The 115,343-nt window shown below is 43.8% G+C and carries 95 protein-coding genes and 2 tRNA genes (2 of these 97 cut by a window edge); 31 read left to right on the top strand and 66 right to left on the bottom strand.

Features of this window, described 5'->3' with window-relative positions; genetic code table 11:
• Nucleotides 1-221 carry the 5' end (the start) of an oxytetracycline resistance phosphoribosyltransferase domain-containing protein Tet(34) gene (tet(34), locus tag ACED59_RS02540; protein ID WP_009847475.1) on the bottom strand. It extends 244 nt beyond the left edge of the window, so 221 of the gene's 465 nt are visible here — the first part of the coding sequence; the start codon lies at nt 219-221; its stop codon lies beyond the left edge, outside the window.
• 84 nt (nt 222-305) lie between these two features.
• The gene (locus ACED59_RS02535) at nt 306-1,595 is read right to left on the bottom strand and encodes an NCS2 family permease (protein ID WP_012604654.1); all 1,290 of its coding nucleotides are present in this window, start codon (nt 1,593-1,595) and stop codon (nt 306-308) included.
• Between the two features lie 1,064 nt (nt 1,596-2,659).
• Between ACED59_RS02535 and ACED59_RS02530 the strand changes: the two genes are divergently transcribed.
• Entirely contained in the window at nt 2,660-4,132 is a 1,473-nt protein-coding gene (locus ACED59_RS02530; protein ID WP_012604655.1) for an aminoacyl-histidine dipeptidase, read from the top strand.
• Nucleotides 4,133-4,303: 171 nt separating this feature from the next.
• Here ACED59_RS02530 and ACED59_RS02525 read toward each other — a convergent pair whose 3' ends face one another.
• On the bottom strand, nt 4,304-4,843 hold the full coding sequence (locus ACED59_RS02525; protein WP_029223097.1) for a DUF3332 domain-containing protein: 540 nt from the start codon (nt 4,841-4,843) through the stop codon (nt 4,304-4,306).
• Nucleotides 4,844-5,103: 260 nt separating this feature from the next.
• Here ACED59_RS02525 and ACED59_RS02520 point away from each other — a divergent pair, with 260 nt between their 5' ends.
• Nucleotides 5,104-6,150: a succinylglutamate desuccinylase/aspartoacylase family protein gene (locus ACED59_RS02520; RefSeq protein ID WP_017096782.1), complete on the top strand. Its 1,047-nt coding sequence runs from the start codon at nt 5,104-5,106 to the stop codon at nt 6,148-6,150.
• A 174-nt stretch (nt 6,151-6,324) separates the two neighbouring features.
• On the opposite strand, the gene ACED59_RS02515 is transcribed toward ACED59_RS02520, so the two are convergent.
• Both ACED59_RS02515 and ACED59_RS02510 read right to left on the bottom strand, forming a co-directional pair.
• A complete protein-coding gene (locus tag ACED59_RS02515; protein ID WP_009847480.1) occupies nt 6,325-6,642 on the bottom strand; it encodes a DUF3622 domain-containing protein in 318 nt (105 codons plus the stop codon).
• Nucleotides 6,643-6,989: 347 nt separating this feature from the next.
• Complete coding sequence (locus ACED59_RS02510; RefSeq protein ID WP_029223096.1) at nt 6,990-8,174, bottom strand: NnrS family protein; 1,185 nt, start codon at nt 8,172-8,174, stop codon at nt 6,990-6,992.
• A 307-nt stretch (nt 8,175-8,481) separates the two neighbouring features.
• Here ACED59_RS02510 and ACED59_RS02505 point away from each other — a divergent pair, with 307 nt between their 5' ends.
• Complete coding sequence (locus ACED59_RS02505; protein WP_017096780.1) at nt 8,482-9,036, top strand: gamma-glutamylcyclotransferase family protein; 555 nt, start codon at nt 8,482-8,484, stop codon at nt 9,034-9,036.
• Between the two features lie 368 nt (nt 9,037-9,404).
• Here the strand turns inward: ACED59_RS02505 and ACED59_RS02500 are convergent, their stop codons facing one another.
• Entirely contained in the window at nt 9,405-10,331 is a 927-nt protein-coding gene (locus ACED59_RS02500; RefSeq protein ID WP_017096779.1) for a LysR family transcriptional regulator, read from the bottom strand.
• 100 nt (nt 10,332-10,431) lie between these two features.
• On the opposite strand from ACED59_RS02500, the gene chrA reads away from it, so the two are divergent.
• On the top strand, nt 10,432-11,580 hold the full coding sequence (chrA, locus tag ACED59_RS02495; protein WP_371704755.1) for a chromate efflux transporter: 1,149 nt from the start codon (nt 10,432-10,434) through the stop codon (nt 11,578-11,580).
• A 100-nt stretch (nt 11,581-11,680) separates the two neighbouring features.
• Here chrA and ACED59_RS02490 read toward each other — a convergent pair whose 3' ends face one another.
• From ACED59_RS02490 to ACED59_RS02410, 17 genes are all read right to left on the bottom strand, one after another.
• Nucleotides 11,681-12,391 (bottom strand): class I SAM-dependent methyltransferase, encoded by a 711-nt coding sequence (locus ACED59_RS02490; RefSeq protein WP_017096777.1) that lies wholly within the window; start codon nt 12,389-12,391, stop codon nt 11,681-11,683.
• 9 nt (nt 12,392-12,400) lie between these two features.
• Entirely contained in the window at nt 12,401-13,330 is a 930-nt protein-coding gene (locus tag ACED59_RS02485; RefSeq protein ID WP_017096776.1) for a glycosyltransferase family 2 protein, read from the bottom strand.
• Entirely contained in the window at nt 13,327-15,099 is a 1,773-nt protein-coding gene (locus ACED59_RS02480) for a hypothetical protein (protein ID WP_371704756.1), read from the bottom strand. The genes ACED59_RS02485 and ACED59_RS02480 overlap by 4 nt, the downstream gene beginning before the upstream one ends.
• A gap of 26 nt (nt 15,100-15,125) precedes the next feature.
• Nucleotides 15,126-16,130 carry a lipopolysaccharide assembly protein LapB gene (locus ACED59_RS02475; protein ID WP_102249115.1) on the bottom strand — a complete coding sequence of 335 codons (1,005 nt, stop codon included), beginning with the start codon at nt 16,128-16,130 and terminating at the stop codon, nt 15,126-15,128.
• Nucleotides 16,127-17,098: a type II secretion system F family protein gene (locus tag ACED59_RS02470; RefSeq protein ID WP_012604666.1), complete on the bottom strand. Its 972-nt coding sequence runs from the start codon at nt 17,096-17,098 to the stop codon at nt 16,127-16,129. The genes ACED59_RS02475 and ACED59_RS02470 overlap by 4 nt, the downstream gene beginning before the upstream one ends.
• Before the next feature lie 3 nt (nt 17,099-17,101).
• A complete protein-coding gene (locus tag ACED59_RS02465; RefSeq protein WP_012604667.1) occupies nt 17,102-18,067 on the bottom strand; it encodes a type II secretion system F family protein in 966 nt (321 codons plus the stop codon).
• Nucleotides 18,068-18,076: 9 nt separating this feature from the next.
• The gene (locus tag ACED59_RS02460; RefSeq protein WP_029223095.1) at nt 18,077-19,528 is read right to left on the bottom strand and encodes a CpaF family protein; all 1,452 of its coding nucleotides are present in this window, start codon (nt 19,526-19,528) and stop codon (nt 18,077-18,079) included.
• A 33-nt stretch (nt 19,529-19,561) separates the two neighbouring features.
• Nucleotides 19,562-20,776, bottom strand: a complete 1,215-nt coding sequence (locus tag ACED59_RS02455; RefSeq protein WP_012604669.1) for an AAA family ATPase — start codon at nt 20,774-20,776, stop codon at nt 19,562-19,564.
• A gap of 24 nt (nt 20,777-20,800) precedes the next feature.
• A complete protein-coding gene (locus ACED59_RS02450) occupies nt 20,801-21,292 on the bottom strand; it encodes a TadE/TadG family type IV pilus assembly protein (RefSeq protein WP_029223094.1) in 492 nt (163 codons plus the stop codon).
• Entirely contained in the window at nt 21,292-21,720 is a 429-nt protein-coding gene (locus ACED59_RS02445; RefSeq protein ID WP_029223775.1) for a TadE/TadG family type IV pilus assembly protein, read from the bottom strand. Before ACED59_RS02445 ends, ACED59_RS02450 begins: the two co-directional genes overlap by 1 nt.
• 2 nt (nt 21,721-21,722) lie before the next feature.
• Nucleotides 21,723-22,991 (bottom strand): TadE/TadG family type IV pilus assembly protein, encoded by a 1,269-nt coding sequence (locus tag ACED59_RS02440; protein ID WP_017096680.1) that lies wholly within the window; start codon nt 22,989-22,991, stop codon nt 21,723-21,725.
• 16 nt (nt 22,992-23,007) lie between these two features.
• The gene (locus ACED59_RS02435) at nt 23,008-23,277 is read right to left on the bottom strand and encodes a hypothetical protein (RefSeq protein WP_029223092.1); all 270 of its coding nucleotides are present in this window, start codon (nt 23,275-23,277) and stop codon (nt 23,008-23,010) included.
• Nucleotides 23,267-24,721: a type II and III secretion system protein family protein gene (locus ACED59_RS02430; RefSeq protein WP_012604674.1), complete on the bottom strand. Its 1,455-nt coding sequence runs from the start codon at nt 24,719-24,721 to the stop codon at nt 23,267-23,269. The genes ACED59_RS02435 and ACED59_RS02430 overlap by 11 nt, the downstream gene beginning before the upstream one ends.
• A gap of 8 nt (nt 24,722-24,729) precedes the next feature.
• Nucleotides 24,730-25,479: a Flp pilus assembly protein CpaB gene (cpaB, locus tag ACED59_RS02425; RefSeq protein ID WP_017099533.1), complete on the bottom strand. Its 750-nt coding sequence runs from the start codon at nt 25,477-25,479 to the stop codon at nt 24,730-24,732.
• On the bottom strand, nt 25,472-26,821 hold the full coding sequence (locus ACED59_RS02420) for an ATPase AAA (protein ID WP_017096677.1): 1,350 nt from the start codon (nt 26,819-26,821) through the stop codon (nt 25,472-25,474). Before ACED59_RS02420 ends, cpaB begins: the two co-directional genes overlap by 8 nt.
• A 37-nt stretch (nt 26,822-26,858) precedes the next feature.
• Complete coding sequence (locus ACED59_RS02415; protein ID WP_017096676.1) at nt 26,859-27,389, bottom strand: prepilin peptidase; 531 nt, start codon at nt 27,387-27,389, stop codon at nt 26,859-26,861.
• A gap of 173 nt (nt 27,390-27,562) precedes the next feature.
• Nucleotides 27,563-27,733, bottom strand: coding sequence for a Flp family type IVb pilin (locus ACED59_RS02410; protein ID WP_012604678.1), 171 nt, complete (start codon nt 27,731-27,733; stop codon nt 27,563-27,565).
• A gap of 193 nt (nt 27,734-27,926) precedes the next feature.
• Here ACED59_RS02410 and ACED59_RS02405 point away from each other — a divergent pair, with 193 nt between their 5' ends.
• Both ACED59_RS02405 and ACED59_RS02400 read left to right on the top strand, forming a co-directional pair.
• Nucleotides 27,927-28,676: an AraC family transcriptional regulator gene (locus tag ACED59_RS02405; protein ID WP_017096674.1), complete on the top strand. Its 750-nt coding sequence runs from the start codon at nt 27,927-27,929 to the stop codon at nt 28,674-28,676.
• A gap of 90 nt (nt 28,677-28,766) precedes the next feature.
• Nucleotides 28,767-30,455: an AMP-binding protein gene (locus ACED59_RS02400; protein WP_017096673.1), complete on the top strand. Its 1,689-nt coding sequence runs from the start codon at nt 28,767-28,769 to the stop codon at nt 30,453-30,455.
• Nucleotides 30,456-30,502: 47 nt separating this feature from the next.
• Here the strand turns inward: ACED59_RS02400 and ACED59_RS02395 are convergent, their stop codons facing one another.
• Complete coding sequence (locus ACED59_RS02395) at nt 30,503-30,694, bottom strand: hypothetical protein (RefSeq protein WP_017096672.1); 192 nt, start codon at nt 30,692-30,694, stop codon at nt 30,503-30,505.
• Between the two features lie 99 nt (nt 30,695-30,793).
• Between ACED59_RS02395 and ACED59_RS02390 the strand changes: the two genes are divergently transcribed.
• Together ACED59_RS02390 and ACED59_RS02385 are read left to right on the top strand one after the other, a co-directional pair.
• Entirely contained in the window at nt 30,794-31,699 is a 906-nt protein-coding gene (locus ACED59_RS02390) for a LysR substrate-binding domain-containing protein (RefSeq protein ID WP_017096671.1), read from the top strand.
• Between the two features lie 128 nt (nt 31,700-31,827).
• Entirely contained in the window at nt 31,828-32,040 is a 213-nt protein-coding gene (locus ACED59_RS02385; RefSeq protein ID WP_012604684.1) for a VF530 family DNA-binding protein, read from the top strand.
• A gap of 189 nt (nt 32,041-32,229) precedes the next feature.
• Here the strand turns inward: ACED59_RS02385 and fusA are convergent, their stop codons facing one another.
• Together fusA and radA are read right to left on the bottom strand one after the other, a co-directional pair.
• Complete coding sequence (fusA, locus tag ACED59_RS02380; RefSeq protein WP_009847514.1) at nt 32,230-34,317, bottom strand: elongation factor G; 2,088 nt, start codon at nt 34,315-34,317, stop codon at nt 32,230-32,232.
• Nucleotides 34,318-34,551: 234 nt separating this feature from the next.
• Entirely contained in the window at nt 34,552-35,931 is a 1,380-nt protein-coding gene (radA, locus tag ACED59_RS02375; RefSeq protein WP_009847515.1) for a DNA repair protein RadA, read from the bottom strand.
• Between the two features lie 161 nt (nt 35,932-36,092).
• Between radA and ACED59_RS02370 the strand changes: the two genes are divergently transcribed.
• Complete coding sequence (locus ACED59_RS02370; protein ID WP_017096670.1) at nt 36,093-38,441, top strand: PilZ domain-containing protein; 2,349 nt, start codon at nt 36,093-36,095, stop codon at nt 38,439-38,441.
• A 122-nt stretch (nt 38,442-38,563) separates the two neighbouring features.
• Here ACED59_RS02370 and serB read toward each other — a convergent pair whose 3' ends face one another.
• A complete protein-coding gene (gene serB / locus ACED59_RS02365; RefSeq protein WP_009847517.1) occupies nt 38,564-39,544 on the bottom strand; it encodes a phosphoserine phosphatase in 981 nt (326 codons plus the stop codon).
• Between the two features lie 109 nt (nt 39,545-39,653).
• Here serB and ACED59_RS02360 point away from each other — a divergent pair, with 109 nt between their 5' ends.
• Nucleotides 39,654-40,265: a YtjB family periplasmic protein gene (locus ACED59_RS02360; protein ID WP_009847518.1), complete on the top strand. Its 612-nt coding sequence runs from the start codon at nt 39,654-39,656 to the stop codon at nt 40,263-40,265.
• Between the two features lie 113 nt (nt 40,266-40,378).
• On the opposite strand, the gene deoD is transcribed toward ACED59_RS02360, so the two are convergent.
• The 12 genes from deoD to ACED59_RS02300 all read right to left on the bottom strand — a co-directional run bounded on the left by deoD (nt 40,379) and on the right by ACED59_RS02300 (nt 51,493).
• Entirely contained in the window at nt 40,379-41,098 is a 720-nt protein-coding gene (gene deoD, locus ACED59_RS02355) for a purine-nucleoside phosphorylase (protein WP_009847519.1), read from the bottom strand.
• Nucleotides 41,099-41,161: 63 nt separating this feature from the next.
• Entirely contained in the window at nt 41,162-42,382 is a 1,221-nt protein-coding gene (locus ACED59_RS02350; protein WP_029223774.1) for a phosphopentomutase, read from the bottom strand.
• Between the two features lie 76 nt (nt 42,383-42,458).
• Nucleotides 42,459-43,787 carry a thymidine phosphorylase gene (gene deoA / locus ACED59_RS02345; protein WP_029223773.1) on the bottom strand — a complete coding sequence of 443 codons (1,329 nt, stop codon included), beginning with the start codon at nt 43,785-43,787 and terminating at the stop codon, nt 42,459-42,461.
• Nucleotides 43,788-43,895: 108 nt separating this feature from the next.
• Nucleotides 43,896-44,672, bottom strand: a complete 777-nt coding sequence (gene deoC / locus ACED59_RS02340; protein ID WP_009847522.1) for a deoxyribose-phosphate aldolase — start codon at nt 44,670-44,672, stop codon at nt 43,896-43,898.
• A gap of 537 nt (nt 44,673-45,209) precedes the next feature.
• Nucleotides 45,210-46,472, bottom strand: a complete 1,263-nt coding sequence (locus ACED59_RS02335) for a NupC/NupG family nucleoside CNT transporter (protein ID WP_009847523.1) — start codon at nt 46,470-46,472, stop codon at nt 45,210-45,212.
• 204 nt (nt 46,473-46,676) lie between these two features.
• Nucleotides 46,677-47,489 carry a TatD family hydrolase gene (locus ACED59_RS02330; RefSeq protein WP_050546535.1) on the bottom strand — a complete coding sequence of 271 codons (813 nt, stop codon included), beginning with the start codon at nt 47,487-47,489 and terminating at the stop codon, nt 46,677-46,679.
• Nucleotides 47,470-47,625 (bottom strand): DUF5363 family protein, encoded by a 156-nt coding sequence (locus ACED59_RS02325; protein WP_012604693.1) that lies wholly within the window; start codon nt 47,623-47,625, stop codon nt 47,470-47,472. The genes ACED59_RS02330 and ACED59_RS02325 overlap by 20 nt, the downstream gene beginning before the upstream one ends.
• 98 nt (nt 47,626-47,723) lie before the next feature.
• Complete coding sequence (gene prfC / locus ACED59_RS02320; protein WP_012604694.1) at nt 47,724-49,304, bottom strand: peptide chain release factor 3; 1,581 nt, start codon at nt 49,302-49,304, stop codon at nt 47,724-47,726.
• 172 nt (nt 49,305-49,476) lie between these two features.
• The gene (rimI, locus tag ACED59_RS02315; protein ID WP_029223771.1) at nt 49,477-49,932 is read right to left on the bottom strand and encodes a ribosomal protein S18-alanine N-acetyltransferase; all 456 of its coding nucleotides are present in this window, start codon (nt 49,930-49,932) and stop codon (nt 49,477-49,479) included.
• Nucleotides 49,925-50,323 (bottom strand): DNA polymerase III subunit psi, encoded by a 399-nt coding sequence (locus ACED59_RS02310; RefSeq protein ID WP_017096665.1) that lies wholly within the window; start codon nt 50,321-50,323, stop codon nt 49,925-49,927. The genes rimI and ACED59_RS02310 overlap by 8 nt, the downstream gene beginning before the upstream one ends.
• Before the next feature lie 155 nt (nt 50,324-50,478).
• Nucleotides 50,479-50,982, bottom strand: coding sequence for a GNAT family N-acetyltransferase (locus ACED59_RS02305; RefSeq protein WP_017096664.1), 504 nt, complete (start codon nt 50,980-50,982; stop codon nt 50,479-50,481).
• Nucleotides 50,966-51,493: an SCP2 domain-containing protein gene (locus ACED59_RS02300; RefSeq protein WP_009847531.1), complete on the bottom strand. Its 528-nt coding sequence runs from the start codon at nt 51,491-51,493 to the stop codon at nt 50,966-50,968. Before ACED59_RS02300 ends, ACED59_RS02305 begins: the two co-directional genes overlap by 17 nt.
• Nucleotides 51,494-51,738: 245 nt before the next feature.
• Between ACED59_RS02300 and ACED59_RS02295 the strand changes: the two genes are divergently transcribed.
• The 3 genes from ACED59_RS02295 (at nt 51,739) to ACED59_RS02285 (ending at nt 55,856) form a co-directional block, all read left to right on the top strand.
• On the top strand, nt 51,739-53,778 hold the full coding sequence (locus ACED59_RS02295; RefSeq protein WP_029223770.1) for a bifunctional diguanylate cyclase/phosphodiesterase: 2,040 nt from the start codon (nt 51,739-51,741) through the stop codon (nt 53,776-53,778).
• Between the two features lie 167 nt (nt 53,779-53,945).
• Nucleotides 53,946-54,959 (top strand): peptidase U32 family protein, encoded by a 1,014-nt coding sequence (locus tag ACED59_RS02290; RefSeq protein WP_009847533.1) that lies wholly within the window; start codon nt 53,946-53,948, stop codon nt 54,957-54,959.
• 18 nt (nt 54,960-54,977) lie between these two features.
• Entirely contained in the window at nt 54,978-55,856 is an 879-nt protein-coding gene (locus tag ACED59_RS02285; RefSeq protein ID WP_017096660.1) for a U32 family peptidase, read from the top strand.
• Between the two features lie 84 nt (nt 55,857-55,940).
• Here the strand turns inward: ACED59_RS02285 and ACED59_RS02280 are convergent, their stop codons facing one another.
• From ACED59_RS02280 to rlmE, 17 genes are all read right to left on the bottom strand, one after another.
• Nucleotides 55,941-57,278 (bottom strand): MATE family efflux transporter, encoded by a 1,338-nt coding sequence (locus tag ACED59_RS02280; protein WP_371704757.1) that lies wholly within the window; start codon nt 57,276-57,278, stop codon nt 55,941-55,943.
• A gap of 89 nt (nt 57,279-57,367) precedes the next feature.
• Nucleotides 57,368-57,775: a MarR family winged helix-turn-helix transcriptional regulator gene (locus ACED59_RS02275; RefSeq protein ID WP_009847536.1), complete on the bottom strand. Its 408-nt coding sequence runs from the start codon at nt 57,773-57,775 to the stop codon at nt 57,368-57,370.
• 164 nt (nt 57,776-57,939) lie between these two features.
• Complete coding sequence (gene nlpI / locus ACED59_RS02270) at nt 57,940-58,863, bottom strand: lipoprotein NlpI (RefSeq protein WP_009847537.1); 924 nt, start codon at nt 58,861-58,863, stop codon at nt 57,940-57,942.
• Between the two features lie 124 nt (nt 58,864-58,987).
• Nucleotides 58,988-61,108: a polyribonucleotide nucleotidyltransferase gene (pnp, locus tag ACED59_RS02265; protein ID WP_012604701.1), complete on the bottom strand. Its 2,121-nt coding sequence runs from the start codon at nt 61,106-61,108 to the stop codon at nt 58,988-58,990.
• 360 nt (nt 61,109-61,468) lie between these two features.
• Nucleotides 61,469-61,738: a 30S ribosomal protein S15 gene (rpsO, locus tag ACED59_RS02260; RefSeq protein ID WP_004734493.1), complete on the bottom strand. Its 270-nt coding sequence runs from the start codon at nt 61,736-61,738 to the stop codon at nt 61,469-61,471.
• Nucleotides 61,739-61,956: 218 nt separating this feature from the next.
• Nucleotides 61,957-62,910 (bottom strand): tRNA pseudouridine(55) synthase TruB, encoded by a 954-nt coding sequence (truB, locus tag ACED59_RS02255; protein ID WP_012604702.1) that lies wholly within the window; start codon nt 62,908-62,910, stop codon nt 61,957-61,959.
• Nucleotides 62,910-63,323 (bottom strand): 30S ribosome-binding factor RbfA, encoded by a 414-nt coding sequence (gene rbfA / locus ACED59_RS02250; RefSeq protein WP_017097303.1) that lies wholly within the window; start codon nt 63,321-63,323, stop codon nt 62,910-62,912. The genes truB and rbfA overlap by 1 nt, the downstream gene beginning before the upstream one ends.
• Nucleotides 63,324-63,458: 135 nt before the next feature.
• Nucleotides 63,459-66,149: a translation initiation factor IF-2 gene (gene infB, locus ACED59_RS02245; RefSeq protein ID WP_009847541.1), complete on the bottom strand. Its 2,691-nt coding sequence runs from the start codon at nt 66,147-66,149 to the stop codon at nt 63,459-63,461.
• Nucleotides 66,150-66,171: 22 nt separating this feature from the next.
• Entirely contained in the window at nt 66,172-67,659 is a 1,488-nt protein-coding gene (gene nusA / locus ACED59_RS02240; protein WP_009847542.1) for a transcription termination factor NusA, read from the bottom strand.
• 35 nt (nt 67,660-67,694) lie between these two features.
• Nucleotides 67,695-68,150, bottom strand: coding sequence for a ribosome maturation factor RimP (gene rimP, locus ACED59_RS02235; protein WP_004734501.1), 456 nt, complete (start codon nt 68,148-68,150; stop codon nt 67,695-67,697).
• 237 nt (nt 68,151-68,387) lie between these two features.
• A tRNA-Met gene (locus tag ACED59_RS02230) sits at nt 68,388-68,464 on the bottom strand.
• A gap of 53 nt (nt 68,465-68,517) precedes the next feature.
• Nucleotides 68,518-68,602, bottom strand: a tRNA-Leu gene (locus ACED59_RS02225).
• Nucleotides 68,603-68,618: 16 nt separating this feature from the next.
• Nucleotides 68,619-68,951, bottom strand: a complete 333-nt coding sequence (gene secG, locus ACED59_RS02220) for a preprotein translocase subunit SecG (RefSeq protein WP_009847546.1) — start codon at nt 68,949-68,951, stop codon at nt 68,619-68,621.
• 278 nt (nt 68,952-69,229) lie between these two features.
• Nucleotides 69,230-70,570: a phosphoglucosamine mutase gene (glmM, locus tag ACED59_RS02215; RefSeq protein ID WP_017097304.1), complete on the bottom strand. Its 1,341-nt coding sequence runs from the start codon at nt 70,568-70,570 to the stop codon at nt 69,230-69,232.
• Nucleotides 70,571-70,591: 21 nt separating this feature from the next.
• Complete coding sequence (folP, locus tag ACED59_RS02210; protein WP_017097305.1) at nt 70,592-71,422, bottom strand: dihydropteroate synthase; 831 nt, start codon at nt 71,420-71,422, stop codon at nt 70,592-70,594.
• Nucleotides 71,423-71,511: 89 nt separating this feature from the next.
• Entirely contained in the window at nt 71,512-73,482 is a 1,971-nt protein-coding gene (gene ftsH, locus ACED59_RS02205; protein WP_029223088.1) for an ATP-dependent zinc metalloprotease FtsH, read from the bottom strand.
• A gap of 107 nt (nt 73,483-73,589) precedes the next feature.
• Nucleotides 73,590-74,219: a 23S rRNA (uridine(2552)-2'-O)-methyltransferase RlmE gene (rlmE, locus tag ACED59_RS02200; RefSeq protein WP_009847548.1), complete on the bottom strand. Its 630-nt coding sequence runs from the start codon at nt 74,217-74,219 to the stop codon at nt 73,590-73,592.
• Nucleotides 74,220-74,333: 114 nt separating this feature from the next.
• Here rlmE and yhbY point away from each other — a divergent pair, with 114 nt between their 5' ends.
• Entirely contained in the window at nt 74,334-74,630 is a 297-nt protein-coding gene (gene yhbY, locus ACED59_RS02195; RefSeq protein ID WP_004734509.1) for a ribosome assembly RNA-binding protein YhbY, read from the top strand.
• 124 nt (nt 74,631-74,754) lie between these two features.
• On the opposite strand, the gene greA is transcribed toward yhbY, so the two are convergent.
• Nucleotides 74,755-75,228 carry a transcription elongation factor GreA gene (greA, locus tag ACED59_RS02190; protein WP_009847549.1) on the bottom strand — a complete coding sequence of 158 codons (474 nt, stop codon included), beginning with the start codon at nt 75,226-75,228 and terminating at the stop codon, nt 74,755-74,757.
• 515 nt (nt 75,229-75,743) lie between these two features.
• On the opposite strand from greA, the gene ACED59_RS02185 reads away from it, so the two are divergent.
• Together ACED59_RS02185 and dacB are read left to right on the top strand one after the other, a co-directional pair.
• On the top strand, nt 75,744-76,805 hold the full coding sequence (locus ACED59_RS02185; RefSeq protein ID WP_017097307.1) for a porin: 1,062 nt from the start codon (nt 75,744-75,746) through the stop codon (nt 76,803-76,805).
• A 112-nt stretch (nt 76,806-76,917) separates the two neighbouring features.
• The gene (gene dacB, locus ACED59_RS02180; protein ID WP_017097308.1) at nt 76,918-78,351 is read left to right on the top strand and encodes a serine-type D-Ala-D-Ala carboxypeptidase; all 1,434 of its coding nucleotides are present in this window, start codon (nt 76,918-76,920) and stop codon (nt 78,349-78,351) included.
• Nucleotides 78,352-78,460: 109 nt separating this feature from the next.
• On the opposite strand, the gene ACED59_RS02175 is transcribed toward dacB, so the two are convergent.
• Both ACED59_RS02175 and tyrS read right to left on the bottom strand, forming a co-directional pair.
• Nucleotides 78,461-79,306: a magnesium transporter gene (locus ACED59_RS02175; protein ID WP_009847552.1), complete on the bottom strand. Its 846-nt coding sequence runs from the start codon at nt 79,304-79,306 to the stop codon at nt 78,461-78,463.
• Nucleotides 79,307-79,733: 427 nt separating this feature from the next.
• Nucleotides 79,734-80,921 (bottom strand): tyrosine--tRNA ligase, encoded by a 1,188-nt coding sequence (tyrS, locus tag ACED59_RS02170; RefSeq protein ID WP_004734518.1) that lies wholly within the window; start codon nt 80,919-80,921, stop codon nt 79,734-79,736.
• Between the two features lie 129 nt (nt 80,922-81,050).
• Between tyrS and ACED59_RS02165 the strand changes: the two genes are divergently transcribed.
• Nucleotides 81,051-82,340, top strand: coding sequence for a peptidoglycan DD-metalloendopeptidase family protein (locus tag ACED59_RS02165; RefSeq protein ID WP_017097310.1), 1,290 nt, complete (start codon nt 81,051-81,053; stop codon nt 82,338-82,340).
• Between the two features lie 96 nt (nt 82,341-82,436).
• On the opposite strand, the gene ACED59_RS02160 is transcribed toward ACED59_RS02165, so the two are convergent.
• The 3 genes from ACED59_RS02160 to erpA all read right to left on the bottom strand — a co-directional run bounded on the left by ACED59_RS02160 (nt 82,437) and on the right by erpA (nt 87,340).
• On the bottom strand, nt 82,437-85,526 hold the full coding sequence (locus ACED59_RS02160; protein WP_017097311.1) for an efflux RND transporter permease subunit: 3,090 nt from the start codon (nt 85,524-85,526) through the stop codon (nt 82,437-82,439).
• A gap of 10 nt (nt 85,527-85,536) precedes the next feature.
• Nucleotides 85,537-86,661: an efflux RND transporter periplasmic adaptor subunit gene (locus ACED59_RS02155; protein ID WP_017097312.1), complete on the bottom strand. Its 1,125-nt coding sequence runs from the start codon at nt 86,659-86,661 to the stop codon at nt 85,537-85,539.
• A gap of 337 nt (nt 86,662-86,998) precedes the next feature.
• Nucleotides 86,999-87,340, bottom strand: a complete 342-nt coding sequence (gene erpA, locus ACED59_RS02150) for an iron-sulfur cluster insertion protein ErpA (RefSeq protein WP_004734539.1) — start codon at nt 87,338-87,340, stop codon at nt 86,999-87,001.
• A 296-nt stretch (nt 87,341-87,636) separates the two neighbouring features.
• Between erpA and hemL the strand changes: the two genes are divergently transcribed.
• From hemL to ACED59_RS02080, 14 genes are all read left to right on the top strand, one after another.
• On the top strand, nt 87,637-88,932 hold the full coding sequence (hemL, locus tag ACED59_RS02145) for a glutamate-1-semialdehyde 2,1-aminomutase (RefSeq protein WP_012604713.1): 1,296 nt from the start codon (nt 87,637-87,639) through the stop codon (nt 88,930-88,932).
• A 343-nt stretch (nt 88,933-89,275) separates the two neighbouring features.
• Entirely contained in the window at nt 89,276-90,361 is a 1,086-nt protein-coding gene (locus ACED59_RS02140) for an AI-2E family transporter (RefSeq protein ID WP_017097314.1), read from the top strand.
• Between the two features lie 110 nt (nt 90,362-90,471).
• Nucleotides 90,472-91,494, top strand: a complete 1,023-nt coding sequence (gene rsmC, locus ACED59_RS02135) for a 16S rRNA (guanine(1207)-N(2))-methyltransferase RsmC (protein ID WP_017097315.1) — start codon at nt 90,472-90,474, stop codon at nt 91,492-91,494.
• Nucleotides 91,495-91,711: 217 nt separating this feature from the next.
• Nucleotides 91,712-95,101 (top strand): response regulator, encoded by a 3,390-nt coding sequence (locus ACED59_RS02130; RefSeq protein WP_017097316.1) that lies wholly within the window; start codon nt 91,712-91,714, stop codon nt 95,099-95,101.
• Between the two features lie 709 nt (nt 95,102-95,810).
• A complete protein-coding gene (locus tag ACED59_RS02125; RefSeq protein ID WP_009847561.1) occupies nt 95,811-97,493 on the top strand; it encodes an ABC transporter substrate-binding protein in 1,683 nt (560 codons plus the stop codon).
• Between the two features lie 169 nt (nt 97,494-97,662).
• Nucleotides 97,663-98,649 carry an ABC transporter permease gene (locus ACED59_RS02120; RefSeq protein ID WP_009847562.1) on the top strand — a complete coding sequence of 329 codons (987 nt, stop codon included), beginning with the start codon at nt 97,663-97,665 and terminating at the stop codon, nt 98,647-98,649.
• Between the two features lie 2 nt (nt 98,650-98,651).
• Nucleotides 98,652-99,677, top strand: a complete 1,026-nt coding sequence (locus tag ACED59_RS02115) for an ABC transporter permease (protein WP_017097317.1) — start codon at nt 98,652-98,654, stop codon at nt 99,675-99,677.
• A gap of 2 nt (nt 99,678-99,679) precedes the next feature.
• Nucleotides 99,680-100,663 carry an ABC transporter ATP-binding protein gene (locus ACED59_RS02110; protein WP_009847564.1) on the top strand — a complete coding sequence of 328 codons (984 nt, stop codon included), beginning with the start codon at nt 99,680-99,682 and terminating at the stop codon, nt 100,661-100,663.
• Between the two features lie 87 nt (nt 100,664-100,750).
• Nucleotides 100,751-101,746 (top strand): ABC transporter ATP-binding protein, encoded by a 996-nt coding sequence (locus tag ACED59_RS02105; RefSeq protein ID WP_009847565.1) that lies wholly within the window; start codon nt 100,751-100,753, stop codon nt 101,744-101,746.
• A 113-nt stretch (nt 101,747-101,859) separates the two neighbouring features.
• On the top strand, nt 101,860-103,581 hold the full coding sequence (locus ACED59_RS02100; protein ID WP_017097319.1) for a glycoside hydrolase family 9 protein: 1,722 nt from the start codon (nt 101,860-101,862) through the stop codon (nt 103,579-103,581).
• Nucleotides 103,582-103,583: 2 nt separating this feature from the next.
• Nucleotides 103,584-104,468: an N-acetylglucosamine kinase gene (locus ACED59_RS02095; RefSeq protein WP_017097320.1), complete on the top strand. Its 885-nt coding sequence runs from the start codon at nt 103,584-103,586 to the stop codon at nt 104,466-104,468.
• Between the two features lie 12 nt (nt 104,469-104,480).
• On the top strand, nt 104,481-106,427 hold the full coding sequence (locus ACED59_RS02090; RefSeq protein WP_017097321.1) for a beta-N-acetylhexosaminidase: 1,947 nt from the start codon (nt 104,481-104,483) through the stop codon (nt 106,425-106,427).
• Between the two features lie 127 nt (nt 106,428-106,554).
• Nucleotides 106,555-108,960 carry a GH36-type glycosyl hydrolase domain-containing protein gene (locus ACED59_RS02085; protein ID WP_017097322.1) on the top strand — a complete coding sequence of 802 codons (2,406 nt, stop codon included), beginning with the start codon at nt 106,555-106,557 and terminating at the stop codon, nt 108,958-108,960.
• 74 nt (nt 108,961-109,034) lie between these two features.
• A complete protein-coding gene (locus ACED59_RS02080; protein ID WP_009847570.1) occupies nt 109,035-110,447 on the top strand; it encodes a phosphoglucomutase/phosphomannomutase family protein in 1,413 nt (470 codons plus the stop codon).
• A gap of 157 nt (nt 110,448-110,604) precedes the next feature.
• Here the strand turns inward: ACED59_RS02080 and ACED59_RS02075 are convergent, their stop codons facing one another.
• The 4 genes from ACED59_RS02075 to ACED59_RS02060 all read right to left on the bottom strand — a co-directional run.
• Nucleotides 110,605-111,633, bottom strand: coding sequence for an ABC transporter ATP-binding protein (locus tag ACED59_RS02075; RefSeq protein ID WP_017097323.1), 1,029 nt, complete (start codon nt 111,631-111,633; stop codon nt 110,605-110,607).
• Nucleotides 111,633-113,258: an iron ABC transporter permease gene (locus ACED59_RS02070; protein WP_017097324.1), complete on the bottom strand. Its 1,626-nt coding sequence runs from the start codon at nt 113,256-113,258 to the stop codon at nt 111,633-111,635. Before ACED59_RS02070 ends, ACED59_RS02075 begins: the two co-directional genes overlap by 1 nt.
• A gap of 243 nt (nt 113,259-113,501) precedes the next feature.
• A complete protein-coding gene (locus ACED59_RS02065; RefSeq protein WP_012604721.1) occupies nt 113,502-114,518 on the bottom strand; it encodes a Fe(3+) ABC transporter substrate-binding protein in 1,017 nt (338 codons plus the stop codon).
• Nucleotides 114,519-114,682: 164 nt separating this feature from the next.
• Nucleotides 114,683-115,343: the 3' portion of an ammonium transporter gene (locus ACED59_RS02060; RefSeq protein WP_017097325.1), read on the bottom strand. The gene runs 569 nt beyond the window's last position; only the last 661 of its 1,230 coding nucleotides appear in the window; its start codon lies beyond the right edge, outside the window; the stop codon is at nt 114,683-114,685.

Here is a 115,343-nt window from a genome sequence, read left to right as displayed (position 1 = left end):
ACGACGGTCATATCACGTTGGTGATCGTGGTCGTAGCTAGAAATACAAATCGTATCTACGTGACGAATACCTAGCTCACGAGCCAAGATTGCACCAGGAACCAAACCACCACGGCTCACTGCCCAGATGCCTTTCCACTGCTCTGCTGGCATTTGCTTTTCAGCAAGTTGACGGCAGTAAGTCTGCATGTTGTCCCAAGTGATAACGAATTTGTTGCTCATAGTATAAAACCTAATAATTTTGTCATGTTATTAGAGGCTATTTCAAACATAGCCTCTTCAGCGATTAAGCAGAAATCTAGACGATTAAGCGAAAGTATATTTAAGAATAAAGATAGCCGACATTACCCACACAGCAGGTGAAACATCGCGACCTTTACCACTTAGCAGCTTAATTGCAGCGTAAGCGATGAAGCCTAGTGAGATACCCTCAGCGATAGAGTATGTCAACGGCATAAGCAGACATGTTACCACGACTGGGGCTGCTTCCGTAAGATCACGCCAATCAATACCAACTAGGCCAGACATCATCAAAATTGCTACATAGAACAACGCACCTGATGTTGCGTAGGCTGGAATCATACCGGCAAGCGGTGAGAAGAAAAGAGCCAGTAGGAACAAGATACCAACAACAACCGCTGTTAGACCGGTACGGCCGCCTTCAGCGACACCCGCAACACTCTCAACGTAAGAGGTTGTATTTGATGTACCTAGCAGTGCACCAATTGATGTTGCTGTTGAGTCAGCAAGCAGTGCCTTGTTCAGACGAGGCAGTTTACCGTCTTCTTTGATTAGGTTTGCTTTCGTTGCAACACCAACCAGAGTGCCCGCTGTATCGAATAAATCGACGAACAAGAAAGCGAATACTACTGAAATCATACCTATTTCAAATACAGCAGAGAAATCAAGCTGCATGAATGTTGGTGCAAGACTTGGTGGTGTCGACATGATGCCGCCGTATTGAACGTCACCAATAGCAATACCGACAGCTGTGATAGCTAGAATCGCAATCATTACTGCGCCTTTCACGCCACGGTGAACAAGAGCAATCGTAAGGAAGAAACCAAGCGCACCTAGGATAGGAGCAATCGCGGTAATGTCACCCAGTGAAACTTTCGTTGCAGGGTTAGAAACAACGATGCCAGCATTGCTAAGAGCAATAAACGCTAGGAAAAGACCGATACCTGCAGAGATACCAACACGCAGAGACATTGGGATCGAGTTGATAATCCATTCACGGATCTTAAAGATGCTTAAGAAGATGAAGATCACGCCTGATACGAAAACCGCTGCCAGAGCAACTTGCCACGTATAACCCATCCCCATTACAACAGCGTAGGTAAAGAATGCATTCAAACCCATGCCTGGAGCTTGAGCAATTGGGTAGTTAGCAACAAAGCCCATGATGAAACAGCCAATAGCAGCTGCTAAACAGGTTGCTACAAATACAGCGCCATGGTCCATACCAGCATCAGCTAGAATCATTGGGTTTACAAAAATGATGTAAGCCATTGTTAGGAAGGTTGTTAGACCTGCGATGATTTCAGTGCGCACATTGGTGCCATTTTCACTGAGTTTGAATAGCTTTTCGAACATTATCGAATCCTATAAGGGTAAAAAGTAAACGGTTGCGTAATCGATTGGCTGTGGATTATAAAGTTATCAAATAACAAATTCCAGATAGAATTAAGGCTCTAATCGATCTTTATCAGAATGCAGTATGAAACAGAGCGATTAAAAATGAAGACTGAAAGATAAAGTAACGATTAAAAACAATAAGATAAGTAAGATAAATACGATGAAAGTACTTGGCCATTTTTTAAACCATCAGTTATTTTCATTGAGAATCTAGCTAATAAATTCCGAATTCAAACCCACAATAGTTATGTATTTTTCAACAGGATCAGTAATAAGGCGCAAATTGATATTTCGGCGTTTAAAAAACAACCACGCAGAACAGCAGGAAAAGTGATAAGCGAAAGCGGTTTGGAAAAGTAGCAGGCAAAAAAAACGCCACTCAAAACTGAGTGGCGGTAGAATCTGTCAACCAAAAGGGCTGTAAAATAATTCCAATATATAGGGGTGAACAAAACTGTTCGAGTTACATGCTTGTGGTATTAGTAACCAAAGCTTGTAGGGTATGCAAAGTTGCTAGTGTAAACAGAGCTGTTAATCCAGAACATTGCAGATGGTAAACCTTTCATAACTATCACCTTAATAAATCAATAAAAAACGAATTTGATTTCTCGGTTCCTTGGAGGCGATAAAACGGACTCATCCTTTGAGCATTTACTCTTCACTTCAGAAGTTGGTTATTAATATACCCTAAAGAAAAAAGATTACAAGTATTTTTTGCTATGCGTCACACTTTTGGCTATTTACGGTTATTTCACAAACTCATTTTTGTAATTAAATTACAAAATAGAATTAAACAAACGTTTGCCTGTACCATTTATAAGCATCAACGCGCTTATTTATGATCAGATAGACAAGATCGCTTTCAAAATTTGAGCTATTTGAGGTTTAGAACCGCTACTCGTCAAAACGCTCAAGTGGTATGCTGTTGCCATCAAAACAGACCCATATTTTAGATTTTTGTTCTAGTTTTTTGCCATTACAAAACCTAAATATATGGTTATCAAATAAAAAAGGAGTCATCCGTGTCTGAATTCCATTCTGAGATCAGTAAATTGTCCCCTGCCCCTATTTGGCAGTTTTTCGATAAAATTTGTTCAATCCCGCACCCTTCGAAACATGAAGAAGAACTTGCTCAATACATTATTGCTTGGGCAACAGAGCAAGGCCTAGATGTACGTCGTGACCCAACGGGTAACGTATTCATCAAAAAGCCTGCAACGGCGGGTATGGAAAACAAAAAAGGTGTCGTGCTGCAAGCTCACATCGATATGGTTCCACAAAAGAACGAAGACACAGTTCATGACTTCGCTAAAGATCCAATCCAACCATACATTGATGGTGAGTGGGTTACAGCGAAAGGCACAACGCTTGGCGCTGATAACGGCATGGGCATGGCTTCTTGCCTAGCGGTTCTGGCTTCGAACGAAATCCAACACGGCCCTATCGAAGTTCTACTTACCGTAGATGAAGAAGCAGGCATGACTGGTGCTTTCGGTCTTGAAGCGGGTTGGTTAGAAGGCGATATCCTTCTTAACACCGATTCAGAGCAAGAAGGCGAAGTGTACATGGGTTGTGCTGGCGGTATCGACGGCGCAATGACATTTGAAATTGCACGTAACGCGATTCCAGCTGACTTCGTAACACGTAAGCTAACGCTAAAAGGCCTAAAAGGCGGTCACTCTGGTTGCGACATCCACACAGGTCGTGCAAACGCAAACAAACTGCTTGCTCGTTTCCTAGCGGGTCACGCAAAAGAGCTAGACCTTCGCATCGTCGAATTCAAAGGTGGTAGCCTTCGTAACGCTATTCCTCGTGAAGGTTTCGTAACGGTTGCTGTTCCTGCTGAAAACCAAGAGAAACTGGCTTCGCTATACAACTACTACACAGAGCTGCTTTCAACAGAGCTAGGTAAAGTAGAAGACAGCATCGTGACTTTCAACGAAGAAGCTTCTGTAGAAATGGGCGCACTTGCGTCAGCAGACCAAGCTCGCTTTATCGCGGCACTTAACGCATGTCCAAACGGCGTGATTCGTATGAGTGACGAGATTGAAGGTGTTGTTGAAACGTCTCTAAACGTAGGTGTTATCACAACAGAAGAGAACTCAATCACAGTGCTTTGCCTGATCCGTTCTCTTATCGATTCAGGTCGTAGCCAAGTAGAAAGCATGCTTCACTCTGTTGCTGAACTAGCAGGCGCTAACATCGCATTCTCTGGTGCTTACCCAGGTTGGAAGCCAGATGCAGATTCAGAAATCATGCACATCTTCCGCGACATGTACGAAGGTATCTACGGTCACAAACCAAACATCATGGTTATCCACGCTGGTCTTGAGTGTGGTCTATTCAAAGAACCTTACCCGAACATGGATATGGTTTCTTTCGGCCCAACTATCAAGTTCCCTCACTCTCCTGATGAGAAAGTGAAGATCGATACGGTTGAGCTATTCTGGAATCAAATGGTTGCACTGCTTGCAGCTATCCCAGAAAAAGCATAATTCGATAAACTATGTATGTTCAATAAATGGTGTTTCCAATAAATAGGGCTCTTCACTAAATAGCACTTTTCAGTAAACACCGTTTATAGACACAAAATAAAACAGGTACTCAATGAGTACCTGTTTTTGTATCCAATCTTTGTAGCTATGTACTTGTGACTAAATAAACAATTAAGCGCGTGAAGCCGCGTAGCTTTCTAACTCATCAATTGAAGTTTGTGCTACTACTTCGCCGTCGATGAAATATGTCACCATCTCACCATCACGAACTCCGATCAATGTCGCACGCTCACCAGACTGGTAAGTGATGTCCATTTGGATCGTGTTTTCGTCGATCTGCTGCATTTGACCTTTCTCAATCATATCAGCACTCGTAATCGGACCCACTGGTGCTTCAGTCAGTGACTTATCAAGCTGATTGTTGATATCAAGGTAAGTATCAATCTTAGTATCAAATATATGCGGTGCACCTGTTAGTGGGTTGCTGCCCGTCCAGAACTCTAGTGAGTTGAATACCAAGTAATCAGCTGCAACTGTTAGACCGTAAGCCGGTGCAAGCAATATGTTCAAACCACCACGAGCGTAACGGTTATCAACGGCTTTAAGGTTGAACTTCATTAGGTAACCCGTTACTGCATTGCTACCAACACAGCCAGATAAAGCAACAGATACCACCGCTAGTGCTACAACTTTTGAAATTGTTTTTTTCATTTTCATCTCGATATTTGAATTTGGCTGCCAAAAAATGGCGGTGGATAATAGCAACCAACCAAATGACAAATATCAGTGTACTGTCAGAAAAACCACAATTTGAAACACCCTATAATGAGTCAAATTAAAACTGGAAACTTATTTATAGATAACTCCATAGAAAAATTTTGTCGTCACCGTAAACCGATTGATTCGTACTAAAAATCAACGATTGGTACATTCCGTGTTAACGAATTATCACCATGTTGAGAACAACCTAAATGGCAAGACTAAAACCTAATCAACCATTCGAATTACTTGGTTATACTGTTCAGCCAGGACAGCGAATGGAGATTGAACTGCAAGCGGCTCAGCTTTACACGCACTCTCCACTTTCGATCCCGATTGAAATTATTCACGGTCGCCAAGCAGGCCCAACACTGATGGTAAATGCGGCTATCCACGGCGATGAGCTAAACGGTGTTGAGATTGCACGACAACTGACAAACGCGATTGATCCAAAGAAACTGAAAGGTACCTTGATTGTTGTGCCTATCGTTAACGTGTTTGGCTTTATTCATAAATCTCGTTACCTACCAGACCGTCGTGACCTAAACCGTTGCTTCCCTGGCAGTGAGAAAGGATCGCTAACATCACGCATCGCTTACACTTTCTTTGAGAATGTGGCGAAGCACTGTGATTTTATTTTGGATCTACACACAGGTGCGATTCACCGTACTAACTTGCCACAGATCCGTGCAAACCTGACGAACCCAGAAACATTGCGCATCGCAAAAGCGTTCGCAACACCAGTGATCATTGATTCTCCGCTGCGTGATGGGTCACTTCGTAGCGAAGCGGAAAAATTGGGTATCCCTGTATTAACTTACGAAGGTGGTGAAGCGTTGCGTTTTGATCACCTAGCGATTCGTGCGGGTTACCTTGGCGTACATCAAGTGATGAAAGAAATCGGCATGCTGCGCCCAAACCGTAAAAAGTTGCCAGAGCCAGTGTTGAGCAAATCCACCAGCTGGATCCGCGCTGAGTCAGACGGTATTTTGCGTAACATGGTGAGACTTGGCGAACAAGTTGAAGCAGGACAAACCCTCGCTTACATAAGCTCTCCGTTAGGTCACCAAGAAGGCCAAGTGATCACCACCAAAGGCGGTATCGTGATTGGCCAACAAACTCTACCGTTGGTAAACGAAGGTGACGCAGTATTCCACATTGCTTACTTCAAACAAGATGACGATGAAGTGGGACAATCAGTTGAGAGCTATATTGAAGAAGTAGCGGAAGATGATTGGCTAACGGCGCTTAACAACTAATCAATGAATGACATGTAGTCACTAGCAAGAAGTGGCTACATTTTCGAAAATAAACTCCACAAACTAAAAAGCCCCAATACACTTTTGACTAGAAAGAAAAAAGTTATATTGGGGCTTTTTTTACTTGTCCCTTATCTTAAAATTAAGGAACCTGTAAATTAATTAAGAGCTGGATTACTCAGCGTCTTCTTGCTCTTCTTCACGAGCTTTTGCGCGTGCTTCACGTGCTTGCTCAGCTTTAAGCTCTTTAGTATGACGTAGTTCGTCACGCTCTTTACGCTGCTCTGATTTACGCTCGTTACGTTCAGCTTGGTTTGCGATGAAAGATGCTAGCTCTTTCTCTGCCCACTCTTGTGCCAGAGCTTCAGTTTCAAAACCAGACTCACGCTTAGATACTGTTGTGCTGCGAGACGTTACTTGACGAGTAATCTCTGCACACCAACCGTTGCGTTTTTCTGTAAGGCGGATATCAAATTTTTTGTTCTTAGACATGTTCTATTTTTCCTAAGGGAGATCATTAAGGGATCGGTCAACTTTGATAACTCCATCTAAGTGAGCATCTTTTAACACCATCCCTTGGTAAGCGCGGTATTAGAGCACAAATCAATGAATATTGCTGCAAATATTTGCAGCGGATCACACTCCAGTGCTGTAAATCGTGTGTGCCGGATTTCAATGGGTTCGTAACTCTCCGATTCACCATCAACTTCTATGCTATTTTATCGACAACAATGAAATGAACGGTGCTCAAACAGAGATAAATTAAAGCGATAACTAGCTGCGATCAAAAAGGGAAGCTCAGTGCTTCCCTTTAAAAATGTGTTAGAAAATCAATACGCTTACCCCGGATGACCATCCACTCTTGGTGTTAACAACATCATGCCAAACTTCCAGATAAACAGACCAAACGCCAACGTCCATAAACCCGCGCTGATGTTGACCATCTCAAATAAGTAAGCAGGGAAGAAAGTGACACCTAAGCTACGGACTAATGCCGCGATAAAGATAGCCGAGAACGCCAGCGCCATGCTTGGTCCTTTATAGATAGCACGGCCTGTGTGTCCCATGGTAACACGTGTGATCATCGCAAGAATGAGCCCACTCAAACCGCCAATCGCAAACAGGTGCAGCATGTTATGGCTTGCAAATGGGTTATCTAACAAGCCTCTTAGCAACAAGCTCAAAGGAATACACAAATAAGCCGCATGCAGTGACCACACCAAAGGCTCAGACAACGTTGTCCAAGGCTTCCAACGAACAAAGCGCACCAACTGAATCACACCTGCAAATACCATCAACTCATTGCCCACTTGAGCAAAGGTCAACGGGAAGAAGCTCAGCACAAACAATCCAACCAAAGGCAGGTTCGCTAGCCATTCCAACCAAACCAGTGGTTGTGCTTTTTCAAAGTCAAAACGACGGGCCGTGAAGAACGGGATAACTCGTCCACCCATCACGGATAATAGCAAGGTAAACCACCATAACATTGCGTGCCATACTGCAGACGATGGGAATGGAGGCATGCCTTTAATCGTCGCGTAACTAGCAAAGTTGGCGACGATAGCCAATATAAACAGCGGCACAAAAAACAAGTTCTTCCAGCCTTTCGATTTCACGACACGGAAACCAATCTCGTAAGCGGCAAAGATCAAGAACAACGCTTCAACCGATGAGATTAACCACAATGGCGCCGGTGTCCAAAATAGAATACGAGGTGCTAGCCACAAACCAACGAGCGCTGCTAATCGATAATGTTTAGTTCCGTTGACTCCCGTCCACGTTTGCACTGCAGTCAGAACAAAACCAACCACAATCGCCATAGAAAAACCAAACAGCATTTCATGTACGTGCCACCAAAGCGCGGGCACTTTTAACACTTCAGGCTGACCATTTTGGAACATGACAACCCAAGCGACGATAGCAATCACGGCATAGAGGCTGCCTAGAAAGAAGAAAGGTCTAAAACCTAAACGAAGATAAGCTGGAATCGCATCTTCTACGCTTTTATCTGTGATATTTAACAAACTCATTCCTCATTTCAGATAACAAGCCAAGTGTGGCTTATATTGAATTGCTACCAATAGCCAAATTCAAGGTGCAGTAATCATCACCGCAATATTGCCTAACACAATGCATGAAACGCGCCAAAGATATAAAACCAATAAAAACAAGCAACAAGGTGTATTTAGAGGTCAAAAAGGTGTCAATTAAACACACCATAAAAAGTCATTTAGACTCGAAGGTGTGTAAAATAAAAAACTACTGACATTTGATGAAGCCAAACATATAGTAAGACTAGTCTCAAATACAAAAGAACAGACAGGGAACGCGATGTATATTTTTGGTTATGGTAGCTTGATCAACTCCTCTTCTCGTCAACTCACAGGTCAAACAGGACAAGCTATTCCTGCGATAGTGCACGGCCTAGTGCGTCACTGGAGTAAAATCGACGACAGCTATGTTTTGTCACCGTTGATCGTCAATCTTGGTGAGGGACAAGTGAATGGTGTTTTGCTTGAGGTTGATGATGTTGCGTTGGCTGAATTTGATCGCCGTGAGCGTGGTTATCACCGAATTGAGTTAAGAAGCGATCAGATAGAGAGCCAAACCGACTTTAAAGCGGATCAATCGATCTGGGTATACATCAAAGACGAAATCGAAGCGCCTTGTGAAAACAGCCCTATCGTTCAAACCTATGTTGATACCGTCATGGCAGGATGCTTAGAGGTGTCTGAAAGCTTTGCAGCGCACTTTGTGGAACATACACAAGGTTGGCACCATCCATTAGAAAATGATCGCCACCAGCCGAAATACGGCAACCTTGCTGGGGTTTCTGATCACCACCACAGTGTGATTGATGGCTTGATACTGACCGTTCGTAGCTAGTTGATACTCATAATTTGTCGGTCTACATAGCTTGTTGCACTTAGTCAGTGAGCTCGACCGTTAACTGTTCTAAATCGAGATTAAACAACTCAAACCTGTAAACACCTAAGGGGTTAGAGCTAACTTCGAACAAAAGAAAAAGCGCTAGGGGGAGCTAGCGCTTTTAAGACCAACTAAGTCCGTTTAGCCCGGTAGTTTTTTTCAGCTATATCATTAGGATATAATCAATTTTTTTACTTAGGTAAATCAAAAAGCCTATTCTTTACGACTACTTTTAGTCGTAAATTAAGTATAGTCGGGTTCTTATAATAAGCCGGATTTTTCTAAAAATAATTCACATAAAATTGATGACCAAACAACTGCTGCAACTATGCAGCAACCACAGATGAAACGGCTTGTGTAAAAAGTTTTCTAAGTAGCTTATTTTTATCATCTAAATGCTTAGCCTTGCGATAGATGAGCTGTATATCAAAATCAGGCACATCGATAGGTGGCTCCACTGCTACCACGGTATCTTGGTCTTGAGTATCATTGCGTGCCACCAGTTTGGGGACGATACACAATAACTCCCTACCTCTTATCAAACGTTTTACTGTTAAAAAATTGCTTGAAGATATAGCCACTTTTCGGCTGAAGCCTAATTCAGCCAAACGTTTATCGACGCCAGTCTTTAAAGACCCAGCAGGAGAAACAAGAGCATGCTCGACAGCAACAAACTGTTCTAACGATATCGGCCCCTCAATAGATACAACCGACTTGTCGAATAAACAGACATGTTGCTCTGTGTACAAATGCGTGGTTCGATATTGCTTTGAGACCTCACCAAAACTGCCTATCGCCATATCAAGCTTGGCGTCTTCAAATACTTGCTGATAGTTACTCCGGTTTACATTGAACAGCACGACTTGCGAATTAGGAGAGGATTGCTTGATGAGGTCAAACAATGCTGGCGCGAACATCTGCTCAGCATAATCGGTAAGACCAATCTTCCAAGTCCCTTTATAAGTCGCGGCATCAAACGATTTAGACAGTAACACCTCTGACTGGATGGTATTGAGCAGAGCTTCTACCGTACTGGACAGTTCAATGGCTCGATCGGTCGCCTCCATCTTGCTACCCACACGCTCAAACAAAGGGTCATCAAACAACTTTCGCAGTCTTTGTAAGCTATGACTCATCGCTGATTGGCTGACATAACAACGTTCAGCGGCCTTGCTAACGCTGTTGGTTTTATACAATGCCTGCAGTGCAATCAACAAATTAAGGTCGACCCCTTTCCAGTTAAAATCAGCCACAAATCAATCCCATATCATTCATAATCACAATTAAAACAATTAATTTGAATCATAGTCTAACTCCACATAAATTACGCTAAACATTTATCTGGAATCGATCATGCTTTCAATTTTTAAAACCTTTTTCTGGCTTGGCTGGATTAGCTTTGGCGGACCAGCGGCACATATTGGCTACTTCCGTAAAACCTTTGTTGAGAAACTGAATTGGTTATCCGACGAAGAGTACGGGCAAATTGTCGCCCTCAGTCAATTTCTGCCTGGTCCAGGCTCAAGTCAGGTTGGCTTCGCGGTTGGTTACAAAAAAGGTGGCTTAACCGGTGCGATTGCCGCATTTGTCGGTTTCACCTCCCCTTCTGTCATCCTAATGTTGATATTGGCCTTAGTGAGCAACCAGTTGTTGGAAGCACCGCTTTTCATTTCAATCATCCACGGACTTAAGCTACTCGCGGTCGTGGTTGTAGCTGACGCCACTTTCGGCATGTACAAAAACTTTTGCCAATCAAAGATGGCAACAGCACTGTGTGTGATCACCGCGATTGTTCTACTTTTGATTCCAGGGATCTGGCCTCAAGTCTTAGTACTCCTATTTGCAGCGATGGTTGGCAGTAAGTTCTTAACCTCGCAAGACTTAAAAACAACGCCTTCGACACATAAGATATCCATAACACCGCTAGTGATTTTTGTAGCACTACTGATTGGTTTACCTCTGTTCAGTGCATACTCTCAAGGCATTGAAGTCTTTGGTTTATTTTACCAAGCAGGCAGTTTGGTATTCGGTGGCGGACACGTGGTTCTTCCTCTGCTACAAAATAGTATTGGTGATCAACTGTCCCAAGATACCTTCCTAACAGGCTATGCCGCTGCGCAAGCTGTACCTGGCCCAATGTTTACATTAGCCACTTATCTAGGCTATGTGTTGATGCCATCGGCACCGATTACAGGTGCACTGCTCGCAACAGTTGCGGTGTTCTTACCGGGTTTCTTATTGCTACTGGCTGTACTGAAGAATTGGCAGGCGATTGCAAGCAAGCCTTTGGTGGCAGGTGCGCTTACCGGTGTGAATGCAGCAGTTGTTGGTCTATTGCTTGCGGCCCTGTATCAACCCATCTTCACAAGCGCAGTGAGCAGCGGCATAGACTTCGCTCTGATCATTGTTGGTGTGTGGTTATTAAAAACCGTAAAGGTCCCGATTGTAGGGTTAGTGGGTGTGTTTATGTTGTTTGGCGCAATTACAGGTTTGGCGATCTAAGCTATCAATTAATAGACAGACAAATAAGAAGTGAGAGGTTTGATCGCTTACTTCTTGTTTTCCCGCTCTTCTTTCAAAAACTAAAAGCATCTTTTACTTCCTATAGTGGTTTAACCCCGTGGAAGTTAAAGAACAAATTGCAATCAATAAGCGGTACAAAGCTCAGCGGCCAAAATGATTTTTGGTGTTCAGGAAGGTAATACCTTAAGAAAGCGATTAAGTTATTACATGGATTGACATGCTCTCTCGCCATAATGTAATCGTAATGCCACCCCTTCTGTAAGGCGTGTTTTCTTGTCGTCATATAACGGCCGATTTTCCAAGCGATCCCAGGATCGGTAGGAATCAAAATAGACAGAGTGCCTCCAGGTTTTAACACTCGCAACCACTCTTTGATCACCAAGTGAGGCTCGTATAAGTGCTCCAATATATGAGTTGCGATCACGCGATCAAAACTATTGCTTTCAAAATCTAACTCACAAGCATTAGTTACGTTAAAAGTGAGTTTGTCATAAGAATTGATACGACTGAGTTGCTCTTTTGCCACCTTAAGAGCCGCAGCATCGCCATCACTCACGATATACTCGTCAAAGGTGTGTTTGACGTGCAGCAAGTGTTCACCTGTACCGGAGCCCACTTCTAACACTCTCGAAAAGTGTTCACTTTCACCAAATGGCTTTTCACATGCTATGTGGCCAGCTCTCATCACATAACCCGTTGCATTGCCGTTATAAACTCGCTCATCATATTCGTCACTAAAACGGGACAAATAATCGATCCACTCTTTGTCTTCATCCTTGCTTGTTCTCATGCTTGATTCCTATTCAGATAGCGTTTTATCACTCGTTCGTAATATAGAAAGGATCCTCATCTCTCGCCTACCTCGTGATACGTTGTCGAGTATCAACCCACAGAAAAAAGACATCACCGCTATCAATGCAATTGAACTAGACAAAATAGCAGTAGGCACCCTTTCGACGAGCCCAGTATCGATGAAGTCGATGATAACGGGGATTCCTAAAACCAATGAAATGAAGCAAAGCAACATAGACAATACGCCAAAGAAGAACATTGGCTTTACATCTCTCAATAAGAACAAAATGAAATTGAGAATTTTGAGCCCATCACTAAAGGTATTCAATTTGCTGGCTGTGCCTTCAGGCCTTGATTGATATTGCGTCGAAACTTCTTTGATTGGCATATTATGATGTAGCGCATGAACGGTAAGCTCTGTTTCTATTTGGAAGCCATCACTGAAAATGGGTACGGTTTTGACAAATCGATGGCTCATAATTCGATAACCAGAAAACACATCACTCAATTGAGCATTGAATGCTAAATTAATCAGCGATGAAAACAGCTTATTTCCTAGGATATGCCCTTTGGGATAAGCCATTGAAGCTCGCTCTCGACTTCCAATAATCATATCGAGTTTTTCATTATCTAATTGTTCGATCAGCGCAGGGCATATTGACGCATCGTAAGTGTCATCACCATCAGCCATCACATAGATATCAGCATCAATATCAGAGAACATTCTCCTGACTACCTCCCCTTTACCTTGGCGAGGCTCATGTCGAACAATAGCCCCAGCTTGCAAGGCCTCGTTTACCGTGTTGTCGGTTGAGTTGTTGTCATACACATAAATAGACGCATCAGGTAAAGCCTGCTTAAAAGACATAACTGTCTTTCCGATAGCACCCGCTTCATTAAAACATGGGAGTAATACTGCAACTTTTATACTATTCATAAACTCTCCCTAACCCTAAAGATTCGGTAGCCATCAGGAACATCGTCATATATGGTCTCCAACCAGCTGGGAACATTTGAGCTGTATAATTTGTTTATAAGAGCCTCTTCACTTGCTGATTTTTTCAAAACCATTAAATGGGCGTCATTTCCTATAACAATATAATCAATGTTCTTAGCTTGGATTTCGTCCTTGGCTAAACTCATATCCCCCTCTAACATAACCTCTATAAGAAATTGATTACCAACTATATTTCTATGATAAGGAGCTGCAATTATGCGGTTATTAGTGCGGGCCAACACAGGTGCTCCCGTCTCAATTCCTGTTAGAATAACCTTTGATTCGATGCCCTTTTCTTCCAATACTCTAAATAGAGTTTTCTTGTCATTTTCAATTGTATTTCGTTCAAAATCATCATTACCAACCGCTATCACTAGAAATGCCATTACTAATGGAGCTCCTAATAATATAATCAACACTTTAAATATTGAGTATTTTACAAACTCAGACAACCTTATAACTACGTAAGCCTGAAAAGGGCTTGATAAAATAAAACATAATCTTATCACCCTAACCTGCCAGAATATGGCAAGGACTAAATTCAATACGAAAATAATATACAAGATCGTACAATGATGATTATTAACTCTAAAAAAAGGATACAATAAAGCAGGGATGACCAGTAACACATAATTATCAATAGATAATAACCCATTCTCACTTACATACTGAAAAATAGATTTAGCTTCAGAAACATGGTCAAGCCAATAAGTCTGAAGTATAGGTGGATAATCGACAAACAAAGCACTGGTAATATTTGGATATAACAAAGCTACTGGAGTCACATATCCAACACCCAATATAACAAACACAAACGAACGCAACCCAAAAGGCCAACTATCAAATTTAAACCAATTGTAATTATTAATAAAAGCCCAACCGACAAAAAACAAAACCACAATAACAAATGACACTTCATCGTACTTAAAATAAAAGAACTCATTATAAGGTCTGTTTAACAAAACGGAGATAACAACTGAAACACAGCAGAACAGATATAGCCTTGATACATAAACAAACCAACTCTTGCTAACAAAAAAACAATACACAGTGTAGACGATAAAAAAACTCGCAAACAAAAGGATATTGTCTAACCCAGTCCATAACGACAATGCCAATAGAATAGATTGAGCATACACTCGCCATAATTGATTAATTTGACTTACAGTTATAGGTGTTAGAGATAGGAACAAGATAGCCAAAATAAGCTGAATATTATGGTGATCTATGGAGCCAGGAATAAAATGCATAACCGATGGGGAAAACAGAGCAAACATCATGCTCAAAAACCGATAGCGCTCTCCGAAGTAGTGGTTACATAAATAGAAGCATGACAGTGAATAGAACAGTAAATAAAGCAAAGGTACAATAGAAATAGACAGTGAATAAGCGGTACTTTCATCCACAACAAACAATAAAGGGTACGCAATAGCAGAAAGTATCAGATCGGGGAATCGGGACCAATGGATAACAATACCATCAGCTGCATTGAAGTTATCCATTGGTTTTAGATACCAGCGCCCATTATTCATCCACTCTTGGAATTGAACAAAGCGCATGTAATCGTCATTATCATTTAAAACCAGTGTTGAGATACTCTCCCATTTATAGAAAAATATCGCAGTCGCACACAGCAGCCAAACAACAGAAATAATGATGATATCTTTATTAAAACTTTCACTCTTAGGCAAGATGAATATCCTTTTCATTAACCCAAAGATAATAATTTAAGTCGTTACTGCTCCATCTCTCTTACCTCAGATAACGCTCTATTTAAGTTGTCATTCGCCACTTTATAATAAGATGCTTTTTTATCGATAGCTTGTTGTAGATAGGGAATGGCTTCGTCAGGCTTACCCTGCAAAATTAAAAAATAACCGACATTATTCAAAGCTTCAGGAGCTTCCATGTGTCTCATAAAAACGTTGGTTGCCTTTTTGATATCCCCGGCAGCCAAGTAAATAAGCGCAAGGTTGTTTTGAGCCTTTTCATTATTAGGTTCTATCTCTAAAGCCGAACGAGTGTATTGATACGCTTCCTTGTAATTGCCATACATGTAGTGGGAGTACCCCATATTCAACAAAGCTTTAACTGAACTTTTGTCTATTGTCAGTGATTTTTTAAAGTACTCTTGCGCTATCTGGTGTTTTCCATCGACATCTTCCAGCACACCTATCCCCATGAAAGCTAATTCGGGAGACATGCTATCAACCTTCAAACCAGCCACTTCACTTTGACTTAAGGCTTGGTAATTTTTAATTGTTTCACTACTTTTTAAACGAACTTGATCTGCATTAATCGCTTTAAAGAAATAACTCCGCCCTTCCTCTTTGCGACGCTGCTTTGTATACAAAACACCTAATTGCTCTAGGACTTCGGTATGTGCAGGGTTAAAATCTAATGCTGCTAAATAAGCTTTCTCGGATAGTGCATAGTTACCACGAGATGAATGAATTTGGCCTATCGTAAAAAGCGTTTTATCGTGAAACTCTTTCTCAGGAAAGGATAGAGAGCGAATATATTCATAAAGGGCCAAATCGATATTGTTATCCCTCAATGCTACATCACCACGCATAATGGCTTCTTTCTCACTCAGTGGAGGGTCATCACTGCTTAAGGTATCGATTGGTTTACCTGAATACAACTCTGCATCAAATTGGTTTGTCGGCTCATCCGAGGATGCACAACCAAGAATAACGAACACTAATAAAGCTAGAAAATATCTACTCACTCGTATCATAAACTTACTCCTGGTGCACCAAGTGCATCAATAACAATAATGATCCCAGGCCCTAACGCGACAATAAAAAAGCAAGGCCAAATAAACAACAACATAGGGAACAACATTTTAGTCGGTATCTTGGCCGCGATTTCTTCAGCAGCTTGCTGACGCTTATCTCGAAAATCTACCGTATAATCACGAAGAGTCTGCGCTAAGCTTCCCCCCATTCTAGACGCATGAGAAAGCAAAGAAACCAACCCCTCTAATTCGACTAGCCCCGTCCGGTCAATGAACTGCCTCAGCGCATCTGGCATGGTGACACCTGCTTGTATCTTGGCAAAAACAGTCTCCAATTCATCGGCTAACTCTGGCTGAGAAACATAAAGCTCAGAAGCAACTCGTCCAAGTGCTGCATTAAAGCCTAGACCAGATTCCGTACAAACTACAAGAAGATCAAGAGCATCTGGTACACCATTTCTAATTTTCTTCTGTCGCTCTTTTTGCAACTTGCTCAAGATAATATTGGGAGTGAAAGTCCCAAGAAAGACGCAGGTCATGATCAATAAATTATTGTAGCTACCACCGAATGAGATGTAATAAACCATAAAGCCCGCGATGATACCGACCAAACTCGATAACACTTTCAATGCATAAAAAACCGATAACGCATTTTTTTCATGAAAGCCTGCATGCATCAACTTTTGTGAGTAGGTTTCATTATCCTTTTTATTACCTTTACTAATAAAAGGACTCAGCGACTCCAACGTATTAGAGAAGTCATAAGGCTTTCTATTATTGGGTGAACCCGTTTCTGATATCTGTTTGAGCTTTTTATCTAAAGGGGATCGGGTTCCCAAAATAAACAACCCTAGAGTCAATGTTAACAAAATGGTGGTAAGCAAAATCATTACGTAGATAACCATCTGAGAGCTGACTCCAAAGTCCGCTAACATTTGCTTCCAAACTTCAATGTTTAATAATTCCATAGGTTAAATCTCTATGCTGATGATTCGCTTAATCCATAGGGCTCCAATCGCTAAAAGTACGATACCAACACTGACCATTGAAACGCCGCGAGGGTCATTATAAAGCGGCTCAATATAATCTGGATTCGCCACTTTTAAAGCAAAAAACAAACCAAATGGGGATAAGGTTAATATCCATGCTGATAGCCGACTTTCAGCAGAAAGCGTTTTTATTTTCCTTTCTAGCTTAAAGCGAGATCTTAGAACTTCGGATACTTTTTGAAGATTTTCGGAGAGGTTACCCCCCGTTTCTTTCTGCAACATTACGGCACTAGAAAAAGCTAACATTGATACGGTGGGGACACGCTCTGCCATTTGTAAGATAGCCAAACGTAAATCGTAACCATAGTTAAGTAGGTTATAGGTATTTTTAAACTCGGCACCGATAGGGTCAGGGAGTTCTTCACCAACCTCATTGAATGATTGAATTAGCGGCTGCCCAGCTTGTAATGCTCGTCGAATAATATCCAACGCTTCAGGGAGCTGCTCTTCAAATCGAGCCATTCGATAACTCACTCGATTTTGCACATACAGGTAAGCAACAACCCAGACAGCAATGAATGCAGTTAGGCTAATGAACCACTCTTGTTGAGTCATTATTGATATCAGAGTGAGCGACACACCGCATAGAGCAACAATAAGTAAAAAGCGACTTAGCGAAACTCTAATACCGGCTAACTCCAACATCCGTTTTAAGCCAGCAAAATAAGGGATAACGATGAGCTTGCGATCTAATGGGGATAAGTCTTTATTATAATGCTCTTTGAGTAGCGACAAGCTCTCTTCATCGATATTACGTTGGGTCTCTTTCAAACGTCGAGAAAGCTCTTTATGCTTAGCTTTTTTCCCAGCAGCAGGCAATAACAAAGCTTGGGAGATAAAAAGCACCGCGATGAATAATAGGCCGAGTGAAACACTTACATTATCCATAATCTCTCCTTAACCATGAGTCTCAGTGAAGAGCTCGAAAGGCAGATCGAGTCCACGTTTAACTAACTGGTCATGATATTGAGGTACGACCCCCGTCGCAGTGAAATAGCCGATAATATTGCCATCTTCATCAATACCTTTACGTTGAAAACGGAAAATTTCCGACATGGTAATCACCTCCCCCTCCATGCCGTTGATCTCTTGAATGCTCACCATACGGCGCTTACCATCTTCTTGTCGCTCCATTTGAACAACAAGGTGGATAGCCGAAGCAATTTGGGCTCTTAAGTTTTTGGTTGAAATGTTCCAACCAGCCATAGAGAACATGTTTTCAACACGGCTTAAGGCATCTCGGGGGGTATTGGCGTGAATAGTTGCAAGAGACCCATCGTGACCAGTATTCATTGCCGCCAACATATCAACGGCTTCGCTACCACGCACCTCACCAACCACAATTCGGTCTGGTCGCATACGTAAGGTGTTTTTTACCAACTCTCTCTGACTAATCTCCCCTTTCCCTTCTAAGTTAGCAGGGCGGGTTTCTAGGCGAATAACATGGGGTTGTTGAAGTTGTAACTCTGCAGAGTCTTCTATAGTAATGATTCGTTGGTCTCGAGGGATGAAACCAGAAAAGATATTCAGTGTGGTTGTTTTCCCTGACCCCGTCCCTCCTGAAATCAAGATATTAAGTTCTCCTTTCACGGCAGCTTCGACAAACTTAGCCATTTGAGGCGAGACGGAGTCGTAGCTAATCAAGTTATCCATCGTCAAACGATCAACGGCAAAACGACGGATTGAAACGGAAGGACCATCAAGAGCCAAAGGAGGGATAATGGCGTTAACACGTGACCCATCAACTAAGCGCGCATCTACCATAGGTGATGCTTCATCTATTCGACGCCCTACCTGACTGACTATGCGGTCGATAATGTTTCTCAGATGACGGTCATCCAGAAAAGTGTATGGCGTTTTTTCGAGTTTACCCCTTCGCTCAACGTAAACACTTTTAGGGCCGTTGACTAATATATCGGAGACCGTTTGATCGGCTAATAGAGGCTCAAGCGGCCCAAGGCCAAAAACCTCATCTTCTATCTGCTTGATAACCCGCTTACGCCCTTCGGCACTGAGTGCATGGCTCCCATCGTCAGCCATCAATTGTACGATGGCTTCATGTAGATCTAGCTTAGCTCGCTCTTTTTCCAAGCTTGAAAGCAACCCTAAGTCTAACGTTTCAAGGAGCTGCTTATGGAAAAAGTGTTTAATTGATAGCTCTTGTTCGAGAACTTTCCGAGCCTCATCAATCGCCTTTTCTTTTTCTACATGAGCTTCTGCACTGCGAGAGTGGCTAGACACCTCAACGCTTGATAAACGTTCAACAGGATTGGCATCTTCTGAATCATGCGAAATCTGTTCTACTCTTTTTTCAAACTCTGGATTTACATTTTTTCGTTTAAAGAACATCACAATCCCTCGCGTTTACTTTTTATCAACCCATTATGAAAACAGCTTTTTCAGCCACCCTTTCTCTTCCTGCTCTGGTGGTGAAAGAATGTGTGACAAATCGATAATAGAGCGAGTAATAGAACTTTTCTTTCTCGACTGAACTAGCGGTTGCCCCAAGTTGGCACTCTCTAATGCAACTTTGAAATCATTAGGCATAAGGTGTATGTCATGCTTACCTACCGCCTGTTCAATATCTTTTAATTTAATTGAGTGTCGCTTTTCATAACGGTTCAGAATGACCTCAATAGAATCACTTTGTAAGCCGTACTCAAATTTCAGAGACTTAATGAGTCGACTGGTGTTTTTGACTGACACTAGGCTCTGTTGCAAAACAAGAAGCACCTTTGTTGCTGGTGATATTGCGGATGCAAACACATGGTCTAATCCTCTAGAGAGGTCAATGATCACATAAGGGTAAAAACGGCGTAATATAGGAAGCAATCGGCCTATTTTCTGTGCCTGTTCAAAGTCATCAGCATTGTTCTCATGCTTAAAGCTTAGAACATGTAAGCCAGATTCGTGCTTATTTACCAAAGTTCCCAACGATATTTCATCTAGGTCATTCGAACTATTGATCGCATCCGAAACACTATAAGTAGGAACAATATTTAAATAATCAGGAATCACACCAAATTGAAGGTCGATATCAAGTAACAAAACCTCACCGGGGTGCTGACTGGCCATCTCAATAGCGGTATTCAACGCCAAGGTGGTCGCCCCCATTCCCCCCTTGGTGTTTAAAAACAGAATAAACTCACCGTAGCTTGAGTTCTCAAGCTTTTCGGCCGCCGTTTTCTTGAGCAGCGGGAGCAAATCAGAAAGCGTCACGTTGTGAGATAAGAAATCAGAAGCCCCTAGACGCAGCGCGATTTTTAATGAGCCATTGTCACTTTCATCACCGAGTACAACTAAAGATAAATCTTGTTCTTCTAGCGATAGATCATAACCCTGTAGCTCAACCATTTTTTGAGCCCAGTTGCCATGTGCTTCAACAAAAATAAGTTCTGGAACATCGGCACTTTTTAAGTACTCCTCACTCATTGCTCCGAGAGAAAATGATGTCACATGCACATTTCGACATTTCTTCAGCTCTTGGCTCATGTGTGAGAGAAAACCCTCAGTACTGTAGATCAACCAGACTTTTAGGTTTGTTCTCAAACGCGTAATATCGTTCTCATTAGGCGTGATTTTGATCGCTTCCCCCATACCGCTACTCCTGTATAAAATAACTTATGGACACCGATTCCGAGTTTCGGAGTCCGCCCTTACCACACCTAAACTTTCTGCAGGTAAGATGGTTTCAAATGAGGGAGCAGCCAAGTAACCACTCGTACCTAAAAAACTCAAATTATCAATTAATTGAATTCCGTACCCTGTCGCTCGTGCCCTTACAAATTTAATGCTACTAAAGACAGGATCCGTATCATAACCAGATGTAATTTCATTCCCACTCACATCTAAATATGCAACTTCCAAATTCGCCGCGGTAAAACCAACAAGAGGGAGATCAGCAACAACCATTCCCGCGATATTGTCCCTATCTGCAACGTAGCAAACCGTGGCTAACCTTGCTGCTTTTCTGGTCGCCTCACTCACCATTTGAAGCGAAAATATGTAAGCACCCAGCGCTAAAATAAGGAAAACCAAAAGAAAAACGAGCCAAGACACTATGGTAAATTCGATAATAGCGATGCCTTTAATGCGCCCTTTGTACCGTTTCATCACAACACCCTCATTATCGAAGAGACACTAATCGGAATAGAAAAGCTCGCCGAGGAAAACGGGATCGACACAAAGTGAGGAATATAATTGTAGGTCACACTCACACGCACATAGCTGTCTGTATTGGGTGGACTAACTGTCACGTCAGAAACAACTAAATTCGACAATAGCGCTGTTCCTGCGGTGTTTTGACCATAAACCACCACATTCTGTATTTCTGACGACGGAGCCAGCGTTCCACCTTTGGTTCCATAGACCTCACTAACCGCATAGCGGGCGCCATTTTGAACGGATTTAGATATCACATTGTAGTGAATCATCATATTGCCTAACTCAAGCACTAATATAAGGAAAAATAGCAATACAGGAGTCGCGATTACCATCTCGATAGCAGCAAAGCCACGATTAGATTTAATTAAAGGTTTCATAATCAAGACTCCCCACTATCAGGATCCTTATACAAAACAATCTTATAAGTTCCTTCCGTTGTTGATTCTGTACTGCCTGAACCACCAACAACACTACAGGAGTGAATAAATTCACCAAAGACGGCAGGCGTACCTGAGTTATTAGTTGGTGCTTTTTGCAACAAGAAAAAACAACCAATTTTATTCACAGTAAAGTCAGTGGCACCGCCACTTTTACCTGAGCAATCCATCATAGGTATCGGTAAAATACGACGCCAAGCAACACCATTAGCGGCACACCCTGAACCGTTATTTGCTATACATGCGTTGGTATCAGCTTCATATTGCGCATAGTTGTAAGTACCATCAAAATCGATATCTCCAGTACTAGCGTCAATCGTAATCTCATCGCTAGGCTCTGTAGTTACATAGTCAGAAGGGTAATCTGATGCTGATAAGCCACCACCGTAATCACCAAAACGAGTATTCAAACCATCGCCTGTTGGGCCAACCGTGCCGCCAGGTTTGGTCGTGATATCTTCACCAATTTTAACAGGTTGGTCATAACTACCACCTAACCCCTCTTTTATAGCCTTACCACCAGACCCAAAGTCTAATAGATGATAATTACCGTTACCCATTTCAGATAAGCTACTGTCACCCACCTTCAATGCATGGACAGTCCCGACTTCATAACCAAACACGCTCGTTATTGCATCGCCTGTAACGTCATGATATCCATCTTCAGGATCGACGTCGTTATCCGAAGTTCCGTCACCAATACAAACACCAATTGGCACAACGTTATTAACAACCTCTTGCCCAGAGCTTGGCCCAGCGACGGCACTTGCTGAAACCTCTTTTACTAATCCAAACATTTGAATAAAGAATTCATCCATATCCAACGAATCAACTCGAACGCGCACATATACATCATCGTTTTCACCGAAGGTGGCTGTGCCAGTAAAATCCTGAGGATCGTTAGAGTAATCAATGTTTATGGAAGCGGTGGTAAAATCAATCTCATGATTCCCTGTTGACCCTGCCATTGCATTTAGCGCAGTGACTATTTCAGCATCCACCGCATCTTTGTCTTTACTATTGTCCAGTATGGTTGCCGCAGCTAACGCCGCTGAATCTACAGCATTTTGTAAGCGTGTTTTATTAACCAGCATATGGTTAACGTCTACAGCCAACGCTGACACCCCTAAGAAAACAAGCAAAGCAGCGGTAACTAATACGACAACTAAGCCTTGCTGTTTTCTGGGACTTTTTGATACTCGATACAACATATGAGTACCTCCAGATTTAGTTAAATTCTTCTAAGATCTGGCTACTACTTCCAGACAGTTCGTTTTCACCTCTGCCTACATATCTATCGTAACCAGTCTGCATCCGCTCCCCCGTACCATCCGGTACCACGAGTAAATTCTCTTGGGTCGCATTAGGGTTATACGTTTGTTCCGTTTTTACGAGTGCTACCGAATGCCCTAAACGAGCATCATTAGCACAGCCAACTAACACCATTACGAGAAAGACCATCATTATTCTAATCATATCTATCTCCTTATAAATCATGTCCAAATGAGCCTTCGCTACCACCATCTGTTGGTGATATTCCCTGTGAAGCTTGAGATTGCTCTGAATCCGATTCAGACGGTTCAGCGATATAAGCGCTTCGACCTAATAAGTAATATTCCAAATCATTCGGGTCAACAAAGGCGTCTGTTGGTAACGTTACTTTACTTCGGTCAATAGGACTCGCAAGTCGAGGGGTAACAAGAATGACAAGTTCTGTTTCACCAGATACATACTCTTGACTATTAAAGAGTTGCCCTAAGATGGGGACATCACCAATACCCGGCATTTTGTTACTCACATCCCTAACATTCTCGCTGAGCAATCCAGCAATACCAATAGTTTGTCCGTCGGCTAGCTCAAGCGTCGATGACGCGCTTCGACGAGTAATTGGTGGGATAAAGTAGGTCGCATTGGTTGTTCCTGGGTCAATCGTTAACGAGCTGCTATTGGCAATTTCACTCACATCAACAGCCAAGTTTAGATTGATCTTTTTATCACTCAGAACCGTTGGGATAAATTTTAATCCAACTCCATACTCTTTATATTCAATCGTAATGCCATCTTCATCTGGCACAGGGATAGGGAATTCACCACCCGCTAAAAACTCAGCTTTGGAGCCACTTAATGCCGTTAAGTTAGGCTCAGCTAATACTTTCGCCACACCATTCTGTTTTGCGACATCCAGAGCGAATGTAAACAGGGTATTACTATCAATAAACGAGCCTAAAATGCCGTAATCAGTAGAGGTTGGAATATCAAAGATTGGCGTAGCCCCTAGAACACCAGCAGGAACTGACGACGCCCCCCAAGAAATATTCGATCCGCTCGTTTGGAAGAAGTGAAAGTTTGCATCAAATTTTCTCACCAAGCTTCTTTGAACCTCGGCAACCGTCACTTCCAACATAACTTGTTGAGCACCGCCAATAGACATCAAGTTGATAACACCTGTCGCTGCAGCTTGCTCGCTACCACTTTCCTTCGATTCATCAGCTGTTTCACCCGAAGAGTAGGTTTCTGCTATTCGCATCGCTACATTCATTTGTTGCTGATTACTCACCTGCCCACTCAGCAGCAAGCGATTCTGAGCACTGTGCACCTCAATAGTTTCATCAGGAAGAAACTCATATAACTTCGCTTTTAAGCTATTAAGATCATGAGTGACTTCGATGTTGATCGATTCAATCAGCTGGCCACGGGAGTCCCACGCCATTAGGTTAGTAGCACCTAATTTTTTTCCGATTAAAAACAGCTCGCTCGATTTCAACATCACAATATCAAGTACATCAGGATCACCAAGCGACACTTTGCTCGCTTTCCCTGACAACACCACATGTGTTGATTTGTGATGAGGAACCGTTACCGTTTTACCCGTTTGTAGAGCAGCAAAGCTCAGTGTAGAGAAACAAACAAAGCTCAAAATACACGTTATTATTATTTTCATAACTCACCTCAATCCTTGACGCGAACACTAGATGCTTGAGTACCTTTAATGATCGTCACACTCGGCTTAGGTACGTATCGACGAACAACCTTTTTCTCAACTTCATGAGGGTTTCTCAGTGTCAGTTGAATACTGCCTTTACTCTTCGCTGTTAAAAGTTTTTCAGCATCTTTAGGTGAAACCTCTAATGTCACAGCTCGTACGATAATAGGACTGTTTTCATTCGTTTTTGCCGTTTGGTCTACTGCCAATACCTTGATATCTTTCAACACGGTACGAGTTGCTGCTGAGTTTTTGCTGTAAGAAACAGTGCTAAGTATGTCAACTTTATTACCTGGTAATAGAAAACCAGCCACACCAATAACGTCATCCACTCGTATTGTTACCGCACGTTTATTCTCAGGTATTAATGCAGCAAGCGTTGAGCCTTCTCCTGGAATAGTAAAACGCATTTTATGAAGCACTTCTCCAGCATAAATAGTATTGGCCACCACTTTGCCAACCAATTCAGAAGCATCGGAAAAATTATTTTCATTAATCCAATCAACTTCCATCAACTTTGTCGCTAAGAACTGCTCCTCAATAATGGTTCCAGCTTCAATTTCTTGTGATGCCACCACGACTGGATGACGCTCCACAGTTTCAACTTCAACGGTTGGTTGAACTTGATCTTCCATCCACTGCTTAGCAAAAAATACAGCCGCTAAGCCAAATACTACGGACAGTAAAAACAGTAGGAAAACTTGACTCTTATTCATTATTTTCTTCCTCGTGTCCATCAGAGGTAAAATAGACTTCCCATGCCATGGAAAGAATATCGAAGGTAATAACAGGCGGGAGTTGTTCAAACGAAAGAATATCTTTGCTTATACCAACGAGATCTTTCGGTAAACATGGGAAAAGTGGCACCTTAAGAAGCGTGTGCATTTGAGACAAACGCTCAAAGAATCCATCTTGAAGCTCTACCTCTCTATCAGCAACGACGCTCATCCATAAAGCTTCATAGTCTCGTTGGTTAAGTGGCTTGAATTCAATCTTGTAACCTAAACGACGCAAAAAGGCAGGGTCGCTTATTTTCTTGGGATTTAGATTGGTAGAGAAGGCAAGCGTTAATACAAATGGCATCGTTATCTGCTGACCATTAGGCAGCGACAAATAATCGAATGAGTACTCCATCGGTACTATCCAACGGTTAAGAAGCGCATCCACAGGCATGGGCTGACGACCAAGGTCATCAATGATAAAAATACCATTGTTTGCCATCATTTGAACTGGAGCTAACCAGACTCGACTATTCTCTGAGTGATTGACTTCAAGCATATCCATCGTCAGTTCTCCCCCAACCTGGATATTGGGTCTTTCACAATTAAGCCAACGCTTGTCGTACTGATCTTTGAGGGAAATACTTTGATCGCTGCCGTTACTATCCAACGGTTTATGATGTTGCGCCGAAAACACCTTGATAATGTTACCCAGAGCATAGACAGCATAAGGGATAAATACAGAGGTATGTAAAGCATTCACAATACGGCTCGCGACAAATGTTTTACCCGTTCCTGCATGTCCATACAGCAACAAAGCACGTCCCGAATTGATTGCTGGCCCAAGTACTGAAATCATTTTTTCGACACCATATACATCATTCAGTGCCGCCTCGACATGTGGCCGAGTTACTAACTCAGCTCTCAAGTCTTGTTGTTTTACCACCTCACTATATTGGGTAAGCGAAACCGGTGCGGGGCCTAAATAGGCATCACGCTTGAAAGCAAGATCCGCTTCTTCAAGCCCTTTTTCTGATAGTGAATAACGAACATGACTATGTGACACAGATGAGAGGGAAATATCAGAAGTAGGCTGAAATACCTCGATTAATGACTTCTTTCTTAAAACGGCTAAAGCACTTTCCACGATATGAGTCACAACACATAAATAATTAGAAAGCTCTAAAACATCCGATTTTGGGTAAGCCGACAAATGCTTAAGTACGAGATTTTCAATAACGACTTCAGGAACACCCAACATATCAAGAGATGTAGGGACGATTGGGGCTGAAATTTGTGGCTTCAAGGTTGTTGGAGCAGTACGCCCTATAATATCCATATATTATGTCTCCCCACAAAGCTAACCAACAACCGATTTAAGTAAAGTAGCTATACATCGCTAACCCTATAACAACAGAAGGAGCAAAAGGCATCGTTACTTTATTTGAATACCGAGTATGTAAATTAGCTGTTTTATCAATGACTGGTGCAGCTCCACCAAGCACAATTATCTTATTTTCAAAATAGCTTTTAATACTAAAACAGCTCGAGTTGGAGAGGTTGTATAGCAGGTAGAAAACCCCAACAACTCCAGAAGAAACCAAGATAAAGTACGATGCATCGAGTAATTGTCCCCACCCCAAATACATTCCTACAACACCTAATAACTTCACATCCCCTGCAGACATTGCTCTTAAAAAATAGAATAGCAATCCAAAACAAAAGAATACGACCGACCCAAATAAAGACATTAAGAAACTATCAAAGGTGTAATTGCTGTTGAACATTGATAAAAAATAGAAAAACAAAAAAAGAATCAATATTTTGTTTGGTATACGATGTTTCTCAACATCGTATACCGATACAGCAATTAGCAATGCCCAAAAAACAGAAGGCTCATTAATCATAATTTCAATTCATACGCTCGATATAATACTTTGAAATTTACTCACTAATGTCGTAGCCATTCCAGAGAAAATTAGCCCGACAAAAATTATGAGCGAGGCAGCACCAATGACATACTCAATAGTCGTTAACCCCTTTTGCTGTCTCACTCTCCGAGCAACCATGGCAGTAATCATTAAATACTGTTAATGATGTTATTAAGCTTAGCGGATAGGGCGGCCCCAAAACCAGTAAATATAGTGGTCAAGCCTAATACCAGTAACGCTGCACCAATTACATACTCGATAACAGTCAACCCTTCTTCATCTTTCATGAATTCTTTACAATTATTCAAAAACTTATCCATGAGAACCTCTCCTTGATTTACGTATCAGGCTTTGTTTGCCTGTAAAGTAAATCTAGAGGTGAGAGATATATTTGGTTAGGATTTTTTTGCCATTTACTTGCACTTTTTTGTGGTACTTCTAATCTAAATATAAAGCTTCATTAATTAGCCACTTTTAGACTAAAAGAGAATATGAAATGCATTGGGTATCTGTATGAAAATAGTAACCCCGTTATTATCGGATAAAGAGAGTGATTTCAACTCCGTTATTATCAATAAAATAAGTCACTATTTCTCTATTGCCAACTTCAAACAAGACATATCTATAATCAGTAACTTAGACGTCAGACTGGTATTTTTCATTTTGAATACCCCTGATAAAATCCAACTACTTACCATGGCTTTATCTATTTGCGAAAATTTGAACAAAAGAATTGTTATTATTTGCTCTGACCCGTTACCTAATATCGTTCGAAATCATAAGAATATATTTTTCATCATAGAAACAAACAGTAATCATCTGACCAGTCAATTCGAAGAGCTTAAGGCTAAGACACAGCATATGTTCGAGTCCCATTTCGATATCGACAGAGACACAAACAATAACAACCAGCTTCCTGTAAAAGCCTTCACATCCGAAGTCGTTAACTTTGTGATGGACAACATCAACAAAGAAATCAGAGAAACAGAGATCGCCGAGAAATGTCACTGTTCAACCACCTATTTTTCTAAAAAGTTTCATCTACACTTTGGAGTAAGCTTTAGAGACTTCGTGTGCGATAAACGCATTCTACTTGCCAAAAAGTTAATCGAAGCAGATACCGAATCAAAAATTGCTGTCATTGCGTATCAATGTGGATACAAGGATGTGTCATATTTCTCGAGAATTTTTAAGAAACGGACTGGAGTAACGCCTGCAAGTTACAGGCGAGCCTGCACAGATAACGGAAAACAAAGAACATAAACGCTAATTTTACTCCCTAAAAGAAAAAATCATGGTACATTTAACATGATTTTAACAAAAATAACTTAGCGAAAAACATGGAGTTAGACAATGATTCAGCCTAACGAGTTTAGCCAAGAACAAGCAACAGCTCTCCCTACACCCAATGACATGATTTTAAAATGGGCAGAAGAACGCCCAGATGAAGTCTACTTAAAGCAAATTATTAACCGCCAATTTGTTGAGTTTACTTATAAAGAAGTGGCCGACAAAGCACTAAAACTGGCGTCAGCATTAGAAGGACTCGGAGCCCAACCCGGTGATCGAGTCGCTCTCGTATCGAAAAACTGTGCAGAGTGGTTTATCTGCGATCTTGCCATGATGTTAGGAGATTTTGTCAGCGTCCCAATCTTTCCAACAGCGGGTGCCGATACCATACAGTACTGTATTGAACACAGTGAAAGTAAAATTGTGATTGCGGGTAAACTCGACGATCCTAAGGCCACTCAAAAAGTACTGGATGATAATCCAAACTTGGTGAGTATCTCACTTCCCTACGATAGCGCAGCGAAGTGCCAACATACTTTCGAACAACTCATCGATACCCATGAACCCTCAACTAAGCGTCCTCAGCATCACGATGATAAAGTAATGTCGCTTGTTTATACTTCGGGTACATCAGGGCTACCAAAAGGCGCGATGCTCACATACGGCGCCTTTACGTGGTCAGTTCAACGGTTGATCGATCATATTGGTATCCAACCCGGCGATCGCTTGTTCTCTTATCTACCGCTTGCCCATATTACAGAACGCGTTTACATCTTTGGCTCATCGGTAATGGGCGGTATAGTCACTGCTTTCCCGGAGTCTTTAGATACCTTTATTGATGATGTGAAAATGCATCGCCCTACTCTATTTATTTCAGTTCCTCGTTTATGGACTCTGTTCCAGCAACGAATCCAAGATAAGCTTCCGCAGAAGAAACTGAATTTCTTACTTAAGATTCCGTTTATCAACAACATCATTAAGAAGAAACTGGCTGATGGCCTAGGGTTAGATCAAGCCCGCGTTTTGGGATGTGGTTCAGCTCCGGTATCACCGGCTCTACTCGCATGGTATGAGAGTGTTGGTCTACACATTACCGAGGCTTGGGGGATGACAGAGTCTTTCGCCTACAGCACGATTAATCACCCGTTTAGAGCCGACAAAATTGGTACTGTGGGTAATGCTGGTCCGGGCATCGAACTCAAAATTGCAGAAGATGAAGAAATTTTGGTTCGAAGCAAAGGTATGTTCTCTGGCTATTACAAAAATGACATAGCCACCCAAGAGTCTTTTAACTCTGAGGGATGGCTTCATACTGGCGATATTGGTGATATCGACAGCGAGGGCTACCTAACGATCCGGGGACGTAAAAAAGACACCTTTAAAACTGCGAAAGGTAAGTTTGTGGCTCCAGTGCCAATCGAAAACAAACTGTTTGAATACAGCCGCGTAGAAATGATGTGTTTGATCGGCTTAGGTTTACCTGGTCCTATCCTACTCGTGGTACCGCATGACTTCCCTAATTTTGATCGGGCTCGTTATGAAAGAACAAGTAAACGTGTCATTGAAAAAATGAACCTACAGTTAGCCTCGCATGAGAAGATCAAAGGGGTACTGATGATTAAGGAACCGTGGAGCATCGACAACGGTGTACTTACCCCTACTCTCAAGATAAAGCGACATATCCTTGAGCAGAAATACCATGAAATCGGTCATAACTGGCCAAAAGATAAATTGGTGGTTTGGGAAGAATAATCAAAACCGAGAGGGAGCCATTACGGCTCCTTTTTCATAAGCTCAAGTTACAAGTATTTAGTGTAATCAGCCGCATCATTACGTTCATAGTCCAAACCGATATCCTTTCTCATCCGATCGCTCAAAGATTCCGAGCTAATAACTTGTCTTGATTTAGCCGCCTTACTATTCTTTTTTTTATCATTAACTTGAAAAATATAAGTAACTAATCTGCCAATCCAACAGGTCATTGCTTTCATTTTATCTCTCTTGTTTTTCCTATTAATTTGTCGTTATTATGGAAATAAGCAGTTCAATAAGCGAACAACCATTATTAACAAGGACTATAAGCTGAGGTTATGGATAATAGACTGCGTCACCTTTCAGGCCTCCGTTACTTTGAAGTTGCGGCACGCTTGCATAGCTACAGTAAGGCAGCTGAGGAACTGTTTGTTAGCCAAGCAGCCGTCAGCCAAAAGATTCGCCAACTAGAAGAACAGGTTGGATGTAAGCTTTTCATTCGTAAGGGGCGTGTTATGGCCTTAACACATGAAGGGCGCACACTTTTCAAACATGTTTCTGATGGGTTTCAAGAGGTATTGCTAGGTTTAAACAAGATCCAGTCTGAACCCATTCAAGGTCTGCTTGTTGTTAGAAGCCCTCCTTCATTTGCTTCACGTTGGTTACTACCACGGCTTTGGAAGTTCTCGGTAAAGCACCCAGAGATCCCGATCAAAGTGCTAACAGGCTGCGATACCCCAAATTTAAAACACGGTGAGATTGATGTGGCTATTCGACAAGGTGAAGACCTATGTGTGGAAGATGGTTTAACTCTTGAGGTACTAATCAACGAACCTATCTATCCTTTTTGCTCACCAGAATTAGCAAACTCTCTTAAACTCACCTCACCAGAACAGCTACTTAAATGTTGGTTAGTTCAATTCGAGGGGGGTTGCTTCCCTTGGGAAAGTTGGTTTAAACAAGCGAATGTTCCGATGCAAGACAGTTCTATTCAATGGATGGAAGTAGGTACTTTTGATATGGGATTAACGACAGTTATGGCTGGTCATGGAGTTTGCCTTGCAACAGACAGTTTAGCTGGTGACTTCATTGAACGCGGCTTGTTAGTAAAGCCATTTGATATAGGCATGACGCCTGGCGTTCAAGTAAATCTATGTTTTGACCCTAACTCGCCTAGAGAAGTGCGTATAACGGCATTTACCAATTGGTTACATGAAGAAGTAAATGAGATATTGGAGAACTAGCTCTTGTCTTTCAACTCCTGAAATAGGCAGTTCTTCAATAACTAAACACAAACTACCAGCTTAAATGGTCTGATAATTCATAAAGCGAAACTGGTATACTTAGCTCAAATAAATGGCGAGAACATCTCATGACACAAGACAATAATCCACTGCACGGTATCACTCTACAGAAGCTACTGACTGAATTGGTTGAACATTACGGTTGGGAAGAGTTGAGTTACATGGTGAACATCAACTGCTTTAAAAAAGACCCGAGCATTAAATCGAGCTTAAAATTTTTGCGTAAAACAGATTGGGCACGCACCAAAGTAGAGCAGATTTACATCGACTTAAAGCGTTAGTCTCTCCCTGCTTTATCAGTCCCGTGTTGAATAAATACGGGACAACCACTGTGTCTACTTTTTAGGGGCTACATCAGCACCTCGCACCTCGCACCTCGCACCTCGCACCTCGCGGTATATTACAAACAATAAAAAGCCCCGCAAGCTTTCACTTGCGGGGCTTTTTTAGCTAATTTAGAAAAGGGCTAATTACTTACCAGCTTCTTTTTCTGCTTTAACTTTTGCAATCACTTCGTCAGCAACGTTAGTTGGACATGGTGCGTATTGCGCGAATTCCATAGAGAATTGGCCACGACCAGAAGTGATAGTACGTAGGTGACCGATGTAGCCGAACATCTCAGAAAGAGGTACGTCAGCTTTAATACGAACACCAGTAACGCCAGCTTGTTGATCTTTGATCATGCCACGACGACGGTTAAGGTCACCGATAACATCACCAACGTGATCGTCTGGAGTGAACACGTCAACGTTCATGATAGGCTCAAGAAGTTGCGCGCCAGCTTTAGGCATAGATTGACGGAATGCGCCTTTCGCTGCGATTTCAAATGCGATAGCAGATGAATCGACTGCGTGGAAACCACCATCGAAAAGTTCAACTTCAACGTCTAGCGTAGGGAAGCCAGCTAGTACGCCGTTATCCATCATGCCAGCAAAGCCTTTCTCAACTGCAGGCCAGAATTCTTTAGGAACGTTACCGCCCACAACTACTGAGTTGAACTTGAAGCCAGAACCTGCTTCACCTGGTTTGATACGGTAATCGATCTTACCGAATTGACCAGAACCACCAGACTGTTTCTTATGCGTGTAGCTATCTTCAATTGCTTGAGTGATAGTTTCACGGTAAGCAACTTGAGGAGCACCAACTGTTAGGTCAACGCCGTAAGTACGCTTAAGGATATCTACCTTGATGTCTAGGTGAAGCTCACCCATACCTTTAAGGATAGTTTCGCCAGTTTCTTCGTCAGTCTCAACTTGGAAAGATGGATCTTCAGCAACCATTTTACCGATCGCGATACCCATTTTCTCAGAACCGCCTTTATCTTTTGGAGATACAGCGATAGAGATTACTGGAGTTGGGAAAACCATTGGCTCAAGCGTTACTTGGTCTTTTGGATCACATAGAGTGTGACCAGTTTGAACGTTCTTCATACCAACGATCGCAATGATGTCACCAGCTTGTGCGCTAGTTAGTTCGTTACGGTCATCAGCTTGCATCTCAACCATACGGCCAACACGCTCAGTTTTACCTGTGAATGAGTTAAGGATCGTGTCACCTTTGTTCAATTTACCAGAGTAAATACGAACGAAAGTTAGAGCACCGAAACGGTCATCCATGATTTTGAACGCAAGCGCTTTGAAAGTTTCTTCAGTAGAAACGATAGCGTGGTTGCCTGTTTCTTCGCCGTTCTCATCCATTAGAGGTTGAGGATCAACTTCAGTTGGAGAAGGTAGGTAATCTACTACAGCATCAAGGATAACTTGCATGCCTTTGTTCTTGAACGCAGAACCACAGAACGTAGGGAAGAATGCGATATCACGAGTACCTTTACGGATACAACGTTTGATGTCTTCGATAGAAGGCTCTTCACCTTCCATGTAAGCTTCCATTAGGTCATCGTCTTGCTCTACAGCAGTTTCGATTAGCTCTTCACGGTATTGCTCAACGTCATCAACCATGTCCGCAGGAACATCAGTGATTTCGTAGTTTTCAGGAAGACCAGTGTCATCCCAAACGTATGCTTTACGGCTTAGAAGGTCTACAACACCCACGAATTCATCTTCGCGGCCGATTGGTAGAACCATAACTAGAGGAGTTGCACCTAGAACGTTTTTAACTTGGTCAACAACGTTGTAGAAATCTGCACCCATACGGTCTAGTTTGTTAACGAAGATCAGACGAGATACTTCTGATTCGTTAGCGTAGCGCCAGTTAGTTTCTGATTGTGGTTCAACACCACCAGAACCACAGAATACACCGATACCGCCATCAAGTACTTTAAGAGAACGGTATACTTCAACTGTGAAGTCAACGTGTCCAGGAGTATCGATAACGTTTAGACGGTGACCGTTCCAGAAACAGCTTACAGCTGCTGATTGGATAGTAATTCCGCGCTCAGCTTCCTGTTCCATGAAGTCAGTAGTTGATTCGCCATCATGTACTTCACCAGTCTTGTGGATCTGACCAGTTAGCTTAAGGATACGCTCAGTGGTAGTTGTTTTACCCGCATCAACGTGCGCGAAAATACCAATGTTTCTGTATTTCGATAAATCTGCCATTGTCTTACTCTGTTAATAGGATATAAAATGCGCGCAGAGTATATCACAATCTGTGAGGACTGATAGCTTTGCATGCATTTGGGACTAAAAAACTTTGCCTTTTTCTAACATATAGAAAAAGGCAATCTGAAGAAACAATCTAAATGATTGTTAAGTTTAGTGCTAACTTAAAGCGAAAATAGCGTTTAAGTTAGACTGAATTTCTGCTGTATAGAGTAGCTGAAGTGAGCTCAATTACAACTCATCAAAAGCATTAATTGCTTCCGATAATTTTTTCACACCGTGGATCTGCATTCCTGGAATGCCACCTTTAGGCATGTTAGCCGCTGGTACAATGGCTCTCTTGAAGCCGTGTTTAAACGCCTCATTTAAGCGCTCTTGACCGCTCGGTACAGGTCGAATCTCACCAGCAAGGCCTACTTCGCCAAAAACCACCACATCTTTTGGCAATGCGCGGTCTCTGAAACTCGAAAGTAAAGCCATTACCAATGCAAGATCAGCACTGGTTTCGGTTACTTTAACACCACCAACGACATTCACAAACACATCTTGGTCAGCCATTTGTAAGCCGCCGTGTTTATGCAGCACGGCTAGTAACAATGACAGTCGATTTTGCTCGAGACCAACAGCGACACGACGCGGGTTAGCCAGCTGCGAATAATCCACCAGCGCTTGGATTTCAACAAGGAGTGGACGCGTTCCTTCCCAAACTACCATCACTGAACTGCCTGAGGTTTCTTCTTCACCACGAGACAGAAAAATAGCCGATGGATTGCTAACTTCTTTTAGCCCTTGCCCTGTCATAGCAAACACACCTAGCTCATTCACTGCACCAAAACGGTTCTTGTGGCTGCGCAAGGTTCTAAAACGACTGTCCGTTCCGCCATCTAACAGCACCGAGCAGTCAATAATGTGTTCAAGTACTTTTGGTCCAGCTAAGGTACCGTCTTTAGTTACGTGTCCCACTAGGAATACGGCAACGTTGTTCTGTTTCGCATAGCGCGTTAATGCGGTTGCCGATTCGCGCACCTGAGCAACACTACCTGGAGACGATTGAACATCAGCGACATGCATAACTTGGATTGAATCGATAACCATGATCTTAGGCTGCTCTCTTTCTGCAACCTGACAGATTTTATCAACATTGGTTTCAGAGAGCATTTTGAGATGCTCTTTTGGTAACCCTAATCGAGATGCTCGCATCGCAACTTGTTGAAGAGATTCTTCGCCAGTGACATAAAGTGTCGGTAACTGGGAAGAAAGCTGACACATAGTCTGCAATAACAGCGTTGATTTACCGGCACCAGGGTTACCACCAATAAGAATCGCAGCGCCAGGTACAACACCACCACCAAGTACACGATCAAGCTCTTTGAAGCCACTACTAAAGCGCGGGACCTCTTGCAAGTCGATTTCCGATAGCGTTTGAACCGAAGATTCAGTTGCACCACCAGCGTAACCACTTAGTCGTTCATTGCGCGCGACCTGAGGTGAAGCGGCTAACCTAACTTCTGTAATCGTGTTCCAAGCACCACATGCATTGCACTGCCCTTGCCAACGTGGAAAGTCAGCACCACAGTCATTACACACATAAGCTCGCTTTGCCTTAGCCATAAAACCTCAATAATTTGCTTAGTAACGGGTAAATGTTGCTATTTTGTGACCCCGTTGACCGTACAGGTGAAAATAAAAGTTGCAGTAGGGCCACGAATACCTAAAGATCAAATACAACTCGTCGATAACAATAACGCACCATCCATTCTAACAAGAAAAGTATGCAGCAATCTGAAATTCTATCTGTAGCAGAACGACTTATTCCGGCCTACCATGCCGAAGATTTCGAATTCCTTCTTTCTCAAATGACAGAAGGCGAATCACCGTCTCTAAAACTGCTCGTTAAAATGGAACTGAATCGTATCATGGCTCCGTGCACAAAGAGCATTGATTTACGCGGGCGTATTGATAATGAATGTCATCAATTCACGCTAGACGAGCGTAAACATTGGCTTGATGACATAGCTTTGAACGCGTATCAACGTGGTACTAAAAAATTTAAAGGTTATACCGAGGGCGTGTGGGAGTTAGTGATGACACCTCGCATTCAACCTCTTCGTAATATTGTTAAAACATCCTCTCAAGATGACCACGATATCACTAACGCTGATAGCCCCTATGAAGCAGAAGCCATTAACCTCGGTTACGATTTAAAACGCAAAGAAAACAGGCTCAAGATTAGCTCACAGGTTGAAATCACCACACCAAAAGGACAAAGCCTGCATGGTGTGACAGTTGATATTTCTCCGTCGGGTGCAAAGTTCAAGGTACCAAGGGCGTTTAAATACAACCTAGGGGAAATCATCAGTGTTAAATTCACTGAGCTTGTTGAAAAGTCACTAGAAGCCGATGTTAATGAGGCGGTTGAATTTCGTATTCTGGGTATTGATGAATCCTACGAGAACAATGCAGTTAAATTTTTAAGATGCATGAGAATCAGCGATACAACGAGTGTGGCTCGTTTACTCGATGAATCTCTAAATAGTGTCAGCAAGAAAACCAGCCATGAGAATCAAGATAGGCTCATTCGAACGCGAACTCGCGGTATTGAACACACCTATCTAAAGTACACCTGTAATCTCCCTCTATTCTTCAGTGGTAGTGAGTTGAAGCTCGCGCTGCTCACGGATAACAATCATCCCCAATGGCAATACTGGCATGATGAGCGTAACCAACAGGCTCTGGGTACTTTGTTCAACGAACAACGTATGAACTTACTCGCTAAGCCTGGCGTGAAGGGAACCAGTAACGTTATCTACTCTTTTACCCATGAACATAAAAATAAGACCTTGTTCTACTCGATGATGCTGCCTGAAGCTTCTCGTGAAGAGAGGCAACTGTTCTGGCACATCGGCGGTAAACGTAAAAGTTGGAAGGCGTTCAAATTCTCGGTTTTCGAATTATCCGACTCTGAGCGACAAGCCTTAGCTGAGCATTCAGATACGCTTGCTCAAAGCTCAGCGCAACTGACTCATTGCGGTATCTTGCAAGAGATCGGTGATCACGAAAGTGCTGCCGATTATCTATTAAGTGAAAAACCACGCATTCCAAGCAGTGACCTTAATCGCTTTCGTCATCCGCGAACGGTGGTGGGGAACATTCAAAGTATCTACTTTGATTCCCAAAGTCGTCGTAAAGAACCGAGATATAGCTTTAAATCACCAATTCAACTCACATCACAAGATAGCCCAACAATAAACGGACACACTGTAGACATATCAAAACGTGGCCTAAGCATTACCCTTGAACACCCAATGGTACTCAAGATTGATGATCCGGTTGTGGTGAATTTCAATGAACTGCAACTCTATGATAAAAACTTGCCATTAAGCACAGTGCCTTACCATGTAATTCGTGTAAGCCCGAACGGTTGCAATGTTCAATTGGTTATCACCGAGAATGCAAAAACAATGCGTACCATCGCCTTCCTCAATGGGCTTATCGATCAGAACCAAAGTAAGCTAAATAAGAAGCAAGAAATACTGCCCACCGATTCACTGCTTAAATCACTGCACACTGTTTTGCTTAACAAAATGGTCAGTAATCCAATTTTCATTGATAAGCCGGGCTCAACGTTGCGTTGTAAGCTCATTGGTGTGAACTTCCCGCTGAACAAGCATCTAGCGTTACTCGCTAAACTTGGGCACAACCAAAAGTTTTCACTGGAACCGATTTTCAAAGGTCACTCTAATTCACTATTAGCTGAGCCACTGAAAAGAATTGAAGGTGCAGAGCCAAAACATCATGACGTATACATTGCTGCGATAAAGTTTGGTAACAAGATTCAATCTGTACATACGAAGTTGGTGAAAGACTTTGCATCTACGAAAGAACGTATTTCGTTCATCAAGAAGGCGCAAGATCTGGGTGATGTGTATGTACTGCGAGTCACAACCGCCCCTATCTTTAATCCATTAACCAGTTTGTTCCAATCAGACTTAGCCGAGCTTTCTCGCATCAGTATGCACCAAGCGAAGAAGTTAGAGAGTGAGGTCACCGCTTTTATTGGTTATGGTGAGATAGAAGACATTACCGATGAAGTATTGATTCGATTGGAACTCTCGCACTAAATAGCCAGATCAACTTACCGGTTTGTCGACTTATCGGATTTAAAAGTAGAAAAAGCAGGCTTATCGCCTGCTTTTTTGTGTCCGTTGTAAATGCGCTTTTGTTTAGCGTTTGACGAATATGACTAAGGCTTCGCTTGCCAGCTGATTTTTTGCTGCTTAGCTAATACACCTGACAAGATACAAAGCACCCCACCTAAGCCAGCATAACGCACAGCAGTTTGAGCTTGTTGTTCAACTTTCGGTTTTGCATGGTAAGCAATCCCTAAACCGGCAGAACCCATCATAACCAAGTCATTGGCACCATCACCCACGGCAACGGTGTTATGCAGTTCCAGTTCATACTCTTCAGCAAGTTCTACCAAGATATCCGCTTTGGTCTGTGCGGAAACAACATCGCCTAATACTTCACCCGTCAATTTACCATTGACGATCTCTAGCGTGTTTGACTGAGCGTGGTCAAGATCAAGCGTATCTTTCAGGTAGTCTGAGAAATAAGTAAAACCACCCGATGCAATCGCCGTCTTCCAGCCAAGTTTATTCAGAGTATTCACTAGCTCAACCAAGTCTGGCATGAATGGTAATGACTGGCGCACTTGCTCCAGTATCGACTCATCCGCACCTTTCAGTGCCCCAACGCGTTGGCGTAGGCTCTGTTCAAAGTCGAGCTCGCCTTGCATCGCACGCTCTGTGATTTCAGAAACTAACTCTCCGACTCCTGCGAGCTTTGCTATCTCATCGATGCATTCAATTTGAATTGCTGTGGAGTCCATATCCATCACGATCAAACCTGGCTTAGATAAGTCTGGGACCTCGCTAAGGCAAGCATAATCAAGCTTCAGTGCTTGTAAAATTTCTTCGTGTGCCGGGGTTAAGTTCCCTGACATCAGCGCCACTTCGTAATGTCCCACCTTCCACGTATTGAGGATGGTGTTGTAGGTACCAGTGAAAAAGTCGATGTCATCAAATGATTGTGGAGATAAGTACTCACCGAACACAATCCAATTGGCTTTAGATTTTGCGAGTTGAGAAGCGAAACGTGTCTCGGGGAGTCGGGTTAATAATGTCGTATGCCTTTTAATCGGCAGATATTTCTGAGCGTCCATGTGTATGATTCCTAATTAACTATGCTAAACGTTAACCTATTGCAATTTGAAAACGCAAGTCTCAATATGTCTTAATCATAACATTTGTTTATTTCAGGCTTCGTGAAACATGAATGAATCATTGTTCTCAATACGTAACGCTTTACGAGTACTAGCCCTAATTCTGTTGGCTGCTATGTTCGTGGTAACCATTAAAAACACAGTAGTGATCAGTAAAGGTAATGAGAAGATCCAAGCAAAACAGTTGGAAACGCTGACCAAACTACTGATCTCACAGGCATCACTTTCAGCCAGTAAGATGATCACTCAGCAAGACCAAGAGCGCCTGCTAGAGCTCACTAACCAACTCTCTCAGGATCGATTGGTATTTGATACCACCATCTACGATGCAGAAGGGATCCGACTGGCTTCGAGTGAAAAAGCGCTCTCGGTACGCGAGGTTCTTGGCTTAGACACACCTCTTTCAACGGCAAGTATCGGCAGGCAGCAACTCGTTGAACCTATTTACTCTCCAGAGAGTACGATCATTGGCTTTATCCGCGTGACTTTTGAGACAGGAAAAATGACAGCTATTTCTGATCATCACTACCGTAAGAGCGATCGCTACATGATCGGTATGGTCTTAATGGGATTTGTCAGTGGCGTGTTGTTCATCATGCTTATTCGTAAAAGAAAGGCTAAGTCTGGGGAAAACTGGCTGCTTAAAAATGTCAGCTCTTAACAGCTTAGTTTAACAAATTCAATAAAAAGCCCCGAAGCTCAGGCAGCAACGGGGCTTTTGTTATCTATTAAACTTTGCGGTATCTATTAAGCTTTTTGAAATCTATTAGCTGATTAGTCTTGGTCACCAAGCAGCACAGAGTCGAGTGCGATAACCATCATGTCGTTGAAAGTCGTTTGACGTTCATCTGATGTGGTTTGCTCACCAGTTTTGATGTGATCAGAAACAGTACAAATAGTCAGAGCTTTTGCGCCGTATTCAGCACATACACCATAGATACCCGCCGCTTCCATCTCTACGCCGACAATGCCGTACTTGTCCATGACTTCGAACATTTCAGGATCTGGCGTGTAGAACAACTCAGCCGAGAATAGGTTGCCAACCTTTACGTCTACACCACGCGCTTTGGCTGCATCTTCTGCCGCACGCACCATTTTGTAATCCGCAATAGCCGCGAAGTCATGACCTTTAAAGCGAATACGATTCACTTTTGAGTCGGTACACGCACCCATGCCGATAACCACATCGCGTACTTTGATATCTTCGCTCACTGCACCACAACTGCCGACACGAATGATCTTTTTCACACCAAAGTCTTTGATCAGCTCAGTCGCGTAAATAGAACAAGATGGAATGCCCATACCATGTCCCATTACCGAAACCTTACGGCCTTTGTAAGTACCCGTGTAACCAAACATGTTACGAACATCGCACACTTGAACCACTTCTTCTAAGAAGGTTTCAGCGATGTATTTTGCACGTAACGGATCGCCGGGCATTAGAACTACGTCAGCGAAATCACCCATTTCAGCATTAATATGTGGAGTAGCCATTGAAAATATCCTTAATCTCAAAACAAAAAAAAGAGAGAGGTTCCCCTCTCTCTTCGTTAACTATTATAGAAAGCTTGTACCGTGTCCCATTGGCGATGTGCCAAAGTAAGACGCTAAGCTTTGACCGATATCAGCGAAGGTATCGCGACGGCCTAGAGAGCCAGCAGGAACCTTGTTTCCGTAAACAATCACAGGGATATGTTCACGAGTATGGTCAGTACCTGGCCATGTCGGATCACAACCGTGGTCAGCAGTTAAGATAAGTACATCATCTTCTTTCATCATATCGATGATTTCATTGATACGGCCATCGAAGTACTCAAGTGCCGCTGCGTAACCTGCAACATCACGGCGGTGGCCGTAAGCTGAGTCGAAATCAACGAAGTTAGTGAACACGATAGTGTTGTCGCCCGCTTCAGTGATCGCTTCTTTAGTTGCTTCAAATAGCGCAGGAATACCTGTTGCTTTCGTTTTCTGAGTAATACCACAACCTGCGTAGATATCAGAGATCTTACCGATTGAGTGAACGTTACCGCCCTTCTCATCAACCAACTTCTGAAGAACTGTCGCCGCTGGCGGCTCAACAGAAAGGTCACGACGGTTACCAGTACGTTCGAACTGACCTTTACCTGGGCCAATGAACGGACGCGCAATAACACGGCCGATGTTGTAGTCTTCTAGCTCTTCACGAGCAATCTGACAAAGGTCTAATAAGTTCTGTAGACCGAATGTCTCTTCATGACATGCGATTTGGAAAACAGAGTCTGCTGAAGTGTAGAAGATTGGCAAGCCACTCTTCATGTGTTCTTCACCCAGGTTATCTAGGATTTCTGTACCCGATGAGTGGCAGTTACCTAAGAAGCCAGATAGACCTGCACGCTCAAGGATGCGGTCAGTCAGTTCTTTTGGAAAGCTGTTTTCTTTGTCGGTGAAGTAGCCCCAGTCAAACAATACCGGTACACCTGCGATTTCCCAGTGACCTGATGGCGTGTCTTTACCAGAAGACAGCTCAGCAGCGTGACCGTACGCGCCAATGATCTCAGCGTCTGCGTCCATACCAGGAGCAAAGCGACCTGTAGACTCTTTGTGAGCCATAGCTAAACCTAGCTTAGACAGGTTTGGCAGCGTTAGTGGACCTTTACGATCCGCATTGTCTGCAAGACCTTGCTCACAATGGTCAGCAATGTGACCCATAGTGTCTGAACCTACATCACCGAATGTGTCCGCATCTGCTGTTTCGCCGATACCGAATGAATCTAAAACTAAAATAAATGCTCTTTTCATTTTCTTCACCAACTTATTGCTCTTTGCACCAGAACTCTGTTTATCGGCATACACAAGGTATGCCGATACCTGTTATTTACACGTCTTCAGAACGAATCTGACGGTAAACGTCTGGCGTTGCTGTATATTCTCCGCCCACAGTGATTGCATTTTGTAATGCTTTTGCAGCTTCTTGCCACTGTTGTTCATTGCGAGCATGAATCATTGCTAATGGTTTATCGTCGCTTGCTACTTCGCCAAGGCGAATGAAGCGATCAAAACCGACTGCGTAATCAATGCTGTCTGTTGCTACGCGGCGACCACCGCCCATACCAACGACAGCCATACCAATTGCACGCGTATCCATCGCTGATACTACACCGCTTTCTAGCGCGTGCACTGGTTTAACAATTTCTGCTTTTTCTAGGTAGTTATCGTAGTTCGTTACGAAATCAGTTGGACCACCAAGGCCCGCTACCATTTTACCGAAGCACTCTGCTGCTTTACCGTTATCCAGTACTGCCATCAGTTTTTCACGCGCTTCGTCTGAATCTTTTGCAAGGTTACCCAGAACCAGCATTTCAGCACACGATGCCATCGTAATTTCTAGCAAACGAGGGTTACGATATTCGCCGGTTAGAAATTGAACCGCTTCACGTACTTCTACTGCGTTACCCGCTGAAGAAGCCAGAACTTGGTTCATGTCTGTTAGGATTGCCGTTGTTTTAGTACCCGCGCCGTTTGCTACTGCAACGATAGATTTTGCTAACTCTTCAGACGCTTCGTAAGTCGGCATGAATGCGCCTGAACCTACTTTTACGTCCATCACTAGAGAATCAAGACCAGCGGCCAATTTCTTAGACAGAATTGAAGCTGTGATCAACGAGATGTTGTCGACTGTTGCTGTGATATCACGAGTCGCGTAAACACGCTTATCAGCCGGTGCTAGATCGCCTGTTTGACCGATGATCGCCACGCCAGCTTCTTTGGTTACGGCACCAAACACATCGTTGGTTGGTGTAATGTTGTAACCAGGGATAGATTCTAGCTTGTCTAGCGTACCGCCAGTGTGGCCTAAACCACGACCAGAGATCATTGGAACGAAACCGCCACATGCTGCCACCATAGGGCCAAGCATCAGAGAAGTTACGTCACCAACACCACCAGTAGAGTGCTTATCAACGATTGGGCCATCAAAGTTCATGTGGCTCCAGTCAATCACCATGCCTGAGTCACGCATTGCACATGTTAGTGCGATACGTTCTGGCATCGTCATTTCATTAAAAAAGATAGCCATTGCGAATGCGGCAATTTGGCCTTCAGAAACCGTGTTTTTAGCGACACCTTGAATGAAGAAATTAATTTCTTCAGCTGTTAGGACTTCGCCATCACGTTTTCTGCGAATAATTTCTTGAGGTAGATACATTAGTGCCTCCCAAACTCTAGTGAGTATGGTTTGTAGGGAAAGAGGTAATATGGAGTGACTTAACACCACTCCATCAAACAGACTTTATTGTTATACCCGATAGGGAAATTAGTATGCTGCTGGATCTGCAGTTTCGTCTGTCACTTCTAATGTATTAAGAAGGTTAGTCAGTAGGCTTGAAGCACCAAAACGGTAGTGCATGTTGTCTGCCCACTCAGCGCCTAGTAGCTCATCAGCCATCGCTAGGTAAGCTTGAGCATCTTCAGCTGTACGTACGCCACCAGCTGGTTTGAAACCCACTGTTTTAGCTACGCCCATGTCACGAATAACTTCAAGCATCATGCGCGCGTACTCTGGAGTCGCGTTTACTGGCACTTTACCTGTTGAAGTTTTGATGAAGTCTGCACCTGCTTCGATACAGATCTGAGAAGCTTTCTTAATCAGTGCTTCTTCTTTTAGCTCACCAGTTTCGATGATCACTTTAAGCGTGATGTCACCACAAGCGGCTTTACATTGTTTAACTAGCTCAAAACCCACTTCTTCGTTGCCAGCAATAAGAGCACGGTATGGGAATACTACGTCAACTTCGTCTGCGCCGTACGCTACCGCTGCTTTTGTTTCAGCAACAGCAATTTCGATGTCGTCATTACCATGAGGGAAGTTAGTTACAGTCGCGATGCGTACTTCTGGAGTACCTTGCTCACGCAACGCTTTCTTAGCGGCTGGGATAAAGCGAGGGTAAATACAGATTGCAGCGGTGTTGCCAACTGCAGTCTTCGCGTCATGACAAAGTGCCACTACTTTTTCAGTAGTATCGTCGTCATTTAGCGTAGTTAGGTCCATAAGTTTAAGTGCACGTAGAGCTGCTGCTTTTAAATCGCTCATTTCTATCTCCGATCAATATATTCAAATAGTTAACTACTTCACCATCCATCCAGTATAGATGGATATTTAAGTAATGCTCAGTAGTCACAAATGAACGGACTTGGTTCCCTGAAGACTTGATAACTTTCGCTACCAATTGCAATCCTTGTCACCGCACAGTACCAGTTTGGTCTATGGCACAACAAATCAGTCATGTTGTGTCTAACATCTATAGTGTATTGCTAATATAGCGTATTGCTAAGTTTGGCTTAATCCCAGAAGAATAACGTTCGAGCTAATCTCAATGTTACTTTCTTGCCAGCAGAGACATCCTATCCCTTTAGCTAATACATTATAGGTATCCATCAATAAATTGTAGTGCTCCTTAGAACGCAAACGGTTTGTATCTCAAAAAAACATTCTAGACCCATTTTCGACTCCAAGCATTCACTCATGCTAATGCTCAAAATCACTAGGCCCAAAAACAAAAAAGCCCCGCAGCAATTTCTTGCTACGGGGCGATATTATTATGGCGTCTATATATCGATTTCTAACTGATTAGAAAGATAAGAAGAAGCCAGCAATTGTTGCTGCCATCAGGTTAGATAGAGTACCAGCTACAACCGCTTTAACACCCATACGTGCGATGTCGTGACGACGGTTTGGAGCAATACCACCTAGACCACCTAGAAGAATCGCAATTGAAGAAAGGTTTGCGAAACCACATAGAGCGAACGAGATAATTGCTTGAGTCTTAACAGACATTACTTGACCAGTCGCTTCAACGATTTGAGCGTTTTCACCGATGTATGGTACGAAGTTTAGGTATGCAACGAATTCGTTAACAACGGTCTTCTGACCAATGAAAGAACCAGCAATAGTTGCTTCTTCCCATGGAACACCAATGATGAATGCTAACGGTGCGAAGATCCAACCTAGAAGAAGTTCTAGAGTTAGGTTTTCCATACCGAACCAACCACCGATGCCACCTAGGATACCGTTGATAAGAGCGATTAGACCGATGAATGCTAGTAGCATTGCACCAACGTTAAGTGCTAGTTGTAGACCAACTGACGCACCGCCAGCAGCTGCATCGATAACGTTAGCAGGCTTGTCGTCGCCACCGTCGATGTCTGAACCTAGGTTCTCGTCAACTTCATCAGTTTCAGGCTTGATGATTTTAGCGAATAGTAGACCACCAGGTGCTGCCATGAATGACGCTGCTACTAGGTACTCTAGAGGTACACCCATAGATGCGTAACCCGCTAGTACACCACCAGCAACAGACGCTAAACCACCACACATTACTGCGAATAGTTCAGAGTTAGTCATTTTAGGAACAAACGGACGAACAACTAGAGGCGCTTCCGTTTGACCAACGAAGATGTTTGCAGCTGCAGACATAGACTCGGCGCGAGAAGTACCTAGAGCTTTCTGAAGACCACCACCAAGAACCTTGATTACAACTTGCATCGCACCAATGTAGTAAAGTACAGAGATAAGAGCAGAGAAGAAGATTAGTGTTGGTAGAACTTGGAATGCAAAGATGAATCCGATACCGTCAACTGAGAAGTTAACAAGGCTACCAAATAGGAAGCCAGTACCATCTTTACCGTAGTCGATCACGTTTGCTACACCAGCAGAGAAACCTGCAAGTAGATCACGACCCCAAGGGATGTAAAGTACGAATGCACCAAGTGCGAATTGGATAGCGAAAGCGCCACCCACTGTTCTTAGATTAATTGCTTTGCGGTTGTCGGATAGTAGTACTGCGATTGCAATCAGTGCAACCATTCCGACGAGGCTCATAAACAGGCTCATAGTTTATGACTTCCTTATTAGTTATTTATTGGCGTGTTACAAAATGGGGCTATAAAGCGGAGGCAATTATACTCATGCGACCACTAATAAAGTAATGCCGTCCTCACACTTTCGTAGAAGATTCATGTACCATTCACACGTAAATGTGAGCCGAATCACAAGCCAAGTGCAATTTACGCAAACGATAAACAAAAACCTTCGATTTTATTCACATATACCGAATGCGCGATGGCTATTTTGCCAAATTTGCGCTGCAACCGATTGCTTCGGTTCTTTTCTAAGCAAAAACAGTTCATTTAAGATCGTAACTAAATACTTGGAATGATTAACATTTCCTTGTTTTCCATGCATGGGCATATCCGGGGCATCCGTTTCTAATACCAGGCACTCAAGAGGCAGTTTTGAGATAGTGGTGCGTGTTTTTTGTGCTCTTGGGTAAGTAATCGTTCCACCGACACCAATATAGAAACCAAGCTGAATCCACGCCAAAGCCTGCTGTTCGCTCCCTGAAAATCCATGAATCACGCCACCCAAAGTAAATTTATACTGCTTTATTAGCTCAATAAGTCGGTTAAAAGACTTCCTTTCATGGATGATTAAAGGCAGCTTAAACGCCTTAGCTAGCTCTATTTGTTGAATGAAAAAACGCTCTTGTTTCTCCCGTGCAACATCGACAAAAAAGTCGAGACCACACTCTCCTATCGCAACACATTGACTGGTTTTTGATGAGAGTAATTGGCGAAGTTCCGAAAATTGCTCGTCATTGGCTTGCTCTAAAAAGTAAGGATGAAAGCCTAATGCGTAATAAACATTAGGGTAAGATTGAGCGATTTCATCAAGCTTCCTCCAGTTACTTTGGCCAATAGAAGGGATGATTAACTTCTCGACTTGCGCCTGTTTCGCTTCTTTAACGTAACCTTCAATACCTTTATCAAGTGAAAAACCTTGCTCAAAAATGTCAAAGTCCGCATGGCAATGGGTGTCAAACAGCGGAAATTCACTTAATTCTGGTGTCATCTTCCCTACTCTCTGTTTGTTGTCCTTGAGGATCACGGCGATAAGCCACGCAGCTGCGCTTATTTTCAGGCGTTAAGCCAAGCTCTTCGCACCACTTATCGTATTTATTAATCCAAGCTTTTATCCAACTGAACATACTTACCTTAAGCCTCTAACCTCAAATGACACGAATAAAAAAACGCCTATTGCAGAACAATAGACGTTTTTGTTTAACTCGAATAGAGCGCAGAGTGATTAGTGCTCGCGCGTCGCTCGGAACTGAACTTCTGGGAAACGTTCAGAAGCTAGGTTCAAATTCACCATAGTCGGTGCGATGTAAGATAGGTTATCACCACCATCTAACGCTAGGTTAGCTTGGCTCTTACGTTTGAACTCTTCTAGTTTCTTAGCGTCATCACACTCAACCCAACGTGCAGTTGCAACGTTCACACCTTCGTAAATCGCTTCAACGTTGTATTCCGCTTTCAAGCGCGCTACAACCACATCAAACTGAAGTACACCAACGGCACCAACGATCAGATCGTTATTTTGCAAAGGACGGAATACTTGAACCGCGCCCTCTTCAGAAAGCTGAACCAAGCCTTTTAGAAGTTGCTTCTGCTTCAATGGATCGCGCAGACGAATACGACGGAATAGCTCAGGCGCAAAGTTAGGAATACCTGCGAACTTCAAGCTTTCGCCTTGAGTAAAGGTATCGCCAATCTGAATTGTGCCGTGGTTATGCAGACCAATTATGTCACCCGCGTATGCTTTTTCAGCACGAGCACGGTCACCCGCCATGAAGGTTACTGCATCAGAGATACTGACGTTCTTACCAGTACGAACATGGTTCATCTTCATACCTTGGTCGTAAGTACCCGATACGATACGCATGAATGCGATACGGTCACGGTGTTTTGGATCCATGTTTGCTTGGATCTTAAATACGAAACCAGAGAACTTCTCTTCAGTCGCTTCAACATCACGCTCATTTGCTTGACGTGTTTGAGGCGCAGGAGCCCATCGAGTTAGGCCATCAAGCATATGGTCAACACCGAAGTTACCCAATGCAGTACCGAAGTAAACTGGAGTCAACTCGCCAGCAAGGAATAGTTCGTGATCAAACTCAGGACATGCGCCAATAACCAATTCAAGCTCTTCACGAACGCTGCTCGCCAGATCTTCGCCAACAGCTTCGTCTAGTTCAGGGTTATCTAGACCTTTGATAATGCGAACTTCTTGGATCTCATGGCCGTGGCCAGATTCATACAAGATCGTTTCATCACGGTGAATGTGGTAAACGCCTTTAAACTCTTTACCACAACCGATAGGCCAAGAGATTGGAGCACAAGCCATACCTAGCTCGCTTTCCACTTCATCTAGCACTTCCATTGGGTCACGAACATCACGGTCAAGTTTGTTCATAAACGTTACGATTGGTGTATCACGTAGACGCGTTACTTCCATCAGTTTACGAGTACGATCCTCGACACCTTTCGCAGCATCGATAACCATCAAACAAGAGTCAACCGCGGTTAATGTACGGTACGTATCTTCCGAGAAATCTTCGTGTCCAGGAGTATCGAGTAGGTTGACTAGACAATCGTTGTATGGGAATTGCATTACAGACGTAGTTACCGAGATACCACGTTCTTTTTCCATCTCCATCCAGTCAGATTTAGCGTGCTGGTTAGAGCCACGGCCTTTTACGGTACCCGCTTTTTGAATCGCGTTTCCGAATAAAAGAACTTTTTCAGTAATCGTGGTTTTACCCGCATCCGGGTGAGAGATAATCGCAAACGTTCTACGTTTGCTCACTTCTTGTTGGAAAGACATAGTCGCCCTTTGCTGATCTAAAGCGTAAAAAGGGCAAGTAGATAATACTTGCCCTTGAATTCTGTGTGCGGATTATACAGAAAGCGTGTCACTTTCTAAAGGGTCAGTTTACACCCTATTTTGTGGCTCATTCCGGAGCTAGCGGTCTAGTTCGCGAAAAGACGTAACATGACTAGCTAAAAGACATAAAAAGATAGCTCATAATGATGGCGTCTTCGTTGCCTTGCTTGGTTGGATAATAGTTACGACGGCGGTCGACTTCATTAAAGCCAGCCTTCTCGTAAAGATTAAAAGCATTCACATTACTTTCGCGAACTTCCAGCCAAGCACTTTCCACGTCAGCTTGTTCACACATATCGAGAAAGTGCTCAACCAAAGCCTTACCGTAACCTTTGCCTTGCTGCTTAGGGTCAACCGCTATCGTCAGCAAAGTAACCTCACCGACAATGTTCTGAGCATAGAAATAGCCGACAACCTTTCCATCGACTTCTAAAACACGGTGGCTGCCTCCACGACTATTAAGATCACGGATCATATTTTCAGACCAAGGATGAGAATGCGCGGTCTGCTCAATTTGCCAAATTGCGTCTAGGTGTTGTTCTGAAGTGGGTAAAAGTTGATTAGTCATAAGCACAAATTTGTTGCCATAAGTCGCGGCGATGTTGGTTATTACCGTTAATGTCAGACAGTAATGGAGATTGAAGTGTTTTTGCCTTCAGTTCATGGGCAGGTTCGCAACCAGCAAACCATACCCATTCAACCGAACTTAAATCCACAGCAGACAAGTGTTGCGGTTGAAGGTGTAAAGCTTGAGATAAGTCGAGCTTGATACTTTTGAGTACTCGCTCAAACATCACGGCGAGATCATCCTGAGGTTTTTCTGGTGAAACCAACAGTAACTTGCAATCATTCGATAACAGAGTCAATTCAGATTCATAACCAGCCAAACGCTCTGGGTGACTTAACTCCCATTGGCTAATGCCCATCTCTTGTAGATATTGCGCGTGTGTTTGTGACATATCTAGCGGTCGTAACCTTTGGTTTGTTGGTATTAATATTCTTCGAGTGAACTTAAACGGTGCTCATTGGGGCTGATACTAACAAAAAATAAAGGAGCATCAAGCTCCTTTATTTAGACTAAATCAGTTAGTATCTTATTGAGTGGTAAATCAGCTTATAAGTCGTTGAACTCTGGGCTATAAGCAATTTCACCAGAATGCCCAGCAAACGCCCCTTCTACCAACTCAATCGCTTGAAAAGCGCCTTCAGGCACATCCCAAACACAACTCAGGCCAAATTCGCTCGCCGCCTTGAAACCAAAACGACCGTAGTAAGCAGGATCACCGAGTACAACACAGGCTGGGTAACCAAAATCTACCAAAGTAGAAAATGCGTCTTCAACCAGTGATTTGGCAATGCCTTGATTGCGGAACTCTTCTTTCACGGCGAGAGGTGCGAGCCCCTGCCAGTTATGATCGTCACCATCAAGAATAAGAGGGCTAAACATCAGGTGACCAACCACCTCCCCTTCATCAGAACAAGCCACCAGCGATAGCGTTAAATGGCTATTCTCACGCAAGCTCATAACCAAATTAGCTTCTGCATCCGTTTCAAAAACAGATTTCAATAAACGATCGATGACAAGTATATCTGCCGGTGCTTCAGTTCGAATAAGCATTCATTACCTCACTTTGTGTATCTGGGGATTGTACTCCCTTCTGCACAAAATCAGCTAATTGATTTAACAAAGTTTTCATAGGAGTCGGCAATAAGTCTAAATCGACGCTATCCATCAAATTTTTCACTTCCAAGCCTAGCTCGGTATCGCCCTCAATAGACAGTCGACGTTGGAAGAAAAGCGTATCTGGGTCTTCTTTTCGCCCAGCAATCAACACGAGATCATTTAGATTGCCACTAAAACTCACATCTTCATTGACCTCTTTATCAGCGACAACTAGTTGCTCATTTTTGTAGCTAATACACCAACTTAACCCCATATCTTTTATTGAAACTTTAAGCCACTTGTCTTCTAAGAACTCAAAATCACCATCCTCTAAAGCCTCCTTGAATACATTTTTCAATGCTTCTAATAAGGCTTTTTTTTGTACTGATTTTGGTAATAACTGGACTGGAGATCGCAAAATTGATGCGGCATTTTGAACTAGTTGAGTGCGTATCTTGTTTATCACGTGACTTATCCGTAACTTTGTCAATAATATAGAAAGCATCATAGATGATGTTGAGATCTCAGTTACTGTTATGTATCAAATTAATTCAGTTTGATGCTCGACCTTTAATATATTGATAATCGCAGTTATAGTAACTCTGGTCATGAAAATCACAGCGAATCGCTGCACTCACAAGTAAACATCGATAGCTGAACAAAAAGCAATCAATGTTTATCGATAGCTCTTGGAGAATTGGTAGTACTTTGATGCCTCCCCAGCAACTACAACATTGGTTTACACAGCTTACTGCAAACAGCCCGTTCTTTTTTGCGGTACTTGATGCTCAACATAACTATTTTATAGTGAATGAGCGTTACTGTGATATTGCTGGTTTGAGTAAAACAGAGCTTGTAGGCATGAATGACCGCCAAACCTTGGGCGAGCAATTCTACCAACACCTTAAGCCTTACTATGAGCGTGCATTCAATGGCGAAACGATTGAGGCGGAAATCACCCTAAACGAAACGGCTTTAGACACTAGCCTTCACTTCAGCCTATCTCCGCTTACCAATGGTAAAAAGACTGAATACATCATCTTTCACGCCTTCGATACATCTGAAAACCAAGTACTTGTCCGTTCTTTAGAAGAGTCTGAAGCGAAATTCCACAAGCTATCTCACCTGCTCCCAGACGGATTGCTATTAGTTGAAAACGACTACATTCTGTCTTCGAACCCTGCAGCTGCGCGCTTACTTGGTTTTAACTCCACCACAGAATTGATTGGCGAAGAGTTAGGCCGATTATTTATCGATGAACAAACCAAAACAGTCTTTAATAATGACCTCAGCTCCATTATTTCTGAGTCTGGCTTGGTTTGTTTAACGGGTGCTCGATGTGGCTTTGAACGTAAAGTTCAGTTAAATATCGACTCGACGGTCATTCTTGGAAGCAGTACCCAACTCGTACTTATTCAAGACGCTCAAGAAACAACAAAACAATACACACCCGCTAACAGTGAAGATGCCTACATCGATACACTGACTAAGCTCTACAACCGACTTGGGTTTACCAAAAGCCTTGAGCAGTTCATTCACAACAAGACCCCTGTTGTGATGCTCTACTTAGACATCGATAACTTCAAAAATATCAATGACTCACTTGGCCACCACATCGGTGATAAAGTGATTAAAGAGGTCGCATCTCGCTTAAAACGACAACTGCCTCGTCAAGCTATTATTGGCCATTTAGGCGGTGATGAATTTGGTATTATTCTGCCTGAACCTGAACACCCACGAACACCTGAAATACTCTCTGAAAAGATCATATCTCTGATCAACCAACCCTTCGATCTCCACCATTTTAGCAAGCGTTTAGCCTGCTCGATTGGTAGTGTGAGCTTTCCTCACGATGGCAGTGACGCTCGTATCTTGCTGCAGAATGCTGACACCGCAATGTATGAAGCTAAGGATCGTGGACGCAACCGCCTGATCAAGTTCAACGAACAGATGAACAAAGAAGCGCGAATGCGACTGTGGCTTGAGATAGAACTGCAAAAAGCACTGCAACAGAACGGGCTTGAGGTTTGGTACCAACCAAAAGTAAATGCGCGTGACTTCACCATTAACGGAGCAGAAGCTCTGGTACGTTGGAAACACCCCGTAGAAGGTTATATTAGCCCTGCCGCATTTATTCCTGTAGCGGAACGAGCTGGCCTTATTGAACAACTTGGTCGTGTGGTAATGCGCGAAGTATTTGCCACGGTGAAACGTTGGAAGATGCAAGGTATTTTACCTGGTCGCGTCGCGATCAACCTTTCACCAGAGCAGTTTGGTAATCCAAAATTGATTGATTTCATGGAGAAGTTGCTGCGCTCTACTGAGCTAGATCCAAGTGCGATTACCTTTGAGCTTACAGAAAGTGCCGTAATGAGTGATAGTGAGCACACGCTTCAAATGCTGAACGCGATTAAGAGACTTGGCTTTGCGTTATCCATTGATGACTTTGGTACGGGTTACTCTTCTCTATCTTACCTTGCTCGCTTTCCGATTGATGAGCTTAAAATTGACCGAGCTTTTATCTCAGATATCGATACCTTACCAAAGCAAATTACCGTAATTGAAAACATCATCAACCTTGGGAAATCTCTCGATTTAACCGTGGTTGCAGAGGGTGTCGAAACCAGTGAACAAGCAACCCTGCTGTCTAACCTCAACTGTGGTTCAATTCAAGGTTTCCACTTCTATCGCCCTCAACCAAAACAAGAGGTTGAAGAACTGTTCGCCCAAAACCGTCGTCACAAGAATTAATTAAACACGCCCTCCAACACCAAGCTAAAGCGTAAATTCGCCATTCGTCAGTACCTCAAATGGGGTAAAAGCAGATTTATCCATCTAAACCTGCCTTACATCAATTCCGTCATTCATAATTCTTCATAAAATACTCGCTTCAATTTTATTCTATTGGTAGTGAGCAAATGGAACTCTTATGCCCAGCGGGTAACTTACCTGCTTTGAAAACCGCTATTGATTGCGGTGCGGATGCTGTCTATATCGGATTCAAAGACGATACGAATGCCCGACACTTCGCAGGCCTTAACTTTGCGGGTAAAAAGCTCGATCGTGCTGTGCAGTATGTACATGACCGCAACAAGAAAATTCACGTTGCCTTAAATACTTTTGCTCACCCAAACGGCTTTGAACGCTGGACTAACGCTGTAGATAACGCCGCCGCACTAGGCGTTGATGCGCTGATCATCGCTGACATTGCGGTGCTCGAGTACGCTGCAAATAAATATCCAGAACTAGAGCTGCACTTATCAGTACAAGCATCTGCGACCAATGCAGCCGCTATCGACTTCTATCATAAAAATTTCAACGTTAAGCGTGTGGTATTGCCGCGCGTATTGTCGATCCATCAGGTCAAACAGCTTTCTCGTAACATCACTTCTGACGTTGACCTCGAAGTATTCGCTTTTGGTAGCTTATGTATCATGGCAGAAGGCCGTTGCTACCTCTCTTCATACATGACGGGTGAATCGCCAAATACGGTTGGGGCATGTTCTCCAGCAAAATACGTTCGCTGGCAAGAAACGGATGGTGGACTTGAATCTCGCTTGAACGAAATCCTTATCGACAAGTATGAAGCAGGTGAGAACGCAGGTTACCCAACGCTATGTAAAGGCCGATTTGAAGCAGAAGTAGATGGTGAGCGAAAGCGTTATCACGCACTTGAAGAGCCAACTAGCCTTAACACACTATCTATGTTGCCTGAGCTTTTCGCCGCGAATGTTGCTTCTGTGAAGATTGAAGGTCGCCAACGTAGCCCTGCTTATGTCGAGCAAGTCACTCGCACTTGGCGCGCAGCCATCGATCGCTACTTAGCGAACCCTGAACAATACCAAGTGGAACAAGCTTGGAATGCGACACTGGCGAATGTATCTGAAGGTACACAAACCACGCTTGGCGCTTACCACCGTAAATGGCAATAGAGCCAAATGGAGAACTCAATGAAATACGCATTAGGCCCTCTACTTTATTTTTGGCCAAAACAAGATGTTGAAAGCTTCTATGAGCAAGCAAAATCAAGCTCTGCCGACATCATCTACCTCGGTGAAGCGGTGTGCTCAAAGCGCCGTGAGATGAAAGCAAAACACTGGATGGACATAGCAAAAGAGCTGTCTGATTCAGGTAAGCAAGTGGTGCTATCGACGATGGCGTTGTTGGAAGCGCCAAGCGAAGTCAACATCATGAAGAAGTACATTGATAACGGTGACTTCGCCATTGAAGCCAATGATGTATCTGCGATTCAACTGGCAAGTGAAAGTAAGGTGCCTTTTGTTGTTGGCCCTGCGGTGAACACCTACAATGCACGCACTCTGAACCTGTTCTTGAAACAAGGTATGACGCGTTGGTGTATGCCCGTTGAGCTTTCTCGCGAGTGGCTAAGCAACGTAATGACACAGTGCGAAGAGCTTAATATTCGTAATAAGTTCGAAGTAGAAGTGTTTAGCCATGGCTACTTACCTCTTGCTTACTCTGCACGTTGCTTTACAGCCCGAGCAGAGAACAAAGCCAAAGACGATTGCGAAACCTGCTGCATCAAATACCCAACAGGTCTACAGGTCGAAAGCCAAGAAGGCCAATCGGTATTTAACCTTAATGGTATCCAGACGCAATCAGGTTACTGCTACAACCTAGTCAATGATCTGCCGAGTATGCATGACTTGGTCGATGTCGTTCGCCTGAGTCCATTGGGTATCGACACTTTCTCTGAAATCAATAACTTCAGAGCGAACGAGCAAGGTCAAAAACCAATGAAGATTGAAAGCCGCCAGTGCAATGGCTACTGGCATCAGCTTGCGGGTTTAGACGTTAAAAACATCTAGTTTCTAGAGTTAAACCCATCAGCCACAGAGACAAAAAGGTCTAGCATTCGCTAGACCTTTTTAATTCTACTTAAGAAATACGACCTATGCCGCCGCTGTATTCATCGGTGAGACATCGAGCTTCTTTACATCTTTGTAGAGCATCACCACCACCACCACGCTTAGCGCAATATTAGACAGTGGGTACGCAACCCAGATCCCCGGCACACCGTACAACTTAGGCATAATGTACAAGAAAGGTAACTGGATAAGCATATTACCTAGCATGACAAACATCGCTTTACTGCCTTTGTTGACCGCCTGATAGTAAGCACCCGCTACCACTAAGAAACCATCAAGCGCCAGTGCAAACATGTGTAATCGAATACCCAACACGGTGTACTCGACTAGCTGAGGTTCATCTGAGTTAAAGACTGACACAAACTCACGTGGGAACGCGTTCAGAAGCAGCACGAACGCCACACCAATCAATACCGAACTCATCATCGCAATCTTAAGTAGCTTACGGATATTCGCTTGGTTACGCGCACCATGGTTATAACTCACCAATGGTTGCATGCCGTTGGCGATGCCTTCAGCTGTGAGATAATAAACCGTCACTATGTAGCCCAAAATCGCGTAAGCACCAATCATCAACTGGTCGCCATATTGAGAGAACAACGCATTGTGCAGCGCAACCATCATCGAACCATACGCATACATAAAGAAGCTTGATGTACCGATAGCGAAGATTTCAGGAATTACCGATAACTTCAGTCTCAGTTCATTCCAACGCAAGCGCAGGTTTGCTCGACGTGAGAAGAAGTAAGCCAGACCCAGACCGGTTACTACAAACTGAGCAATCGCGGTTGCCAGTGCTGCACCTTTCAACTCCCAACCAAACTGAGCAATAAACAGATAATCCAGAGCTATATTGATCACCGCACCGACAATCATCAGTATGGTGGCTAAGTTAGGGCTGTCATCGTTACGCAGTAAAAACGGCATCGCGATCGAACCTAGCGTGAAGACACTCGCGCCAATCAGAATGTGTAAGTATTGCAGGCCAAGTTCATACACTCTCCCTTCTGCGCCCTGCCAAAGCAAGAAGTTATCAGCAAACAAAAACAGCAATGCAGAAACAATAGGTGTTATCGCCAACAACAAGGTTAAACCTGTTGCTAAGATCTCCTTAGCGCCTTGAGTATCTTTTTCACCTTGGCGAATCGAGACAAGCGCACCTGTACCTACACCCACCAACATACCAATACCGAGAATCGAACCAATCACAGGCCACGCAACATTGATACCTGCAAGTCCATCAGCCCCCACATAGCGGCCAATGAAGATGCCATCCACCACTTGGTAAAGGCCATTAACCAACATGGCAGCCACAGTAGGGATTGTGTATCGCCAAAACTGACGACTAATTGAGTTACTCATTTCTTACTCTACTTTCTTCTGTGAGTCGCATATCAACAAGATATGACTCGAAAAATTAGTTAACAAGGCTAACTAAATATCTAAATTATTTACTTCAAAGCTTTATTTAATAATAGGTTTAGCTGCTGAGACTCTTGCTCAGACAAACGACTTTCCAATATCTGTGCCATGACCTGATAGATCTTACTTTCTTCTTCTAAGCCGACTTCAGCTTTGCTGGTCAATACGACCAACTTAGACCTCGCATCTTCGAGCGAAGCTTTACGCTCAACAAGCCCCTTTCTCTCTAGTCTCTGAACCATAGTGGTTGCTGAAGGCTTTGTAACCTGCATCTCAATCGCAAGATCAGTCAATCGGATCGGTTCAGGAGAAGATTGAATGACCTTCAAATAGTCATACTCATTGAAGCTCAATTGGCAAATAGGATCTTCATTTACCTGAGTTCGCCATATCTTAGAGGCGAAGCGCTCAATCTTTTCTAAATTCTGGTTCAGCATACTCACCTAATCAAGAATCGCATTTAGTTAGCAAGGCTAACTATTTTAGTGTTGTTTAAATAAAAAGCAATCAAAAACGAGCCCTCCCCCCTCCCTTGTTTATAAAAAAGGAGCATAAAAAAACCGCTGACAGGCAGCGGTTCTTCGGAATCAAAATATATCGTTTACTTTGTGTCGGCTTTTTCTTCGGCCTCAGCCAACTTAACTTTTGCTAAGTGCTCGGCTTTAAGAGTAGTAAATATACGACTTAGCTCTAAGAAAGAGTAACGATGCTCTACATATTCATACACATTGAAAGACACTGACAACTTGTACAAAGAGATCGCATTCGCGTAGTCCCCATTCATGTGGTAACGCTTAGCAAGGTAGAAATATGTCTCAGTTAGACGCTGCGCAAGTAACGTGTTGTCACGAGTACCGGTCAAGATCGCCTTAAAAGCCTGCTCTTCAGTAATGTCATCAAGCATAATCGCGACTAATACCCAACCCCACTGCTCATCACGGCTCTCGTAACGTTTTTGCAAATCAAGCTTGGCTTGCTCTGGCGTGAGTTCGTGCTGAATGATATACAACCAAAGCGCACGGAATGGATCACTTGGGTCATCGGTATAATGCTTCGTCATCTCTTCATTGGCTAAATCATAACGTTCGCCGTAGTAGAGTGCGATAGAGCGGTTTCTTTCTGCGTAAGAGTTTGCAGGATCAAGCTCTAACGTAGAATCAAAAGATTCATAAGCCGCATCAAACTCCCCTACCTGCGTAAAGTAAACCCCCAAAAGGTTGAAGATATCAGGTTGAGCAGGGTTCAATGAAAGAGATTGGTTGAAGTCGAGACGTGCTAGATCACGCAGGCCAACACTATCGTAGTAGTTACCACGTTCAAACAGCATCTTAGATCGAACTTCATCATTCAAGTCCGGGCGCTGTAATAATTGACTAAGACGTGCAATTTGAACCTCTTGCTGAACGCTTGGTTGCAGCGGCACAGCCATTGGTGGATAAACCCAACGTGAGGTGTTATCTGATGTTGTCGCACAACCTGTCAGTACAAGCAGTAAACACATACTCGCGGTTTGAAACCATTTCACAAATAATTACTCCTGTTATGACCGCAATAAAAAAGGGGAGCGATATGCTCCCCTTTATAACATGCTTTTTTACCAATGGGTTAGAAATCACTAAAAAGCGATAGTCCCATTAATAGGCTAAGAATTACTCAGCAGCAGGTGCTTCGCCTTCAGCTGGCGTTTCAACTGCTTCTTTCATGCTTAGACGTACACGGCCTTGACGGTCAATTTCAAGAACCTTAACTGGTACTTCTTGACCTTCAGTTAGGTAGTCAGACACTTTCTCAACGCGCTTATCAGCGATTTGAGATATGTGTACTAGACCATCTTTACCTGGAAGGATAGTAACGAATGCACCGAAGTCAGCTAGACGAGCAACTTTACCTTGGTAAATGCGGCCAACTTCAACTTCAGCAGTGATCTCTTCGATACGACGGATAGCTTCTTTAGCAGCTGCGCCTTCAGTAGCAGCAATCTTGATTGTGCCATCGTCTTCGATTTCGATTGTAGTACCCGTTTCTTCACAAAGAGCACGGATAACTGCGCCGCCTTTACCGATAACATCTTTGATCTTATCAGAGCTGATTTTCATTGTGTGGATACGTGGAGCGAATTCAGAGATATCTTCACGAGCACCAGAGATAGCTTCATCCATTACAGAAAGGATGTGCTTACGTGCACCTTGCGCTTGGTTAAGAGCAATTTGCATGATCTCTTTAGTGATACCTTCGATCTTGATGTCCATTTGAAGTGCAGTGATACCAGCGTTAGTACCTGCTACTTTAAAGTCCATATCACCTAGGTGATCTTCGTCGCCAAGGATGTCAGAAAGAACAACGAAATCGTCGCCTTCTTTAACAAGACCCATTGCGATACCCGCAACAGAAGCCTTGATTGGAACACCAGCATCCATAAGTGCTAGAGATGTACCACATACAGAAGCCATTGAAGAAGAACCGTTAGATTCTGTGATTTCCGATACAACACGAACTGTGTATGGGAATTCGTCAACAGAAGGCATTACTGCTTGGATACCACGTTTAGCAAGCTTACCGTGACCAATTTCACGACGCTTAGGAGAACCAACGAAACCAGTCTCACCTACACAGTATGGAGGGAAGTTGTAGTGTAGAAGGAAGTTGTCTTTCTTCTCACCCATTAGGCTGTCGATGATTTGTGCATCACGTTGTGTACCAAGCGTTGCAGTAACAAGTGCTTGAGTTTCACCACGAGTGAATAGAGAAGAACCGTGTGTACGTGGAAGAACACCAGTACGTACGTCTAGCGCACGAACCATGTCTTTTTCACGGCCATCGATACGTGGGTTGCCAGCAATAATGCGGCTACGTACTACGTTTTTCTCTAGAGAACCAAGCATGCCGCGGATTTCGCGCTCATCTAGGTTTTCGTCTTGTGCGATTAGAGCTTCAACAGTGTCGTTCTTGATTGCGCCAACTTGCTCGTAACGCGCCATTTTCTCAGTGATCTGGTACGCGTCAGATAGACGAGTTTCAGCAAGTTCAGCAACTTGAGCTTTAAGCTCAGTGTTAACTGCTGGCGCTTCCCAGTTCCAAGATGGAGTTGCAACTTCAGCAGCAAACTCGTTAATTGCTTTGATTACAACTTGTTGTTGGTCGTGACCGTAAACAACAGCTGAAAGCATTTCTTCTTCAGATAGGTTATCTGCTTCAGATTCAACCATAAGTACTGCGCCTTCTGTACCAGACACAACTAGGTCTAGTTTAGAGTTTTCAAGCTCAGTATTTGATGGGTTAAGAACAAGTTCGCCGTCGATGTGACCAACACGTGCAGCACCGATAGGACCATTGAATGGAGCACCAGAGATAGCAAGTGCAGCAGACGTTGCGATCATAGTGATCATGTCTGGGTTTACGTCAGGGTTGATAGAAACAACCGTAGCGATAACTTGAACTTCGTTTTTAAACGCACTTGGGAAAAGTGGACGAATTGGACGGTCAATCAGACGAGCTGTTAGTGTTTCGCCTTCAGATGGACGACCTTCACGCTTGAAGAAACCACCAGGGATTTTACCCGCAGCGTATGTACGCTCTTGGTAGTTAACTGTTAGAGGGAAGAAATCTTGACCCGCAACAGCTTCTTTTTTAGCAACAACAGAAACGAATACTGATGTATCGTCCATAGTCGCCATTACAGCAGCAGTAGCTTGACGTGCCATTACGCCCGTTTCTAGAGTAACGGTGTGGTTACCGTACTGGAATGACTTTACAACTGGTTTTTCAAACATTGTATATCCTTCATCTGAAAATCTCTTTTCAGAATAAGTGAATGAATGCTCAGCAATAACTAATCGCGACTAGTAAAAAAAGACGAGAAGTTCAATCAGACTAAACATCTGCTTTTAATAGTCGCGACCTATTGGCCGACATCTGTGACTGTTATTGTTGAGCTAATTAGGGTGCGAAATAATCAAACAATTATTCGCGTGCGAGAGTATAAACTATTTTCTTGGCAAGAGACATTTTCACGATTAAAAATCAGGTTAACCGCACAGAGAACCTTCATTTTTAACATTAAAAATATAACAGGCACAAAAAAAGGAGCATAAATGCTCCTTTTCTTCAAACTGTCTTTGCAGACATCGCTATTAGCGACGTAGGCCTAGACGCTTGATTAGGTCTTGGTAACGAGTAAGGTTTTTGCCTTTCAAGTAATCAAGAAGCTTACGACGGCTAGAAACCATACGTAATAGACCACGACGGCTGTGGTGATCGTGTTTGTGCGCTTTGAAGTGACCTTGTAGGTGGTTGATAGAAGCAGTAAGTAGTGCTACTTGTACTTCTGGTGAACCTGTGTCGCCTTCAGATTGTGCGTATTCTGCAACGATTGCTGCTTTAGTTTCTGCATTCAGAGACATAAATCTCTCCTGATAAGAGTAAGTTTATATTTGTAGCAGCCAATCTCTGATTCAGCCGCTACGCGAGCCGAGGATTATAGGGAAGTTTACGAGTTGGTGCAATAACAATCGAACTGATGAAAAACGAAAAAAGCGAACCATTAAAATTAAGGGCTCGCTTTCTATATTATTGATTCGCTTTTCCAGGCTAAGCGCCAATACCTAACTAGGTTTCAGCGCTATGCTTGTGGCTCTTCATCTCTGAAAACAACCAAACGCTTCGGTGCAACTCGGCCATCTTCAGCAATCTGAGCAACACCAACAAACAGTTTCTCTTCACCACTTGTCATGCGAACCGTACCTTCAGTTGGCGCACCAGAAACCTGAACGGGCATACCGTGCTGAACTAGGTCAGTCAGTTCCGCGTTTAAGTTAACTTCTGGTAAGTCTTCAACGGCTGTATCCATTGGCATTAATAGTGGATCAAGCAGCTCTTTGGGTGCAATTTCTTGCGCCTGCGCTTGCTCTAGGATCTCGTTCAACTGCTCCAAAGTCACCATACGATCGTACGGATACTTAGCAACACCAGTACGGCGAAGCATGGTCACGTGGGCACCACAACCTAGCATTTCACCAAGATCGTCGGTAATTGTGCGGATGTAAGTGCCTTTTGAACAATGCACTTCCATCTCAACTTCATCACCTTCAAAGCGAAGCAGTTCAATAGAGTAAACAGTGATTTTACGAGATTCACGAGGCACCTCGATACCTGCACGTGCGTATTCATACAAAGGCTTACCTTGATACTTCAATGCTGAGAACATTGATGGAATCTGGTCGGTTTCCCCTTTGAAGCTTGCAATGCAGCGTTCAAGTTGCTCTTGAGTCACGTTAACATCTCGTGTCTCTACCACTTCACCATCAGAGTCAGAGGTATTGGTACGCTCACCAAGCTTAGCGATTACTACGTAGCGCTTGTCAGAATCTAATAGAAACTGAGAAAACTTCGTTGCTTCACCAAGACAAATTGGCAGCATGCCAGTCGCAAGAGGATCAAGAGCACCGGTGTGCCCAGCCTTCTCTGCAAAGTAAATACGTTTTACTTTTTGCAGTGCATCATTAGACGAAATGCCCGTTGGCTTATCTAACAGAATTACCCCGTTGATAGGGCGACCTTTACGACGGCGAGCCATTACTCTTCGCCCTTAGACTGAGTTTCGTCAGTACGGCCAGACGCTTCTTGCTTACGCTTATCGTCGTTTAAAACTTCACTTACTAAGTTAGACATACGCATGCCTTCTACTAGTGTGTTGTCGTAAGTAAAACGCACTTCAGGCGTTAGACGGTGACGAATACGCTTACCAAGAGCCATACGAACTGGCACTTCATGCTCTTTAAGAGCAGCAAGACATGATTCAGGTGTTTGCTCACCGATACATAGGAAAGTAACGAACACTTTTGCGTAAGCAAGGTCACGAGACACTTCTACGTCTGAGATAGTTACCATACCGATACGTGAGTCACGAACTTCACGTTGTAGGATAAGCGCAAGCTCTTTTTGAAGCTGCTGAGACACACGTTGTGTGCGGCTAAATTCTTTTGACATTTTCTTTTCTCACTTAGAAAGATGGGGGGCTTGGTAATTACCAGCCCCCCATGGTGTATTCAACAACCGATTACCTTATTACCTTTATTAGTAATGTTAGTAACCTTAGTCAATATGTCGAGTCGTATAGACTGATTAGTCTAGAGTACGTTTAACCTCAACGATTTCGAATACTTCGATCTGGTCACCAACGCGAACGTCGTTGTAGTTCTTAACGCCAACACCACACTCGTAACCATTCTTAACTTCTTGAACGTCATCTTTAAAACGACGAAGTGACTCTAGTTCACCTTCGTAGATAACAACGTTTTCACGAAGTACACGGATTGGGTTGCTACGCTTAATCGTACCTTCAGTAACGATACAACCAGCGATTGCACCAAGTTTAGGCGACTTAAATACGTCACGAACTTGTGCAAGACCAATGATTTCTTGACGGAATTCAGGAGCAAGCATACCGCCCATTGCCTGTTTAACTTCGTCAATCAGTTGGTAGATGATTGAGTAGTAACGTAGATCTAGGTTTTCGTTCTGAACTGTATTACGCGCAGTTGCGTCAGCACGAACGTTGAAACCAAGGATGATAGCGTTAGAAGCTGCAGCAAGCGTTGCGTCAGTTTCAGTAATACCACCAACACCAGAACCTACGATGTTCACTTTAACTTCGTCAGTTGACAGTTTCAGTAGAGAGTCAGCAATCGCTTCTACAGAACCTTGAACGTCAGCTTTAAGTACAACGTTAAGTTCAGCAACTTCGCCTGCCGTCATGTTCGCGAACATGTTCTCTAGTTTCGCTTTTTGTTGGCGAGCTAGTTTAACATCACGGAATTTACCTTGACGGTAGTTTGCAACTTCACGCGCTTTACGCTCATCACGTACAACAGTCGCTTCATCACCTGAAGCAGGAACGCCAGAAAGACCTAGAATTTCTACAGGGATAGATGGACCTGCAGTTTCGATGTCTTTACCGTTTTCATCACGCATTGCACGAACACGGCCGTACTCTTGACCACAAAGAACGATATCGCCTTTGTTTAGAGTACCAGACTGTACTAGTACTGTTGCAACTGGACCGCGACCTTTATCAAGACGAGATTCAACAACAACACCAGATGCCATGCCTTCTTTAACCGCTGTAAGTTCAAGAACTTCAGACTGAAGAAGGATAGACTCTAGAAGACCATCAATGTTTGTACCCTGTTTTGCAGAGATGTGAACGAAGATGTTCTCACCGCCCCATTCTTCAGGAATAACGTCGTATTGAGCTAGCTCATTCTTAACGTTGTCTGGGTTTGCACCCTCTTTGTCGATCTTGTTCACAGCAACAATCAGAGGAACGCCTGCCGCTTTCGCGTGCTGGATTGCTTCGATTGTTTGTGGCATTACGCCATCGTCTGCAGCAACAACAAGTACAACGATATCTGTCGCTTGAGCACCACGAGCACGCATAGCAGTAAAGGCCGCGTGTCCAGGAGTATCAAGGAACGTGATCATGCCGTTGTCAGTATCTACGTGGTAAGCACCAATGTGCTGCGTGATACCGCCAGCTTCGCCAGAAGCAACGTGTGCTTTACGAATGTAGTCAAGTGTTGAAGTTTTACCGTGGTCAACGTGACCCATGATAGTAACAACAGGAGCACGACCTTCAGCGATAGCATCGCTATCACGGTCAGCTAGTACTGCTTCTTCAAGTTCGTTTTCTTTACGTAGGATTACCTTGTGACCCATTTCTTCAGCAACAAGTTGTGCTGTTTCTTGGTCGATCACTTGGTTGATAGTCGCCATAGCGCCCATCTTCATCATTACTTTGATAACTTCAGTTGCTTTAACTGACATTTTGCTAGCCAGTTCAGAAACAACGATAGTTTCGCCGATAGCAACGTCAGATTTTGCAACAGTCGCTGACTTATCGAAGCCTTGCTGCATTGAAGTTGGTTTAGCAAGCTTACCTTTACCGCCACGACCACGTTGGTTACGACCACCACGGTTATTGCCAGGCTGAGTTGCTGGAGCTGGTTTCTTCTTGCGACGACGAGGTGCTTTCTCATCTTTTTTGTCTGCCGCATCTTCAGCTTCACGAGCGTAAGTAGAAGTCGTCACATGGTAATCCGCAGATTTCTCTTGCTCTTTCTTCTTCTTCTCTTCTTCAGACCAACGTTCTTGGTTCTCTTCTGCTAACTTACGAGCTTCTTCAACAAGCTTAGCTGCTTCAGCTTCGGCTTTACGAGTTGCTTCTTGCTCTTGACGAGCTTTAAGTTCATCCGCTTCTTTTTTCGCTTGTGCGTTAGCGTCTGCATTTTTTGAATTCATGTCTTTTTTAGCCTTTTCAGCTTGTGCGCGTTGAGCCTTCTCTTCAGCTTCACGTTTTGCATCCGCTTCACGTGTTACTTTTGCTTCGGCTTCGCGCTGTGCTTTCTCTGCAGCATCACGTTTCGCTTGCTCTTCAGCATCGCGTTGTGCTTTCTCTTCCGCTTCACGATTAGCTACTTCCTCAGCTTCACGTTTCGCTTCATCTTCAATAGTGCTGCGCTTCACGTAAGTACGCTTTTTACGTACCTCAACTTGAACATCCTTACTCTTACCGCCTCCAGCGGCAACACTTAGCGTGCTGCGGGTCTTGCGTTGAAGAGTTAAACGAGTCGGTTCTGTTTCACCAGAAGTATCGCCGTGCTCCTTTTTAAGGTGCGTTAGCAATGTTTGCTTCTCTGAATCAGTCACTTGGTCCGACCCTGCTTTCTTCATGCCTGCATCAGCAAGTTGTTCAATTAAGCGGTCAACTGGCGTACCAATCTCTTCACTCAGTGCTTTAACTGTTAATTGTGTCATACCGCTCTCTCTCCTTGCTGAATTATTCTTCGTCGCCGAACCAACAGATGTTACGCGCAGCCATAATTAGCTCGCCTGCACGCTCTGCAGTTAGGTCTTCGATGCCTTCTAGTTCATCAACGCCTTGGTCAGCTAGGTCTTCCAATGTCGCAACGCCTTTTGCTGCTAGCTTGTAAGCCATTTCACGCTCAAGACCTTCAAGTGCAAGTAGGTCTTCAGCTGGCTCAACACCATCGAAAGTTTCTTCTTTCGCTAGCGCTAGAGTTGTCAGTGCGTCTTTCGCGCGGTTACGCAATTCTTCAACGATACCTTCATCTAGACCATCTACTTCAAGAAGCTCGTTCACAGGAACGTAGGCTACTTCTTCAAGCGTAGAGAAGCCTTCTTCAACAAGCATTTGAGCAAAGTCTTCTTCGATATCTAGGTGCTTCATGAAGTTTTCAATAGAAGCAACTGCTTCTTCTTGGTGCTTCTTCTCTAGATCAGCAACAGTCATTACGTTCAGTTCCCAACCAGTAAGTTGAGACGCTAGACGTACATTTTGACCGCTACGACCGATAGCTTGCGCTAGATTGTCAGCTTCAACCGCGATGTCCATTGAGTGCGTATCTTCATCAACGATGATAGAAGCAACATCAGCAGGAGCCATTGCATTGATAACGAATTGCGCCGGGTTATCATCCCAAAGCACGATATCGATACGCTCACCGCCAAGGTCGTTAGATACAGCTTGTACACGTGCGCCACGCATACCAACACACGCACCAACAGGGTCAATACGTTTGTCGTTTGTTTTAACGGCGATTTTAGCACGAGAACCAGCGTCACGTGCAGCACCTTTAAGTTCAATTAGCTCTTCACCAATCTCAGGCACTTCAACACGGAATAGTTCAGCTAGCATTTCTGGCTTAGAACGAGTAACAAAAAGCTGGAAACCACGAGCTTCTGGCTTAACTGCGTATAGAAGACCACGAACACGGTCACCTGGACGGAAGTTTTCACGAGGAAGTTGGTCATCACGAAGGATTACCGCTTCAGCATTGTTACCTAGATCTAGAATCACTGTGTCACGGTTAACTTTCTTAACTGCGCCAGTGACTAGCTCGCCTTCGTTATCAATAAACTGTTCAACGATTTGAGCGCGTTCAGCTTCACGTACTTTCTGTACGATAACTTGCTTAGCTGTTTGAGTCGTAATACGGTCAAACGTTACTGATTCGATATCATCTTCGATGAAACCGCCAAGTTCGATCTCTGGATCATCGTACTTTGCAGCTTCAATAGAGATTTCTTTTGTTGGGAATTCAACTTCCTCAACAGCTTCCCAACGGCGGAAAGTTTCGAAATTACCCGTTTTACGGTCAATCTCAACACGAACTTCGATTTCTAGTTCGCTTTTCTTTTTTGTTGCCGTTGCAAGCGCGATTTCAAGCGCTTCAAAAATACGCTCACGAGGAACTGCTTTCTCATTAGAAACAGCTTCTACTACCGCCAAAATTTCTTTGTTCATTAATCTAGCCTCTTAAGCTCTTCTCTCTAGGAGAACTAAAATTTAGGGATCAGGTTAGCTTTCGCAATATTGCTCAGGACGAATTCTTCTTCTTGTCCTTCAACCAATACTTTCACTGTCTCGCCTTCGATAGATTGGATATCACCTTTCCATTTACGACGGTTGCCGACAGCCATTTTCAAAACGATGCTTACCTCGTGACCAATAAATTGTTGGTAATGCTCAGCTTTGAACAGTGGTCTCTCTAAACCTGGTGAAGACACTTCAAGGTTATAAGCCACTGAAATTGGATCTTCAACGTCCATTACGGCACTTACTTGGTGACTAACTTCAGAGCAATCATCTACATTGATACCATTTGGTGAATCGATGTAAATGCGTAGCGTTGAGTGCTCACCAGCACGAATAAATTCTAATCCAACTAACTCATAACCTGATGCTGCTACTGGAGCGTCAAGCATTTCAGTAAGTTGTCTTTCTAAACCAGTCATTTAACCACTCCAGAAACAAAAAAAGGGCTCAAAGCCCAATTTAAATTCCAAGCAAACATTATCATCTAAATGCATTTATAAATGCTTAGATAACAAAAAACCCCGTATAAGTCGGGGTTTTTGTTGCTGGACCCTTATATGTTAAGTGTCATCATATTTGATATCACACTTAACTCACAGTGAGGTTCACACTGTGCAAACTTGCTACCAATACAAGCTATATAATAGCATTGAAATTGGTTGCGGGAGCCGGATTTGAACCGACGACCTTCGGGTTATGAGCCCGACGAGCTACCAAACTGCTCCATCCCGCGTCCGACTTGTGAACATTATACGCCCAACAAGATGTTTTACAAGTTTGTAAACATGGTGCCGAGAGAGGGACTCGAACCCTCACACCCTAAGGCACTAGCACCTCATGCTAGCGTGTCTACCAATTTCACCATCTCGGCATCAAATCTTTACAGATTATTGTGGAATTTCGTCGCCTTGCGCCGGAACTTCACTCACTGCATCTTCAGCTTGTTGAATCACCTGACCTTGAGTCGGGTCAATCCACTGTGACTCAGTTTTATGTGTAGACATATTACCAAGCACTAAGCTAAGGATAAAAAATGTAGTTGCAAAAATTGCAGTCATTCGGGTAAGGAAATTTCCTGAGCCACCAGCACCAAACACAGTGTTTGAAGCGCCAGCACCGAAAGAGGCTCCCATATCTGCGCCTTTACCTTGTTGAATCAACACTAGGCCAATTACACCAAGCGCTGCCAACAGGTAAATCACAAGTAGAACTGTAAACATTTTTCCACCTATGTTCCTAATTGTTGAGCCAGCGCCGTTCAAAAAACCATTTTCAAGAACAAGGCTAGCGACCTCCTAACTGAAGGCCGAGCAATACTAGCGAATGCGACGATGACTGACAAGGGGAATTTACTAAAAAATAAGCCTTTACCAAGCAAGTGGTCAAAAAAAGGGCAAAAGGGACACAAAACTCATTTGCGTCCCTTTTTAATCATCACATAACTAAAACCCGGCCCCCACAAGTGAGACCGACTTCGCCTGTTACGGCAAACGTTTTATTAGCAATTCGCTTTTACTGCATCAGCAATTTTCAGTGCAGAACTCTGAACAAGTTCAGCATCTTCACCTTCGACCATTACGCGAAGTAGTGGCTCAGTACCCGATTTGCGTAATAGCACACGACCTTTCTCACCGAGTTCCGTCTCGACTTCAATAACAGCCGCTTTCACAGCTTCTGCTTCTAGTGGATTTGAATCACCACTGAAACGAACATTTTCTAGAACTTGAGGGTATAACGTCATACCTTGAGAAAGCTCATTCAGTGTCATTTCACTATCGACAACTGAGGCCAATACTTGCAGAGCAGCAACGATAGCATCACCTGTCGTCACTTTATCTAATAGGATAACGTGCCCCGAGTTCTCAGCACCGATCTTCCAGCCTTTAGCTAGAAGTTGTTCCATAACATAACGGTCACCAACAGCAGCACGTACAAATGGAATACCTAACTGCTTAAGGCCATTTTCCATACCAAGGTTGGTCATTAGCGTACCAACAACTCCGCCTTTTAGTTCACCACGACGTAGCGCATCACGAGCAATGATGTAAGCGATTTGGTCGCCATCAACCTTGTTGCCTAGCTCATCAACCATGATGATACGATCACCATCACCATCAAAGCCAAGGCCTAACGCCGCTTTTTCTTCAAGCACTTTAGCTTGCAGAGCGCGTACATCAGTCGCACCGACTTCGTGGTTGATGTTAGTGCCATTTGGCTCCACACCAATCGCAACAACCTCAGCACCCAGCTCTTTAAATACAGCCGGCGCAATGTGATAAGTCGCACCATGCGCGCAATCCACCACAATTTTCATACCAGCTAGCGTCATTTTGTGTGGGAATGTACTTTTACAAAATTCAATATAACGGCCTGCTGCATCATTTAGGCGCACCGCTTTACCTAATTCAGAAGATTCAACGCACTCGATATCTTTGTCTAGCTCAGCTTCGATTGCGAGTTCAATGTCATCCGACAATTTAGTACCTTCAGACGAGAAGAACTTGATGCCGTTGTCATAGAATGGGTTGTGCGATGCAGAGATAACAATCCCCGCTTCAGCACGGAAAGTTTGTGTTAGGTAAGCAACAGCAGGTGTTGGCATTGGACCAGTAAACGTAGCTTGAAGACCAGCAGCAGCAAGTCCCGCTTCTAGTGCAGACTCAAGCATGTAGCCAGAGATACGAGTATCTTTACCAATGATCACTTTCTTTGTGCCCTGCTTCGCAAGAACACGACCAGCAGCCCAGCCAAGCTTCAAAACAAAATCAGGTGTGATTGGGTACTGGCCCACTTTTCCACGTACACCATCTGTGCCGAAGTAACGTCTTTTATCAGACATATTGATTTTCCTTAATTATGATTAGTGATTGTTATTCATCACTTCGATTATCTTCATCGCTTCCAATGTATCTTCTACATCGTGAACGCGAATAATTTGAGCACCTTTCATCGCAGCAATGGTGGCGCAAGTAACACTTCCTACCATGCAATCTACTGGTGCTTTGTCTAGCAGTTTAAAGATCATCGATTTTCTCGAGATACCCGCTAAGATTGGCAAGCCAAGCGTATGAAATTTTTCAAGGTGTGCTAATAGGTGGTAATTATGCTCTATCGTTTTACCAAAGCCAAAGCCAGGATCTAAAATAAGTTGATCTTTAGGTATACCTACGGACTCACAAGCCTCAGCCCTTTCTTTTAAAAAGTCTTCAACATCAGTGAAAACATCGTCATAACTAGGGTTAGCTTGCATGTTTCTTGGCTGGCCTTTCATGTGCATCAAACAAACTGGAACTTGAGCTTGAGCAGCAGCCTCTAAAGCGCCCGGCTCTTGCAGAGCTCGCACATCATTGATCAAGTCAGCACCCGCTTCAACGGCTTGACGCATCACCTCAGCTTTGCTGGTATCAATCGAGATCCAAACATCAAACTTGGCGCGAATCGCTTTAATCGCAGGGATAACTCGAGCTAACTCTTCCTCTAAGGACACCTCTGGAGCACCCGGACGAGTCGACTCACCACCAATATCAATAATGCTAACGCCAGCCTGAATCATTCGCTCTGCTTGCAGTAAAGCATTATCTAATGAATTGAATTTTCCGCCATCAGAGAAAGAGTCAGGCGTAACATTGAGGATACCCATCACATGTGGGCGGTCTAAAACGAGCGTTTTATTGTGTGCTTTTAATATCATGGAAGGTGGGTCTTAAAGGTAAAAAATATCTTGGCCTAGAAACAGAAAAACCCTGAGCGTACTCAGGGTTTTAATTAATAGCTTAGCGATTAAGAATCTTTGTTTTGAGCGTCATCTGATTCAGATTTAGCTTCTTCAACTGTCGACTCTTCAGCTTTTGGCTCGGCTTCGGCTTTCTCTTCTGATTTAGCTTCAGGTTTAGCTTCTTCCTTTGCAGGTTCTGCTTTCGCCTGGTCACCCCAACCAGCAGGCTCACGAATGTCGTCTTTGCGTTCCATCAAGTCATCAATCTGACCTGCATCAATCGTTTCAAACTTCATTAGCGCATCTTTCATCGAGTGCATGATATCCATGTTCTCTTCAAGAATCTGTTTCGCACGAGCATAGTTACGGTCGATAAGAATACGAATTTCTTCATCGATTAATCTAGTTGTATCGTCAGAAACATGTTTCGCTTGGCTCATGCCGCGACCTAGGAAAACTTCGCCTTCTTCTTCAGCATAAAGAAGAGGACCTAGTTTTTCAGAGAAGCCCCACTGCGTAACCATCTTACGAGCAATATCAGTTGCACGCTCGATATCGTTAGACGCACCAGTCGAAACTTTGTCTTTACCGTAGATAAGCTCTTCAGCAAGACGACCACCGTACAAACTAGAGATCATTGATTCTAGATGCTGGCGAGACATGCTTACGCGGTCTTGCTCAGGTAGGTACATAGTTACACCAAGCGCACGACCACGTGGAATGATTGAGACCTTGTACACTGGATCGTGTTCAGGCACCAAGCGACCAACAATTGCGTGACCCGCTTCGTGGTAAGCCGTTGACTCTTTCACTTCCTCAGACATCACCATTGAACGGCGCTCTGCACCCATCATGATTTTGTCTTTCGCAAGTTCAAACTCAACCATAGATACATTGCGTTTGTTACCACGAGCAGCAAATAGAGCCGCTTCGTTAACAAGGTTCGCAAGGTCTGCACCAGAGAAACCTGGAGTACCACGAGCAATCAAAGATGGTTCAACATCACCTGATAGTGGCACTTTACGCATGTGTACTTTAAGAATCTGTTCACGACCACGTACATCAGGCAGACCAACCACAACTTGACGGTCAAAACGACCAGGACGAAGTAATGCAGGGTCTAGTACGTCTGGACGGTTAGTCGCAGCGATAACAATAATACCTTCGTTACCTTCGAAACCATCCATCTCAACCAGCATTTGGTTAAGTGTTTGCTCACGTTCATCGTGACCACCACCAACACCAGCGCCACGTTGACGACCTACAGCATCGATTTCATCGATAAAGATGATACAAGGCGCTGCTTTCTTCGCTTGTTCGAACATGTCACGCACACGAGATGCACCAACACCAACAAACATTTCAACGAAGTCAGAACCAGAGATAGTAAAGAACGGTACTTTCGCTTCACCAGCAATCGCTTTTGCAAGCAATGTCTTACCCGTACCAGGAGGACCGACCAACAGGATACCTGTCGGGATCTTACCACCAAGCTTTTGGAAGCGGCTTGGGTCACGAAGGTAATCCACAAGCTCTTTCACGTCTTCTTTTGCTTCGTCACAACCAGCAACATCAGCAAACATCGTTTTGATTTGTTCTTCGCTCATCATTCGAGCTTTGCTCTTACCAAAAGACATTGCGCCTTTACCGCCGCCGCCGCCTTGCATTTGACGCATGAAGAAAATCCACACACCAATCAGTAAGATCATTGGGAACCATGAAATGAAGATAGTGCCAAGCAGGCTCTGCTCTTCAGGTGGTGTACCCTGAACTTTTACGTTTTGATTAATTAAGTCATCAAGTAGCTTTTGATCATAAACAGGCATGTAAGTTACATACTTAGAGCCTCCACCACGACGTGTGAAAGTGATTTCGCTGTTATTGAACTGTGCGTCTTGAATCTGGCCTTGGCCAACTTCCTGTACAAACGTGGTGTAATCTACTGCTCTGCCGTTACTTTCCCCAGGGCCGAAGCTCTGGAATACCGACATCAACACTACCGCGATAACAAGCCACAGAATTAAATTTTTTGCCATGTCACTCAAGGTGTAAGCCTCTCGATAACTAATTGTAATTAAAGGTAGGGTACTACAGTTTGTAACCTGTAGCCATGTTGTTAACTCTCACTCTTGGAAGAGAATCGTTAACCTTTGTAACCAGTTGCTACGATAAACACTTCACGAGAGCGAGCTCGAGAAGAGTCGGGTTTTCTAACTTTGACTGTTTTAAACATCTCACGGACGTCCTTAACATATTGGTCAAACCCTTCGCCTTGGAATACTTTTACAACAAAACTACCATTGGTAGCTAGAACTTGTCGACACATATCCAAAGCTAATTCAACTAAATACATAGCTCTTGGCTGATCCACAGAATTGTTGCCTGCTATATTAGGTGCCATATCAGACATCACGACATCAACCATGTTTGGTTGTATACGTTCCAACAACGCATCTAGCACAGCTTCTTCGCGGAAATCGCCTTGTAAAAAGCTCACTCCAGCAATCGGATCCATTGGTAACAAGTCACACGCAATGATTTGACCGTTGTCTCCGATAATCTTAGCAGCATATTGAGACCAACCGCCAGGCGCTGCACCCAAATCCACAATGGTCATCCCTGGAGTCAGCAATTTATCTTTCGTTTGAATCTCTTCCATTTTGAAATAAGCACGCGAACGATAGCCTTTTTTTCTGGCTTCATTTGCGTACTTGTCGTCGAAGTGTTCCTTCAACCAACGGCCTGAACTGGCCGAGTGTTTCTGTTTGCTCATTGGATACCTAAATTGGAGGAAAGTACTAATTGCTGAATAAATTATAGTCTTCAGCTTTAGATGGCGTTAAAATAGGTTTTTTCAACCCTAATACTAAATAAAATTGGCCGCGTAATGAACCTAAGTACCAAACAAAAGCAGCATCTAAAGGGCCTAGCTCACAGTTTAAAACCTGTTGTGCTAATGGGCGCAAATGGACTTACTGAAGCTGTTCTAGCGGAAATCGAATTAGCTCTAGACCACCACGAACTGATCAAGATTAAAGTTGCATCAGAAGACCGTGAGACTAAGCAACTGATTATCGATGCAATTGTACGTGAATCTAAAGCTGAGAAAGTACAGACTATCGGTAAAGTTCTAGTACTGTTCCGTCAGTCAGAAGCACGTAAAATCGAGATTCCACGCAAGTAAGCGAGCTTAATATAAGCTAACTTCATTAAAAGGAAGCCACTGCGCTTAGCTTTTAGTGTAGCGTGAGAAACGAAAAAGGTCGCATTAGCGACCTTTTTACTTATCAAAAACAAAGAAAATTCAATTAGATGTATTCTACTTTGTCGATTTCGAAGTCTTTATCACCACCTGGGGTAGAGATCAGTACTTCATCGCCTTCCATCTTACCGATAAGACCACGTGCAATTGGGGATTTCACAGAAATGCGACCCGTTTTGATATCGGCTTCATCTTCAGAAACGATTTGGTAGCGGAATTCTTCATCCGTATCTACGTCAATCAAAGTCACTGTCGTGCCAAAGATAATCTTACCTGTGTTATCCATCTGCGTTACATCGATGATCTGAGCCAGTGATAGCTTATATTCAATATCTCGAATTTGAGCTTCACAGATACCCTGCTCTTCACGAGCTGCGTGGTATTCAGCGTTCTCTTTCAAGTCACCGAGTTCACGAGCTTCACCAATAGCTGCTGAAATAATAGGACGTAGCTTAAGTAGGCGATCTAATTCGTCACGTAGCTGCTGAGCGCCACGTACTGTCATTGGAACCTTTTCCATTTTTTACCTCTATGCCAAAGCTTTCTTTGGCCAACATAAATCCACCCAACATACTTATTGGGTGATAGAAACAAAACGATTTGGCTTAGTGTAAACAAACTTTATGGCTAAATCACCTTTATTCCACTTTGCGTTATAAAAGCTTTATCTAGGTCTAAATTACAGACATCACAAAAATGAATAATAACCTCACCATCAATAAGTTGGCGATAAAATATCTAAAAAAAACAAAAATAAACCAAACAAACACAGATCACACTTTTATAAAAACCACATAAAATCAATAACTTGGATGACAACAAACCCAATAAAACAGTGTGCATAATTTTTATTGATATCATTTTACTACCTGATGGTGGAACTTTAGGGTTAAAAAGTACCCCACGGATTGTTCTGGCAAGTTTCACGCTTTTGTTCTAAGCATGATTATGAAGCTTGATTAATACGAGCAATACACAAAAAGGATTCAAATCCTTGATAAATACCTTTATGGACAGTAATTAGGAATTAATAACATGAACAAGACTATGATCGCGCTTGCTGTATCTGCTGCAGCTCTTGCTACTGGTGCTAACGCTTCAGAACTATACAACCAAGACGGTACTTCTCTAGAAATGGGTGGCCGTGCGGAAGCTCGTCTATCTATGAAAGATGGTAACGCTCAAGACAATTCTCGAATCCGTCTTAACTTTCTAGGTCAAGTTGAAATCCAAGATGGCCTATACGGTGTTGGTTTCTACGAAGGCGAATTCACAACTGCTGAAAACGGCGAAGGCACTGACAAAAACAGCGACAGCCTAACTAACCGTTACGCTTACGCTGGACTTGGCGGTACATTCGGTGAAGTAACTTACGGTAAAAACGACGGCGCTCTAGGCGTAATCACTGACTTTACCGATATCATGGCTTACCACGGTAACTCTGCAGCAATGAAAATCAATGCTGCTGACCGTGCTGACAACATGCTTTCTTACAAAGGTCAATTCCAAGACCTAAGCGTTAAAGCAAGCTACCGTTTTGCTGACCGTACTGAACTAGATGCATCAGGTAAAGTTATTAGTGAAGCTAATGGTAACGCGAATGCTAAAGTAGCATCATACAGCGACAACAGCGCTGATGGTTACTCTCTATCTGGTATCTACGCAATCGGTGAAACTGGCGTTAAACTAGGTGCTGGTTACGCAAGCCAATACTCTGGTGATGAAGCTCAAGACGAATACATGCTTTCGGGTTCTTACACTATGGGCGACCTATACTTCGCTGGTGTATTCACAGATGGTCAAGTTGCTAAGAACGACGGTGATTACACTGGTTACGAAGTAGCAGCGGCTTACACTCTAGGTCAAACAGTATTCTCATCTACATACAACAACGCTGAAACTAATGGCGAAACGTCTGCAGACAATATCGCAATCGACGCGACGTACTACTTCAAGCCTAACTTCCGTGGCTACGTATCGTACAACTTCAACCTAATCTCAGCGGGTGACCAGTTCGGTACAGAAGGTACTAACCTACCTGCAACTTCAGCACAAGCTGAAGACGAGCTAGCTCTAGGTCTACGTTACGACTTCTAATTCTGATTATCTAATTGATTAATTAGTTAATTGAGAATCAAAACGCCCGCTCTATAGCGGGCGTTTTTTATATCTGTATACTGAAAACATCAGTCATCCAAGAAAATCTTCTATGCGCCTTCTATCCAGTTTACTCCTATGTGGTTTGTCACTGTGTAGCTATTCAATTAGTGCTTTCGAATACCTCCCTCTAGATAAACTGCCCGATGGCAGTAGCACAAGCTTGATACTGAAGTCATTGAGTGATGATTCGAGTGAGTTGAACACCAATAGCGATGGCTTTTACCCACCCGCCAGTACGTTAAAGCTAGTCACCGCTTTGGCAGCCAAATTGGAGTTAGGAGATAATTTTAACTACACGACCAGCATTGCGCGTTCTAATAAAGATGTCGTGATCGCATTCAGTGGTGACCCTACACTACAAAGAGAGCATCTAAAAAACCTTTTAGATCAATATGCTAAATCGCAATCTAAAACCATCAAGGGCAACTTATACCTCGATAACTCAGCTTTTACTGGCTATCAACGAGCAGTTGGTTGGCCTTGGGACATTTTAGGCGTTTGTTACAGCGCTCCCTCTAGTGCAATGACCTTAGACAGTAACTGCGCACAAGCCTCTATTTATACAAAAGATAACGGTACAACACGCGTATATATCCCAGCTCACTACCCAATAGACGTGACAACCTCAGCAGCCACGGTAACTCGCTCTGGCCAAAAGGCAACGCAATGCGACCTTGAGCTTATTACTACCCCAGACAACACTTACAAGCTCTCTGGTTGCTTAGTTGAACGTAAAAAACCGTTGCCACTCAAGTTCGCGATTCAAAGTCCAGAACTTTACACCTATCAAGTTGTTGCATCGCTTCTCAAAGAACTGAAAATAGAAGTAAAAGGTGATGTAATTATTGGTAAAAAAGCGAAAGCAGACAAAAGCACGTTAATCGCAAGCCACAGCTCAGAGAAACTTCCCGAACTGATTAATATCATGCTCAAGAAATCAGACAACCTGATCGCTGACAATCTAACTAAAACGCTGGGTGCGACATTTTATGTTCAACCGGGCAGTTTTAATAACGGCACTGAAGCGATAAAGCAGATATTACTGACCAAAGCCAATATTGACCTAAGCCAAGCACAGTTGGTCGATGGTTCAGGGCTATCCAGAAATAATCGCATGACCACGCAAACCATGGCTCAGGTACTTCGTTATATCTGGGAGAACGATAAACAGCTCAACCTGATTGAGGCTATGCCTACATCTGGCACTGATGGAACACTCAAATACCGTCAAAGCATGAGAAAAGCACCAATCCAAGGTAACATTATTGCCAAAAGTGGTTCTTTGTATGGGAGCTACAACATGGCAGGCTTTGGTTTAGATAAAGCGGGAAAACCAAACTCTCTATTTGTACAGTTTGTCCGTGATTACTTTCCTGACACACCAGATCCAGAAAAACCAGTAGAAGCACCCATCATCCAGTTTGAACGAGCTTTCTACACAAATGTAGTTGAATTCAGTCAAACACAGAGCAAACCTAAGTAATGTTCAACTCTGTTTAAGCTTCTACTTAAGCAATAAAAACGGCGCTGAAGATCTTGAATCTTCAGCGCCATTTTTGTCTCTAAGGTGCTTTTAGCTATTTTTATAAATGCTAAGCGATCCCTAAGAATGAATTAACCACAGTGAAGTAGATCCACATTCCAGAGATATCCACTATCGAAGCCAGTACAGGGCTCACTAACACAGCAGGATCAAGTTTGAAGAATCGAGCGACTATCGGTAACCCACCGCCGAGTACAGTTGATATGGTCACTTGAATAAACAGAGCAACAGCAATCGCGTAAGCAATCATATTAATGTCGTAACCACCCGTTGACTGGTTGTCACTGAATAATAAGATTCGGCCAATCATCACTAAGGCGATCGCAAGAGCTAAACAGATAGCAACTCTAAGCTCTTTCCATAGAACGTTGGCCCACTGGCGTTTCTTCAATTCCCCTGTGGCTAAGGCCCTAATGACCAAAGTCGCAGCTTGTGTTCCTGTGTTGCCACCCGCGGCAGCGATTACCGGCATATAGATCGCCAGAAGTACTAGCTGGCTAAGAATGTCTTCATACTGAGCAATGATAAGCCCAGAGACAATGCCCAGCAGTGCTAAGGCAATAATCCAACCGATACGCTGCCTAACATGGCTAAGCACTCCAGTTGAAAGGTAACCTTGTTGAGGTTCAACCTCTGAGTAGATCAGCCCTAGTTGGTGAGCTAGATGTCGAGAGCGCTTCTCAAAGCCCTGCTCTTCTAGCTCACTAAGTAAAGTCTGAATCGTACTAAGAGAGCATTGCCCAAGCACTAACACCGCATCTTCAAGTGGCATTCGGTTTAAAAGGTTAATTTGTTGCTCACGCCCATACTGTTGAAAGGCATTCGATACAGCTTGGATGTCTTGCTCTGAGTACAGAGCTTCAATAGATAAAAAAGTGTTGTTCATTACCGTCATGGCGAATCTCCCGATTGGCAAAGGTAACGACCATCAAAACAAGTAGCCTATAGAGAGTACCGCGAGAGTATAAAGCGGTGTACACCAGGAGCGTATAGCTATATACATCAAGAATATACAACTAAGCGCACCAAGAGCTTAAAGCACTGATGTGTCTACTTGTTAGAATCTAGTGTGTGGAAAAGAATGAGGGGGAAAAACAAAGATACCCTACCCGAACGGCAGGACAATAGATCAATACCGAGACGGGTTATTCTTCTCCATTCAAACTAGGAGGATGGTCGGTATTGTTCATAAAAATCTCCAGAATTACTGTCAATATGACAGCGCGCATAGTGTAGCAATGCACGTTCAAAAACTTCGTCAACTTTGTGTCAATAAAAAAGGCATCCGTGGATGCCTTTTGTTCAATTATTGATGTGTGTTATTACTTAATAGTAATACGAGCAAACTTACGCTTACCTACTTGGTAAACTGCAGTACCTGCTTCAGGTACAAACTTGCTGTCTTCAATCTTCTCGCCTTCAAGCTTAGCAGCGCCTTGCTTGATCATACGCATCGCATCAGAAGTCGAGTTTACAAGACCCGCTTCTTTTAGAACGTTCGCAATCGGTAGGCCGGCTTCGAATTCAAATTCAGGCATTTCATCAGGAACTTGGTTCTTAGCAAAACGGTTAACGAACTCTTGCTCAGCCGCTTCAGCATCTGCTTCGCTGTGGAAACGAGCAATGATCTCTTTAGCAAGAAGTACTTTCACGTCACGAGGGTTTTTGCCCGCCTCAACGCCAGCTTTCAGTTCCGCAACTTCTTCAAGAGGACGGAAAGACAGTAGCTCGTAGTAGCTCCACATTAGATCGTCAGAGATAGACATGATCTTACCAAACATCTCGCTTGGTGCTTCGCTGATACCGATGTAGTTGTGCGCAGACTTAGACATCTTCTTAACGCCGTCTAGACCAACAAGTAGTGGCATCATCAGTACCGCTTGTGGTTTTTGACCTGCTGCTTTTTGCAGTTCACGACCCATAAGAAGGTTAAACTTCTGGTCAGTACCGCCAAGCTCAACATCGCTCTCTAGTGCAACAGAGTCGTGACCTTGAAGAAGTGGGTACATGAATTCGTGGATTGCGATCGGTTGACCACCAGCGTAACGCTTTTTAAAGTCATCACGCTCAAGCATACGAGCAACAGTTTGGTTAGAAGCAAGACGAATCATGCCTTCTGCACCAAGCTCAGATAACCACTCAGAGTTGAAACGAATTTGCGTTTTCGCAGGATCTAGAATCTTGAATACTTGCTCTTTGTAAGTTTCAGCATTCTTCAATACGTCTTCACGGCTTAGCGGTGGACGTGTTGAGTTCTTACCTGATGGATCACCAACCATTGCTGTGAAATCACCGATAAGGAACGTCACTTCATGACCAAGCTCTTGGAAAGCACGAAGCTTGTTAAAGATAACCGTATGGCCTAGGTGGATATCTGGAGCGGTTGGATCGGCACCCAGTTTAATGCGTAAAGGACGACCTTCTTTTAGTTTCGCAATCAGTTCGTCTTCTGGAATCAGTTCTTCTACGCCACGTTTGATCTCGGCTAGTGCAGCTTCAATACTCGCCATTCTTGTTCACTCCCACAGATTTGGCAAAAATATAATAATTAGACATCTTACTTGAATAGCGATGTATTTTGAAACCAGTTACACTATTCCGTCGTCTATTTTCATAATATTTACAGAACGAACCGGAACATGTTGTCTATTTTTGCACGCCTTCCCATTTTGCACCGGGCATTTATCGCATTTTTTAGTGCCGTAATTTTTATCGCTATTTTCTTACTCCCCGACGTCAACAGCTTACGTGACGATACGGGAGCTTTAGTCGTTGGAAAACACTACCCACTGACGATCAGTGCATCAGCACTTGTTAGCTCAAGTGACGCACCACCGACGACAGTACTCAAATGGGAGAAATACACCGTTCGCTCTGGCGAAAGCACCTCTGTTTTATTTGAACGTATTGGCCTTTCATACCGTTTACTGATCACTCTACTCAATACCAATAATGATATTAAGAAGCAACTGTCCAATCTAAGACCTGGCGACGTATTACAATTCGGCTTTGATGAAAACAACGACCTTATTCAGTTGAAGCGACAACTTAGTGCGTTTGAAAGCTTCAAGATCACTAAGTCTGGCGATTCATTCTCCTCTAGCTTCGACAAAAAGGAAGTGGCCTACCAATACAACTATGCCGAAGCCAACATCACGTCTAACTTCTGGAACGCCGGCGTCAATGCAGGCCTAACTGCAAACCAAATTATGGAACTGGCGGGCATCTTCGGTTGGGATATCGACTTTGCGTTGGATATTCGCAACAACGACAGCTTTAAGATTTTGTACCAAGAGAAAGTCGTTGAAGGCGAAGTGATTGGTCGCGGCAAGATCATGGCGGCAGTATTCAAAAACCAAGGTGATTCATTTACCGCGGTATTAGATGATAGAAGCGGCAACTACTTCGATGAAAATGGTCGTGCCATGAAGAAAGCCTTCTTGCGCTCACCGATTGATTTTCGCCGTGTAACATCGAACTTTAACCCTCGTAGAAAACACCCAGTAACCGGTAAGGTTCGAGCTCACCGAGGCACCGACTACGCAGCCCCTGTTGGCACACCTATCTGGGCAGCCGGTGACGGTATTGTTCAGAAATCGGGTTACAACCAATTCAATGGTAACTACGTGTTCATTCGCCACAGCAACACCTATATCACTAAATACTTGCATATGAAGCGACGTATGGTGAAAACAGGTCAGCGCGTAAAACAAGGCCAAACCATTGGTACTTTGGGCGGTACAGGCCGTGTGACTGGCCCGCACTTACACTATGAATTCTTGGTCAATGGCGTACATAAAAATGCGCGAACCGTGAAATTACCGCAATCTAAGTCGTTAACCGGTAAAGCAAAAGCAACCTTTATTGCCAACTCAGAGATTCGACTGAATAACCTTGAGCGATACGGCCAGTTACTAGCGACTAATTAGGCAACTAGATACCAATTAGGTTAAGAGCCCTATAAACCAACGAAAAGAGCGCCCACCAAGGCGCTCTTTTTTATGTTCATCGAACCACTGTATCTACTATTTTTCAGGCTTCTTATCTCGCCCTAGCATTAATAGACAAGGCGTCAGCACCAAGGTTAGTACCGTTGCAAATGCCAACCCTCCCGCAATCGCCGTAGCGAGTTGCGACCACCATTGGGTACTCGGCGCGCCAAACTCTATTTTTTGGTTAATCAGGTCAATGTTCATCTCTAATACCATCGGCATCAAGCCTAAGATCGTAGTCACGGTCGTCAGCATCACTGGCCTTAAACGCTGGACACCAGTTCTTAGAATTGCGTCGCGCTTATCTAAGCCTCTTTTGATTAGTTGATTATAGGTATCAATCAGCACGATATTGTTGTTCACGACTATACCTGCCAGTGCAATCACCCCAATACCGGACATCACGATACCAAACGGACGTTGGAAGATAAGCAGACCAACAAACACACCAACCGTAGAGAACAGCACCGCACTCAGAATCAGGAATGCTTGATAGAAACTATTAAACTGAGTAATCAAAATCAACGCCATTACCGCCAGTGCAACCATGAATGCACTTTGTAAGAAGGCAGAAGAGTTTTCTTGCTCTTCATTTTGACCACGGATACGAAATTCTACGCTACTAGGTAGCCCCAATTCACTTAACGCTTGCTCAATCTTTGGCAGTTCGAGGGCAAGGTTATAGCCCTCTTCCATATCCGCCATGATGTTCACTACGCGCTTACCATCGAGGCGTTTAATCGTATCTTGCTTGTGGTCGGGAACAATCTGAGCAAAGTTGGTGATCGGTACCAAGCCAGCAGGTGTTTTGACTCTCAACTGGTCAAAGCGTCCGATATCTCTTTTATCATTAGGGTAACGCACCAAGATATCGACCTCTTCTGATGAGTCATCAGGCAGGTAATCACCAATCTTGAGACCATTGGTAACGAATTGAACGGTATTACCCACCAAGGTCGCATCAGCGGAAAAGCGCGCGGCATCGTCTCGGCGAATATCCACTTTCCAATCAATGCCATCTTTGCTTGCTGTATCACTGATGTTAGTCAGAGCTTGATTACCATCCGCCCAGTTTCTTACAATTTTTGCAGCCTGATTCAGCTGTTCTGGTGTTGTTGCTGACAGCTCAATCACTAAATCATTTTCAACCGGAGGCCCTGCATCTGGAAACTTATATTCAATCTCAACACCAGCGTATTGATCGGTTTGCACCTTTAATTCATCAATAATCGCTTTAACACTACGACGATATTGCCAATCAACAGGAGTAATCGAGATCAAGCCAATCTGGTCGTCCCCACCCGTGCGTGTGTAAACAGTATCGAACTCATCATGATTAAGCATCATTTGCTCAATATCGCGCATGATGTCATCTTTTTCTTGAATAGAAAGATCACCATGAGAACGAACTTTAACGTTAAAGAACGGCGGATCAACCTCAGGGAAGAACTCTGCACCTAGGCCCGCTTTTGAATAAGTAAAACCAACTGCAACCGCGAGCAATATCGCACTGAACAGAATCTTAAAGGGATGCTTAATCGCAATCGAAAGCGTGTGGTAATACGCCTTGGTTAAGCCCGTTGCTTGTGAAAAATCACCATTATGCAGTGCCACCATTCGAGCTTGGCTTTTAGGCGATACGTATTGAGGTTTGCCAATCAAGCCACCTAATACCGGTACAAACAACAACGCCATAATCAATGAAGCGGTTAAGGTTGCAATCAATGTTAATGGCAGGAACTTCATGAATTCGCCCGTTACATCCGGCCAAAACAGTAACGGAGCAAATGCAGCCAAGGTTGTCGCTGTCGATGCGGTTATCGGCCACGCCATCCGTTTCGCTGCGTCTCGGTAAGCTTCTTTTCTATCTTCGCCTTCTTGCATTCGTCTATCGGCAAACTCGGTAACAACAATCGCGCCGTCGACCAACATACCAACGGCCATGATCAAAGAGAACAACACCACTATGTTGACAGTTAAGCCGAACACAGACAACACCAATAATCCCGTGAGGAATGATCCTGGAATTGAAATTCCCACCAATAACGCGGTTCGAACACCAAGAATGGCGATGATAACGATCACCACTAAAATGATGGCGGACAAGATATTGTTTTGAAGATCGTTGAGCATGATCTTCACATCTTTAGATTCATCCCAGGTGTATTTAACCAATAAGTTATTGGGCCATTCCGCTTGTTGTTGAGCACCAGCCATAACCGCTTTAACTAACTCTACGGTTTCGATGATATTTTCACCCGCACGCTTCTTGATATCCAAGACCACCGCAGATTTACCATCTAAACGGGCAAAGCTTTCAGGATCTCGAAACGCTCGACGAACCGTGGCCACATCACCAAAGGTTACAACCTGTTTACCATCCACTTTAATTGGTAGCTCAAGCACGTCTTTTAGAGAGTTAAACACCGAAGGAACTTTGACAGAGAAACGCCCATAACCCGTATCTACAAAACCTGCCGCAACCACTCGGTTATTTAAAGCGATCAAGTTATAGATATCCGCTTGATCTAGGCTGTAGCTCTCCATCAACAGCGGATCGACAATGATCTCAACAATGTCATCGCGATCGCCTGCAATATCGACCTCTAGAATTTGGCGATAGCTTTCGAGCTTATCTCCGAGCTCTCGAGCAATTTGCACTATGGTGCGTTCAGGAACAGTACCGAAAAGCACAACAGACAGAACAGGTTGCTCAGACGCGAGTGTTACTTCATTTACGGTCGGCTCATCACTGTCTTCTGGCAATTTTGGTTTGGCTAAATCGACGGCATCACGCACATCAGCCATCGCTTTGGTGAGATCAACGCCAACATTAAACTCCAACACAACTGAGGCGTGGCCTTCTGCTGCGGTTGCGGTCATCTCTTTTACGCCTTCAATCGACCTCAGCTCTTGTTCTATCGGTCTAACCAATAAGCGTTCTGCATCGGTTGGCGAAATACCTTGGTGCCCAACAGAAACGTAGATAATCGGGATGGTAATGTCGGGGCTCGATTCTTTGGGGATCGTAATATAGGTAACGACACCTGCGACCAATATGAGTGCCAAAAGAGAGAGCATTGTTCGAGCTCGAGACAAGGCTGCATCAATAATTGAATACATTGGTTATCTCCTACTCTGCGGTTACGTTAGAGAGTTCAGCGCCTTGTTCAACAGCAATCACAGAATCACCATCACGCACAAACCCTTGGCCTACAGTTATAATATCAACTCGCTGACCTAACCCTGTGAGCCAAACTCCATCTTGTTCTGCCTTTACTAGCTGAATACCTACAAATTTCACGGTTGGTGAGTCATCGACTGAAACCAAAGTTTTGACCCCAAGATTACCGGCCTCATCCAGAGCCAGCATCGCAGGTGTTATCTTGATAGCATCACTTGTTTCTAGGTTGAGTGTTACTTCAGCACTGACACCGGCAGGTAACAGGCCATCGGAGTTATCGATTTCAATCTCAATTGGGAAGGTATTGGTTGAGGCTGAAGAGATTCGAGAAACATAACGCAGACGACCTTCCGCTTCTTCTCTCCCTAACAGGCGAACCAAAGCGGATTGATTGACTAACAAATGCTGGATATGACGTTCACTGACATCGGCTTCGATGACCAGAGGGTCAAGATCAATCACACCCGCAACCGGATCGCCGACGCCTACGAAATCGCCAAGCTCAACCATCAAGTCTTGAACCACACCGGAGAAAGGCGATGTGATGACTGTATTTTTTAGAGCCAGTTCAGCATTACGCTTCATAGCCTTCGCTTCAGTTAACGAAGCCTCAGCTGTGGTGTAGGCTATCTCGCCTTGCAGCCCTCTTTTTTTCAGCGACTGCGCCGCTTTGAATTCCTTCTGCTTCAAGCGATATAAAGCAGAAGCTCGCTCTAGCTGAATCTCTAAGTCACCTTTATCTATCTGAGCAATGGCTTGCCCTACTTTAACGGTATCGCCTTTCACAACGTTCAACCTAACAATCTTGCCCGCGACTTCCGCTCCCAATCGAGCATGCCTATCGGGTGCTGTGCGACCATAAAGATCTATGGTTTTAAAGGTGGGGGATGAAGTGAATGTTTGAAAGGAAACCTTAGCCAACGGAATTTCTGTCGCTTTTTTTTCTGGCGACTCTTCCGCTTGCCCCACTCCTAAACCAAGCCAAATCGACAACAGTACAACTAGAACCAGAGAAACCAACCACGGCTGCTTCAGTTTCTGAAAAAATGGAGAGTTAGAAAATAGAGTGGGCATAGCAAATCCTTTTGTCCGATGTGATTAAGGCGCGTTAATTAGCTTAACACCGTCATATGCAACATCCTGATGCACAGAGGTAACTTTAACAGACCCACAGCCAACGAAGTTGGACGCTATCGACAGTTTAAAAAATATGGCGTTTACTATAAAGCAAATGAATAAAGTGGAGCTTAAGCATAACCACCCAAAATAACCTTGGCGTACATGCCTAGAATAAGTCGACTTACTGTCTGTTTTGTATGGTGTATTTTTTACAAACAAAAACACCGAGCATTGGCTCGGCGTTTAAAATATTTCTAATGTAGCTTTCCGTTCAAGCTACCTTTCGTGCACGCTAAACGCTAAATGATGCGCCACAACCACATGTTGTTGTCGCGTTCGGGTTGTTCACAAAGAAACGTGCGCCTTCTAGGCCTTCAGTGTAATCAACCATGCCGCCCATTAAGTACTGTAGGCTCATTGGGTCAACAACCAGCGTCACACCGCTATTTACAATGGTAGTGTCGCCATCATTTACTTTTTCATCAAATGTGAAGCCGTACTGGAAGCCACTACAACCGCCGCCTGTAATGTATACACGCAGTTTTAGCTCTGGGTTTTCTTCTTCAGCAATTAGCGTTTGTACGCGGGTAGCTGCTGCATCAGAAAAGGACAATGGGATATTTACTTCGCTCACGACAACCTCTCTTACCTGTGTCAAAAACAACATGATACAAATCTAAATCGAGACCATAGTTGTTGAGTATTTTCTTATATTCTGGTGATTATCTAATACCTGACTGAAACGTTCAAGTATTCACCACAGGATCGTTCCTTTTACTGCTGTAAACTCGCTAATATCTGACAATTAAAACGCGTAACCACACAAAACAACCAGATTCGGGTGATTATATCAGCGAAGGCATTCCTAGTTGGATTCCGGATAGGTACAATGCGTGCCAATTGGTCCGACAGTCAAAAGAGGATATATCAATGACCAAATCAGCAGAGCTGTACGAAAAAGCACAGCAAACTATTCCTGGTGGCGTAAACTCTCCAGTTCGTGCATTCAATGGCGTAGGTGGTTCTCCTATCTTCGTTGAACGCGCTGATGGCCCACTTATTTTTGATGCTGATGGTAAAGCATATATCGATTACGTTGGCTCTTGGGGTCCAATGATCCTTGGTCACAACCACGTTGTTATTCGTGACGCTGTTATTGCAGCAGCTCAACGCGGCCTTAGCTTTGGTGCTCCAACCGAAACTGAAATCAAGATGGCTGAACTTGTATCTGAGATGGTTCCATCAATGGAACAGCTGCGTATGGTGAGCTCAGGTACAGAAGCAACAATGAGTGCGATTCGTCTCGCTCGTGGCTTTACTGGTCGTGACAAAATCCTTAAGTTTGAAGGTTGTTACCACGGTCACGCAGACAGCCTACTTGTAAAAGCAGGTTCTGGCGCACTGACTTTAGGTCAACCAAGCTCTCCAGGCGTACCGGCTGATTTTGCGAAACTAACGCTAACTGCAACTTTCAATAATCTAGATTCAGTACGTGAAATCTTCGCAGCAAACAAAGGTGAGATCGCGTGTATCATCGTTGAGCCTGTCGCGGGCAACATGAACTGTATCCCACCAGTAGAAGGCTTCCACGAAGGTCTACGTGAGATCTGTGATCAAGAAGGTGCATTGCTAATCTTTGATGAAGTAATGACAGGTTTCCGCGTTGCTGAAGGTTGTGCTCAGGCTTACTACAACATCAAGCCAGACTTAACGTGTCTTGGTAAAGTGATTGGCGGCGGCATGCCAGTGGGTGCTTTTGGTGGTCGTAAAGACGTGATGCAATACATCGCACCAACGGGGCCTGTTTACCAAGCAGGTACGCTTTCAGGTAACCCTGTTGCAATGGCTGCTGGCTACGCATGTTTGAATCTTCTAAGAGAAGAAGGCAACGAAAAGCGTCTAGCGTCTAAAACTAAGCAGTTGGCAAATGGCTTCAAGCAACTTGCTGACAAGCACGGCATCCCTATGCTAGTTCACCAAGTTGGCGGTATGTTTGGTTTCTTCTTCACAGACCAAGAAACGGTAACGTGCTACGAAGATGTAACTAAGTGTGATGTAGAACGCTTCAAGCGCTTCTTCCATCTAATGTTAGATCACGGTGTTTACCTTGCACCTTCAGCATTCGAAGCAAGCTTTACTTCTCTTGCTCATGGTTCAAAAGAACTGGATGCAACACTAGAAGCTGCTGACCGCTCTCTTGCGATCATTGCTGCTGAAAGCAAATAATCGAAAGCACTTTATAAGTCGCTAACCGATTGAATTTAGGGCTGCATTAGATGCAGCCCTTTTTAATACATCACGCTCGTTAACCACAAATATGACAGATTATTTACCCTTCGATTAAGGCTAAAACTGAACTAAAAACGTCTAACGTTCCCAGAAAAGAAAAACCAACAACATCAGCGTACCTAGGAACATTCTGAACCAAGGGAGCTCTTTTTTTATTTGCTGTTCTTCGTCTTGGCATTTCTTATCTTTATTACAGCATCCCATTATCAAAACTCCTCATTGCTAACTCTCTGTTTTGCAGCCATTATAAACTCAGAACGCAAATATAGAGACCATTAACGTGTCAGAAAAACTCAAAATCAACACCAGCCACTGGGTGATCATCATTGCCCTACTTGCGGCGGCTTATGCTTGTTACTTGCTTATCGAGCCTTATGTAAATTCCATAGTAATGGCATTCATCATCTCGTTGCTGATGTTTCCAATTCACGAATGGCTTGAAAAAAAGATACCGAATAAAGAGAACGTAGTCTCTCTGCTGTCTTGTGTGATCCTGACTTTCATTATTGTTATCCCTTTATTGGCAGTATTTGCAGCAATTGTTCAGCAAGGCTCTCTGTTCTCTCAGAACACCTACCAATGGGTAACACACGGCGGTATTCAGACTCTGTTTGCACACCCACTTGTGGTCAAAGCGCTGTCGTTTGTGAATAACTACCTGCCTTTCGACAACATTGAGCCCCAAGCCATCGCACAGAAAGTCGGAGAATTCGCGACAAGTTTTGGTTCTAAACTGGTTGGTATCAGTGCGAAAATCCTTGGTGATGCGACCAACTTCTTAATGGATTTCTTCTTGATGCTGTTTGTTCTGTTCTTCTTATTAAGAGATCACGACAAAATCATCAGTGTGGTTCGTCATATTCTTCCGCTATCTCGTAGCCAAGAAGACAAGCTCCTCACTGAGATTGAGCAAGTTTCTAAGTCTGCCGTTATGGGCTCATTCTTAACCGCAATAGCGCAAGGTTTTGCGGGTGGTTTAGGTATGTGGATTGCTGGTTTCCCTGGGTTGTTCTGGGGCACCATGATGGGCTTTGCCTCTTTCATCCCAGTGGTCGGTACTGCTCTAATCTGGATCCCAGCCGCAACCTACTTATTCCTAACCGGTGATACCACGTGGGCAATTTTCCTAACGGTTTACTGTATCGCGATTGTGGGCTCAATAGACAACCTACTGCGCCCGCTGCTGATGCAAGGTAGTGCAGGCATGAATACCCTAATGATCTTCTTCTCACTGTTGGGTGGTATTCAACTTTTTGGCCTAATTGGTCTTATCTACGGCCCACTGATCTTTGCTATTACTATCGTTCTTTTCAATATTTACGATGAAGAGTTTAAAGACTTTTTAAACCAGCAAGACAAGAGTTGATCAACTGTTCAGCAACTTGGTTGCCGAACCCGTATTAAACACTTCAAGCTTTGGGCGGATTATGCGAAAATCCGCCCTCATTTTTTGCTAACGATTCAATAGAGTGTCCTATGTCAGCTTATATTGCCCCAAGCCAAATTGCTGAGCGCCAACTTGCCTACTTTGAAGGCAAACATGTTTTAGTTGCCGGTGAGGCTGAAGACTTATTCCCTGTTGAATTAGCGAAACATTGTGAATCAGTCACCGTGTTTACTTCTAATTACAGCTACTACCGTCAATTAGAAGGCAGCAACACCATCCAACGTTTTTATGGTGCGGAATTTACCGAAGAGACCAAAGCCGATTTAGTGATGCTGTACTGGCCAAAGGCCAAAGCGGAAGCGGAATTTCTGCTGGCGATGTTATTTGCCAAGCTAGGTAAAGATACCGAGATTGTCGTAGTTGGCGAAAATCGTTCAGGTGTTAAAAGTATCGAGAAGATGTTCACTCCTTACGGCAAAGTCGTGAAATACGATTCAGCGCGTCGTTGTTCTTTCTACTGGGGTCAATGCTTCGAGCAACCACCAGCCTTCAACCTGCAAGAGTGGTTTAAAACCTACACGGTTAACATTGGTGAGCAATCACTAACCGTGAAAAGTCTTCCAGGCGTCTTCAGTCATGGTCAATTTGATGTTGGTAGCCAACTATTACTTGATACCCTGCCAAAACTGAAAGGTAAAGTACTGGATTTCGGTTGTGGTGCAGGCGTATTGGGCGCGGTAATGGCATCTCGTCACCCTGATATCGAACTGGAAATGTGCGACATCAGTGCATTTGCCGTGGCGTCTAGCCAAGCAACGCTAGAAGCGAATGGTTTAACAGGTAATGTCTTCGCCTCAGATGTCTACTCTGACACATCAAAAGATTACCAATTCATCATCAGTAACCCACCATTCCATTCTGGTTTGGATACAAGCTACAGTGCGACTGAAACCTTACTTGCTCAGGCTCCTAACCACATGAAGCGTTCTGGTGAGATGATTATTGTTGCGAACAGTTTTTTAAAATACATTCCAATTATTGAGCAAGCTTTTGGAAAATGCGCGACTCTAAATAAGACCACCAAATTCGCGATCTATCACGCAAGCAAATAGCCTATCTAACACAGCGCAGGGTCAATATCTGCGCTGTCTGTTCATATTTCTATCAAAAGCCCATAAAAATGAGCTTTTGCACACGCTTTAAATACCACTTACTTGTCAAAGTAAAAAAACTCGTTAATTTCGTTAAATTGGAACCCGTTAATTCTATTCTCTGTACTTGTTTTCATCCCTTTCAAGCAGTACATCAAAGGAAAGTAGTACCCAATTTATGTTTAGATTCTATCGTAAGCAGAAGTTTAAGCGCCTTCAAAATACCCTAATGCTGGCATTTCTTGTCCTTAGTATTACCCCAGTAACACTTATCGCGATATTTTTCCTCCAATCGCACAGTCAGGATCTTCAGGAACAAAGTACTTCGCACCTTGTTTCCGTCCGTGATACTAAACAGCAGCAAATTGTCGATTACCTACAAGCTCAAGAATCCCAAGTGATGGGTTTTGTTCGCTCAGAGCTTGCCAATGCCAGTGGCGGACGATTCTATGGTTTGATCAATGCATTCCAACGCCTCGGCTTAGACATTGACGAAGCACGCGCTAATGCGCAGCAACGCTACATTCAAGGATCGGGCGATCAAATCAAAACATCGATTCTTCCTGAATCCAGCAGCTACATAGGAAGTGAGCGTTATCGCCTATTGCACAAGCGCTACCACAACTCTTATTTAGAGCTGCTTAAGCGTTCAGATTTTGACGACATTTTATTAGTCGACATTAACGGTAACATCGCTTATTCAGTTTTTAAGCGCGATGACTACGGCACCAACTTGCTGACTGGTAAGTACAAAGATGCAAACCTCGGCAAAACCTTTCAACGCCTGGAAAAGGACGTAAAAGACAAACGCAAATCCAACGAAGACTACACGCCGGTTATCGTTTCTGACTTTAAAGACGAAAATGGTAAACAGACCGCATGGTTAGGCGCACCTATCGTTCAACAGGGCTACCTACACAGTTACGCCATGTTTAGACTACCCATCAATGGTATTACTAAGCTTATTGCCGATCTCAACAAGAGTTCGAATATTCAAACCTTGCTTGTCGGCGATGATCATCTGCCACGTAGCCTTGCCCATTCACAAGAGTCGATTAATCTGAGTTTAGATGTTGTTGATAAAGCTCTGGCCGGAGAAACGGCCGTTGGCACCTTCGACAACGCTCAGGATCAAGCGATCATCGCTGCATATACTCCAATTGAGCTCAAATATGCGACTTGGGCACTGGTCGTCGAGCTTCCAGAGAAAGAAGCGTTTGCCCGTATTCATCAGTTAGAAAAGATCTTTGTGATCGTGATGTTGACGGCGATTATTCTTGTATTTGTCGCATCCCATTATCTGTCTAACTTCATCACATCACCGTTACTCAAGCTCACATGGGCAGCAGAGAAAGTCTCTGCGGGTGACCTTGATGAAACCATGATTAATACCGAACGAAAAGATGAGATAGGCCGCCTCGCAGTAAGCTTCGAAAGAATGCAACGTTCGATTCGTGAAAAGATGCTGCTCATTAAGAGCCAAAATGATGAGCTTGAGGACAACCTTAAGACCATTCAAAAACAAAATGAAGAGTTGCAACTGGCCAACAAACTTAAAGATGAATTCTTAGCAACAACATCACACGAATTGAGAACGCCATTACATGGCATGGTAGGTATCGCTGAAGCGCTAATATCTGGTGCAAACGGTCCTATTCCTGCCAACCAGAAGTACCAGTTGGATATCATCATCAATAGTGGCCAGAGATTGGCAACACTGGTCGATGATCTACTTGATTACCACAAAATGCGCTACGGCAGTTTAGACATAAATAAATCTGCTGTTGATTTATCTGCTGCTACCAGCTTGGTACTAGAATTGTCTCATCATCTGTTGGGCAATAAGCCAATCCGAATTATTAACCAAGTACCCAGTGACTTAGGGTTGGTTTCGTCCGATCCTCAACGATTAGAACAAGTGATGTATAACTTGGTCGGCAATGCCATCAAGTACACATCAGAAGGTAAAATTGTTATCTCAGCAAGCGTTATCGACGAGAACATTCGTGTACAAGTTGTTGATACAGGCCAAGGCATACCTGCTGAATACTTAGAACACATCTTTGAACCACTGATTCAAGCAGGACAAGACTCAAGTAACTATCGCCAAGGTGCAGGGCTTGGGTTGTCGATAAGTCGTCAACTGATTGAACTGATGGGCGGTTCACTGTACGTAAGTAGCCAACCAATGCTTGGCACGACGTTCAGCTTTACCCTGCCTTTAGCCACCCAAGAAGAATTGGATAACTACAGTGATTCAGGAAGCTATTCACACTTCCAAGCGCCAGATTTAATTGATAACAGCCAACAAGAAAATAGTGTTATCAGTGAAGATCCAGACGGTCCGTTACTGGTTATCGCCGACGATGAACCAGTAAATTTACGCGTGCTAGACAGTTTCTTGAAATTGGAAGGTTATCGAGTGCGCACCGCATGTGACGGCCCAGAAACCATTGAACTGATTGAGAAAGAGAAGCCAGAGTTACTTCTGCTCGATATTATGATGCCAGGTATGAGTGGCTATCAGGTGTGTGAAGCTCTGCGTAAGCAATACGATCATGCACAGTTGCCAATCATCATGCTCACAGCTCTTAATCAAGCAGAAGACCGTGTTCGTGGCTTTGAAGCTGGTGCCAACGATTACTTGTCTAAACCGTTCAACAAACAAGAGCTGGCGGCGCGAATTACGGCTCACTTATCAGCAAGTAAAGCTGAGCAAAGGCGTCTTGAGAATGATCAATTGCAACTGGAGCTTAAACACAGAGCCATGGTTGAAGCGAACCTGCTAGAAACTCAAGGGCGCTTGCTAGAGCAGCTAGAATCAGCCCCTGAGGCCATCATCTGTATTCGTGATGACCAACGAATTCGATTTGCCAACGAAGCTGCAGCAAAACTATTTAGGCGCGGGCAAGAGCAGCTTAAACGCTCTATGGCCGATGAGATCATTGCGCCTAAATACCTTAAGGTGGAACAAGCTCACTACTGTGGTGATATTGACATCTATATAGACGACACTCGTCAGCGAATACCAAGTGATATCCTTAAGCTACCTGAAGGCTCAGGGCTCGACACCATGTATATCTTTAATGTTGGTGGTGGGGTTAACTCAAACCGAGTCAATAACCTTGAAACGGCGGTTGAGGCACTTTCAAGCTACGCCTTTGAGGGTGACAAAGATAAACTTCAACAACTGAAAGAGCTTGGCGGTGAATTTACTCGCCTTGCAGATAAAGCAACCGGTGAAGGTAAAAACAAACAAGAGCTGATGCGTGAAGTACTGGTCGATGTCATGACTAGTGCCATCATCTACTGGGAGTCTGTTACAGGGGAAACCAAGTTTGCCTTCGCAGAGAAGAGTGGCTTGTGGCGCGTCTACCTAGACCGCAGTACCCTGCAAACTAGAACGCTAGACAAATATCTACGTGTAGAAACTCTACCGAAAACGCCTCGCTGGCGAACGGTACTGAGCTCTATCGAGTTTATACTTGAGCACTGTAAAGAACAGACACCTGAAAGAACTCATATTGAGACCCTAAGGGATAAGCTACAAAAACTACTGACCAGTTAGCTCTGAAGTAAGCTCAAGCTACTGTAAATAATGAAGCCCACCTAGCGTGGGCTTTTTTGTGAATATCGTACGCGACCAAAGGACAATGACGTCGATTCAAACACACTTCTTTTACGGCATTAAACAAGCAAAATGACACGTTACTCAATCTTAAACAATCACCAGTTCAGTTACTATTTTGAGCCTTATTCTTGGCTGAATTTCACATTCCTCCGGCTATTTGTTGCAGTTTGAGAAGCGAGTCACAACAGAACGGCAGATTTAATTTTCTAGAAAAATTTAACGTAAAATAGGTAAGTGACCGAGATCTACAATTACATCACAGTAAGATAAGCCCCTATAATTAAAAGTCAAAAAGGTTAGTAATCACTTACAAGAGACCGCCACCACAAAACCAAATGCGAGTCACATCACCTTAACAATTGCGCACAAAAAACCACCAAAGCAAGCTATTTTGACGTTAATGACGTGGTGCTGTGTGTTTTTAACGTTTTTGACGGGAAACGAGTTTGATTAATTCATCGATAAGGTGTTTTCTTACTCCTGCCAAAGGCCTACAGGCCACTCTTACCACTTCTCAGAATCAAAGATGAATCTGGAGCAACGAAGAAGAGGTAGGCCTTTAACTAGAGTGTGTATCTACTAAATAATTAGCGACAGATAACATTCAATCCATTAGTGAAATGAAAGCAAATAGTAAGGAACAGCTATGCTTGCCAATATAAAAAAAACAGCAATAGCAACAGCAATTATTGCAACTGCTACAACAGGTTTTGCATCAGTAGCAACAGCTGCAGAGCGCAGCGAACTGACCGTTCACCCGAAAGAGTACACTACATTCGTACGTAACTTTAACCCGTACCTTGGTGCTACTAACCTACATACTACAACTGACTTCATGTACGAGCCTTTAGTAGTATTTAACGAAATGCACGGTAACACTCCGGTGTTCCGTCTAGCTGAAAACTTCAAAATGTCAGATGATCTGATGAGCGTTGTTTTCGACATTCGTAAGGGTGTTAAATGGTCTGATGGAGAAACTTTCTCTGCTGATGATGTTGTTTTTTCTTTCAACCTTGTAAAAGAGAAGCCAGAGCTTGACCAATCTGGTATCAACTCTTGGGTAACTTCTGTAGAAAAACTGAACGACAACCAAGTTAAGTTCACACTAACAGAAGCAAACTCAAACGTACCTTACGAGATTGCTAAAGTACCTGTAGTACCTAAGCACATCTGGAAAGACGTTAAAGATCCATCAACGTTTACCAATGAGAACCCGGTAGGTTCTGGTCCGTTTACAGAAATCGATACGTTTACAGCGCAACTGTACATCCAGTGTGCAAACCCGAACTACTGGGATGCAGATAACCTAGATGTTGACTGTCTACGTGTTCCACAAATTGCGAACAACGACCAGTTCTTAGGTAAAGTTGTAAACAGTGAAATGGACTGGACGTCTTCTTTCGTTCCAGATATCGATCGTACATACGCTGCAGCAAGCCCTAAACACCACTACTGGTACCCGCCAGCAGGTACACAAGCATTCATCGTTAACTTCAAGCACCCTGATGCTGCGAAGCATGAAGCATTGAGCAACGTTGAATTCCGTCGTGCTTTCTCTATGGCTCTTGACCGCCAAACTATCATCGACATCGCATTCTACGGTGGCGGTACTGTGAACGATTTCGCATCGGGTCTTGGCTACGCGTTTGAAGCTTGGTCTGATGAAAAAACTCACGACAAATACAAAGGCTTCAACACTTACAACGCTGAAGGCGCGAAGAAGCTTCTTGCTGACGCAGGCTTCAAAGATGTAAACAAAGATGGTTTTGTTGACACTCCATCAGGCAAATCTTTCGAACTAATGATTCAATCGCCAAACGGCTGGACTGACTTCAACAACACAGTTCAACTTGCGGTAGAGCAACTAAACGAAATCGGTATTAAAGCGAAAGCTCGTACACCTGACTTCTCTGTTTACAACCAAGCAATGCTTGAAGGTACATACGACGTAGCATACACAAACTACTTCCACGGTGCGGATCCATACACGTACTGGAACAGTGCTTACAACTCATCACTACAATCTGGTGATGGTATGCCTCGTTTCGCTATGCACTTCTACAAAAATGACAAGCTAGATGGTCTTCTAAACAGCTTCTACAAAACAGCTGACAAGAACGAACAGCTAGATATTGCACATGGTATCCAGCAAATTATCGCTGCAGACCAAGTGACTATCCCTGTGATGTCTGGTGCTTACATGTACCAATACAACACAACTCGATTCACTGGTTGGTGGAACGAAGAAAATCCAAAAGGCCGTCCAAACATTTGGGCTGGTATTCCAGAGCGTCTACTTCATGTACTGGACCTAAAACCAGTTAAATAAGTAATCGTTCAATCTTTGCGGCGTAACTTCTTACGCCGCTTATAAAAATCCCCACACTATCAATTGAAAGTATGGCGCTAGTCGTCAGGGGATTTTTCGTTCCAAATTTCGCTAGGAGCGACCTGAATCCAGAAACAGGGAAACAATCTGGGTGAGTAAGGTGTGAGTTATGGGTTATTTTTTAAGACGTTTGTCATTTTATTTTGTCGCGCTATTAGTTGCAGCGACGTTAAACTTTATTATTCCAAGAGCAATGCCTGGTGACCCAGTTACCATGATGTTTGCGAACGCTTCTGTTCAAGTTACTCCTGAGCGTATTGCGGCAATGAAAGAACTATTAGGCTTCGTTGATGGCGGCTTACTGGTTCAATACGGCGCATACATGAAGAACATTCTAAGCTGGGAGCTTGGTACATCAATTCAATTCTACCCACTTTCAGTAAATACACTGTTAGGTGGCGCATTCGGTTGGTCGCTATTCTTAGCAGGCACTGCCGTTATTCTTTCTTTCTCTATTGGTTCAATCCTAGGTATTTTTGCAGCGTGGAAACGTGGCAGCAAATACGATGCTTTTGTTACTCCAGGGATGCTTATTCTACAAGCCGTTCCTCAAGTTGTTATTGCCATGATTGCGCTGTTTACCTTCGCAATCGGCTTGAAATGGTTCCCAACAGGTTACGCCTATACCGCAGGTACGATTCCAGATTGGACAAGCTGGGCATTCATTAAAGATGTCGCTTACCACGCCTTCTTACCTTTGCTATGTGCATCTATTGTTCAAATTGGTGGCTTCCTAGTAAACATGCGTAACAACATGATCAACCTGCTAGCTGAAGATTACATCACCATGGCGAAAGGCAAAGGCCTGAGCGAAAACCGAGTGGTATTCAATTACGCAGCTCGTAACGCGATGCTACCAAGTGTGACAGCACTTTCTATGTCGTTAGGTATGGCAATCGGTGGTCAGTTAATTATCGAAATCATCTTTAACTACCCAGGTCTTGGCAGCGTACTTTTCAACGCAATTAACGCTCGTGATTACCAAGTACTGCAAGGCCAACTGCTTATCATGACGCTATTCATGCTGTTCTTTAACCTAGTTGCAGACATGCTTTACGTTGTTCTTGACCCTCGTCTTCGTAAGGGTGGTAAATAATCATGAAAGATATTCTAAAACTCATTTGGCGTAACCCGATGGCCTTAACCGGCGTCATCATCCTAAGTATTTTTATTCTTGGTGCTATTGCGGCTCCATTGATCACAAAACATGTGCCAGACAAACGTACAGGTAATCCACACGAATACCCTGGCTTCGTGGTTAAGTCTGCACAAACTAACCCGGATGGCTGGGTTGCTCAAAACCTAGCAGACGATCGTCGTACGTTGATAATATCTAAGAAGGCAGACCACGTACTGGGCACAACTCGTATGGGTCGTGACGTTTGGTCACAAGTGGTATACGGCGCACGCGTATCTCTTGCTGTAGGTTTTGGTGCGGGTCTTACCGTATGTTTACTAGCAACGGTTATCGGTGTTTCCGCTGGCTACTTTGGCGGCCGTGTCGATGATGTTCTGACAGCCGCAATGAACATCATGCTGGTTATTCCTCAATACCCATTACTGTTCGTAGTTGCAGCCTTTATCGGTGAGGCAGGGCCACTCACCATAACCTTGGTTATCGGCTTTATGTCCTGGGCTTGGGGCGCGCGTGTTGTTCGTTCCCAGACCTTAGCACTGCGTGAAAAAGAGTTTGTAAAAGCCGCTGAAGTTCTGGGTGAATCTTCATTCCGTATTATCTTCGTAGAGATTCTTCCAAACCTTATCTCTATCGTTGGCGCGAGCTTCATCGGCTCGGTGATGTACGCAATCATGATGGAAGCAACGATTTCGTTCCTAGGTCTTGGTGACCCGAACACAATCAGCTGGGGCATCATGCTTTACAACGTTCAAACCTCTTCATCAATGCTGATTGGCGCTTGGTGGGAACTGTTGGCTCCTTGTATCGCATTGACACTACTTGTAACTGGTCTTGCTCTACTTAACTTCGCTGTCGATGAAATTGCCAACCCGCAACTGCGTTCTCACAAAGGCATGAAGCGTTGGAAGAAATTAGCAGCACAAGACAAAGAAGAACGTGAACCTGAACTACCACCACAAAATGCACTTTGGAGCGGAGATAAATAATCATGTCTGAACCACTAATTTCTATCCGCAATTTATGCGTGGATTACATCACAGAGTCTGGCGATGTACGTGCGTGTAACAACGTAAGTTTCGACATTGCTCCAGGTGAAGTATTCGGCCTAGCTGGTGAATCTGGCTGTGGTAAATCAACTGTTGCTTTCTCTCTTATGCGTCTGCATAAGCCGCCCGCTTACATCAGTGGTGGTGAGGTTATCTTCAATGGTGAGAACATCCTTGAATACAGTGATGACCGTATGCAAGCGTTCCGTTGGAGCGAGATGTCGATGGTATTCCAGAGTGCGATGAACGCACTCAATCCTGTATTACCAATGGAAGAGCAGTTCTGTGACGTAATTATGCGTCACACCAACATGACTCGTGAGCAAGCTAAGCAACGCGCTGAAGGTCTACTTGAAATCGTAGATATTCACCCGAGCCGATTGAGTGACTACCCTCACCAATTCTCTGGCGGCATGCGTCAGCGCTTGGTTATTGCTATCGCTTTAGCATTGAATCCAAAGCTTATCATTATGGATGAGCCAACGACCGCACTTGATGTGGTTGTTCAACGCGAAATCCTGCAAAAGATCTATGCACTAAAAGAAGAGTTTGGCTTCTCGATTCTGTTCATCACCCATGACTTGTCATTGATGGTCGAGTTCTCTGACCGTATCGGCATCATGTACTCAGGTGAGCTCATTGAGGTTGCCAATGCTCAAGATATTCTAGAAAACCCTTACCACCCTTATACCAAAGGGCTGGGAAGTTCTTTCCCTCCACTAACAGGGCCAAAGACAAAACTAGCAGGCATTCCGGGCAACCCTCTGAACCTGTTAGAGATCCCTGAAGGGTGTCGTTTCCAAGCTCGTTGTGATCGTGTACATGAAACGTGTACCAAGGTGCCAACCAAGCTGCGTTCTATCGACCCGGGACATTTGTCTAACTGCCACCTGTACGGTGACCCAATAGTACAAAGGAAGCTATAGCTTGCACGCTGATTCAGCGTGAATAACGAATAAGGCGGCTCGACCGCCGAAATGCAAGCAAAGCGAATAAGGATTCTGGAGACAATTATGAGCAAAGATTTCGGTCAATTATTGGTAGAAGGCAAGAATGTCGTAAAAGACTTCCCAATAAGCAGTACCACAATTCAAACCCCAATGATGCGTGCGATTAACGACGTATCATTCAAGATGTATAAAAGTCGTGGCCTAGCTGTGGTTGGTGAGTCAGGTTCAGGCAAATCAACAACAGCAAAAATGATCGCAAAAATGTACGCACCTTCGGGCGGTACGATCGAATACAAAGGTCGTGATATCCAAGAGATCTCAAGCAGAAAAGATCTTATGCACTACCGTGAAGGCGTGCAGATGGTATGGCAAGACCCGTTTGGTTCCCTGAACCCAACACATAACATCTTTCACCACATAGCTCGACCATTGTTGATCCACAAAAAAGTATCTCCGGGCAACAAGAAAGAGTTACAGGAACGTGTGTACGATCTTCTAGAGCAAGTTGGCTTAGTGCCACCACAAGCAACGGCAGAAAAGTACCCTCATCAACTCTCTGGTGGTCAGCGTCAACGTGTCAACCTAGCCCGTAACATTGCAGTTGGTGCAGAAGTTGTATTAGCCGATGAACCAACATCGATGCTTGATGTATCGATTCGTGCTGGTGTTTTGAACCTGATGGAAGAAATGAAGTTTGAGAAACAAATGTCTCTACTTTACATCACCCACGATATCGCAACCGCTCGTTACATTGCTGAAGATCTTTCAGTGATGTACGTAGGACACATGGTGGAATGGGGCGATACCGATGATGTGATTGCTAACCCTCAGCATCCTTACACCCAACTGCTTGTTTCTGCGGTTCCAGATCCTAAAAAATCGATCCACGAACAACTCGCAGGCAACAAAGGTGAGATCCCTCTTTGGACACCAGTCTCTGCAGGTTGCCCATTTGCAGGCCGTTGCACTCATGCAATGGACAAGTGTAAAGAGCAGTTACCAGGGGTTACGCAGTTAGCTGATAACCACTTTGTGCGTTGTTACCTACACGAAAGCTAAGCAATAAAACCAAGTTAGGGTCTGCGGGCCCTAACTATTTATATCCAAAACATTTTATATCCAAAACATTCAAGTACCTAGCCAGTAGAAACTAGGACTGTCGGAGAATATTGATGCTGTTATTGACCAACCATATTGGCTACGAATCCACGGCTCCAAAGCAGGCTATTCTGCAAACGAAGAAAGCTCGCTTATCAAGTACGACTGCACTTTTGGTGTGTGCCGACAACCATATCACTGTCGGAAGTTTTGATGTGGTTAAACAAGGCCGCGTAGCAAATTGGCATCAAGGGCAATTCTTCACTATCGATTTCAGTTCATTCACTGAATCAGGTCGCTACTACCTACGTTTTGACAACCTACGCTCTGAAGTATTTGAGATTGGTAGCAACCTATTAATGAACCACACGTTTTCTGATGTGCTTCATTACTTTAAGTCACAACGCTGTGGCGGTAGTTTCGACAAAAAAGATCGACAAGCACAAATTATGGGCACTGACAGATACGTCGATGTTCATGGCGGTTGGTACGACGCATCGGGTGATGTAAGTAAGTACTTTAGCCACCTATCTTATGGCAACTACCTTAACCCACAACAAATTCCAATGGTCGTTTGGAACATGCTAAAAAGCGTGCGCTTGACTAGCAATAACTCAGACTTTCCTAAATTCTCTATGACTCGTTTAGTGGAAGAAGCCCTATTCGGTGCCGATTTCTTAGTGCGTATGCAAGACGCTGACGGATACTTTTACATGACGGTATTCGACAAGTGGAGTAAAGACATCAATCAACGTGACATCTGCGCATACGCCACTCAAGAAGGTAACAAATCAACGGACTTGCAAGCGGGCTACCGACAAGGTGCGGGCGTTGCTATCGCCGCATTAGCTGCTGCATCTGAACTTGAAACCTCGGGCAGTTACTCGAGCCAAACTTATCTTGAAACTGCCGTTAGCGGTTATTGGCACCTAAAAGAACATAACCTGCAGTACCTAAACGATGGCGAAGAAAACATCATCGATGAATATTGTGCCCTACTCGCTGCCAATGAACTGTACCGAGTAACAGAGGACGAGCAATACCTATCAGAAGCAAGAACTTGGGCTAGCCGCTTGATCTCTCGTCAGCAATCCGATGATTCAGTTACGCACTTCTGGTCGGCAAACTCTGATGGCTCTCGCCCCTATTTCCATGCTGCTGAAGCTGGCCTTCCTGTAATTGCTCTGTGCGAGTACATCGATAATGAAACTGACACTGAGTTGCAAGAACAAGCACGTGTGGTTGTTGAGCAAGCTTGTCAGTTCGAAATCAACATTACCGACAAAGTCATCAACCCATTTGGCTACCCAAGACAATACGTTAAATCTGTCGATGGTGATAAACGTGATGCCTTCTTCGTCGCTCAACAAAACGAAACTGGCTACTGGTGGCAAGGCGAAAACGCGCGTCTTGGCTCAATTGCGACCATGGCGTACTTAGTTCAACCACACATTCAAAATGCCGATCTTCAAAAGCGCTTAATCCAACTTTCACAAAACAGCCTTGATTGGATTTTAGGATTGAATCCTTACCACATGTGCATGCTTGATGGCCACGGTCATAACAACCCAGACTACCTACCACAGCTTGGTTTCTTCAATGCCAAGGGCGGGATCTGCAATGGCATAACGGCAGGGTTCGAAGACGAACAAGACATCGCATTCAACCCACCAGCACAGAAAGACGACATGCTTCAAAACTGGCGCTGGGGTGAACAATGGATCCCTCATGGGGCGTGGTATTTGCTAGCAACGGCTGCGCAATTCAACTTCCTAGCACAAAGTAAGGAGCAATAATCATGACGCTTTACTACGTAGGTATTGATGGTGGCGGCACATCTTGCCGTGCTCGCATTCGTGATGACCAAGGCAAACTCATTGGTGAAGCGAAAAGTGGAAGTGCCAACATCCTTTTGGGTGTCGATGTTGCAATGAGTTCAATTGTTGATGCGATTACTAAAGCCGCACAACAAGGGCAACTCAACTCTAACGATTTTTCTAATATGCATGTTGGTTTGGCGCTAGCTGGTGCTGAACAGAAGTCAGCATGGCTCGACTTCATGGCACAAGCACACCCTTTCGCAAGTATGACACTCAATACAGACGCCTATGGTGCATGTATTGGTGCACATAATAGCCAAGACGGCGCGATCATGATTGGTGGTACAGGTTCATGTGGTATCTACCTAAACAACGGCGAACAACACGTGGTTGGTGGTCGTGAATTTCCAATTTCTGACCAAGGCGGCGGCGCAGTGATGGGCCTTCGTTTAATTCAGCAAGTTCTACTCGCTGAAGATGGTATTCGTAACAAAACCCCACTGACTCAACATGTTATGAATCATTTCAATAATGATGTTGATGCGATCGTGGCATGGTCAAAAGGCGCGATTCCAAAAGATTACGGTCAATTCTCTCCCGTCATTTTTCAACTGGCAAATGAAGGCGATGAACTGGCTATAGAGATGCTTAAGCAGACTGCAGCCGATATCGAAATGTTTGTATTAGCGCTGCATCGAAAAGGCGCTGACAAGGTGTGCTTAATGGGAAGTATCGCTGAGCGTATTCTCAACTGGCTATCACCACCAGTACAACAATGGATCGTTAAACCTCAATTTGACGCTATCGAAGGCGCATTGATGTTTGCCGGCAAGTCACAACACAACTTGTATCAACAGGCTTAGCAGGGAAGTTATATGAATTATCGCATCGACTTAGCTGTTCTTTCTGAACAAAAAAATAACTGCCGATTTGGCCTTACGGTACATAATTTAAGTGACCTCGACGTAAAAGATTGGTCTCTGCATTTTGCATTTGACCGATTCATCCTTCCTGAGAGTCTATCGCAAGGTGAACTGACTCAAGTTGGAAGCTATTGCTCGTTCAAACCAAGTTCGCCCGTGTTAAAGGCCAATAACCATTACTACCTTGAATTCAGTATTCAAAGCGCCCCATTCCGCTTCTATTCTGATGGCCTTAATGATGCATTTATCCAATCACATCATGATGGAGAAACATCGGTACTGCCTGTCGCTATATCACCCATAGTACTGACTTCGCCATACCGTGAACGCAATCAAATACCTGAAGTCAACGCTTCTGAGATAGCATTGATTCCTCAACCAAATCAGATCGAACTCAAGCAAGGTAGTTTCGCGCTAAGCTGTGAATGCAAGATTGAGGTTCAATCTCACCTTGCAGATAAAGCCGTCTCTTGGTTGCAGCAAGAGTTACTTTCTACCTTTGAACTGTCGATTTCGAATGAGCTTTCAACTGAACTTTCAAAAGACGAAAGCGGCGACATTCTATTTCGCAGCAATCCAACATTAGACGAAGCAGAATACAAACTCCGCATTACTGAACAACAAATAATTGTTGAATCAGGTAGCCAGTCTGGGTTTACACACGCCGTGGCAAGTCTGATTCAATTGATTCAACAACTGGATGCCGAAAATTTTTCTATTCCATGCTGCAAAATCGCCGATCACCCTCGCTTTAAGTACCGAGGCATGATGTTGGACTGCGCGCGTCACTTCCACTCGGTAGAGCAAGTGAAGCGTTTAATCAATCAACTGGCGCACTACAAGTTCAACGTATTTCATTGGCACCTAACTGACGATGAAGGTTGGAGAATTGAGATTAAGAGCCTGCCTCAGCTGACTGAAATCGGCGCTTGGCGAGGTCCTGATCATGCATTAGAGCCACAATACACGCACCTTGCGGATAACTATGGCGGCTTCTACACGCAGCAACAGATTCGCGAAGTCATTGAATACGCAGAGCAACGCAGCATCACGGTGATCCCTGAGATTGACATCCCAGGCCACTGCCGCGCCGCGATAAAATCACTACCAGACATGCTAGTTGAGCAAGCAGACACCACACAATACAAGAGTATTCAGCACTACAACGACAACGTGCTAAATCCAGGTTTACCGGGTACTTACCAATTCCTAGATGCTGTGATTGAAGAAGTTGCAGAGCTTTTCCCTAGCGAATTGATCCACATGGGCGCAGACGAAGTACCACCCGGTGTGTGGACCAATAGCCCTGCCGCTCAAGCACTGATGAAAGAGCACCAGTACCAAGACAGCAAAGATCTACAAGGTCACCTATTCCGCTATGCCGAAAACAAACTCAAGCAACTCGGCAAGCGCATGGTGGGCTGGGAAGAAGCACAGCACGGCGACAAGGTGAGCAAAGAGACCATCATCTATTCATGGCTCAGTGAAGAAGCCGCTATCAATTGTGCTCGCCAAGGCTTTGATGTGGTGCTGCAACCAGCACAGTTTACCTATCTCGACATGACCCAAGATTATGCACCGGAAGAACCGGGCGTAGATTGGGCTGCCGTTATCCCCTTAGAACAAGCTTATACCTACGAAGCCCTCGCTGAGATATCCGACACCGATCCAATTCGTAAGCGGATCCGCGGAATTCAGTGTGCTCTATGGTGTGAGATCGTTACCAATCAAAAGCGCATGGATTACATGGTATTTCCAAGAATTAGCGCTTTAGCTGAAGGATGTTGGACACATAAAAACAACCGAAACTGGCTAGATTACCTATCTCGCCTAAAGGGCCACCTGCTATTACTCGACAGACTCAATGTTGATTATCGCAACCCTTGGAAAGCTGAATAAAACGAAACCAAAGCACACTCAAGTCGAGTGCTTGCTTCCCCTGATTAAGGTGCTCAGTCAGATTCGACTCAGCATCATTATTTAAAAATTAGCTGCATAGATGCAGTTTGTTAAAAAGGAAATGACAATGAAATACGGCTATTTCGATAACGATAATCGCGAATACGTCATCACTCGCCCTGATGTACCAGCACCTTGGACCAACTACCTAGGTACTGAAAAGTTTTGTACCGTGATTTCGCACAATGCTGGCGGCTACTCGTTCTACAATTCTCCGGAATACAACCGTGTTACTAAATTCCGTCCAAACGGCACCTTCGACCGTCCAGGACACTATGTTTACCTACGTGATGATGAGACGGGTGATTACTGGTCTATCTCTTGGCAACCAGTGGCAAAGAGCCTAGATGAAGCGAACTACGAAGTTCGTCACGGCCTGTCATACTCAAAGTTCAAATGTGAATACAGCGGTATTACAGCAACTAAAACGCTATTCGTTCCTAAAGGTGAAGATGCGGAAGTTTGGGACGTCGTGCTGAAGAACAACACTGACAAGCCAAGAACCATCAGCACTTTCTCATTTGTTGAGTTCTCGTTCAGCCACATCCAATCGGATAATCAGAACCATCAGATGTCTTTGTACTCTGCGGGGACGTCTTACCAAGAAGGTGTTCTTGAATACGACCTGTACTACAACACTAACGACTTTGAAGGTTTCTACTACCTAGCTTCAACTTTCTCACCAGACAGCTACGACGGCCAACGTGATAACTTCCTTGGCATGTACCGTGATGAAGCGAACCCAATTGCCGTTGAGAACGGTAAATGTTCTAACAGCGCTCAAACCTGTTACAACCACTGTGGTTCTCTGCACAAGCAATTTACTATTCAGCCGGGTGAAGAAGTTCGCTTTGCTTATGTACTCGGTATCGGTAAAGGAAACGGCGAGCGCCTACGTGAAAAGTACCAAGACACAGCCAACGTCGATGCCGCTTTCCAAGGTATCAAAGATCACTGGGACGAGCGTTGCAACAAATTCCAAGTTAAGTCTCCAAACGAAGGCTTAGACACAATGATCAACACATGGACGCTATACCAAGCGGAAACCTGTGTTGTTTGGTCTCGCTTTGCATCCTTCATTGAAGTGGGTGGTCGTACTGGCCTTGGTTACCGTGATACTGCGCAAGATGCGATTTCAGTACCTCATGCCAACCCACAAATGACTAAGAAACGTATTATCGACCTGCTTCGTGGCCAAGTGAAAGCCGGCTACGGTCTACACCTATTCGATCCAGACTGGTTCGATCCAGAGAAAGCAGACGTTGAGCCATCGAAATCACCAACGGTTGTTCCAACGCCTTCAGATGACGATAAGATCCACGGCATTGAAGACACCTGTTCTGATGATCACTTATGGATCGTTCCGACCATCATCAAATATGTAATGGAAACAGGTGAACACGACTTCTTTGATGAAGTAATTCCATACGCAGACGGTGGCGAAGCGACCGTTTACGAACACATGAAAGCGGCACTGAACTTTTCTGCAGAATACGTGGGGCAAACAGGTATCTGTAAGGGCCTTCGTGCAGACTGGAATGACTGTTTGAACCTTGGTGGCGGTGAATCTTCAATGGTTTCATTCCTGCACTTCTGGGCTCTACAAGAATTCCTAGACCTAGCTAAGTTCCGCAATAACGATGCTGACGTTGCTAAATACACAGAAATGGCCGCGAACGTACGTGAAGCCTGTGAAACACACCTATGGGATGACGAAGGTGGCTGGTACATCCGTGGTCTAACAAAAAATGGCGACAAGATCGGTACCGCTCAACAAGCTGAAGGTCGTGTACACCTTGAGTCAAACACGCTAGCGGTTCTATCTGGCGCGGTTTCTCAAGAGCGTGGCGAGAAAGCGATGGACGCTGTTGATGAGAACCTATTCTCTGAATACGGCTTGCACCTAAATTCTCCTTCATTCGCAACACCAAACGATGATATCGGCTTTGTGACTCGCGTTTATCAAGGCGTAAAAGAGAATGGCGCAATCTTCTCTCACCCGAACCCATGGGCTTGGGTAGCAGAAGCGAAGCTAGGTCGTGGTGACCGTGCGATGAAATTCTACGACGCACTGAACCCGTACAACCAAAATGACATGATTGAAACACGCTACGCAGAACCATACTCGTACGTGCAGTTCATCATGGGTAAAGACCACCAAGACCACGGTCGTGCAAACCACCCTTGGTTAACAGGTACGTCGGGTTGGGCTTACTTTGCGGTAACCAACTTCATTCTTGGTGTTCGCACAGGCTTTGAAGGCTTAACGATTGATCCTTGTATCCCGACTGATTGGCCGGAATTCGAGGTTACTCGTCAATGGCGTGGCGCGACTTACAACATCACAGTGCAAAACCCGAATGCAGTAAGCAAAGGGGTTACCTCTATCACTATCAACGGTGAGTCAGTTGAAGGTGCAATCCCAGTACAAGCAGAAGGCAGCGTGAACGATGTTGTCGTTGTTCTAGGCTAGTCACTTAATTTAACGAACAGCTCTTGCCTCAAGTCTTTATCGACTTGAGGCAATGAGACTAAAAGGATTTTCTAATGATTAAATTTGGTACAGGTGGCTGGCGCGCTTTCATTGGTGAAGAATTCACCAGAGACAATGTTCGCCTTGTAGCGCAAGCGCTCGCTAACATCATTAATAATGAAGATGCAGCCAAGAATGGCTTCGTTATTGGCTATGACCGTCGCTTCCTTTCAGATAAAGCGGCATGCTGGTTTGCAGAAGTACTTGCGGCGAACAACATCAAAGTAAGCTTCATTGATAAGTTCGTTCCAACACCTATCGTGATGTTCCAAGCAAAAGAGATGGGATGTATTTACTCTGCGTGTATTACCGCTTCTCACAACCCAGCGGACTATAACGGCATAAAGATCTTCATTGAAGGTGGACGCGATGCTGACGAGATCATCACAGAGAAGATCGAACAGCAAATCGCAACACTGACCAACGAAGATGTTATACGAGTCGATTTCGAACAAGCGTTAAACGACAAAGAAATCGAGATCATCAACCCGATGAACGACTTTGTTGATTCAATCATCAACTTCATTGATATCGACTCGATAAAGAAAGCCAACCTGCGCGTACTGATTGACCCAATGTTTGGTGTTGCGAAAAATGCTCTGCAAACCGTACTGATCAACGGTCGCTGTGATGTCGACGTAATCAACGATGGTAAGAACCCAGATTTCGGCGGTCTTATGCCGTCCCCAAATGCAGCAACGCTATACCGCCTAAAACATTTAGTGGCAGCTGAAGGCTATGACATTGGTATTGGTACTGATGGCGATGCCGACCGTTTAGGCATCATTGATGAGAAAGGTCACTTTATTCATCCTAACGAAGTGCTACTCCTACTTTACTACTACTTACTGGAATACAAAGGCTGGAAGGGCTCTGTCGTTCGTAACATCGCCACCACGCATCTACTCGACAAAGTAGCGGCAGATCATGGTGAGAAGAGCTTTGAGGTTCCTGTAGGCTTTAAGCATATCAGCTCTCAAATGGAAGCAGATGATTCACTGATTGGTGGTGAAAGCTCGGGAGGTTTAACCATTCGAGGTCATATCAAAGGTAAGGATGGCGTATTTGCTTCAAGCTTACTGGTTGAGATGATCAGTGTAACAGGTAAAAAGTTATCTGAGTTACTTGATGAAATCTACTCTAAGTATGGCTATGCCTACACGGCAGAAGGAGATTGCCAGTTTAAGCCTTCAGAGAAAGAAGCGCTCTACACCAAGATTTACGTAGAGAAGCAACTGCCTGAATTTGAATACGAAATTGAAAAAGTTAGCTATGAAGATGGTGCCAAAGTGTACTTCAAGAATGGCGGGTGGGTCATTGCTCGCTTCTCCGGAACAGAGCCGTTACTGCGAATCTTCGCAGAAATGGAAGATAAAGACACTGCAGAACGTGTTCTTCAAAAAGTGAAAGACTTCCTCTCTCTATAGATTTATAGAGTGCAGCAGTTTTGAATGGGACTTAACAAACCACTGCCTTGTTAAAGCCTATAGGTGAAGAACTCTTGCCCAGTACTCTGTATCAAAGTGCTGGGCTTTTTTACGAATGCATTTTACTTTTCGGCAGAACGATACTTACTGCGTATCATTAAAACGCCAACACACCTTTGGTATCTACTTTGACGGTGACTGGCATACCAACACCTAGAGCCTCAGAAGACGTTGCTAACAGTTTCTGACCGTTAGCTTCAATCACATAGCGACAGTGGTCGCCCATAAATTGTTGTTCCAACACAGACAGGTTACTGTCGACATCATGACTCGCCACGATATGCTGTGGTCTTAGCAACAACGCACATTCCGCTCCCACTTCGATCTGAGTTTGTGCTTTCGCTTCTATCAGGCCCAAACTCGTTTCAAATTCATTATCTGAAATACGCTGTGCATTCAAGTAGCTACCACCACCTAAGAAATCAGCAACAAACTTACTCGATGGGTGGAAGTACAACTCAGATGCTGAACCATATTGCTCAATCACACCATGGTTCATTACCGCCATTTTATCTGAAAAAGCGAATGCTTCTTCACGGCTGTGCGTTACAAAAATAGCAGTAACACCCTGCTTTTTAAATATTTTACGAATCTGAGAGATCAACTCATGGCGAACTTGAGTATCAATATTTGAGAAGGGTTCATCCAATAACAATAAGTCTGGCTTGTACGCTAAAGAACGAGCAATCGCTACGCGCTGCTGTTGACCACCAGAAAGTTGATGTGGGTATCGGTCACCGAATTCATCTAAGTGAACTAGCTCCAACATCTCTTGAACTTTCTCTTTCTTTTGCTGCTCAGAGAGGCCTTTGAGGCCAAAGCAGATATTCTGGTTTACCGTCAAGTGCGGAAACAGGGCGTAATCTTGAAAGATCATTCCGATGTTTCTCTGCTCAGGTGGTAACCAGTTGTCTCCATCGTCGATGGTTTGACAGTTCAAGCTCATGACGCCACTACTCAATGGAAGCAAGCCGGCAATCGCTTTAAGCAGCGTAGTCTTACCACAACCACTGGCACCAAGCAGACAAACAATTTCACCATGCTCAACTTCTAAAGAAAGAGATTCCAAAATAGTTTGGGACTCGTACTTACAAGTCAGATCTTTAATTGATAATGCACAACTCATTAGTGTTTCTGCTCCAAGGAACGGTTTACGATAATCAGAGGAATTAAACCCACTAACACCAATAATACAGCAGGCATCGCCGCCAACTCTAGGTGCTCATCTGAGGCATAGTTATAAACATAAGTCGCCAATGTTTCGAAATTGAAAGGGCGTAGCAGTAATGCCGCATTTAACTCTTTCATTGATTCGATAAACACCAATAACCCGGCGATCAATGCGCCTCGTTTAATCAAAGGTAAATGAACACGACGTAACATCTGGTTGGTATTGCAGCCGATTGTTTTAGATGCCATATCCAATGAAGGAGAAACTTTACTCAAGCTACTTTCAATGCTGCCAATTGCAACCGCTGAAAAACGCACGACCATGGCAAAGATAAGTGCAAACATAGAACCAGAGAAGATCAAACCTGGTCCTGTCCATTCCATCACTTTTGCAATGTCGTTGACTAAGTGATCCATAAACAAAACTGGGACCATCACACCAATGGCTAACACGGTGCCTGGAACGGCATAGCCCATGGAAGCAATACGCATATAAGCCTGATTTTTCTTACTTGGGCTAACACGTTGATTGAAGTTCACAATCAAAGCAATAACGACACCAATAATTGCAGCAACTACCGAAACATAAAGGCTATTAACGGCATACTCTCTAAATTCCGGGGTCCAGCTTTGAGCAAAATATTTGTAGGCATAAATCATTAACTGGGCAAGAGGGAACAAGAATGCGACACACACCAATCCCCAGCACCAAAACAATGCTAACCACTTCTTCCAACCGGAAAGGTCGTAACGAAAATCTTCACGACTACTGAATTGATTCTGGAATAATTTCTGTTTGCGACGGCTGTATCGCTCTGAACTCAATAGTAGGATCACAATAACCAGCATGATCGCCGATATTTTCGCAGCAGCCGTTAAGCTTGAGTAACCTAACCAAGTATCGTAAACCGCAGTCGTTAAGGTATTGACTGCAAAGTAACTTACGGTACCAAAATCACCAATGGTTTCCATTGCAACCAGTGATAGACCGACCGCCATTGATGGACGAACAAGCGGCAAGGAAATACGACGAAAGCTTTCCCAAGGTGAACACTTTAACAACCGAGCGGATTGTAATAAGGAGACGTTTTGCTCCATAAAAGCCGCGCGGCATAGCAAATAAACATAGGGGTAGAGAACAAGTGACAGAACAAAAATAGCTCCGAACAAGGTTCTAATGTCTGGGAACCAGTACTCTCCGGGCCCCCAACCTGTTAAATCTCGTAGCAGAATTTGAACAGGACCTGCAAAGTCGAACCAATCGGTAAAGATATACCCGACAATATAGCCTGGCATTGCTAATGGCAGCACTAACGCCCACTGTAAAACGCGCTCTCCTGGAACACGGCACATTGCCATAATCCAAGCTGACGGAATACCAAAAGCCAAAGACAGGAATAAGGTTCCTATGACTAAAACCACCGTATTATAAGTATAGGTGGGCATTACTGTGGACATAAGATGAGAAAATAGCTCATCAGTTTCTCCAACAGCAGTCGTAAAAATCGCTAAAATCGGTAAAACCAGCAATACAGCAATGATGCAGCTACTGGTGTTCCATAAATAATTCTTTTCTTTCATCGCCTAACTACAACGAGGCTTAATGAAACACAAATGCATTTGCAAATACATCTCATATCCTTTTAATGGGGGGTTATTTATACCCATATACTGTAATGACTTCAAGGTGAGATGCTCATAACTCTGGGGATTAACGGGGAGCTTTGTATCAAAAAGTGATTTTCCAAAACAAAACAACCCCAAGTTACCGGAATGGCGACTTGAGGCTGTCATTTTACTTGGGCCGAAGCCTACAGTAAAAAATTATAGATCGAACTTGACTTCGTCTAGTAGCTTGATTGCAGCTGCGTGGTGGTCAGCAATCTGGTCTAGAGAAATTGTATCAGCTTTGAATTCCCCCCAAGAAGCAACAAGCTCTGAAGGTTTAACATCAGCTTTAACTGGGTATTCGTAGTTCACTTCTGCGTACATGCCTTGCGCCACGTCACCAGATAGGAATTCCATTAGCTTAACTGCGTTCTCTTTATTTGGAGAGAATTTAGCCATTGCCATACCAGAGATATTTACGTGAGTACCTGTTGTCTCTTGGTTAGGGAAGTTAAGGTAAACAGCGTCAGCCCAAGCTTTTTGCTCTTTATCGTTAACCATCTTACCTAGGTAGTAGCTGTTACCAAGAGAAACGTCACATAGACCTTCTTTGATCGCTTTAACTTGTGCACGGTCATTACCTTGAGGCTTACGTGCTAGGTTTGCTTTTACGCCTTCTAGCCATTCTTTCGTTTCAGCTTCACCTTTGTGAGCAATCATCGAAGATACTAGAGAAACGTTGTATGGGTGCTTACCACTACGTGTACAGATTTTACCTTTGAATTCTGGCTTAGCTAGATCAGCGTAAGTGAAATCTTCACCTAGACGACCAACACGGTCACGAGAAGAGTAAACGCTACGTGTACGAGTTGTTAGAGCGAACCACTCGTTAGCTGTGTCTTGGTACTGAGCTGGGATATTCTTTTCTAGAACATCACTTTCTACAGCTTGAACTAAACCTTTTTCAGTTAGCTCAGATAGACGGCTGATATCAACAGTTAATACCACATCTGCTGGGCTGTATTCGCCCTCTTGAGCTAGCTTCTCTGCTAAACCTTTCTTAGCAAACTTAACATTCACCTCGATGCCTGTCTCTTTTGTGAACTCATCAAACATAGGTTCAACAAGGAAAGGTTGACGGTAAGAGTATACGTTTACTTCTTCAGCAGCGATTGCAGCCGTTGGTGCGATTGCGCTACATGCTAGAGCTGAAAGAGTTAGCAATTTTTTCATTGGTAAAGTCCTTTATATCGAAATGATAATCTATATCAGTTGCGTTATTATATTTATTAAAATATTAATTTCAATGATAGAGCACAAAAAAACCTGCTCATGAGAGCAGGTTTCAAGTGGGTAATATGTAAATATTTGTAAATTATGGATTAATACATAATGTTCTATTTTACAGACACAAACTCTGGATAGGCGCCGACACCACAATCGTGCATGTCCATACCTTCAAGTTCTTCATCTTCAGTTACTCGGATACCGATTGTTGCTTTAAGCACTGCCCATACCGCTAGGCTAGCACCGAATACCCATGCAAAGATTACTGCTGCACCCAATAGTTGAGCACCAAACGTTGCATCAGCATTGCTTAGTGGCACAGCCATTAGACCGAAGAAACCACACACACCGTGTACCGATATAGCACCTACTGGATCATCAATCTTAGCTTTGTCTAGAGCGATGATGCTGAATACAACCAATGCACCAGATACCGAACCAATCGCTACAGCAAATAAAGGTGATGGTGATAAAGGATCGGCAGTGATTGCTACTAGGCCAGCTAACGCGCCGTTAAGAATCATTGTTAGGTCAGCTTTACCCCAAGTCGTTTTACATACTAGTAGTGCTGCGATAGCACCTGCTGCTGCTGCTGCGTTGGTGTTAAGGAAGATTTGGCCAACCGCTGTCGCGTTCTCAAAGTCAGAAACCATAAGTTGAGAACCACCGTTGAAACCGAACCAACCAAACCAAAGGATAAATGTACCTAGCGTTGCCAGTGGCATGTTTGAACCTGGAATCGGGTAGATCTCACCGTTCTTACCATATTTA

It is taken from the genome of Vibrio sp. FF266 (genome assembly GCF_041439695.1).
Taxonomy (GTDB): Bacteria; Pseudomonadota; Gammaproteobacteria; order Enterobacterales; family Vibrionaceae; genus Vibrio; species Vibrio tasmaniensis_A.
Note: the sequence above shows the minus strand (reverse complement) of the source record. Positions and strands in the feature narration are given on the sequence as shown.

Excerpts from the sequence above, each read along its gene's own strand:
- ACED59_RS02535 (WP_012604654.1), bottom strand. The coding sequence starts at position 1,595 with ATGTTCGAAAAGCTATTCAAACTCAGTGAAAATGGCACCAATGTGCGC.
- ACED59_RS02525 (WP_029223097.1), bottom strand. The coding sequence starts at position 4,843 with ATGAAAAAAACAATTTCAAAAGTTGTAGCACTAGCGGTGGTATCTGTT.
- ACED59_RS02520 (WP_017096782.1), top strand. The coding sequence starts at position 5,104 with ATGGCAAGACTAAAACCTAATCAACCATTCGAATTACTTGGTTATACT.
- ACED59_RS02515 (WP_009847480.1), bottom strand. The coding sequence starts at position 6,642 with ATGTCTAAGAACAAAAAATTTGATATCCGCCTTACAGAAAAACGCAAC.
- ACED59_RS02505 (WP_017096780.1), top strand. The coding sequence starts at position 8,482 with ATGTATATTTTTGGTTATGGTAGCTTGATCAACTCCTCTTCTCGTCAA.
- chrA (WP_371704755.1), top strand. The coding sequence starts at position 10,432 with ATGCTTTCAATTTTTAAAACCTTTTTCTGGCTTGGCTGGATTAGCTTT.
- ACED59_RS02490 (WP_017096777.1), bottom strand. The coding sequence starts at position 12,391 with ATGAGAACAAGCAAGGATGAAGACAAAGAGTGGATCGATTATTTGTCC.
- ACED59_RS02485 (WP_017096776.1), bottom strand. The coding sequence starts at position 13,330 with ATGAATAGTATAAAAGTTGCAGTATTACTCCCATGTTTTAATGAAGCG.
- ACED59_RS02480 (WP_371704756.1), bottom strand. The coding sequence starts at position 15,099 with ATGAAAAGGATATTCATCTTGCCTAAGAGTGAAAGTTTTAATAAAGAT.
- ACED59_RS02475 (WP_102249115.1), bottom strand. The coding sequence starts at position 16,130 with ATGATACGAGTGAGTAGATATTTTCTAGCTTTATTAGTGTTCGTTATT.
- ACED59_RS02470 (WP_012604666.1), bottom strand. The coding sequence starts at position 17,098 with ATGGAATTATTAAACATTGAAGTTTGGAAGCAAATGTTAGCGGACTTT.
- ACED59_RS02465 (WP_012604667.1), bottom strand. The coding sequence starts at position 18,067 with ATGGATAATGTAAGTGTTTCACTCGGCCTATTATTCATCGCGGTGCTT.
- ACED59_RS02460 (WP_029223095.1), bottom strand. The coding sequence starts at position 19,528 with ATGTTCTTTAAACGAAAAAATGTAAATCCAGAGTTTGAAAAAAGAGTA.
- ACED59_RS02455 (WP_012604669.1), bottom strand. The coding sequence starts at position 20,776 with ATGGGGGAAGCGATCAAAATCACGCCTAATGAGAACGATATTACGCGT.
- ACED59_RS02450 (WP_029223094.1), bottom strand. The coding sequence starts at position 21,292 with ATGAAACGGTACAAAGGGCGCATTAAAGGCATCGCTATTATCGAATTT.
- ACED59_RS02445 (WP_029223775.1), bottom strand. The coding sequence starts at position 21,720 with ATGAAACCTTTAATTAAATCTAATCGTGGCTTTGCTGCTATCGAGATG.
- ACED59_RS02440 (WP_017096680.1), bottom strand. The coding sequence starts at position 22,991 with ATGTTGTATCGAGTATCAAAAAGTCCCAGAAAACAGCAAGGCTTAGTT.
- ACED59_RS02435 (WP_029223092.1), bottom strand. The coding sequence starts at position 23,277 with ATGATTTATAAGGAGATAGATATGATTAGAATAATGATGGTCTTTCTC.
- ACED59_RS02430 (WP_012604674.1), bottom strand. The coding sequence starts at position 24,721 with ATGAAAATAATAATAACGTGTATTTTGAGCTTTGTTTGTTTCTCTACA.
- cpaB (WP_017099533.1), bottom strand. The coding sequence starts at position 25,479 with ATGAATAAGAGTCAAGTTTTCCTACTGTTTTTACTGTCCGTAGTATTT.
- ACED59_RS02420 (WP_017096677.1), bottom strand. The coding sequence starts at position 26,821 with ATGGATATTATAGGGCGTACTGCTCCAACAACCTTGAAGCCACAAATT.
- ACED59_RS02415 (WP_017096676.1), bottom strand. The coding sequence starts at position 27,389 with ATGATTAATGAGCCTTCTGTTTTTTGGGCATTGCTAATTGCTGTATCG.
- ACED59_RS02410 (WP_012604678.1), bottom strand. The coding sequence starts at position 27,733 with ATGGATAAGTTTTTGAATAATTGTAAAGAATTCATGAAAGATGAAGAA.
- ACED59_RS02405 (WP_017096674.1), top strand. The coding sequence starts at position 27,927 with ATGAAAATAGTAACCCCGTTATTATCGGATAAAGAGAGTGATTTCAAC.
- ACED59_RS02400 (WP_017096673.1), top strand. The coding sequence starts at position 28,767 with ATGATTCAGCCTAACGAGTTTAGCCAAGAACAAGCAACAGCTCTCCCT.
- ACED59_RS02395 (WP_017096672.1), bottom strand. The coding sequence starts at position 30,694 with ATGAAAGCAATGACCTGTTGGATTGGCAGATTAGTTACTTATATTTTT.
- ACED59_RS02390 (WP_017096671.1), top strand. The coding sequence starts at position 30,794 with ATGGATAATAGACTGCGTCACCTTTCAGGCCTCCGTTACTTTGAAGTT.
- ACED59_RS02385 (WP_012604684.1), top strand. The coding sequence starts at position 31,828 with ATGACACAAGACAATAATCCACTGCACGGTATCACTCTACAGAAGCTA.
- fusA (WP_009847514.1), bottom strand. The coding sequence starts at position 34,317 with ATGGCAGATTTATCGAAATACAGAAACATTGGTATTTTCGCGCACGTT.
- radA (WP_009847515.1), bottom strand. The coding sequence starts at position 35,931 with ATGGCTAAGGCAAAGCGAGCTTATGTGTGTAATGACTGTGGTGCTGAC.
- ACED59_RS02370 (WP_017096670.1), top strand. The coding sequence starts at position 36,093 with ATGCAGCAATCTGAAATTCTATCTGTAGCAGAACGACTTATTCCGGCC.
- serB (WP_009847517.1), bottom strand. The coding sequence starts at position 39,544 with ATGGACGCTCAGAAATATCTGCCGATTAAAAGGCATACGACATTATTA.
- ACED59_RS02360 (WP_009847518.1), top strand. The coding sequence starts at position 39,654 with ATGAATGAATCATTGTTCTCAATACGTAACGCTTTACGAGTACTAGCC.
- deoD (WP_009847519.1), bottom strand. The coding sequence starts at position 41,098 with ATGGCTACTCCACATATTAATGCTGAAATGGGTGATTTCGCTGACGTA.
- ACED59_RS02350 (WP_029223774.1), bottom strand. The coding sequence starts at position 42,382 with ATGAAAAGAGCATTTATTTTAGTTTTAGATTCATTCGGTATCGGCGAA.
- deoA (WP_029223773.1), bottom strand. The coding sequence starts at position 43,787 with ATGTATCTACCTCAAGAAATTATTCGCAGAAAACGTGATGGCGAAGTC.
- deoC (WP_009847522.1), bottom strand. The coding sequence starts at position 44,672 with ATGAGCGATTTAAAAGCAGCAGCTCTACGTGCACTTAAACTTATGGAC.
- ACED59_RS02335 (WP_009847523.1), bottom strand. The coding sequence starts at position 46,472 with ATGAGCCTGTTTATGAGCCTCGTCGGAATGGTTGCACTGATTGCAATC.
- ACED59_RS02330 (WP_050546535.1), bottom strand. The coding sequence starts at position 47,489 with ATGACACCAGAATTAAGTGAATTTCCGCTGTTTGACACCCATTGCCAT.
- ACED59_RS02325 (WP_012604693.1), bottom strand. The coding sequence starts at position 47,625 with ATGTTCAGTTGGATAAAAGCTTGGATTAATAAATACGATAAGTGGTGC.
- prfC (WP_012604694.1), bottom strand. The coding sequence starts at position 49,304 with ATGTCTTTCCAACAAGAAGTGAGCAAACGTAGAACGTTTGCGATTATC.
- rimI (WP_029223771.1), bottom strand. The coding sequence starts at position 49,932 with ATGACTAATCAACTTTTACCCACTTCAGAACAACACCTAGACGCAATT.
- ACED59_RS02310 (WP_017096665.1), bottom strand. The coding sequence starts at position 50,323 with ATGTCACAAACACACGCGCAATATCTACAAGAGATGGGCATTAGCCAA.
- ACED59_RS02305 (WP_017096664.1), bottom strand. The coding sequence starts at position 50,982 with ATGCTTATTCGAACTGAAGCACCGGCAGATATACTTGTCATCGATCGT.
- ACED59_RS02295 (WP_029223770.1), top strand. The coding sequence starts at position 51,739 with ATGCCTCCCCAGCAACTACAACATTGGTTTACACAGCTTACTGCAAAC.
- ACED59_RS02290 (WP_009847533.1), top strand. The coding sequence starts at position 53,946 with ATGGAACTCTTATGCCCAGCGGGTAACTTACCTGCTTTGAAAACCGCT.
- ACED59_RS02285 (WP_017096660.1), top strand. The coding sequence starts at position 54,978 with ATGAAATACGCATTAGGCCCTCTACTTTATTTTTGGCCAAAACAAGAT.
- ACED59_RS02280 (WP_371704757.1), bottom strand. The coding sequence starts at position 57,278 with ATGAGTAACTCAATTAGTCGTCAGTTTTGGCGATACACAATCCCTACT.
- ACED59_RS02275 (WP_009847536.1), bottom strand. The coding sequence starts at position 57,775 with ATGCTGAACCAGAATTTAGAAAAGATTGAGCGCTTCGCCTCTAAGATA.
- pnp (WP_012604701.1), bottom strand. The coding sequence starts at position 61,108 with ATGTTTGAAAAACCAGTTGTAAAGTCATTCCAGTACGGTAACCACACC.
- rpsO (WP_004734493.1), bottom strand. The coding sequence starts at position 61,738 with ATGTCTCTGAATGCAGAAACTAAAGCAGCAATCGTTGCAGAATACGCA.
- truB (WP_012604702.1), bottom strand. The coding sequence starts at position 62,910 with ATGGCTCGCCGTCGTAAAGGTCGCCCTATCAACGGGGTAATTCTGTTA.
- rbfA (WP_017097303.1), bottom strand. The coding sequence starts at position 63,323 with ATGTCAAAAGAATTTAGCCGCACACAACGTGTGTCTCAGCAGCTTCAA.
- infB (WP_009847541.1), bottom strand. The coding sequence starts at position 66,149 with ATGACACAATTAACAGTTAAAGCACTGAGTGAAGAGATTGGTACGCCA.
- nusA (WP_009847542.1), bottom strand. The coding sequence starts at position 67,659 with ATGAACAAAGAAATTTTGGCGGTAGTAGAAGCTGTTTCTAATGAGAAA.
- rimP (WP_004734501.1), bottom strand. The coding sequence starts at position 68,150 with ATGACTGGTTTAGAAAGACAACTTACTGAAATGCTTGACGCTCCAGTA.
- secG (WP_009847546.1), bottom strand. The coding sequence starts at position 68,951 with ATGTTTACAGTTCTACTTGTGATTTACCTGTTGGCAGCGCTTGGTGTA.
- glmM (WP_017097304.1), bottom strand. The coding sequence starts at position 70,570 with ATGTCTGATAAAAGACGTTACTTCGGCACAGATGGTGTACGTGGAAAA.
- folP (WP_017097305.1), bottom strand. The coding sequence starts at position 71,422 with ATGATATTAAAAGCACACAATAAAACGCTCGTTTTAGACCGCCCACAT.
- ftsH (WP_029223088.1), bottom strand. The coding sequence starts at position 73,482 with ATGGCAAAAAATTTAATTCTGTGGCTTGTTATCGCGGTAGTGTTGATG.
- rlmE (WP_009847548.1), bottom strand. The coding sequence starts at position 74,219 with ATGAGCAAACAGAAACACTCGGCCAGTTCAGGCCGTTGGTTGAAGGAA.
- yhbY (WP_004734509.1), top strand. The coding sequence starts at position 74,334 with ATGAACCTAAGTACCAAACAAAAGCAGCATCTAAAGGGCCTAGCTCAC.
- greA (WP_009847549.1), bottom strand. The coding sequence starts at position 75,228 with ATGGAAAAGGTTCCAATGACAGTACGTGGCGCTCAGCAGCTACGTGAC.
- ACED59_RS02185 (WP_017097307.1), top strand. The coding sequence starts at position 75,744 with ATGAACAAGACTATGATCGCGCTTGCTGTATCTGCTGCAGCTCTTGCT.
- dacB (WP_017097308.1), top strand. The coding sequence starts at position 76,918 with ATGCGCCTTCTATCCAGTTTACTCCTATGTGGTTTGTCACTGTGTAGC.
- ACED59_RS02175 (WP_009847552.1), bottom strand. The coding sequence starts at position 79,306 with ATGACGGTAATGAACAACACTTTTTTATCTATTGAAGCTCTGTACTCA.
- tyrS (WP_004734518.1), bottom strand. The coding sequence starts at position 80,921 with ATGGCGAGTATTGAAGCTGCACTAGCCGAGATCAAACGTGGCGTAGAA.
- ACED59_RS02165 (WP_017097310.1), top strand. The coding sequence starts at position 81,051 with ATGTTGTCTATTTTTGCACGCCTTCCCATTTTGCACCGGGCATTTATC.
- ACED59_RS02160 (WP_017097311.1), bottom strand. The coding sequence starts at position 85,526 with ATGTATTCAATTATTGATGCAGCCTTGTCTCGAGCTCGAACAATGCTC.
- ACED59_RS02155 (WP_017097312.1), bottom strand. The coding sequence starts at position 86,661 with ATGCCCACTCTATTTTCTAACTCTCCATTTTTTCAGAAACTGAAGCAG.
- hemL (WP_012604713.1), top strand. The coding sequence starts at position 87,637 with ATGACCAAATCAGCAGAGCTGTACGAAAAAGCACAGCAAACTATTCCT.
- rsmC (WP_017097315.1), top strand. The coding sequence starts at position 90,472 with ATGTCAGCTTATATTGCCCCAAGCCAAATTGCTGAGCGCCAACTTGCC.
- ACED59_RS02130 (WP_017097316.1), top strand. The coding sequence starts at position 91,712 with ATGTTTAGATTCTATCGTAAGCAGAAGTTTAAGCGCCTTCAAAATACC.
- ACED59_RS02125 (WP_009847561.1), top strand. The coding sequence starts at position 95,811 with ATGCTTGCCAATATAAAAAAAACAGCAATAGCAACAGCAATTATTGCA.
- ACED59_RS02120 (WP_009847562.1), top strand. The coding sequence starts at position 97,663 with ATGGGTTATTTTTTAAGACGTTTGTCATTTTATTTTGTCGCGCTATTA.
- ACED59_RS02115 (WP_017097317.1), top strand. The coding sequence starts at position 98,652 with ATGAAAGATATTCTAAAACTCATTTGGCGTAACCCGATGGCCTTAACC.
- ACED59_RS02110 (WP_009847564.1), top strand. The coding sequence starts at position 99,680 with ATGTCTGAACCACTAATTTCTATCCGCAATTTATGCGTGGATTACATC.
- ACED59_RS02105 (WP_009847565.1), top strand. The coding sequence starts at position 100,751 with ATGAGCAAAGATTTCGGTCAATTATTGGTAGAAGGCAAGAATGTCGTA.
- ACED59_RS02100 (WP_017097319.1), top strand. The coding sequence starts at position 101,860 with ATGCTGTTATTGACCAACCATATTGGCTACGAATCCACGGCTCCAAAG.
- ACED59_RS02095 (WP_017097320.1), top strand. The coding sequence starts at position 103,584 with ATGACGCTTTACTACGTAGGTATTGATGGTGGCGGCACATCTTGCCGT.
- ACED59_RS02090 (WP_017097321.1), top strand. The coding sequence starts at position 104,481 with ATGAATTATCGCATCGACTTAGCTGTTCTTTCTGAACAAAAAAATAAC.
- ACED59_RS02085 (WP_017097322.1), top strand. The coding sequence starts at position 106,555 with ATGAAATACGGCTATTTCGATAACGATAATCGCGAATACGTCATCACT.
- ACED59_RS02080 (WP_009847570.1), top strand. The coding sequence starts at position 109,035 with ATGATTAAATTTGGTACAGGTGGCTGGCGCGCTTTCATTGGTGAAGAA.
- ACED59_RS02075 (WP_017097323.1), bottom strand. The coding sequence starts at position 111,633 with ATGAGTTGTGCATTATCAATTAAAGATCTGACTTGTAAGTACGAGTCC.
- ACED59_RS02070 (WP_017097324.1), bottom strand. The coding sequence starts at position 113,258 with ATGAAAGAAAAGAATTATTTATGGAACACCAGTAGCTGCATCATTGCT.
- ACED59_RS02065 (WP_012604721.1), bottom strand. The coding sequence starts at position 114,518 with ATGAAAAAATTGCTAACTCTTTCAGCTCTAGCATGTAGCGCAATCGCA.